Origin of the sequence: Blautia sp. Marseille-P2398 (genome assembly GCF_964240315.1) — a bacterium.
GTDB lineage: Bacteria > Bacillota > Clostridia > Lachnospirales > Lachnospiraceae > Blautia_A > Blautia_A wexlerae.
Window position 1 is genome coordinate 1 of sequence record NZ_CAXSTD010000007.1, and the last position, 115,343, is coordinate 115,343.

The window sequence follows — 115,343 nt, forward strand, 5'->3', positions numbered from 1 at the left end:
CGAGGTAGATAGGGCAGAGGTGGAAGTGTGGCAACACATGGAGCTGACTGTTACTAATCGGGTGAGGGCTTGACCAAAATGCTGAGAGACGGAGTCACGAAGTGACCCCGCGGAGTACAAAACTCAATCAGCAACGCAGGAAGTTAATTCTCAAGGAAATGTCAACATGTATGTAGTTTTGAAAGTATGTATAATATACTTTGTAGGGGATTGGTCAAATGGTATGATAGGGGTCTCCAAAACCTTTGGTGGGAGTTCGATTCTCTCATCCCCTGCTCGAAACCTTTGAAAATGAAGGCTTTTGCGCGTCTTCGTCTTCACGGGTACTCACAGGAGTAATCAAAGAAATATCATATGAGTCTATTAAACTAGATTCTATGATATTTTTTTATTTGCCAAAAACAGAGCTGTCAAGAATTTTAATCTTTATAAGAAGGAAGAAAATACTTGACAGCTCGTACACTGATTATTTCTCATAATAAATAGAAAGGGCTTGACGGATTAATCCATCAAGTCCTCTTGACTACTACTCATATTTTTTGATCTGAAAAACACATCTTATTTTTTCAAAATAATCTGAATTGGAACTATTTTATGTAAGCGCTATAAAATAGAAGTTGTATTCACTGCAATTAAGCCTTATACTAAAGCTATCTTCAGAATACAAAAGTGCAGAAGTAAGACACTGGCGTATATTATGCCGGACTCTTTTCTGCAAAATTAAAGGAGTAATCCTATGCAGACATCTAAAGATTTTTTACATATTTTTCTTGATATGGGTGACGCATTGTTAAACAGCGGTGCAGAGATTTTTCGAGTGGAGGATACGCTGAACCGAATGGGTTATGCCTGTGGTGCTGCACAGATGAATGTTTTTGTGATCACATCCAGTATCGTTATTACCATGGAATTTCCAGAAGAAGGAGCGCGGACACAGACCCGACGGATCAGGGAAAGTGGTGGAAATGATTTTACAAAATTAGAGCAGTTGAATGATCTGAGCCGTCGTTTCTGTAATCATCCTGTCCCTGCGGCAGAGCTTCGGAAAGAATTTGATAAAATTAACATAAATAAGACGAAACCGTTATGGAAACTTCTTGGAAGCCTTCTGGCTGCATGCAGTTTTGCTTTTTTTTATGGTGGAAGTATTCCGGATGCTGTTGCAGCAGGATTTGGGGCTGTTCTGATCTGGGGATTACAGCAATATCTTCGTCCGGTATGCATGAATGAAGTGACTTTTCAGTTTGTGGCGTCTTTTTTTACAGGCTGTGCAATCTGTGGATTAACCTTGCTGTGCCCATTCCTTCGCATGGATAAGATTATGATCGGTGACATTATGCTTTTGATTCCGGGGTTGATGTCGACAAATGCAATCAGGGATGTACTTATTGGTGATACACTCTCTGGAATCATCCGTCTGATTGCTGCTTTACTACTTGCTGCGGCACTGGCACTTGGATTTATGGGGGCAATTATTTTATTTGGGAGGTTTGGACTTTGACTGCAGCAATCATGATACAATTAATTACCGGAGCCATTGGCTCTGTAGGATTTGGAATTCTTTTTCATATAAAAAAGAAATATTTGCCTCTGGCAGCAGTTGGCGGCTTCCTTAGCTGGCTGGTGTTCCTTCTGGGAAAAGAATTCTGGGGAAATGTTTTTCTTCCGACTCTGATGGCTGGCTTTGTTACAGATGTGTATGCAGAAATTCTTGCAAGAATCTGTAAAGAAACATCTACATCTTTTTTTGTTACTTCCGTAATCCCTCTGATTCCCGGAAGTACTCTTTATTATTGTATGAACAGCATTGTGGAAGGAAATACTGTTCGAGCATTGGAATATGGACGGGATACGTTTCTTTTTGCTTTTGGAATTGCAGCAGGAATGAGTATTGCGTGGTCGATCTGTTATTTTCTGAGAACTGTAAGGAAAAAGCAGAACTGACCTGGCAAGAAAGAAATTCCCGATGAAATGACACACACCCGTTTTCGACAGTTGATGAAAAATAAAATGGCAGAATCCCTTGACTTTATTGGGGGGTCTGCCGTTTTTGTATGGTTAAAATGAAAAAGTACATTAATGATATTCGAAAGACATGCAAATCTGAAGTACAAATATGGAAACAGACATTTCTGGTGTCGTGGATATTATGTAGATACGGTATGGAAAAATGCAAAAAATACAGGAATAATGAGTCTTTAGACTCCAGTGCCGGTAATAGACCCTTATAGGGTCAAAGCAAACCACCGGCTTAGCCGGTGGTCGTGATTACCGAATCAAGCAAGTACCGAAGCGGATGATTTTATCCGCTTGACCATATTATATATGCTGTGACGCAAATAGCAAGGCGAACTGTAAACTGAGAAAATAAAAAAGTTGACAATTAACCTTCTGTGCTTTAAAATAGTAAACCATAAAATATATGGAGGTTTACAAATGACTAAAACAAAAAGCATGATCTATTGCGGTCTTTTTACGGCGTTGATTGCAGCAGGTGCGTTTATTAAAATCCCTGTACCTGTAGTTCCCTTTACACTGCAGTACCTGTTCACTATGCTTGCCGGATTGTTTCTGGGATCCAGAAGGGGTATGATTTCTGTGGTTGCCTATATGCTGTTGGGACTGGCAGGACTTCCGATCTTTTCGGAGGGCGGTGGGATCTGGTATATTTTCAAGCCAAGCTTCGGTTATATTATAGGGTTCTGCCTGGGAACATACGTGACCGGACTTATTGCAGAGCGTCTTAAGCAGAAGACAGTTTTTCACTATTTACTTGCGAATTTGGCAGGTCTGATGATCGTCTATGCCTGTGGAATGGTTTATTACTATGTGATCTGTAATTATGTGATCGATACACCGATTGGAATCTGGCCGCTGATTCTTTATTGTTTTCTTCTTGCTGTACCCGGTGACATTGCATTAAGTGTTCTGGGAGCTGTTATTGCAAAACGTGTCAGACCGGTAGTGCTTCAATATCTTTTTGATTCAAAATCAAATGTCAGACTGGAAAGGGAGGAGCTTGTAAAATGAATCCACTTATTTTAGCACAGGAAATTATTGATGGACGCAGAATTACAAGGGAAGATGATCTTTCTTTTTTTCTTACCTGTGATTTAGATGAATTATGTGAAGGAGCAGACCGTATCCGCGAAGCATATATCGGTGATAAGGTAGATCTCTGTTCCATTATCAATGGCCGCAGCGGCAGGTGTCCGGAGGACTGCAAATATTGTGCTCAGTCAGTACACCACCATACTTCCTGTGAGATCTATGATTTTCTTCCCGAGGAAAAGATTCTGGAAGCATGTAAAATGAATGAAGAGGAGGGTGTTGATCGTTTTTCCATTGTCACTGCAGGAAAGGCTCTGACCGGAAAAGAATTTGATCAGGCGATTCATGCCTATGAAACCATGTATAAGGAATGCAATATCGATCTCTGTGCTTCCATGGGATTTCTTTCTTCCGAACAGCTGCATCGTCTTCATGAAGCCGGAGTAACCAGTTACCATCATAATATTGAGACTTCAAGGAGAAATTTTCCTAATATATGTACGACACATACATACGATATGAAGATTGAAACTCTGAAAAAGGTAAAGGCAGAAGGAATGTGTGCATGTTCCGGTGGCATCATAGGAATGGGAGAGACCTGGGAGGATCGTCTGGATATGGCAGTCAGCCTTGCAGAGCTGGGTATTGACTCCATTCCGATCAATGCATTGATGCCCATTCCGGGAACACCTTTGGAACATCTTGATCAGCTTTCAGAGCAGGATATCCTCCGGACAATTGCCTTCTTTCGTTATATTAATCCTGAGGCTAATATTCGTCTTGCTGCCGGACGGGCACTTCTTACCAATGACGGGGAAACCGCTTTTAAATCCGGTGCCTCCGCTACAATAACAGGGAATATGCTGACTACTGTTGCCTGCGCAACCATCCGCAGCGACCGAAAAATGCTCTCTGATATGGGCAGAAATGTAACACCAGAATATTGGAAGGAAGTGGAAGAATCATGAGTAAAGCGGTATTTATTACAGGAACAGGAACAGACATGGGCAAAACCTATCTCTCAGGACTGATCGTAAAAAAACTGGCACAGGCAGGAAAAAATCCGGCTTATTACAAAGCTGCAATGAGTGGAAATGACCGGCGTGCAGACGGAAGTCTAATCCCGGGCGATGCACTTTTTGTTAAAGAGATGTCTGGTATTTCCCAGTCTCTGGATGATATGTGTCCTTATGTATATGAAAATGCCTGGTCTCCTCATCTTGCTTCAAGAGTTGAGGGTAATCCGGTGGATCTTGATGTTGTGCGAAGAGGATTTTTGAAGGCAGCAAATGATTATGAATATATTACCATGGAAGGAAGTGGCGGTATCCTCTGTCCGCTCTGTTTTGATGAACGCAAAATCCAGCTTGAAGATGTGATAAGAGAGTTTGAGCTTTCCAGTATTCTGGTGGCAGATGCAGGGCTTGGTACAATAAACAGTGTTGTATTGACTGCTGAGTATATGAAAGTCCATTCCCTTCCAATCAAAGGTATTATTTTTAACCATTACCATCCCGGAAATATTATGGAAGAGGATAATATTGCTATGTGCCAATATATGACAGGCCTTCCGGTTATTGCAAAAGTACAGGATAATGCGAAGGATCTTGATATAGATGCAGATGTACTGGCAGAATTTTATGATGAGGTGAAGATCAAATGATATGGTATCCCTATGAACAAATGAAAACAATGAAAGCTCCCTATAAGATTCTGGATGCAGAGGGTGTACATCTTTATACAAAAGATCAGAAGCTGATAGACTCTATATCTTCCTGGTGGTGTATGATTCATGGATATAAGCATCCGGAACTGACAGAAGCGATCAAGGAACAGGCAGACCGTTTTTGTCATGTAATGCTTGGGGGACTGACACATGAGCCGGTGGAAAAGCTTTCTGCGAAGCTGCAGGAATTTCTGCCAGGAGATCTGGATTATTGTTTTTTTTCAGATTCAGGAAGTGTTGCAGTGGAGGTCTCACTTAAAATGGCCCTTCAATACAACACCAATCAGGGAAGAAAGCGCCCGTTAGTGCTGGCTCTTGAACATGCATATCACGGGGATACATTTAAGGCAATGGAAGTTGGTGATGACGAGGATTATCATTTCGCTTTTGACAAAAAAGAGGGTGTTGTCCATATTCCCACTGAGATTCCGGCCCTGGAGGAGGCATTTGAACAGTATCATGACCGTCTGAACTGCTTTATTGTGGAGCCTCTTTTACAGGGAGCAGGAGGAATGCGGATGTATGATATTTCATTCCTGAAGAGAGCAAGAGAATTGTGTGACCAGTATGATGTTCTTTTGATTTTTGACGAGGTTGCAACCGGGTTTGGCCGCACAGGTAATCGCTTTGTGGCAGATCTTGTTCTGCCGGATATCCTGGTTCTTGGAAAGGCCCTTACAGGAGGATATATTGGTCATGCTGTCACTGTGGCAAATCACAAGGTATTTGATGCCTTTTACAGTGATGATGACAGACTTGCCCTGATGCATGGTCCTACTTTTATGGGAAACCCGCTGGCATGTGCTGTGGCTTTGAAGGGGATTGAGATTTTTGAGCGTGAAGATTATATGAGTAAAATCCGTCATATTGAACAGGTTTCACGTGGTGAGATGGAAGCATTCACAGATCCACGGATCAAAGAAGTCCGGATCATGGGTGGCTGTGTGTGCGTGGAGGTTCATGATTCCAGAGATCTGGAAGGCTTCCAGCAGTTTGCTTATGAACGGGGTGTGTTCAGCAGGCCATTTTTGAACTACATGTACTCTATGGTTCCATATGTGATCAGTGACGAAGAGCTTATAAAAATTTTTGATGTGATGAAGGAATGGTTTAGAGAGAAATAAATAAAAACTACTGTATAAAGCCGGAAAAAAATTCAGCTTATATACAGTAGTTTTTTTGTTTTATAGCAATCCTTGTAAATAATGCATTTAAGACAGTTCAGCAGAGTGCGAAAGACAAGGAAGATATCTGCAGGCGTGCTGACGCACGGCAAAGATATCTGACGCAGGATTTCACACTCTGATGGGCTGGATTAAGATGCATTATTTCAGAGGATTGCTATAGATTGCCTGCAGTTTGTCAATCATCTCCTGGATCTCAGCCCGGGAGAATCCGCCAAAGCTGCACAGAGAGCGAAGTGGCATGGAATCTGTCATTGCTGCTACCATTTCTTCAGTGATAGCTTCAGCAGCAGATTGGGAAGCTGTGTCTGAACCGCCGTTCATTGCAGCCAGATATCTGGAAGTCAGTTCTTTTGCTGCTTCTTTTGTGTTGGGATTATTGAAAAGCTCACCCAGTGTTGTGTTCATATGAATATGCATGGGAATTACCTGGCTGCTGGAGAGTTCAATGGTTTCAGAGAGACGGATATCTCTGGAGGACGCACCAATCAGAATCTCATATTTGCCGCTTGCAGCATACCAGTTCTGTAATTGGGTGTTGTACCATGCAAAGCTACGCTTATCCAGTTTCATAGTAACTGTTTTGGTTTCGCCGGGAGCAAGCTGGACTTTTTCAAAACCTTTCAGTTCTTTTTCCGGACGGATCGTGGATGCTGTCATGTCTTTCACATAGAGCTGGACAGCTTCTTTTCCTGCAACGTTTCCTGTATTTGTTACATCTACAGAAACAGTGACAGTATCTTTTTCTGTTGGATTTGTGTTGGAAATCTGCAGATTGCTGTATGTAAAAGTAGTATAGGAGAGTCCGTATCCGAATGGATAGGCAACTTCCATCTGTTTGGTGTCATAATAACGATATCCTACAAATACACCTTCACGGTATTCCACTTTATCACCGCCACCGAAGTTCAGGTAGGATGGATTGTCAGCCAGTTTCACCGGGATTGTCTCGGCCAGTTTACCGCTTGGATTTACAATACCATAGAGGATATTTGCAACAGCAGCTCCGCCTGCCTGTCCGCCAAGGTAAGCTTCCAGAATACCTTTCACATTATTGATCCATGGCATTTCCACAGGAGAACCATTGTGAAGAACGATCACAGTATTTGGCTGAACTTCAAGGATCTCAGCAATAAGACGGTTCTGGCATTCTGGCAGTCTCATATGAGAACGGTCATATCCTTCAGACTCAAAACTATCCGGAAGTCCGGCGAAGATCACAACCTTATCAGCAGCTTTTGCAGACTGAAGTGCTTCAGAAGCCAGTTTTTCATCGTATAAATCTTTATCAGCAGGAAATCCTTCTGCGTAAATAACCTGTGCATCAGCAGGAACAGCTTCCAGTGCATTGGTAATTTTAAAGCAGTTAATATGAGAGCTTCCGCCGCCCTGGAAACGAGGTTTTTTGGCAAAACCACCTACAAAAGCTACTTTCTCAGAGGTCTTCAGAGGCAGAATCTGGTCTGCGTTTTTCAGAAGGACCATAGATTCTTCCGCAATACGGCGTGCCTCTTCATGGTCTTTTTCCATGGTAAATTCCTGCGGTGCACGGTGGTCCGCATATTTGTAAATAATATTCAGGATACGTTCTACAGCCTGATCCAGAACTTCTTCCTTCAGAGTGCCATTTTTTACGGCTTCCATGATCAGAGCATCGTTTGTTCCGTTGGAACCTGGCATTTCCAGATCCAGGCCGGCCTCCAGACCCTTCACACGGTCATTGACAGCACCCCAGTCAGACATAACATATCCTTCAAAGCCCCAGTCATTGCGGAGAACATCGGTAAGAAGCCATTTATTCTCGGAAGCAAAAGTACCGTTGATCTGATTGTAGGAGCACATAAATGTATATGGCTGAGCCTTTTTTACTGCAGTTTCAAATGCAGGAAAATAAATTTCGCGGAGTGTTCTTTCATCTGCTTCAGAAGAATTGCTCATGCGGTGATATTCCTGATTGTTAGCTGCAAAATGTTTGATGGAAGTTCCTACATGCTGGGACTGTACACCATTGATAAATGCAGCAGCGATCTCACCTGCAAGGTATGGATCTTCTGAATAGTATTCAAAGTTTCTTCCGCAGAGCGGAGAACGTTTAATATTGACAGCCGGTCCTAAAACAACAGATACGTCATTTGCCTGTGCTTCTCTGCCAATAGTTTCGCCCATGGATTCCATTAATTCACGGTCAAAAGAGCAGGCACTTAAAGCAGCAGGAGGGAAGCAGACTGCTTTGATACTGTCGTTCATTCCAAGATGATCTCCCTTGTCATCCTGTTTACGAAGCCCGTGAGGACCGTCGCTTACCATTACCTCCGGGATTCCGAGTCTTTCCACACTCTTCAGATGCCAGAAATCAAGACCTGAGCACATGCCTGCTTTTTCTTCCAGAGTCATCTGGCTGATGATTTTCTTTAAATCACGCTTCATAATAAATTCCTCCATAAGTTTATTTATATGTGAAACAGATGTTACTGTTCACACACCACTATCCCGCGAGGTGTTTTGGCATGAATATGCCAAAATCCCGAGACATACAAGCCAAAATTCCATTGCCGCAGGCAATCTGGAATGAATTTTGGCTACGTTACTGTGAACGGAGTGAACAGTAACAAACAGATTGTTTGTGTTGCCTTTATCTGGACTATATCACCTGTAAATGATAAAATATAGTAAAATATTGCTATAAATAATAAAATATTGCTGTATATGTGAGAGGAATAAAGATGCAGAAGAAAAATAAGGAATATAACGAAAGAGAACAACAGATTGCAGAGAACAGAAGCAGGAATACTCTATTTGAGAGACGTGAAAATTTACAGAAACATGAATCTTATGCAAGTGAGCGTCGGCAGTATGATGCTATCAGGAATGGTCAGACAGACAGAATACAGTCTGTTTTTCAGCTCACACCGGATGGAACCCCGGGAATCCTGTCCAGAAATGAACTGAGAAACAGTAAAAATATGTTTATCGCAGGAATTACGCTGTTTACCAGAGCTGCCATTGAAGGTGGTGTACCTGAAGAAACTGCTTATGCATTAAGCGACGGTTATATTCAGACAGTAGAAGAGTGCACCAGCAAATCTTCCATAGAAAAGTTATCACAAAAAGCAGCCCTGAGATTTGCCCAGGAAGTGCAGAAGTCCGGGATGCAACATTACAGCAGAGAAATTGAAGCGGCAGTAAAATATATTCATCTTCATCTGCATGTTCCCGTTACACTGGAAGAAACTGCAGAGGCAGCAGGGATCAGTGCCAGTTATCTTTCCAGATTGTTTAAAAAAGAAACAGGAATGCTTTTTGTCGACTATATTCAGAAAGAACGGATAGAAGCTGCCTGTAATATGCTGACCTATTCAGATTATACAGCAGCACAGATCAGTGAATATCTTTGCTTTTCCACACAGAGCTATTTTATAAAAATCTTCAGAAAATATACAGGCACGACACCTGCAAAATATAAAAAATATAAAGTTCAGGACTGGAAATAATATCGGTATCAAAAATTTTTTGATTATTTACGAGGATTGCTATAGGTCCCGAAACCGCACGGAAAATAAAAATATTTCTGAGCGTCCCTTTATGACTTATGACGTACAAATAAACATTTTCAAAAAATACAAAAAAGGGCTTGACAAACAAAAATAAAGATTGTATAGTATTCCTATCAAATCAATATGAAAACAGGGAAAACAAAAATCCCATTAAAAATATCAGATAAGAAGGTGACAAGACATGAAACAAATCTTATGTTTCGGTGATTCCAATACATACGGTTTAATCCCGGGAACTACTAATCAGAGATACGGATGGGGTACCCGCTGGACCAGCATCCTGGATGACAAAGTAAGAACAAAAGGCTACAGAGTAATCGAAGAAGGACTTTGCGGAAGAACCACCGTATTCGATGATCCATTCCGTACAGAAAGAAGAGGAACAGAAATGCTTCCGGCAATCCTTGAGAGCCACAGACCAGTAGACACTATCGTTCTCATGCTTGGCACGAACGATTGTAAAAGCGTATACAGCGCAACCCCGGAAGTAATCGGACAGGGGATTGAACAGCTCCTTGATCAGATCAACACTGTAAACCCGGATGCCAAAATATTACTGGTATCTCCAATCTACCTTGGGGAGAGAATCTGGGAAGAGGATTTTGATCCGGAATTCGATAAGAATTCTATCGAAGTATCATGGAATCTGCCCCGGGTGTATGAGAAAATCGCCAGAAGAAGAAATATTTCTTATCTTCCGGCTTCAGAATTTGCCCGACCGGGAGAAGCCGATCAGGAGCATCTGGATGAACTGGGACATAGCAGACTTGCAGATGCAATTTATGAAAAGCTTGCAGGATGAAGCCTGAAATGTTATGATAGTTCACAGATGTGCAGATGTAACGCTTTAACTAAATCAAGTAAACTACCTGCTTTAACCGAAATAGCAGTGGATTGAAAAGTAATAAGTGGAACAGGCACACCAGAGCGTTTTTCAAATATGCTCTAAATCATAATAATAGAAGGAGAATAAAGTAACCATGGATTTTGAGTTTATCCGCGAGCAGACACCTCTTTATATTGAGGCAGCAAAGCTTACACTTCACATGGCGGTGATTGGTGTGTTGCTTGCCATTGTGGTTGGGCTTGTCTGCAGCATGATTAAGTATTTCAGGATTCCTGTACTTCGTCAGATCGTGGAATGTTACATTGAACTGTCCAGAAATACACCATTGTTGATTCAGTTGTTTTTCCTGTATTTCGGTCTTCCGAAAATAGGGATTGTCCTCAGTTCAGAACAGTGTGCGATCACAGGACTGACCTTTCTCGGAGGCAGTTATATGGCAGAAGCCTTCCGAAGCGGCCTGGACAATGTTCCGCCCATTCAGGTGGAATCCGCATTAAGCCTTGGAATGAGTAAGAGTCAGGTATTTACAAACATTATCCTGCCCCAGGCAGTATCCAATTCTATTCCGGCATTCTGTGCAAATGCGATCTTTCTTATTAAGGAAACCTCCGTATTCAGTGCAGTAGCACTTGCAGACCTGATGTTTGTGACAAAAGACCTGATCGGAATTTATTACAAAACAGATGAAGCCCTGTTTATGTTGGTAATCGCATATCTGATCATACTTTTACCAATCTCACTTATCTGTTCATTTGTAGAAAGGAGAGTCCGCTATGCAGAATATGGGGATTGAGGTTCTTTTTAAGGGAATCAACTCATTAAGACTCTGGCAGGGCTTGTGGGTAACAATAAGAATTGCACTGATTTCCATGGTATTTTCCATAATCCTTGGATTTCTTCTTGGGATGGTAATGAATATCCCAAATAAAATCATTAAGTTTATCTGCCGCATTTACCTTGAAATAGTAAGAATCATGCCGCAGCTGGTGCTTTTGTTCCTGGTATATTTCGGAGCGGCCAAGCATCTGGGGATGAATCTTTCCGGTGAGACAGCGGCGGTCATTGTATTTACATTCTGGGGAACTGCTGAAATGGGTGATCTGGTGCGAAGTGCGCTGATCTCCATTCCTAAACACCAGTATGACAGCGGATACGGTCTTGGATTAAACAAATGGCAGGTCTATCTTTATATTATCCTTCCGCAGACTATAAGAAGACTTCTTCCATCCGCAGTGAATCTTCTTACCCGAATGATCAAGACCACATCACTGGTAGCTCTTATCGGAGTAGTAGAGGTGTTAAAAGTTGGAAAACAGATCATAGATGCATCACGTTATACAAATCCGACAGCGGCCCTCTGGGTATACGGTGCAGTATTCTTTATGTATTTTATCATATGTTTTCCATTTTCCAGACTCTCCAGAGTACTGGAAAAGAAGTTTGCTGATTAATAGAGAAATGAGGATAAATGAATGGGACAGCTGATTTTAGAAGTAGAACATTTAAAGAAATCATATGTAAACAATGTTCCTATTCTGGATGATGTTTCCTTCTCTCTGCAAAAGGGAGAAGTGGTGGTGATCGTAGGACCTTCCGGATGTGGAAAAAGTACCTTCCTGCGATGTATCAACCGCCTGGAAGAGATTGACACCGGTGTACTGAAGCTTAACGGTGTAAGCTATGAGAAAGAAAAAAAGAATATAAGCAAAGTCAGAGAGAAGATAGGAATGGTTTTCCAGAGCTATGATCTTTTCCCGAATATGACAATTTTAAATAATCTTCTTCTGGCACCAATGAAAGTACAGAAAAGAAATAAAGAAGAAGTGAAAAAGGAAGCGGAGCAGCTTCTTGACAGAGTTGGTCTTCTGGATAAGAAAGATAATTATCCAAGGCAGCTTTCCGGTGGTCAGAAACAGCGAGTTGCCATTGTACGTGCCATGCTGATGCATCCGGAGATCATGCTTCTGGATGAGATTACAGCAGCACTTGATCCTGAGATGGTAAGAGAAGTACTTCAGGTAGTACTGGAACTTGCAAAGACAGGAATGACCATGCTGATCGTCACTCATGAGATGGAATTTGCCCGTTCCGTAGCAGACAGAGTGATCTTTATGGATAAGGGAAACATTGTAGAAGAGAACACTCCGAAACAGTTCTTTGATAATCCGGAGACTGACAGGGCAAAACAGTTCCTGAACAGTTTCCATTATGAAACAGTGAAAAAATAGAATAGAGGAAAACAGAATATTTTATAAATCCTGAAATGGATGATAATATCCATGAAATAGCAGGATATCATAAGAGCTAGTACATCGTTTCGTAAATAATTATACCAATCGCGTAGGATGCGGATTCGAGTGTGCTGGTATAAAAACGCAGGCGTAGCGGGCTACGCTGAGGCTTTTAGACCTGTGCAATCGGATTCGCAGACAAGTGAGTGGTATAGTTATTTCGAAAACGATGTACTAGTTATAAAAATTATAATAAAATCAAAATTTTTTAAAACATGGAGGAAAAGAACATGAAGAAAAAAATATTAGCAGTCTTATTAGCAACAGGTGTAGCAGCAACAACACTTCTTGGCGGAAGTATTCTTGTAAGTGCGGCAGATGACGGTGGAAACACTGCACAGGCCCGTACTCTGGATGAGATCAAAAAAGACGGAAAGATCAAAATCGGTGTATTCAGTGACAAGAATCCATTTGGATATGTAGATGAAAACGGTGATGTTCAGGGATACGATATTTATTTTGGAAAAAGACTTGCAAAAGACCTTCTGGGAAGTGAAGACGATGCAGAATTTACTTATGTAGAGGCTGCAAGTCGTGTAGAATATCTGCAGTCTGCAAAAGTAGATGTGATCCTTGCAAACTTTACAGTAACCGATGACAGAGCGGAGAAAGTAGACTTCGCACTTCCATATATGAAGGTAGCTCTTGGAGTTGTTTCTCCTGATGATGCGCTGATCAAAGATGTAAAAGATCTGGAAGGCAAGAAGCTGATCGTTGTAAAAGGAACAACAGCAGAGACATATTTCACAGATAACTATCCGGATATTGAACTTGTAAAATTTGATGAATACCAGGAAGCATACGATGCGCTTCTTGATGGAAGAGGAGATGCATTCTCCACAGACAATACAGAAGTACTTGCATGGGCTCAGCAGAATGAAGGATTCTCTGTAGGAATCGAATCTCTTGGTGATATTGATACGATTGCACCAGCAGTACAGAAGGGTAACACAGACCTTCTGAACGCAATCAACGATGAGATTAAATCTCTGGCAGATGAACAGTTCTTCCATAAAGATTTCGAAGAAACTCTGAAACCTGTATACGGTGACAACATCAATCCGGATGACCTGGTAGTTGAAGGTGGTGTTGTGGACAGCGAAGAGAAAGCTGAGGATGCAGATGCAGCAGAGACAGAAGATTCTGATGCAGCCTCCGATGACACTAAAGAAGCGGAAACAACAGAAGAACCGGAAGAGACAGAGGCAGCAGACGCTGAATAAGCAGTGTAAATGCAGTATAAAAGTTATAATTTTGATATTCTCTAAAGTATTGATTTATAAACAAAGTGAGACGCACTCCATTAGGACATTCCTGTGGAGTGCGTTTCATTTTGAGATAATGATCAATTTTTGTTTATTGCAAGTGTGTCAGATATTTCAAAATTCTGTCATTTTTGTATGTGACTTTGTAAATGGGAAAATGGTTACTGTTCACTCCGTTCACAGTAACGTAGCCAAAATTCATTCCAGATTGCCTGCGGCAATGGAATTTTGGCTTGTATGTCTCGGGATTTTGGCATATTCATGCCAAAACACCTCGCGGGATAGTGGTGTGTGAACAGTATCGGAAAATGTTAAATGATCATAATTCATTCAGAGAATGAAAGGAATATCCCATCTCTTCCCATTTATCCAACAGTTCATCCAGAATCTGTGCATTAGTGGAAGAGGTGCTGTGTAGCAGTACAATAGCTCCCGGATGAATCCGTTTCGTCAGTTTTGCAATAGCTTCCTGTGGATCTGGCTGGTTATCCTGGTACCAGTCTACATAGGCAAGGCTCCAGAAAAATGTGTGATATCCCAGTTCTCTGGCCATAGACAGATTCTGTGTACTGTAGATGCCCTGTGGGGGGCGGTAAAATTTTGTCATTTCTTTTCCTGTAATTTCCCTGTAAATTTTTTCTACATCGGATAATTCTTTCTGAAAAGATTCTTTTGTGGAAATTTTTGACATATCCGGGTGCGTCATAGTATGATTGCCGACAATATGCCCTTCCGTTTCCATTCGTTTGATCAGATCTTTGTTTTCCGAAATGAAATTTCCAACCACAAAAAATGTAGCAGGTGCCTGATGTTTTTTCAGTGCATCCAAAATAGCAGGAGTATTTCCATTTTCAAAGCCTGCGTCAAAGGTGAGATAGATTTTCTTTTCTTCGGTATCTTCAGCAAAAAAGGCATTGTACTGAGCCAATTCTTCTATCGTTGCATTTCCAACAGGACGTTTGCCTTCTTCCTGAAAACTGAGTCCCCAGTTGGAACTTTGGGCAGAAGCAGCAGTCTGTCTGGCAGTGTTGTGCGATACGATTTTTCCTATAGAGGAACCTATAAATGCACAAGCACAGAAAAGAAGAAAAATCTTGGTAAATCTGGAAGAGAAAATCCGAGTGGAAGATATGTATTTGAGATGCATAGAGAGTGTTAACCTCAGAATGGAATGATATTAGTTTAATATATGAGAAAGAGGGGAACTATAGAAGCTGAATGACAAATAAAAGAGCCACAGATTTATATTTCATCGTGGCTCCTGTTAAGATTCTGTATCCAAGGGATGATACCTCACTTTCTGTAAAATAAATTATGAAATTGTATGAATTTGAATTATGAAATTAACGGTTCAACTTACTGTCCCATTGGTCTGTACCTTCCTTTTATAGTTTCATAGGGTAAATCGTTAAGTTTTCATTGGACTGTACCTTCTTCATGTAAATGAACGGTTACGTTTTATAATAGGGTAAATCGTTAACGTTTCATTGGACTGTACCTTCCTTATTTTGATTGAATGTCACTTTAAAAATAAAGTAAATCATTAAATTTCCATTGGACCGTACCTTCTTTAGAATGTTTAACTGTTACGTTCAAAATAAGATAAATCGTTAGGTTTCCATTGGACTGTACCTTCCTTGTTTGATAGGAACTACTTATAAAACTTAGTTGGATTTAAAAGCTTAAGTTCTTGGTGGTCCGTACCTGCCTTTCTTATAAGTCATGAATTTGAAACTTTGCTATTCTGGTGGTCTGTACCTCGCTTTCTTAAATTATGAAGAAAAGATTATGTTTTCGGTGGTCTCACTCCTTTACTTTTTTGTTTTTCGTAATCCCTTTTGTTTTATGAACTTAATATAACAGATAAAGAATGAAATGTCAAGAATGAAAATAGAAAATTTACAAAAATATTTAAAAGATAATATTAAAATTATTTGTATTGATAAAATATTCTGAAAATAATAATGGATATAGACAATGCATAGCCGGAACCATATTGGGTAAAAATATGGTTGTAAAGATATACAAGTCAAATTACGTTACTGTTCACGCCGTTCTCAGTGACGTATTTTGACTAGTACATCGTTTTCGAAATAACTATACCACTCACTTGTCTGCGAATCCGATTGCACAGGTCTAAAAGCCTCAGCGTAGCCCGCTACGCCTGCGTTTTTATACCAGCACACTCGAATCCGCATCCTACGCGATTGGTATAGTTATTTACGAAACGCTGTACTTGAGGTTTAACTGTGAAAATATGGAACAGTTATCGGTTTATTAAAATGATCAGGAGGTTCTAATATGTTACGTTATCTGCCTGTAAGAAGGGTTCATGCAAGACAGGTACTTGATTCCAGAGGAAATCCTACAGTGGAAGTAGAAGTAACAGTAGGAGAAGGTGTGATCGGGATAAATGGATATACGGGAAGGGCAATCGTCCCTTCGGGAGCTTCTACAGGAAAGTTCGAGGCAGTGGAGCTTCGTGACGGAGAAAAAGGTTGCTACACCGGACTTGGTGTCCGCAAAGCAGTGGAGAATGTAAATACAAAGCTGGCAGAAGCAATTCTTGGAGAAAATGCTCTGGATCAGTCCTATATTGATAAAAAAATCATAGAAACAGACGGCACAGACAATAAAAGTAATGTAGGGGCAAATGCGGCACTGGGAGTATCCCTGGCAGTAGCAAGGGCGGCAGCAGCAGCTCTTCGCGTTCCTTTATATCAGTATCTTGGCGGCTGCCATACCAGACAGATGCCTGTACCGATGATGAATATCTTAAATGGGGGACGTCACGCTGACAATACGGTGGATTTACAGGAATTCATGATTATGCCGACGGGAGCGGAAAATATGGAGCAGGCGATTCGAATGTGTGCGGAAGTATACCAGTTTCTCAGAATTATCCTGAAACAAAAAGGTCTGTCAACAGCAGTCGGAGATGAGGGAGGTTTCGCACCGGATCTTTCCGATTCAGAAAGCGTCCTGGAAGTGATTCTGGAAGCAGTAAAAAAGGCAGGGTATGAACCCGGAAAGGATATCAGCATTGCAATTGATGCTGCGGCAAGTGAACTGTACGATGAAGAAAGAGGCGTTTATGTTTTCCCCGGAGAAGGAAAAATGAAAGGGGAAGAAGTTCTCAGGGATTCCGGCGAGATGATAGAATATTATGAAAAACTTGCAGAGAAGTTCCCGATTGTTTCCATTGAAGATGGACTTGAGGAAGATGACTGGGAAGGCTGGAAACAGATGACAAAAAGACTGGGAGACAAAATACAGCTCGTAGGTGATGATCTGTTTGTCACGAATATCAAACGTCTTGCATGTGGTATCAAACTGGGAGCGGCAAATGCCATTCTGATAAAATTAAACCAGATAGGAACACTTTCAGAAGCATTGGATGCAGTGGAAATGGCACAGAAAGCGGGATACAGGACAGTAATTTCTCACAGATCAGGAGAATCGGAAGATTCATTTATCGCAGATCTGGCAGTTGCCACAGGTGCCGGCCAGATTAAGACAGGTGCACCCTGCCGTTCGGACCGAAATGCCAAATATAATCAGCTTCTTCGTATCCATGAGGCATTGGGAGAACTGGCAGTGTATGAAAATCCTTTTAAAGAAAATGAAAAAAATTGTTAAGAAACCTGACAAAAACTCTGAATTGTGGTTGAAATCCCCATCCGGCTATGTTACAATGAAACTCAGTTGATTAGGAGGTGTAACGAAGTGCAGATTATTAAGATCATTCTGAGTGTCATTTTCATAATAGATTGCATCGCTCTTACAGTAGTAGTTCTTATGCAGGAAGGTAAGCAGCAGGGACTTGGTGCTATCGCCGGAGCAGCAGAAACATACTGGGGTAAGAACAAAGGTCGTTCCATGGAGGGCGGACTTGTTAAGGCAACCACTATTATGGGAATTTTATTTTTTGTAATTTCTGTAGCATTAAATATGCTTGGTTAATCAGAAAAGAAATTTGAAACACTCTTGTTATGTGCAAGAGTGTTTTTTGTGTCATAAAGAGCTGAATCAGATAAAAGTCCTCTGCGGAGGCTGTGAGGAGTAATATGAGTAAAAAAGATATGGACAGAAGAAAAAAGTTTATCCTGGAACTGATGGGAGATCCTATTTATCAGCCAATGAGACTCCGCGAGATTTCTTCTCTTCTGAGACTTTCAAAAGAAGAGAAAAGAGAGCTGTATGATGTTCTGGACGAACTTTGCGAGGAAGGAAAGGTATCTGTAGACCGCAAGGGCAGATATGAAAAGGTCAAAGGAAAATGGAAAAAGAAAAAAGATGACCGTTATTACGATGACCGAAGAGAAGAATACGGATCAGAGTATGGCAGAAAGAAGAAAGATAAAAATAAAAAAGATAAAAATAAAAAAGAGCAGCCGGAGGGAATCCAGGCTGAGGGAACCTTCATCGGACATCCCAAAGGTTTCGGCTTCGTAGAAATTGAAGGGCAGGATGAGGATATCTTTATTCCTGAAAGTGATACAGGAACAGCTATGCATCAGGATAAAGTAAGGATCATCATCAGAAATGACAAAAAAGAGGGAAAACGCCAGGAAGGCGTAGTTGTGAAGGTTCTGGAGCGTGGTATGCCTGAAATTGTAGGAACTTATCAGTTAAATCGGGATTTCGGTTTTGTGATCAGTGATAATCCGAAATTTTCCAAAGATATCTTCATTCCGAGAAAAGAAGCGGCAGGAATAAAAAATGGTGATAAAGTAATCGTGGTGATTACAGATTATGGCTCCGGAAATAAGAATCCTGAAGGAAAAATTAAGGAGAATCTGGGAAATATCCGAACACCGGGTACAGATATCCTGGCAATCGTCAAGAGCTTCGGAATCCCAAGTGAATTTCCTGAGAAAGTAATGAAGCAGGCTCAGCGTGTTCCGGATCATGTGCTGGATGCAGACAGAGATGGAAGACTGGATCTGAGACATCTGCAGACAGTCACTATTGATGGCGAAGATGCCAAAGACCTGGATGATGCGATTTCCCTGACAAAAGAGGGGGACATTTACCATCTGGGAGTCCATATCGCAGATGTAAGCAACTATGTACAGTACAACAGTGCTCTGGACAGGGAAGCACTGAAACGTGGAACCAGTGTTTATCTGGCAGACCGCGTTGTGCCAATGTTGCCGGAACGTCTTTCCAATGGAATCTGTTCTCTGAATCAGGGAGAGGACAGACTGGCGTTGAGCTGCCTGATGGACATTAACGAAAAGGGTAAGGTAGTTTCCCATCAGATCGCGGAAACAGTGATTAACGTAAATGAGAGAATGTGCTATACTGATGTAAAGAATATTCTTGAGGACACAGACGAAGAAGCAAAGAAACGGTATGAGGCACTTATCCCGATGTTCTTTATGATGAAAGAACTGTCCGGAATCTTACGAAACAGCCGTCATCACAGGGGTTCCATTGACTTTGATTTTCCGGAGAGCAAGATTATTCTTAATGCAGCAGGAAAAGCAATCGATGTTAAGCCATATGAAGCAAATGTGGCAACCAAAATCATTGAAGATTTCATGCTGATGGCAAATGAGACTGTGGCACAGGAATACTGCACAGAAGAGATTCCGTTTGTATACAGAACCCATGATAATCCGGATCCGGAGAAAGTGGAGAGTCTTCTGACATTACTTCACAATCAGGGTGTGAAGATTCAGAAAGCAAAAGAAGAGATCACTCCAAAAGAAATTCAGCAAATCATCGAAAGTATCGAAGGGCTTCCGAATGAAGCAATGATCAGCCGTCTGGTGCTGCGTTCCATGAAACAGGCGAAATATACAACAGAATGCAGCGGTCACTTTGGACTGGCAGCAAAATATTACTGCCATTTTACATCTCCGATCAGAAGATACCCTGATCTGCAGATCCACAGGATCATTAAGGATAACTTACGAGGCAGACTGATGCGTGAAGGCAGAACCGAACACTATGCTGAAATCCTTGATGAAGTTGCGAGACAGTCCAGTGTATGTGAACGCCGTGCAGATGAGGCAGAACGTGAATCAGACAAGCTGAAGAAAGCAGAATATATGTCCTACCATCTGGGAGAGGAATTCGAGGGAATTATCTCAGGCGTTACCGGATGGGGGCTTTACGTAGAACTCCCAAATACAGTAGAAGGTCTGGTACATGTCAACACTCTGCGGGATGACTACTATATCTTCGACCAGGAAACCTACGAACTCCGCGGAGAGATGACAAAGAAAGTCTACAAATTGGGAGATAAAGTCTGTGTCCGTGTGGCAGATGCAGATAAAATGCTCAAAACAGTAGATTTTGAGCTGGTTGCTGATATCTGGAATGATGAAGAAGAGAATTAAATAAAAATGGCTTGGAGGATATTATGGCAAAGAAAAAAGGAATGAAGCTGATTGCCAATAATAAAAAGGCATTTCATGATTATTTTATAGAAGATACTTATGAAGCCGGTATTGCCCTTGCAGGAACAGAAGTAAAATCCCTGCGTATGGGCAAATGCAGCATCAAGGAATCCTTTATCCGTGTAGAGAACGGAGAGGTTTACATCTACGGAATGCATATCAGCCCTTATGAAAAAGGCAATATTTTCAACAAAGACCCGTTGAGAATCCGTAAGCTTCTGCTTCACAGATATGAGATCAATAAGATTGAAGCAAAGCTCAAAGAAAAAGGGTTAACTTTAGTACCTCTGAAAGTTTATTTCAAAGACAGTCTGGTAAAAGTGGAAATTGGAATGGCTCGAGGCAAGAAACTTTATGACAAGAGACAGGATATCGCAAAGAAAGACCAGAGAAGAGAAGCAGAGCGTGAATTTAAGGTTAAGAATCTATATTGATAATATTACTAAATCCTTTGGCTCAAAATTGTGAAATGTTATGAAAAAATTAATGGATATTGCAAAAATATTCGAAAATTCTTATAATCTATCATATAGATAAAAAAATAACAATTCATTTTCAGGCAGATGAGCTGAAAGGAGTGGTGCCCTATGAAAACAATCACGATCAGCAGACAGTATGGAAGCGGTGGAAGATATATTGCAGCTTTGCTTTCAGAAAAAATGGGAGTTCCCTGTTACGACAGTAAATTTTTGCCGAAGGAAGCAGAGAGGCATGGAATCAGTCAGGAAATCATCAATGAATTTAAAGGCAAGACCAGTCTTCTTTATGCAATCGGAGTAATGATGTCAGAAGAATCGCAGGATAAAAAACGCCTGACGATTCCGGAGAAGATGTTTCATGCGCAGAAAGAGACAGTGAAGCGCCTGGCACAGGAAGGTCCATGCATTTTTGTGGGAAGATGTGCAGACCAGATTCTGAAGGATGATAATCAGCTGCTTCGCGTGTATATTTATGCATCTGATATGGAAGACCGTATTAAACGGATTAAGAAAAATAAGCATATTTCTCAGGAGGAAGCACTTGACAGGATTGCATATAAAGACCGTCAGAGAAGAGATTATTATAACTTTTATACAGGACATGAATGGGGAAAAATGGAAAATTATGATATCTGCCTGAATACTTCGGTTTTATCAGAGGAAGAATGCGTGGAACTTCTGATGAAGCTGGCAGAATAGAAATATATTAAATATGACCACAAAGAGATGAGAAAGGACTGCCAGAGCAACATGGTAGTCCTTTCGTTACTGTTCACTGGTAATATTCCGCGAGGTGTTTTTTGCGAGTGAAAGTCACAGTAACATCCTTTCTGGTGAGTATCCGCTGATTACAGTGAGCGTTTCCTTTTGTGCAATAATATGAAGTAGGAAAAATGTGATTTTTTCATAAGAATGCGTCCGCAGGCAGAGATTTTAAAAATCTGAAAGTCTTAAAATTGTATGAAATCGGCAGAGGCTTAGTTGACAAGTTTTCGATACTCTGCAATAATAGGGAATTGAAAAAATGACATTGTTAAAAAGAAAAAAGATATTCCATATAGCAGGAGGGAATATATTATGAAGAAACGTTATTTAATACTGGCAGGTCTGTTGGTAATGACAGTGGCAGCTGCCGGATGTGGTAAGAAAAAGACAACAGAGACAGCACCTGTAGAGGTAACAGCTACCCCGACTCCTGAAGTAACCAAGGCAGTCGATATGGTGGATATGCAGCAGACAGCAGATGAAGACATAAAGAATGTAATGGGGGAGAAAACTTCCACAGCATCTAAGATTGTGTTTGTAAATAATACAGGGGATGACATCCAGTCACTCTATATCCGGACTCATGTGGATGAAGACAGTGAGGATTATGATGCAGACGAGGATGGAGGATGGGGAGATGATCTCATCAATGGAATGTTTACCCTGACAGATAAGGACAAGGCACTATATTATATGCAGACTGCAAATACACAGACATCAGGTACACAGACATCAGGTACACAGACATCAGATACACAGACATCAGGTACACAGACATCAGATACACAGACATCAGATACGCAGACAACATCCAACAAGAGTACAGCTTCCTATGATATCCGTATTGCATATACTGATGAGGACACGAATGAATGCTTTTTCCGCGATATTCCGCTTGGAACAATTTCGCAGATTACGTTATGTATGGATGGCACAGATGATGATGCGATCCCATATGCAAAATATCTGACAGGTACATCAACAAAAGAAGTATCCACGCTTGATGCGGTAAAGGAACGTCTTGGAATTACAGATGACAGTGAGTCTGAATCAGATTCCACAGACGACAGTGATAAGAATTCTGCAGATGATTCTGATTCCACAGATAGTAACAACAGTTCTGATCAGAATAATAACAGTGGCAATGGAACCGGGGATAGTTCAGATGATCCGGGCAATGGGGGAAACTCAGACGATCCGGGTACTAATGATGATCCGGGCAGTAACGATGATCCGGGAAATGGCGGCGATATGATTTCCACAGCAGAACAGTATATCGGTCAGTCTCTGGATGCACTGGAAGGCGCATGCGGTTCTCCACAGGGCAGCAGCTATGAGGATGATCCTGAGACAGGTAAAACAGGATTCCATTATTACAGCAATTTCACAGTTTCTACAACAGTTGATGAAAATGGTAATGAAATTGTTGCCGGAATATGGTAGAATAGAACTACGAATGTAACAGAGGAGGTATTCCGATCCTCTGTTACCTGCGATAAAATTAATTTCAGGAGACAGTTACTATGAAACGTGTATTATTAAAATTAAGCGGTGAAGCCCTTGCCGGTGAGAAGAAGACCGGATTTGACGAGGCGACTGTTATTGAAGTTGCAAAGCAGATCAGGACAATTGCTGAGGAAGGACTGGAAATCGGCATCGTGATCGGCGGAGGTAATTTCTGGAGAGGACGCACCAGTGAGACTATCGACAGGAATAAGGCTGATCAGATTGGTATGCTTGCAACAGTTATGAACTGTATTTATGTATCTGATATCTGCAGATACCTTGGATTAAAGACAGAAATCTTTACACCATTTGTATGCGGTGCATTTACAAGCCTTTACTCTAAGGATGCAGTGGAAGCAAGCTTTGCACAGGGCAAGATCGTATTCTTTGCAGGCGGTACAGGACATCCTTACTTCTCCACAGATACAGCCACTGTACTTCGCGCAGTAGAAATCGAAGCAGAAGCAATCCTTCTTGCAAAAGCTGTTGACGGAATTTATGACAGTGATCCGAAGACAAACCCGAATGCAGTAAAATATGATGAAATTTCCATTGAAGAAGTAGTTGCAAAGAAACTGGCAGCTATGGATCTGACAGCATCGATCATGTGTATGGAACAGAAGATGCCGATGCTGGTATTTGCACTGGATGAAAAAGACAGCATCATCAATGCAGTACATGGCAAATTTGTCGGAACTAAGGTTACTGTATAAGTAAGGCTTATAAGTCAGTTTACAGAGAAAGTGTAATATAAAAACTATAAAAAGAGGGAGACGAACCTAATGGATGAGAGAATTCAGAAATATGAAGAGAAGATGAAAAAGACATTGGCAAGCCTTGAGAGCGAACTGGTTACAATTCGTGCAGGACGTGCGAACCCGCATATCCTTGACAAACTCGCCGTAGATTATTACGGAGCTCCGACACCTCTTCAGCAGGTGGCAAATATCACTGTCCCGGAAGCTCGTATGATCCAGATCCAGCCATGGGAAAGCAGCCTGATCAAAGGAATTGAGAAAGCAATCCTTACCTCTGACCTTGGATTAAATCCAAGCAACGATGGTAAAGTAATCCGCCTTGTATTCCCGGAACTTACAGAGGAACGCCGTAAGGAACTGGTTAAAGATGTCAAGAAAAAAGGCGAAGCAGCCAAAGTAGCAGTCCGCAACATTCGTCGTGATGCAAATGATGCATTTAAGAAACTTGCAAAACAGGATGTATCTGAGGATGAGATCAAAGAACTTGAGGAGAAAATCCAGAAGAGCACAGATAAATATATCAAAGAAGTTGATGCGGCAGTGGATGCAAAGAGCAAAGAAATCATGACCGTATAAGGGAAACGAAAAGGAGAGCTCCATGAATGCGGGCTCTCTTTTTATCTGAATGAGATAATGGACCGGAAACTGCGGTTCATTATGATGAGACAGTAAGGTTAAAGGAATAACAGGATAAGAAAAGGAAACAAGAGTATGAATGTACCAAATCATATTGCCATTATTCTGGATGGTAATGGACGCTGGGCGAAGGCAAAGGGAATGCCCAGAAGCTACGGACATGTGAAGGGCTGTGCAAATCTGGAAACAGTCTGTGACTATATGAAGGAGCTGGGAGTTAAATATGTGACTGTATATGCTTTTTCCACAGAGAACTGGAAACGTTCCAAAGATGAGGTGGACGGTCTGATGAAACTGTTCCGAAGTTATCTGAAAAAATGTATTAAACTGGCAGATAAGAACAAAATGCGTGTCCGGGTGATCGGAGAGGTTTCGGCATTTGATCAGGATATTCAGGAAAGTATTGCACGTCTGGAACAATATTCTCAGAAATATGATGAAATCTATTTCCAGATTGCATTAAACTACGGCAGCAGAGATGAGATCATAAGAGGTATCCGCAAACTTGCTCAGGATGCTGCAGATGGAAAAGTAAAGCCGGAAGAAATTGATGAGCATGTTTTTGACAATTACCTGGATACGGCAGGAATCCCTGATCCGGATCTGATGATCCGCACAAGCGGTGAATTGAGACTTTCCAATTTTCTGTTATGGCAGATGGCTTATACAGAATTTTATTTCACAGATGTGGCATGGCCGGATTTTAATAAAGCAGAGTTGATTAAGGCTATTGAGAAATATAATCAGAGAGACAGAAGATACGGCGGAGTTAAGGAGGAGTAAAGAATGTTTAAGACAAGACTCTTAAGCGGAATCCTGCTTGTGATTATTGCGCTTGCTACTATCATCAGCGGTGATTATGTGCTGTTTTTCACACTTCTTGCGGTTTCTCTCATTGGAATGAGAGAATTGTACAGAGCAATGAAGGTGCAGGATGAGAAGATAAATCTGCTGGCAGCAGCAGGCTATTTAGGCGCAGTATTATATTATCTGGCAGTACTGCTTGATTTTGAGAGGTATGGAGTGCTGGCAATCATTTTCGGACTTGTGCTGCTCATGTTTGTATACGTGTTCACTTATCCAACCTATGAGGCAGGGCAGGTAATGCCTGCACTGTTTGGTATTGTGTATGTGGCAGTTATGCTGTCGTTTATTTATCTTACCAGAGAGCTTCCCGGTGGAAAGTTCCACGTATGGCTGATCTTTCTGTGCTCATGGGGATGTGATACCTGCGCATATTGTGTGGGAATGCTGATCGGTAAACATAAAATGGCACCTGTCCTCAGCCCTAAGAAATCTGTGGAGGGAGCTGTGGGTGGTGTGGCAGGAGCTGCACTTCTTGGTGTGATCTATGCAGCAGCCACTCAGGGACCGATGCTGGAATATGCTGTGATCTGTGCAATCGGAGCGCTGATCTCCATGGTAGGCGATCTGGCTGCATCTGCGATCAAGAGAAATCAGGGGATTAAAGATTATGGAAAATTAATTCCGGGACATGGAGGAATCCTTGACAGATTCGACAGTGTGATCTTCACAGCACCGGTTATTTATTTCCTTTCTCTTGTGATGATTGAGATCTAGAGCGTGTCTGAAAAATCATTCCCGCAATCTGCACGCCCCACTTTGCGGGATATTTCACCCGAATTCAGTTGCCGTAGCCCGCTACGGCGCCCTCATCCGGGCAAAATATCCCACAAATTGTGACGCACATCTTGCAGAAAGCCTTTTTCAGACGCGCTCTAACGGAGCATATATTCTTCTGATATACATGTTTACAGTATTTTCTGATATGAGAACTGTCAGGTCAGAAGTAATTTTATAAAATTGTTGTATAAGTATTGAAATGAGGTACAAGATGAAAAAAGTAGCAGTCTTAGGTTCTACAGGTTCGATCGGAACACAGACACTGGATGTGGTACGTGCAAATGATGACCTGGAAGTAGTTGGTCTTGCAGCAGGCAGCAATGTAGAAATGCTGGAGAAGCAGATACGTGAATTTCATCCCAGACTTGTTGCAGTCTGGAAAGAAGAGGCAGCCAGAGATCTGGCAGTACGTGTGCAGGATCTGGATGTAAAAATCGTAAGCCAGATGGGTGGTCTTATCGAACTTGCCAGAATGGAAGAATCAGACATTCTGGTGACCGCTATCGTAGGAATGATAGGAATCAGACCAACTATGGAAGCAATCCTTGCAGGTAAGGATATTGCTCTGGCAAATAAGGAAACACTGGTAACAGCCGGACATCTGATCATGCCGTTGGCAAAGCAGTTCGGTGTGCAGATCCTGCCTGTAGACAGCGAGCACAGTGCTATTTTCCAGGCACTTCATGGAGAGAAAAGAGAGCAGATACATAAACTGCTCATCACTGCATCCGGCGGTCCTTTCCGCGGAAAGAAAACAGCAGATCTGGAGAAGGTGACTCTGGAGGATACGCTGAAGCATCCGAACTGGGTAATGGGACAGAAGATTACAGTGGATTCTGCAACTCTGGTAAATAAAGGTCTGGAAGTTATGGAAGCCAGATGGCTTTTTGATGTAGATCTGGATCATATTCAGGTTGTGGTTCAGCCGCAGAGTATTATCCACTCTATGGTGGAATTCGAGGACGGTGCAGTGATGGCACAGCTTGGAACACCGGATATGAGACTTCCGATACAGTATGCATTATGCTACCCGGACAGAAGATTTTTAAAAGGCGACAGACTGGATTTTCATATGTTGAAGCAGATCACCTTTGAGGAGCCGGACAGGAAAACTTTTAAAGGTCTTCCAATGGCGGTGGAAGCGGCAAGGGCAGGCGGCAGTATGCCAACCGTTTTTAATGCTGCAAATGAGCTGGCAGTCCGCAAATTCCTTCAGAAAAAAATCAGCTTTCTGGATATTTACGAGATTATCGGGCAGTCTATGAGCAGACATACAGCAGTAAAGGATCCGGACCTGGATCAGATTCTGGAGATTGAGAAAGAAACTTATCGTTGGATTGAAAGCAGGTGGTAGATTGAAAATTATTATTGCAATTGTCATATTCAGTGCAATCATTCTCTTTCATGAGCTGGGACATTTTCTTTTTGCAAAGCTGAATAAGATCGTGGTCACAGAATTCTCTTTGGGAATGGGACCAAGACTTTACAGTTTTGAGAAAGGAGATACCAGATATTCACTGAAACTTCTTCCTATCGGTGGCTCCTGTGCCATGCTGGGGGAGGATACGGACATAGAGAATGAACCGGGAACTTTTAACAGTGCGTCTGTGTGGGGCAGGATTTCTGTAGTTGCCGCAGGACCGGTATTTAACTTTATCATGGCATTTGTATTGTCTGTGATCATTGTAGGTGCTGTAGGATATGAACCATCCAGAGTTCTTTCCGTAAAGGAAGGTTCTGCGGCTGAGGCGGCAGGACTGAAAGAGGGAGATATTATTACCGGTTATCAGGGATATCACATTGATCTGGGAAAAGATCTCTATGTATATTCCTATCTGAACCAGCTGAAAGAGGGAGATACCATTAACCTGACTGTTAAGCGTGATGGAAAGAAGATGGACATTTCCTATAAGTCGGATACAAATGTGAGATACCTTCTGGGCTGCAATTTCAACGGGGATGATACTTCTGCCATGACAGTGGAATCTGTAATGGATGGAATGCCGTTGCAGGAAGCAGGGATTCAGCAGGGAGATGTGATCACATCCATTAATGGAGTGAAGATTACAAATGCAGCAGATTACCAGAAATATATTCAGGAGAATCCGCTGACAGAAAAGTCTGTAAAGATTACCTATTCCAGGGACGGACAGGAATATGATATTACGGTTACACCAAAAGAATACCGTACGGCAGAATCAGGATTTACCTACAATATGTATTCTGAAAAAGCAAAAGGGCTGAATGTAGTCAAATATGGTGCCGTAGAAGTAAAATATATGGTACGTACAACGATTCTCAGCCTGAAAGAGCTGGTCAGCGGAAAGCTTGGAATGAAAGATCTGAGTGGTCCGGTCGGAATTGTGGATGCAATCGGAACTACGTATGAGGAAAGCAAAAGCGAAGGAACCATGATCCTGTGGATGAATATGCTTAATCTGGCAGTTCTGCTCTCTGCAAACCTTGGAGTTATGAACCTCCTTCCGTTTCCGGCACTGGACGGTGGACGGCTGGTATTCCTTGTCATAGAGGCAATCCGCAGAAAACCGATTAACAGACAGGTGGAGGGCGGCATCCATTTCGCAGGGCTGATGCTGTTGATGGCGCTGATGGTATTTGTTATGTATAACGATATTGTTAAGCTGATCTGATCATCTGGCATACCAGTGTGGGTTTGAAAAAATCTCCCATAAAATGTGACGCATATCTTGCGTAAAGTTTAAACACACTTTAGAACCAATGTAATGTATATGATTAAAAAGACAGATATCTTGAAAGAAAATAGAGAGTCTGTCTTTTTTTGACGAAAATTTGACGATTTATCTGGATTTTCACAGTTCGATTTGATATATTAAAATTGTCCTGAAGGTTTAAGCGACAGATATATGTATTACACAAATCTGTTACAGAGGATTAACAGTGAAAGTATTTTGACCGCAGTTTCGGGAAAGTGTGTGTATAATGTAACCCAACAAAAGACAAACAGAAAAATGTGGGGTGAAAGGAGATGTTTATGAGAAAGAAAAATGAAATCACGGAGTATGTAGCTGCTGCTCTTATATTTGTGTGTGCGGTAGCAGTAAGTCTGGGCATATTTCTGGTATGCACGCAGAATTCTATTGAGCGTAACTCGCAGAAAGTAATTAAGACGAATGTTTCCAGACAGAGTGAACATATTAAAGCAATTTTGGATATTCATTATGGATATCTGAGGGGTATAGCAAAAGAGATTGGAAAATCCGAAGAACTTGTGTCGGATGAAAATATGGAAATGTTAATATCACTTGAAGAGGAAACTGCTTTAGAGCGTACAGCACTGATTGAAGCAGATGGTACGGCTCATTATGATAACGGAGCAGAGAAGAATGTATCTTCGAGGAGATATTTTAAGGAAGGAATGGAGGGAAAAGAAACACTAAGCGATCCACTGGAGAGCAGCGTAGATAAAGAAACCCGTGTAATTCTGGGCGTACCGGTCTGGAAAAACGGAAAAGTGATAGGAGTTCTGGGTGGTTCTTATAACGTAACTGCATTAAGCCGTATGCTGTTTAACGATTTCTTTGAAGATGTAGGATATACACTGATTACTACCAGTGATGGTGAGATTATTGCGTATGATGGTGATTTTGCCTATCATGAGATTGAATATGGCGATAACTTCTTTGGATTTTATGATGATCAGACACTTATTTTTGATTCGTCCCTGACAGAAGTGAAAAAAGATTTTACAGTGGGTGCCGATGGACTGGTGAAAATAAGAATTGGAAATGATTATAATTCAGACCGTTATCTGGCCTATACAGATATGGGATTGAATGACTGGATGATTTGTTATGTTATCCCTGTTTCTGAAGCGCAGAAATCTTATAACTTTGTACGAAGATATGAACTGATTTTTACAATCGGGTTTTGTGTTATGGTAAGCATGTTGTTCCTTTGGGGATTTGTTAAGAACAGATCAAAGGATAAACAGCTTATTCAGGCAGCCGAGACAGATGCACTGACCAGCGCGTACAATAAGAGAAGTACAGAAGAACGGATCCATAATGTTCTGCAGGAACACCCGCAGGAACCGGGAACTTTTGTGATCATGGATGTGGATCATTTTAAGGAAGTAAATGATATATATGGACACATTACAGGGGACAAAGTCCTGCACAAATTTGGTGAAGTGCTTCATGAACATTTTCGTGAAGGAGATATTGTTGGCAGGATTGGTGGTGATGAATTTGTAGTATTTATGAGAAAAACGGACAGCAGAGAAGTGGCTGTTTCCAGAATCGAAAGTTTGATAAAAAAAGTTAAAGAATTAACATTTCCGGAAATGAATGGAAAGAATATTACCATTAGTGCCGGAATGGCATTTGCTCCGGAACATGGAACAGGATATCTTGATCTGTATAAAAATGCAGATACTGCATTATATAAGACAAAACAGAATGGCAGAGATGGGTATAATATTTACGAAGAAGAAAAAAGATAAAGGAGGGAGAAAAAGGTTATGCCTATTGGAATAATTATCAATGCATTATCCATAGTTATAGGCGGAATCCTGGGTGCTTTTGTGGGGCACAAATTAAGTCCGAAATTCAAAGAGGATATTACCCTTGTATTCGGGGTATGTTCTATGGGAATGGGAATCAGCACCATCGGTCTGATGGAAAATATGCCGGCGGTTATTTTTTCTGTTGTGATCGGTACGGGAATCGGACTTGCGATTCATCTTGGAGAAAGGATCAATGCCGGTGCCGGTGTTATGCAGCGTGTGATCGGCAAATTTATCAAGAATTCAAATTCAGAGCTTTCTGAGGATGAGTTTATGAATACACTGGTGACGATCATCGTATTATTCTGTGCAAGCGGAACAGGAATCTATGGCTCTATCGTATCCGGAATGAGCGGGGATCATTCAGTGCTGATCTCCAAATCTATTCTGGATTTATTTACAGCAGCTATTTTTGCCTGCAGCCTGGGAATGGTAGTGTGTATGATCGCCATTCCGCAGGTGATTATTTTCCTGATCCTGTTCTTTGCAGCAACGGCGATTTTTCCGCTGACTACGCCGGGCATGATCAATGACTTTAAAGCCTGTGGCGGGTTTCTGATGCTTGCAACCGGTTTTCGTATGGTGAAGCTGAAGAACTTCCCAACTGCGGACATGATACCGGCGATGGTGCTGATCATGCCTATGTCATGCTTTTGGGTGAATTATATATTGCCGTTAGTATCATAAGTTAAGTTGGCAGATTTTCATTTCTGAGTTCAGAAACGGAGATCTGCTTCTTTTTAGGTCAATTACAATCAAAATTATAGATGACTGTAATGGCGCTTATAAAAAACTAACCAATAGTTAATAGAAAATTTCTTCCTGATATTGTATTGTAAATATATAATAAATCTGAAAAAAATATCAGGTGTATCAAAAGTATTTCCTGATATTTGCCTGAAACTATAATGGCACATCAAGAGAGGAGGAGATTTTTATGAGTATGAAAAATCGATTTGCAGGAAAATGTAGAAGTTATCTGGTATTTTTTCTTCTGGCGGCAGTTGCAGTACTTTTATTTTTTCCAAGGGTAGCATCAGCTGCTTCCAAGCCAACTGCCAAACAGCTTAAAGTAACTTACAGAGGATTCGAATATGACAATGATACAGCAAAGTTATATCTGAAGCTGAGTCTGAAAAATACTTCGAGTTACACGATTACAAAAGTGAAGATGGGATATGAGATACCTATTATGGAGGATGGAACCATAACCCAGACCTTCAGTGTAACGATCAATCCCGGAAAGACAGTGAATAAGACGGTTTATATTGGAAAAATGACTCAGCAGCCATATAAAGCGCCGAAGGTAAAATGCTTATCGTTCTGGTATAAGTCAGCGACACCTAAGCTAAACCAGCTCAAAGTCAGCTACAAGGGATATGAGTACAATCCGAACACAGGAGAGCTGTATATAACTGCCCGTATGCAGAATACTTCCAGTTATACGATTACAAAGGTAACGATGTATTTTGAGATACCACTGGATGAAACTGCAACACCGACCAAAACCTACAATGTAAATATTCCGGCTGGAAAGACAAAAAATTACAGGTTCAAAATTGGAATGATGACAGATGCTCCGGATGGAAAGGTACTGGTGAAATGTAAGAAATTCTGGTATAAGAAATAACAAATGAAATTGTGATATCAGACAGGCAGCCATTGTGAGATACTCTAAACAGTACCGCAATGGCTGCTGTTTTGTTATGCTTAGGAAATTACGTCGGAATTGTTATAATTAGGTATATTTTAGCATAAATAATTCCTGTCTGAAATAAAAATTGCTGTTATTATTTCTGGCTTAGTCGGGCTCGAAGTGGCAGTAACTCCTGCTTTACGTTACAAATGTTTCATGTTATCATTATCTAAAATCAGGGAAGCTGTTTTTCGGGGGATTTTTTAACCGAATGCGGATTGCGAATATCCGTTTGACTTGCAAAATCTGGTAATGAAGGAGGATGAAAAATATGCGGAACAGGAAGAAACTGCCAATTGGAATAGATAGTTTTGAAAAAATAATCAGGCATAATTTTTACTATGTGGATAAAACAGAAATGATAACAGAACTTCTTCATAACTGGGGAGAAGTGAATCTGTTTACACGTCCTCGCCGTTTTGGAAAATCTCTGAATATGAATATGCTGCAGTCATTTCTGGAAATCGGATGTGATAAATCGCTGTTTAATGGACTGAAGGTATCCCGTGAAAAAGAACTGTGTGAAGAATATATGGGAAAGTTTCCGGTAATTTCGCTTACATTGAAGAATGTGGAGGGATTAAATTTTGAGTCAGCCCGGAAATCGCTGAAGAATACTCTGGGAATGGAGGCGTGGAGACTTAGTGCTCTGGCAGAGAGCAGCCGCCTTACAGAGGAAGAAAAAAACTCTTATAAAGCATTGACTGTCGTTGATGATCATGGCGATTTCAAAATGTCTGATGCCACAATGGAGAAGGCGCTGCTTATATTAACTGTATTACTGGAGAAACATTATGGAAAAAAAGCGGTTCTTTTGATTGATGAGTATGATGTGCCATTAGATAAAGCGTTCCAGTATGGATATTATGACGAGATGGTATCTTTGATCAGAAACATGTTTGGAAATGTTTTGAAGACAAATTCGAGCCTGTTTTTTGCAGTACTTACGGGATGCCTGAGAATTGCGAAGGAAAGCATTTTTACAGGATTAAATAATTTTAATGTTTTTTCGATTACGAGTGTACAGTTTGATGAGTTCTTTGGATTTACAGATGATGAGGTCGCAGAAATGCTGAAATATTTTGGGCTTTCTGACTACCATGAAACAATCAGGGAATGGTATGATGGTTATCAGTTTGGAAAGAAAGCAGTGTATTGTCCCTGGGACGTGATCAGTTATTGCAGAAATTTATGTGCAGATCCTGATGCGATACCAGAAGATTTCTGGTCTAATACCAGCAGCAACAGCATTGTGAGTCGTTTTATAGATAAAGCGAATAAACAGACGAGAGATGAAATCGAAAACCTGATTTCGGGAGAAACGGTTATAAAAGAAATAAAACAGGAACTGACATATAATGAACTGGATAAATCCATTGAGAATCTTTGGAGTATAATTTTTACAACAGGGTATTTAACACAACGTGAAAGAATAGACAGCAGAAAGTTACGTCTGGCAATTCCTAACAGAGAAATTAAAGAATTGTTTGAACTTCAGATCAGGGAATGGTTTCAGGAAAAGTCATCTGAGGATGTAAAGAAGCTTGATAAATTATGCATGGCTTTTCCAGATGGAGATGCAGAAACGATAGAAGATTTGTTTAACGACTATTTATGGAATACAATCAGTATTCGGGATACGGCAGTTAAGGGAAGAAAAGAAAATTTTTATCATGGAGTTTTGCTGGGGCTGCTAAGTCATATGGAGAACTGGGCTGTCTGGTCGAATATAGAATCTGGTGAAGGTTATTGTGATATTTTACTGGAAGTTCCGGAGAATCGTGTCGGAGTGGTGATCGAGATGAAATATGCTCAGGAAGACAGAATGGAGGCAGCTTGTACAGAAGCTCTGAAACAGATTGAACAACGTCAGTATGCTGCAAGGTTAAAGAGTGACGGGATGAAGAATATTGTAAATTATGGCATTGCCTGTTATCGGAAACATTGTAAAGTTAAGATTGGGAAAGAAAATTCTTAATCTAAGAAGATATCTTAATAAGAAAACAGCTCTGCTGTTCTGAAATTACAGCTCCTCTCAGTGATTATTATTTGTGATACTGAGGGGAGCTTTTTATATCATAGAAGATTATTCTGCAATGTTTCTGTGATGTAACAGTCTTTTGGACAGGATTCTTTCTTACGTATTCTTTGTTGGAATAATCCATGTGAAAAGAAGAATTGCGAAGGAAATAGGAAACGAACGGGTATAATTTGTGCAAATTGTTGGAAAATTTTTTAAACATATTTTAATATGAACGGAAGAGTCAGGAAAGGAAGAAAGATGAGAAAGAGACTTATCATCGGTATGAGTGGGGCTTCCGGAGCGCCCCTTACAATAGAATTGCTGAAACAACTGCAGCAGTATAAAGAAATAATAGAGACACATCTGATTGTGACAAAAGGTGCGGAAATGACGCTGGAGCAGGAGACAGATTATACATTGGAACAGCTATATGCTCTTGCGGACGAGGTACATGATAACTATAACATCGGTGCAGGTCCGGCGAGTGGAAGCTACCGTACGATGGGAATGATCGTGATTCCATGCAGTATGAAAACTCTGGCGGGAATCGTAAGCGGGTACAGTGATAATCGCGTTTTACGGGCAGCAGATATAACCTTGAAAGAACGCCGGAAGAAGATATCATTACCAGAAAATGGGCTGAGCAAATATGGGAACTTGTCAAACAACCGGTGTCTGTGCTGGCAGGAGTATATTATGATAATCTGGAAAAGGAACAGTTGATGGAAGTAATCCGGATATTAGATCAACTGCTCGAAAACTTAGAACAAGAACTGCGATTGCGGAATACAAAATGTAGTCAAAACGTATAAGAGAAACATAGAAATACAATGGTGCTATAATTTTTTCAGATAACGAAATCAGGAGTTTATGTCGGACTGGAAAAAGCCTGTGAAAAAGCAATGAACCAGATTCGGGAGCTGCGTTATGATGAACGGCTTCGTAATGAGGACAGAAATGATATTCTGGCATATGGAATTGCTTTTTGTAAGAAGAAATGCAAGGTAGTTGTCGAAAATTTATAAGGAATGAGGTAATCTTAAAAAGATGATATCTGAAAAGGGAAAGGGATAGGTGATATATTCTTGCGCATCAGTTCTTTGCAGGCTGATGCGCATATTTTGTCTGCTTTGCTACAACCCTAACGCAACTCAGCAATCCTGCTGACTGCCACGTAGATCTCCTGAATTTTGTACCAGGTTGGATAATCTACGATTCCTGTCTGGTCCAGACCGAAAATGTTCTGGAAAATCCTGACGGAATTTTGGGTCTCAGGTCCGTAAATTCCATCTGCGGTGACAACAGGGACAGCTGGATAAGCTTCTGCGATTGTGTTTAACTGTTCCTGGATCTGCCTTACCTTATTTCCAGATGTACCGATATCCAGATCATATCCTGGCCAGGAGGCGGGGATGCCAGAGATTGCTTCCGCCACATTGATATACATATCATTTCCGTAAAAAGTCCGTAGGATTTCAATGGCAGAGTATCCCTGATCGCCCAGTGCCTTGCTTCCCCATTGTGTCATCCATCCTCTGTTTCGGCATTGTACCTGTTTGCCGTCACAGTACTGAGTAAGGATTGGCTGACGTACATTTGGTCTGGAAAGATAATTCTCAAACAGTTCATCTACAATGCGGTCAATGCTGGCAAAGATATTCCTGCCATAGATCCATTTGTGATCATAGGCAGTGGAGGAAGTGATCGTAAAGTCATAACCTTTGTTCCGGTACGTCGGAATCGACACTAATTCGGTATTGCAGAAACATTCAATTTGACGAATTATGTATTAAAGTTCATGGGAAAAACGCTTATACCATAGAAAATAATGGAGATAAGGAAGATTAAATAAATAACTGCCCAAATTGGACTTGCCATATGAATGTAAATGCTATATAGTATAGGATGTAAGCAGTAATCTAAATTTTCTAATAAGTGATTTTTCAGGCAGTATCTGCCACTGATTCCAAAGATAAAAATACATAATTTCAAAGAGATTAAGTATTCAATAAAACCCGTTAAAATGCTATAATGTAAGTACAAAAAGGAGTGTTATATGAATAATACGATTTTTGATGATGTATTTCGTACAATGATCGAGAAGATGCCATATCTGGCAGTGCCGCTGATCAATGAAGTATTCCATACATCATATCCGGAAGATGTGAAGATCACACAGCTTCGCAATGAACATCAGCTGGAGGATGGAGAGATCATTACAGATTCCTGTCTGCTGATCGGAAAGAAAATGTATCATATCGAATGCCAGAGCACAGATGATACGACAATGGTAATTAGAATGATTGAGTATGATTTTGCAATCGGCATAGAACATGCAGAGAAACAGGGACGCAGATACCGGATAGAATTTCCAAAGTCCTGTGTACTATTTCTGAGAAGCTCTGGAAATACGCCGGACTATCTGGAAGCAGATGTAGTTTTTCCAGATGGAAATACATATTTATATTCCATACCTACTATAAAAATGGCTGATTATACAAAAGACAGTATCTTTGAGAAAAATCTGTTGATGCTGTTGCCATTTTATATTATGAGATACGAGAAAAAAGGACATGATTTTAATAACAATCCAGAATTATTTCAGGTACTCTTAAACGAATACGAAGAAATCCGGGTAAATCTGGAGAAAGAACTGACAGAGACAGGTAAATCGGAACTGTATACAGATTTGACAAAGCTAATTGTAAAGATTGCGGATTATATTTTCCGTAAGGAAGACGATGTTCGGAAAGGAATAGGTGATATCATGGGAGGAAAAGTTCTGGAACTGGAATCTGAAAGACTTAAAGCTGAGGGACTTCAGGAAGGCATGATTGCTGGTGCAATTAAAACCTGTAAAAAATTTAAACTTAACCAGGAAGCTGCTGTAAAAAATATAATGGAAGAGTTTTCTTTATCTAAAGAAGATGCCAGTAATTATGTGAAGAAATACTGGTAATATATAATGTACCCTATATCTTACGAAAAGAAGAGAATGTTCGGAAAGGAATAAGTGATATTATTGGAGGAAAAGTTCTGGAACTGGAATCTGAAAGACTTAAAGTAGAGGGAAAAGCAATTGGACGTGCAGAAGGAGAGGCAATCGGACAGGCAAGGGGTGAAGCAATTAAAATATACTAAAATTGGGCAGGTTCAGGGAGAAACTCGACTTGGAAGCTTGATTACTCGATTAATTCAAGAACAGAGAACGGAAGAAATTCCGATTGTATCAACAGATGCTAAAAGACGTGAGCAGTTATATAAAGAATATAATCTTTAGGAAAGATATAGAACAGGAGGAAAGGTCAAACGCCTTTCCTCCTTGTTCTTTCATATATTTTTATTTTTTGTCATTTTAGAGATAATTAATTACAGTTGCTAAAAGCAATAAAAAAACTAAGAAGAGCAGAATGGACTACGGTATAATATGATTAACAGTAGTAGATACGAATTATTAGGACTTAAGTTGGAAGGCCGTTCTTAAAATTTCAAGAGCAATTTTCTTTTCGTTTTCTGTTTTGTCAGAAAGAAAAGCAACGATTTGTTCTTCTGTTGATGAAGGAGGAATGGGTGTTTCCAGTTCAAAAAGTTCCGAAGGTTGAATGGATAAAGCGTTGCATAATTTCAAAACCGTTGATATGGTTGGATTTCTGTCATCTTTCTCAATTTGCCTGAGATAGACAGATGAAATATCTGCACGAAAAGCTAATTCTTCCTGCGTAAATCCACAATGATGGCGTAGTTCCCTGATTTTTCGACCGATACTATAATTATTATTCATTTTAATCACCTTAATATATAGTAACGGCTTGATTTCTGTACTTCGAGATGATAAAGTTTATTTAGTAACCGATACTATAGTATATATTTAGACAATATTCAGACTTATATGGAAAATACTTTACAGAGACAAATAATGACATACCTAAAGTATATAATAAGGCTAGAGAAAAAATATAGAAGGTGATGTGATTTATGGATTCTGAGTACAATAAAATGCGCAGAGTACTTAGCTTGTATGATAGATTGTCCAGTGGAAAAATCATTTATTTGAAAGATGAAATTAATACTACCGGGGTCTCAGATCGTTCATTTAAAAGAGATATAACAGAAATCAGAAATTATCTGGCTGAAAAATCAGTAGATGGGGAGATTAGGAAAGAAGTTGTTTATGATCGAAATCGTAATTGCTATTACATGACAGAAAAGGAAGATACATTATCAGATTATCAGAAAATTTTTGCTATAGCGAAAATACTTTTGGGAAGTAAAGGATTGTCATGTGTAGAAATGAATCAGGTTATGGAATATCTGCTAAGTTTTTGCGGCGATGAAAGTAAGCGAAAAGAAATAAAGAAGTATCTCGCAAATGAAGCAATAAATTATCAGGGACCGAATCATGGAAAAAATCTGCTTAATATATTATGGGAAGTTGCTCAGGCAGCGGAATATGAACGAAAAGTGAAGATACTATATCAGCGTTTGGAGAAACATAAAAAAGTAGAGAGAATACTGAAACCCTTAGGTGTGTTATTTTCAGAATATTACTTTTATATGTTGGCGGCTATTGATGGGGCATCATCGGAACATAACAAAACCAGTATACCAACGATTTATCGCATAGATCGAATTGAAAAGTTGGAAGTATTAAATGAACATTTCAAAATTCCATATTCGGAAAAATTTAAAGAACAAGAGTTTCGTAATCAAACTCCGTTAATGTGGGGTGGAGAAATGAAAAGACTGAAATTCTGGTGTAATGATTTGGCATTAGACGCAGTGCTTGATAAAATACCTACAGCAAAAGTGATTGAAAAAGAAAATGAGAAATATCTGATTAGTGCCGAAGTTGTGGGGAATGGTGCAGAAATCTGGTTGAAAGGGCAAAAAGGACTTGAGTGGGTGTAACCATAGTTGTATATTGTTACAGATTGACAGAGCGGAGGAATTGATGTGTTTACTGATAAAAAAAGTGATTTAATTGAAGCAAGTGAAGCCAATCGAAATTTATTACAATATGATGATAAATGCGATAAGTATGATTATATGGCTGCAGTAGCTTGTGGAGCTATTGGAGGCGTAATGGATATTTTTCTGGTAGGTATGCCGGGAGAGGGAATCTTAGGAAAGTGGACGGATCAGCAGGTTGATAAAGCAGTCATGGCTTTTGCAAAAAAAATGAAATGGAATCCAAAAGATGAAAATGAAAATAATGTTAATTCTGCAATTGGATTTTTAGAGCGTAATTTTAGAGTGAACTATGACCAGAGAAGAACTGTTGATGTAGATGGAGCATTTGAAATATCGGCTAAAATGCATCATATGATGTCACTGGGGCATTCTCCGGATATTGTTGGTTTATTTTTTTCGATTTTAAATCAGTTTACTATGACTTCATCATTTATTGCGGACGGTCAATTGATCACGATTGAAAGTGATACTTTTGAACTAAAAGGTGAAAATTTTATAATGAAAATAATGTGTGGTATAGCAAATTGGTTTGGACATTTAATGTCAGATGTAGCTGGCAGCAGTGGTAATCATAATAGAGGAATGGGAATTACGATGCCTTTCTATGAATTCTTTGGATTCTGTAATTTTGGAAAATTTAAAGTCGGAGAAGAGAGAAAAACTTTAGCTGAGATTGCACAAATGGCATTTACATATCAACCAGAGAAAAATTCGGCAGTAATGAGCTATGATTTCAGATTTGGAATGACACAGGCTATACCGGTAGTAGTCACAGAGTTTACAATTCGGCTCATTTGGTCACTGAGAAGACATTTTCAGTATCACAGACCACTTAAAGAATGTATTCCTTCTTCTAAAAATGCAGATTTGAGAGTGATGCTTCTTATAGGGACTGGAACGTTATGTGCCCTGGATGGAATAGATGCAGGAATTAGATCGGGCGGTAATTTCCTACTGTATTTTATGCGTATGAACTTATGTGCATGGGGAAGATTTGCGGTTCTAGTTTTAAAAGAAGTATGTATTAGAATAAAAATGACAGATGCTCTTCAAAGACAGCTTAATGCGTACAAAAGAATCAATGAATTATTGACACAATATTTGGAACAACTGAAGCAGATTGATCTGGTGTTGTATAAAAAAGAAGTTGATAAATTCGAAAAGACGATAAAAATATTTTCTCAGGCAAATTCAGAAGAAGAACTGAATAAATTATTACTTGAAAAATTTGAGGAAATAGGAATTAAGAAGCCATGGAATGGGGATTTTGATACACATATGTCAAATAAACAAGGAAAGTTGGTATTTGAATAGTGTTCAAATGTGATAAATGTGGATGTTGTTGTAGAAACCTTAATAAAACGGGTGTGTATGTTGAACTGGATAGAGGGGACGGAACCTGTAAATATTTGAAAAAGAGTATATGCTCTATTTATGATTCAAGACCCTTGATTTGCAGAGTCGATGAATTTTATGACAGATTTTTGAAAAAAGAAATGTCATTAGAAGTGTATTATAAAGCTAATTATGAAATATGTGAGAAAATGAAAAAAGAGGAGAAAAAGTGATATGGTACCAGTAATATTGGCAGCATTAGGTGTTGTTGCAGGGGGAAAAGGCGTAGTGGATACAGTTCAGGGAATATCTAAAATAAAAGATGCAAATGAAACGAAGAATTTAGCGGAAATACGTCATAAAAATAATATAAATAAATTTGAAAATCAAAATAGGGCTACGTGCACATTGATGGATGAAGTTGGAAAAAGAGAACTTGAAATTTTAAAGAGTTTCGAGAGATTTTCCGATATCATAGAAAGAATACAGAATAGACCAGAATTTAAGGGATATAAAAAAGAGAATATTAACTTGCCTGAATATAATCCGGAAGAATTACAGAAAGCGTATGTAGGAGCAGGAGTTCTTCTTGGGGCGCTTGGTGGAGCTACATTAGGAACAGCAGGAGGATTTGCAGCTGCCGGTGCAACTACTGCAGCAGTAACTGCACTTGGAAGTGCTTCAACAGGTACTGCAATTGCAAGTCTTTCCGGAGCAGCTGCGACAAATGCAACATTGGCATTTTTAGGAGGTGGTTCTATAGCTGCTGGAGGAGGTGGAATTGCCTTGGGAAGTGCGGTGTTAGGTGCTTCTACTCTTGGAATTGGGCTATTATTAGGTGGATTTATTTTCAATAAAGCAGGAAATTCAGTATCAGAACAGGCAGATGAAGTATATGCTGAAGCAGCGAAGGAAGGAAAAATAGTTGATGAAATATGTTCTTATTTAAAAGAGTTGTATAGCGCAGCTGAAAAGTTTAATAATAGCTTAAAAATAGTAGAATTAAACTATAAGGATCATATGAACAATCTTGAAAATATTGTGATGATTAATAATAAAACGGATTGGGAATATTTTACACAAGACGAAAAAATTATAACAGAAAACACAGTATTATTAGTTGCGCTTTTATATAGAATGTGTAAAGTAAAAATGGTTCTTGAAGATGGAGAAGCAAAGAAAAATATTGTAAATAGTCATGCAATTAGTAGTTCAGTTTTGGAAGCAAATGATTTTTTGCATGATAAATTACATAAGGATATACCAGATATATCAAATCAGAAAGCAAAAGAGTTATTTGTTATGGGGGATAGATATTATTTAGGAAAGATGTGCAAGGTTGATCAGAGAATGGCAGTAAAATATTATGAGGATTCTGCTGTACTTGGATATGAGCCGGCACAATGTAAACTTGCAAAATGTTATGAATTTGGATACGGATGCGAGAAAGATAAGCAAAAATCACTTTTTTGGTATGAAAAAGCTGCTGAAAATGGAAATATGGAGGCTCAATATAAAGTGGGGATAAGCTATGATTTTGGAAGAGGATGTGCAATAGATAAATCAAAGGCTCTTATGTGGTATAGAAAAGCTGCAGTTCAAGGACATAAAGAGGCGAGAGAAATGTTGGTGAAAAATTTTGATATGCCTTGAATTAAATGAAGAAATTTCTTATTGACAAAATGTTCCGGCTTACTGTTTTACAGTAAGCCGGAACTTCTTTTGATGTAAAGATTTAAAGCGTCTTTGCTGATTCTCCATGATTTACCAATTCGAAAGCCTTTAAGCTGATTACTGTGCAGAAGTTCATACACAGTATTTTTTCCAATACATAAATATTGGGATACATCATCGACCGTCATTACTTCTGGTATAATCTCACTATTACTGAACGGTAGGATACAGGATAAATTATTCATAGAACTTTACCTCGAATCTTATTTTTTAATATTATGTTTTTCTATGAGTATGAAAATATATCACTAAAACTGTACAGAATATAATAAACAAAGTAGTGTACCAACAAGTTGATTTCTCGAACAATCTTGCATCTAAGTTTTTTATTTCAATGCTGTCATCAGGAGGTGTAGCGATGGCTACACCTCTTTCCTCTGCCTTGAAATAAAAAATTTAGCCTGCAAGATTGTTTCAAGAATCAACTTGTCAGTACAGTAGAGATTTTTTAATTAAAAAATGTGTAACAAATACAGTAAAAATGATGAAAAGTTGGAAAACTCATATAATAAATAAACAAATTCCCAAAAATCATCATTTTTATAAATACTATGAAAAGGAGTCATAGAATGAAAGTTTTGTTATATGTAGATAATAAAGGGTATACCAAAAAAATGACGGACCAAACACCATGTATTATTAATAGAATTCTTAGATTAAAATGTGAGATAACTGTAGAGGAATTGGCAGAAGCTGTCGGACAGTATGGACATAGTTTTACGCCTGCAGTATTTAAAGATGGTGCTAAACATAAAACAAAGGATTCTTTTTTACAGCAAAGTGTGTTCGCAATTGATATAGATGATAACTTATCCAGTGAAGATTTTTTATGTCGGTGTAAAGAATATGACTTGCATCCAGCGTTTTTATATCATACGTTTTCATCAACGAAAGCTATTGAAAAATTTAGAGCTGTTTTTGTGTTGGAAAAACCTATTACGGATAGTAACATAGCAGAATTTATCTTGGTATTGTTTTTTGAGGTTTTTCCGGAAACTGATAATCAATGTAAAGATTGTTCAAGACTTTTTTATGGAGGAAAAGAGCTGTTTTATACAGATTTTTCAGCAGTGTTAGATATTGAAAAGCTAATATTAGCTGCGCATGCCAGGTTGAAACAAGACGACAGTGGAAATTTTAGGAGAAAAATCGTTAATATTTCAAAGAAGTATGGGCTTAAAACCAATGAAAGCATTTTTCCGGTCTATAATCGAAAGTTTGCAAGAGAACTTGTTGTTTTGCCGGATGATTATATTTGGGGAAATTTAGTTTTTAAACGATCTGGCATAGATGAAAAGCAGAACTGTAAAAAACTTAAAAAGAAAAATAGAGAACAGAGAAAGCAAAAAATTGATGAAAAAAAGATTAGTCAATTCTGCAAATTATTTGAGGAGCATATCAATGGAGCTGATTTGGAGCATGGAAAAAAATTTTTGTTAGCGACAAACCTGTATCAGCTTCATGGTGGAAAATCTCTATTTTTTGAGGGGATTGTTGAAGCAGATAAGGAGAAATGGAAGGCACAGTGGGATTATATTAGCAAACAGGAATATTCCTCACAAGAATGTGGAATTGATAAGTGCCCATACTTCAAAGTGTGTGGAGAACCAACGAATATGTTAAGTAAATTGCAGGATAAAAAAATTTATAAAAATGCGGAAGTGTTGTCTTATATTTCGTTGGAAAATGCGGAAAAAAGATTAAGAGAAGCGTTAAAAGAATCAATAAAATCACAAGATAATGATATTCATATAATAAAAGCACAAACTGGATTAGGGAAAACTTCCATATATTGTGAAATGGTTTCAGATAATCCAGAAAAAAATTTTATGATTGTTGTGCCTACATTAAAATTACAGGATGAGGTAGTAAAAAAATTATTGAAAATGAATATTTCAGCATATCCAACATTAAGTACTAAAGTAATTTTGGAAAATAATAATATTGAAATAGAAGGAGTTGAGCAGGCATATAAAGCTAATCGTACAGATTTTGCCAAAGTACTGATAAGGGAAAATCTTGATATCAATGGGAATATATCACAAGGACTAAAAGAAAAAATAAGAATGTCTATGGAACAACCAAGCTTGATAGCAGAAGAAAAAGTTGTTGTAACAACACACGCAATGTTTTTGGCTTTGCCCAAAAAACTATTGAAAAAATATGAAGTTATTGTGGATGAGGATTTACTGCGCACAATTATGAATTATACAAAAAGTATAAGTCTTGATGCACTAAGGCAATTATGTGAATATAGTGACTTTCCATTAGACTTTGTGGGAGCGATAAAAAATATATTAAATCAGGCAGAAGAAAAAGAAATTATTCTGAATGAAGCGCCCATAAAAGTAAATAATGATAGAATTCGAGAATGTATAAAATGGGCAGAAGTACTTTCTTTACTTTTAGCTCGTTTTTTTATTGTAGACAGATATACAAGATCTTTGATATGGGGAGATGATATAAAAATTCCAGATGTAAAAATGACAATTTTGTCTGCAACAGCTGATGAAAAAATGTACCAAGATTTCTGCAAAAATCGAAAAGTAAAATTTAGAGAGATTCCTAAAGTAGAATATGTGGGAAGACTGATTCAATATTCTCACGCTCCATTAAGCAGAGAAAACATAAGAAAATTAACTTTTGAGAAAGTAACAGACGCTGTTTTTAATGTTACCGAAAATGTAGTTCCACTTATTACATTTAAGGAATATGCAACCAGAGATTTACAGATTTATTTTGGCAAAACAGAAGGCTTTGATGAGCTAAAGGGGAAAAATATTGCAGTTGTGGGTACACCGCATAAACCGGAAGCATTGTACAAATATACGGCAATGCTATTGGGGTATGATATAACAGAAACATTACATGATCGAAGAGTGAAAAAAGGAATCTTCGAGTTTAGGTTTATGACATATAAGGATTTGAACTTGCAACGCATTCAATTTTGGTATATCGAAGGGGAATTGTTACAAGCAATAGGGAGAGCACGGCTATTAAGAGAAAATGCTGTTGTTTGGGCCTTTACGAATTTTCCGCTTGAACAAGCAGAACTTATTCAAGAAAAATACATATATTAAGCGAAAATTCCATGTTGTTTTTATGATTAGAATGAATGCAAAGGAAAGAATAGGGAATCACTATTAGCAGGGAGTGATGTAGTGATTAAAATCACTATCAGGGGGGATTCTAGAGATTATTAGAATCGAAGGCCATAGAAAAATGAGATGAAGAAAGCTATGGGTCTTTTATTAAACAAATGGTTGGATAAAAGTAGGGAAAACTGCTGAATGCCCGGATTTTGAAAAAAGTTAAAAAATTTTTTCGAAATTATATGCCTGAAAAAGGATTTTTGATAAAGTTTAAAAAAAGTTTTTGAAAAAATCCGGGCGAAAAATACTTTAAAGTTTTGGGTATTTCAAAATTTATTATTGTACTTCGGGCGAAAAATTTTTTTGTTGATTCAGGATTTGGGTTTATATGAAAAAATTTATAGAGACAAATTATGACATACTTGGAGTGTATAATGAAATAAAAAACGTAGAAGGGGATTAAAATGAAAGAACAAAGAGTAATAAGAAAATGGATAAAAATGATGGAAGCTGTATTGTGCACAGTTAGTGTTCTGACTTGTTGTTTTGTAACGGTGCCAGCATCAGAAACGGATTCAGCTGTAGATTATTCCTCTATGCCGGAATATAGTTCCTATGCGGAAGTAATTGAAGATACAGCTGCGACATATGACAAAAATGGAAACTATGCATTGTATGATATTGATCAGGATGGAACAAAGGAGTTAATTATCTCTTTTGGAGAAAGTGATGCTGATTGGACTAATTACGTATATACATTGGAAAATGGAATGCCACAATCTATTGGAAATTTTTCTAATCCAGTATTGCTATATACAGCAGATGATAACAATGGAATATATTGTGTCTATGGTCATATGGGATATCAGAAAGTGGATCGTATTACGAAACAGGATAATCAGATATTGATTGAAACGGTTATGGAAGGAGACGTAGGAAACGGGGAATATTATAGTAATGATTCGCCAATCATACAGTCATCTTTTCAGGGAGATGGAATGTCTCAGGATAATGAGGAAGATAATTTAAATGGAATGCCTAATTATATCGTTGATTTTAATGGAACCAGTAAAGCAGATGGCTATTTGTTTCCTGATTCTTCCAATTATAAATTTCAGGGATATTCAGAGCAGTATCAGGCTTGGATGTACCAATATGGAATCAATGAAATATATGCAAGACATGGATATGTTTTTCAAACACCAGAGGTAGCAGAATTGTTTGCTGAAAAAACATGGTATATTCCAGATGAATCTTTTGACGAATCCTGTCTGTCAGAAGTTGAGCTGTATAATATTAACTTCCTGAGTAAATGTTTAAGTACTAATGGCAGTGATGCTGGTTATGGTGTTCCGTCCAATGAACAGTCAGAACCGTCAAACTTATATGAGAATACGGGAAATTTAGTTAACCAATATGGAGGATATTATACGAATCCAGATACTTATCGAATCATTAAGGTGTATGCATCTGATTCGTCATATGACGGCATTCTTGATGTGAGTAAGAGTGAAAGGATTTCTCCAGATGCAGGAGGAGTTATTACTTATGGATTGGAACAGATATCAGAAGATACGGCGAAAATTATAAGTGACAGGAAAGGCACTGTATTAGAGTGTGGAACGATGACATTTTATGATGGTGGAGTAAATATTTACTGGTCTAATAATGGAACAAATGAGACATATGTGGTAGGAATGCCATAATGTAAAACAGATTATTTCAGTTACATATTATAGTAGTGATTAATGAGCAGAACCTCAATTCGAGGTTCTGTTTTGTTATGCGCAAAAATACAAGAATGGAGGGCTTACGCGTGGAATTAGTCATTATTATCAGGATTGCAGCAGAGAAACTTATTGAGATTATCACAAGAAAACACTAAGGAGGACAGCGAAATGGCAGCAAATGTAGAAACTATGTTTTATGTAAGAGAAACCCCGTGGCATGGATTAGGAACAAGAGTGATGGAAGCTCCGGGTTCGGAAGATGCACTGGAATTAGCAGGATTAAACTGGAAAGTTCGTCAGGAACCAATTTATACAGATAATAACCTGCTTATCCCAGGATATAAAGCCAACGTAAGAGATTTGGATGATAAAGTGCTTGGCGTTGTTACAGATCGTTATAAGGTAGTGCAGAATGATGAAGCCTTTGCTTTTACAGATGGATTACTTGGAGAAGGTGTACGTTACGAGACCGCAGGAGCACTTCTGGATGGAAGAAAGGTATGGATTTTGGCAAGAATGCCAAGAGAGTTCATTATTAATGGAGAACAGATTAGTCCTTATCTGGTATTCAGTAATACCCATGATGGTTCAGGGGCAATTAAAGTGGCAGTTACGCCAATTCGTGTAGTATGCAATAATACTCTGAATCTTGCTTTATCAACGGCAAAACGCTCATGGTCAATGGTGCATACAGGAGACGTGCAGGGAAAAATGGAAGAAGCAAAACAGACATTATTTATGGCAGAAAAATATATGTCCAGATTGGGAAGAGAGTTTGAAAATCTTAGAAAGATTGAATTAACAGACCGTCAGGTTATGGATTATATAAAGCTGCTTCTTCCATATGAAAACGAAGATAATTCTCTTCATGTCCGAAACATTAACCGACTCCGGGAGGATATGCAGAAAAGATATTTTGATGCACCCGATCTGAAAGATGTGGGAAATAATGCATACCGTTTTGTAAATGCAGTATCAGATTTTGCGACTCATTCTGAGCCTATTCGGAGGACAAAGAATTTCAAAGAGAACCTTTTCTCCAGAACAGTAGAAGGAAATCCTTTGATTGACAAGGCTTATCAGATGCTTTGCGCAGCATAGGAGGACAGAGATGGATAAAAGGAAACTATTGAGGGATAAAATTGAAATGGAATGTAGTCAGTATTGCAGAAATATTCTGAGAAAAAGAACAGGTACATTTAAAGATGATGTAGAAAAAGTAGAAACCTATAAAAAACTTTCCAGATCAGCAATTCGGCATTGTGAGGACATATCAGAAAAAGGGGTGGAGATTCTTCTCATTTTTCCTAATCTTCTGATGTATTTTTATCAGAAATGGATTAGACAGGAAAGGTCAATGGATGAAAATGTATCAAATACCATTGATAAGATTATTACAGCATATATGCAGGCAGAAAGTGAGGAAAATGAATATGAAACGTCTGGTATCAACAATAGGGCTTCCTAAAGAGGAATGGCTTAAATACAGAAAACAGGGAATATGTGGAAGTGATGCAGGAGCAATCGCCGGAATGAATCCATATGTAAGTGCATTCTCTGTGTATCAGGATAAGATTGCAGAAAAGATAAAAGAAATCCCGGATAATGAAGCTATGAAGCAGGGGAGGGACTTAGAAGAATATGTGGCAAAAAGATTTACAGAAGAAACAGGAATGAGAGTTAAGCGTGCAAATTATATTTTCCAGAATGAAAAATATAACTGGATGCTTGCAGATTTCGACAGATTGATTGTGGGGCAGAAAGCAGGTCTGGAATGCAAAACAGTGAGTCCATATTCAGCAGAAAAATGGAAAGATGGTGCAGTGCCTCTTAGTTATCTTTTACAGGTGCAGCATTATCTGGCAGTTTCTGGATATGAATGCTGGTATGTGGCGGCATTAATTTATGGAAGAGACTTTGTAATCAGAAAAATTGAAAGGGATGAAGAAACAATCCGCAGTCTTATTAAAATCGAAGAACATTTCTGGTTTGAACGTGTTAAAAAGAAAAATCCTCCAGAGCCAGATGGAAGTGATGATTATACCCAAATGTTGCAGGATACTTTCCATGCAGACGAGAAAAAGGAAGTTCAGTTATTTGGAATGGAAAAAGAATTACATAGACGTTCAGAACTGGATCATCTGATTGAGAAGCTGACAAAGGAAAAGACGACGATAGATCAGAAGATAAAATTACAAATGGGTAGTGCTGTATCAGCAGTTGCGCCAGATTATCGTATTTCATGGTCACAAACCAGTGTTAATCGTCTGGATACCAATAAACTAAAGGCAGAAAAACCAGATATTTATGAAACTTATTTAAAGAAAAGCAGCAGTCGAAGATTTCAGGTAAAATACGAACCTGCGGCATAAGGGAAAGGAGAGGAGATTAATGCCAAGAACAGAGAAAGTGGACTTGAAGCAGGAACTGTCACAACAGGCGGATAAGTTACAGACACCATCAGAGGAAAATGTAAAGCTAAAACGGAATATGTCCATTCCAGATATGGTTAAAGCGCTGACACCGGAATTGAAAAAGGCATTACCATCAGCGATTACACCAGAGCGGTTTACACGTATTGCCCTTAGTGCATTAAATAATACACCGCAGTTACAACAGTGTACACCAATGAGTTTTATTGCGGCTCTCTTAAATGCGGCACAGCTTGGTCTGGAAGTAAATACACCGTTGGGGCTTGCATATTTGATTCCATATAAAAATAAAGGACAGTTGGAATGCCAATTTCAGATGGGATATAAAGGTTTGATTACATTGGCGTATCGGAATGGAAACATGCAGACGATACAGGCACAGACTGTATATGAAAATGATGAATTTGAGTTTGAATATGGGTTGAATCCCAAACTGATCCATAGACCAGCAACTTCTGACAGAGGTGAGCCGGTCTATTTTTATGGTTTATTTAAGACACAGAATGGAGGATATGGCTATAGCTGTATGAGTAAAGAAGATATGGATAGCTTTGCCAGAACTTATTCTAAGGCGTTTGGAAGTTCTTATTCACCGTGGCAGACCAATTACGAGGAAATGGCAAAGAAGACAGTAATAAAACAGGCATTGAAATATGCTCCGATCAGTACGGAGTTTCAGAGAGCATTGTCTACGGATGAAACAATTAAAAGCAAAATAGCAGTTGATATGACAGAAGCAGAAAATGAAATGGATTTTAGTGCTCATGTGGCATGAATGGAGGAAAAAGTAATGATTAAATACGAAGAATTTGTTAAGGAACTTAAAGAGAGATTAATGGTCAGATTACAGTTACCAGAAGAAAAGATATATCTTTGCAGAAAAGGTGAGAAATATGCGGAAACGGGCGATCGTCTGGTGATTGAGTGTGTGGAATCAGAGAAAGAAGTAGGTGCGCTTGGGATTTATATCAAGGAGTTATATGAAGAAGATCCACGAGAGGAGACTATTTCTAATGCAGTTAATAATATTGTCAGAGAAATTCAACAGGTACAGGAAACAGGATTTTTAATGAGTGCACAGAAACTGAGAACTTTTGAAGATGCAAAACCACAGATAATTCTCAGAGCAATTAATTTCAATAGAAATGAAAGGGACCTGAAAGATGCAATATATAAGAAAATTGGCGATATAGCTTTGGCTGTATATTTTAGGATTGGAGAAACAAAAGGAGGAGTTATCAGCACAAAACTTCGTAAATCACAGATAGAAAAATGGAATAAGAACGAGGAAGAAGTATTTCAACTGGCGATGGAGAATACATCGGAAATGTCTGAGCCAAGAATTTATTGCTGGTGGAAGATGATTTCCAATTTAGGGAATGATGGTGAAGGATTTATGAATAGATCAGATATTACTGCAGAGTTGAATAAAGGACCATTGGGAAACTGTATGAGTACCAGAGAAAAAACTAATGGAGCGACTGCATTATTTTTGCCGGGAGTTGCAGAACGTTTGGCAGAATTGTTGGATGGAGATTTTTATGCGGTATTTACCAGTGTACATGAGGTGATGATACATGCTGCTGAAACGGCAGACGTGGATGATCTGAAGGCAGTATTAAAGAAAACAATGGCAGATATGACCGCAGAAGACGAGGTGCTGACAGAAGATGTTTATCGGTATGATAGTACAAACGGAATATTAGTTCCATGTAGATAAGGATACTTCGACTACCACAAGGCTATAGCTGTCTTGTGGTAGTTGAGAAATATTATTTTTTCGGAATGAATGAGGAAAATGAAGTGAGATGTAATGCTAAAAATGAACGTTGGATGCCAATGGTGATCAGAGGAGTAACTGGATATTTTTCAGATGTTCGGATTGATAGAAAAACTGTGCCGAAATGGTTACAGTTCTGGGAATTAGCTGATGGAGACAGTGATGGTATTCCATGTAGGTATAAAAAAGGTATTCTTGTTAATTTTTATGGGACATTTATTACAAGGGGTGTATTGCCGATTGACTGTATGGAATGGCAAGAGGGTTTTATTGCAGATGATGAATGGGAATTTTTAGAGAAAAGTTCTATGGAATATTCAGAAATGGAAAGAGTGGAGTTATGCAGAATGAGAAAAGGAATGTAAATATCTTTGGATATGCACGGGTAAGTAGCACAGAGCAGAACTTGGACAGACAGATAGTGGCTTTAAAGGACTATGTAAAACCAGAGAATATTGTGGTTGATAAAGTCAGCGGAAAGAATACTGACCGAGAGGGATATCAGGCACTTAAAGGTGTATTTGGACTCAGAGAGGGGGATGTTCTGTATATCACTTCTATTGATCGACTTTCCAGAAATAAGGAAGATATAAAAAGAGAATTGGAATGGTTCAAAAGAAAAAGAGTCAGGTTAAAGATTTTAGATCTCCCCACATCTTTGATAGAAGTTCCTGAAGGGCAGGTATGGATTCTGGAGATGATTCAGAATATTTTAATTGAAGTACTTGCAAGCATAGCGGAGCAAGAGAGATTAACGATTCGGAAAAGACAGAGAGAAGGTATTGAAGCCGCTAAGAAAAAGGGAAAACATTTGGGAAGACCGGTATTTATATTGCCCGAAAAGTTCCCAGAAGTGTATGAAAGATGGAAAAGGGGTGATATAACAGCAAAAACAGCAATGAAAGTTTTGAAAATGAAACGAAGTACTTTCTATCGACAAGTACAGAAGTATGAGAAGAATGTCTCGAAATGTTAGTCTATTTGCGGACATATCTCAAAAATAAAAAAGAACCTTCTGGAACATTTAAACAGAGAATTTGTTGGTGTTCCAGAAGGTAGAGGTTTTGAGATAAAGAAACAAACTGGTCAATCAGATGTATTAATATCGTCAGATGATGATAAATATTTTTTGATTAATGATTTGGAAAAAGTACATAACTCATATAAAAATTTTTTTTGATCTTCAGGAGTTAACTGATTCCATTCCATTAAGCTTATCGGAACAGATAAATTGATGATTTCAGATGCTGTGTTGAAGCTGGAAGGGTAAATTAAATTTAATGAAGGAACAGGGAGATTCTCTATTGATGCATAAATATTTTCCTTGCTGAAATACCTTTCTAGGAACGGCATAAATGTTCCAGATTTTTTTAATGAGAGAGGGATATTTATGTGCTTACGTGGCGATTGAGTTTCTTCAATCATGGGTTGTTGATTTATGTTTTCAAGAAAGCATCGTAGTTCAGTTTGAATATTGATGCTTTGGGTGTTGGCTGTTTTTCTCTTTAAATATAATCGTAAAGTATCACGACAGTGTTTTAGAATGTGAATAAAAGCCTCTTGGTGATGAGAAAAGAAAAAATAATTATCATGAGTTGAATAAAAGTCTATTAACTGATTAAAGTTATTTTCAAAATATTCTGCTATGGAATCTATTGATTCAAATTGAGAAGATTTTCTATTGATGATGTTATTCAGGTTCTTTGAGTTTAAATCTATTAAATCGCATAGAGAAACAGGAACAAGGTGATCAAATAGTATATTACAATCAGATTGAGTCTCGCGTTTCATAATGTTTAAATGATTGTAGATTATATTTAAGAAAGAAAGTGCTTTTTCATAAAAAGATTTATCGTGAACATTGCCGAATAATACACGTTCCCAACAACCAAATACGTTATCTATATAATGAAAAGTAGTATGAAGGGTAGCCAGGTTACAAGAAGGCATGAAATAGAAATATTCAGCATTTGTTTGACTAAGGCATAGGTCTATTTCTGTACGGAAATTTTCATATGCTACATAAACATCAGCACCGAGTTCTTTGTGAAAGATATTTTTTAAAAAAATTTTAAGAGAGCTGATTTCTTCTACTGTTTTATATATACTTTGATCGAAATATGTAATTTCTTGATAAGGAAAATTATCGATAAATGTATCTATATAATCCACATAGTCTCGAATTGTTTTGAATGATCCTTTATTGCTTGGCATAAAATTTTTGTTGCAGATAGCGTATATGTTCGCCAGAAAAAGAACACAGGTATTTCTTGGTATTTTGTAGGGAAAATTAGTTTGCTTTTTATATTTGGAGTAATCGGTAGCATAAAAAGGATTTATAAATGCGCCAATAGCACATCTAAGATTATTATTACCTTGAAAATAGGGACATTCCTTATAAAAAGTATCAATATAATAAAGATTGTAGTCAAATGCGTTATTGATAACCAGTGTTTTGACCTTTTTTAACATTGCATCAAATGTGTTTTTGCTTATATGAAATTCATTTTTAGTTAATTTTTCTGTAAGTAGAATTGTAAGATCTGAACGAGTGTATTCTTTTGGTATTTCATTATTAGATTTCATATTTGTAATCCTCTCAAAATAGTCAATCCCAGAAATAGAGTAGCTAAAACTGGGAGTGTGTCATGCGTTTGTAAAAGATATAATGAGTGTAAAAGAAGTTACCGGGAACATTCTTTAGAATTATATCAGAAAACTGGAGAGGTGCAAATATGGAGATAAAAATTGTGAATGAGAAAGTAATGAATGAAGAAACTTACAGATTGAATTTGCCAACAGCAGAAAAGCATAAAACAGAGGCATATGAGCCAATGCGAGTTATAACGAATGAACAGAATTCTACATCGGGCATGCAAATGAATAATGAGACAGAACAGATTCCAAAGATGTATCAGCAAAGGCAGAGCGTTGATCGAGAAGATGTTTGGCATAAAAGTCAGGTAGAATCGATGATTCGTGTAAATGAAGTAGCACAAAAAAAGGCGGTAGATGTAGCTGCTGACGAATGCCGCAGAAGAAATCGTGAACGGCTCAGAAGTAAGCGTGAAGGTGAGTACAAAGTTGTGGAAATATCTCCAGCAGGGGTTCCGTTGATTAAGAATCGAAATGCATATGATGAGGAGATGGTACATGAATTTATTAATCTGACATATCCAATGTTGCGTAAGATTTCTTCAACAGATTTATTGACGCAAGAAAAACATACTATCTGGAGGTTTAGTTATTGTACAGAAAAGGGGCATACGGAAATCTATATTACAAATGAAAATTTGAATACACCAGAACATATGGTTCGCTGTTTGAAAGAGAATGGAGTTGAGATTAAGGCAAATGGCAAGAAAAAGCGTGCTGAGGAAGTGGCACTATTGATTTCAAATCTGCTGACACGAGCAACAGAGGTAGAAATTCCGTATTCAACGGGATGGTATTACAACAAAGAAATGTCTCTTACATATACTCAGAAAGCAGAAGAAACGTGGCGAGGTCTCGTGAAAGGTGAGATTGTTATATATCCAGAATATGAAGCTTCTATTGTAAATGATGTTCAGCTTCTTTTGGATTGGCTGTCTACACCTGTGGCTCTTATATTTTTTCAGGCACTGTACAGAGTGCCATTTGAGTTGAAAGAACATTGTAAAACAGCAGGAATAATTTTAACAGTAGAAAATAGGCGAATGGCAAATGTTTTTCTGGATTATCTTGGAAATACGTTTCCTAATGTGATACGACTGCGGAAAAATTCTAAAGTGTATGTTCCAAATGATGGTATCGGTATATTGTTGTACAATCCAGATATAAAAACTTTGGAATTGGAGAAATTTCTGTTTGAAGCAGATTTTTTTCCAGTGTTGCTGGTTGATAACGTTTCCAGTCTGGGAGAGTTTCTCGTTGATTCTAGAGTTCCTGTTTTGAATATATCAGATGCTGACTGTACATTGCTTCAAGATAATATGTATATAGGAACTCTTCTTACGATACGTGATAAAAGTATTGCAGAACATTGGGTTGGGAATAAAACCAAAGAAGAAGCACAAAAAGTAAATCCTTGGAAAATGGAAAGCTTTTGGAGACATCAACAGATTATAGCATCAGATTTGTTATATTTTCTCTTGAAAAATGAAGATGAATATTATGAAGCGATGAAGTATATGAAAAGAAGTTTTGAAGAAAAAACAGAACTTTATTATCTGGCTACTTTTGATTCGGAGGACATAACAGAAGTTTTTGCCGAACTCATTGAGAAGTCAAATATACAACAGAAACAACGAAAAGATGTTACATGGGAAGAATTAGAAAATAATGAAATAATCATTTGTACGCCAACAGATTTTTGGGTAACGACGAGATGCCTAAAAGAAATAATTCGCCCAATAGTGTCAGTAATATCTGAAAGGAGAGTAAAAAGTGCACTTGCTAAAAGTGGTGCATTAAAATCGGAGAAGGCGGATTTCACCAAGAAGTTGACTCTGAAAGAATCGCCGAATAATCCGATCGCAGTAAGAAAAAGGATGATTAACCTTGACAGAGCTTGTTTAGAAATGTTTATGGTTCAAGAGGAGGAGTAAAAATGGTGTTGGGAAAGAGCTTGCGAGGAGAAGATATTATATTATCAAAGGAATGCATGAACGGCCATATACTCATTACGGGTAAAACTGGTAGTGGCAAATCTTATAGAATGGCTGGTATAGAGTATGATGCTGTAAAGGAAGGTAAGACTGTGATTGCCTTTGATAAGGACGGGAATCATTATGATTTCTTTAATGAATTGACTCATAAAATTAATGTGCTTGAAAATGGTTTTGAATGGAACTTTCTTTCAGAAATTCGGGAAATAGATAGTATAGCAAAAAAAAGAAAGGTTGGACATGCTGTTGAAATATTGACTCTGGGCCAAAATTTTGGTCCACATCAGTTGTTTTGCTTGCAAAAAATAATTGGCTATATGGTAGATGATCCTGACTTTGCTGACGCATATGATACAGAACTGGATGCAATGAGTGATTTGCTATTAGAAGCAAAAGAGCCGGAAGCAAGTAGCGTATATAGTAGATTATACCCTCTGCTAAGTAGCAACATTTTTAGAAGAAAAGCAGAAACAATACAACCCGGTAAGGTGAATGTGATCGACTTTTCAGGGTATGATTCGAAGATACAATGTGTAGCAATAGAGATTATTTTAAATATAATCTGGAAAAAACTCCGAAAGAGTAAAGCAGTGAAAAATAGTCTTGTAATCAGCATAGATGAAATTCAGAGTTTGTCTCTTGGAAAAAATTCAGTGTTTTTTCAAATGTTAACAGAATCACGAAAATATGGAGTTTCACTTTTGATGGCTACGCAGTTTTTGTCACAATTTGGCAAAAAAGAACTTGATTGTTTAAATCAGGCTTCTGTAAAAATTTATTTTAAGCCAAATGATGGTGATGAGAAGAAACTTGCCAATATAATTGATTATACTGCAATAACCAAATATTACAAGATGTTACGTAACTTAAAAACAGGATATGCTTTGATTAAGGGTGATATAGAAGTGGATGATCAGGATGTTGACGATGCTATATTATCAAAATCATGAAAATTTAGATAAAATTATGTAAGAAAAAAGATATTAAAATATAGAAAATATCACGGGAGGTAATAGAAGTGAACAAAATTACATATGCCATGCCATCAGTGAATAATCATGTAGAAAAGACGATTCTTGCAGGAGGTAAAATGCCGGATAAGAAATACGATACTGTCAAAATCAAACGATCTGGTATGCAGATTTGCTTTGAATTTCCACCAAAATCAGCAAGAGATCAGATGATTAAACAGGAAGTAAAGGCAATTATTTCAGGAGAATTGAAGGAAAAATCCCAAAAGATTTGTATTAGTTAAAACCAATAGGGCAGGAAGTATCCTGCCCTTGTATTTTTTAGGAGGACAAATTCAATGAAGAGAGTCAGAATGCTTCTCCGCGTAAGCTCCAACCAACAGTTGGAAGCAGACGGAGATTTAAGTGTACAGAGACAGCTTGTAAAAGACTACATATCCAACCAGCCCGACTGGCAGTTGGATGAAAAGGAATATTTCGAGGGCAGTAACAGTGGTTACAAGAATGCAGTGGTAGACAGAAATATTCTGCAGGAAGCGCTGCAGGACGCAAAAGCGAAAGAATATGACATCCTGGTTGTATACAAGGATGACCGTATCGGCAGGCGTATGTGGGAAATCGGTGCATATGTCATGAGTCTGAAAAGCTTTGGCGTGGATATTTATACAGTTAAAGATGGCTGCATTTCCCCGGAATCTGATGATATCATGGGACAGATGATGCTGGCGCTGAGGTATGGAAATGCTCAGAAAAGCAGCTCTGACACAGGGATGCGCGTAAAGGATACTGCACAGAAGCTGGTGCAGAAAGGGAAGTTCATGGGTGGAAAGGCTCCATACGGATATAAACTGGAACTTTCAGGAGAAGTCAGCAAACATGGCCGTGCTTTGCATCATTTAGTGGTTGTACCGGAGCAGGCGGAAGTGGTAAAATATATCTATGAACTTTCTTTACATAAAGAATTTGGAGCAACTAAGATCAGTAAGATTCTGAATGAACATGAGATTTATAAGGACAGAGCACCCAGAGATATCTGGAAAAGTGGTACGATTGTTAGTATTCTTACAAATCCGGTCTATGCAGGATATACTGCGTATAAGCGGAGAGAAAGAGTAGATGGCAGATATCACAGACTGGACAGTAAGGACTGGATATTTGCAGAGAAACCTGATACTGAGATTGCCATTATAGATGAAAATATGTGGAATCAGGTACAGGACACCAGAAAGCAGAGAGCAGACAAATACATTAAGTCTCTGGAAAACCAGAATGTCACAGTAATAAGAAGAAACAGTGGTATGCTGGCGTTGATTGATGTCCTGCATTGTGGTTATTGTGGACGTAAAATGACGAATGGCAGTAAATATAATTACTGGACAATTAAGGATACAGGAGAAAGGCGTACAAGTAAAATTGCCATTTACAAATGCCCGAATGCATGGAATGGGATTCCCCATGAGAAAACGAAGCAGTATCGTGCAGACCAGATTGAGCCTGTGGTGTTTGAGGCACTTGCAGAATATATCGGAAAGCTTCAGGAAAATGAGGATGTTTTCACCCAGATTGAAGAGAACCAGAGCCGGCAGAAAGCAGTTAAGCAGTCCGAACTGGATAAGGAACAGAGTGAACTGGAAAATATTCAGCAGAAAATATCTGTTATGGAGAACAACATTCCAAATGCCATGACAGGAGACTATCCTCTGAGTCTGGAGGAACTGGCGGGAATCATCAGAAAACATAAGGAACTGGAACAGAAGCATAAAAGAATTGTGGAAGAAAGGAAAGCAGAACTTGATGCAATGAAAGTTTCTATGGATGACTGGGAAAATATCCGAAGTAAAATCCCCACATGGCAGGATGTATTCTGGAATGCAGATACTACTACGAAAAGAGTGCTTGTAAATAAACTGATCGAAAGAATTGATATCACAAAGGACAGTGTGAATATCCGCTTCAAAATTAATCTGAATGATTTCTTCACGCTACCCCGAATTACTGATGGTTCCGGTACCATTCCGTATAAACTCTGTTCAGAGTAAAAGACATGATAGCCAGAATATTTGCCCGGATGGTGTCGTCGGGCCAGGTGGCATAGATTTCGCTGCTGGCTACATTTTTGATGTAATCTTTGTAGCGTACATAATAATTGCCTGCAGCGGAATCGTTGACAGGCCCATCGTGTACCACTATATATTCAGGGACAACGACCTTGCTTAATACGATTTCGCCGTTTTCGTTTATTGGTTTTATCTCGGCTTCTTCGATTTTGGGAGGATATTCATAGAACAACGTATGCGGAGGAATTACAATTCTCTGGAAAGTTTCGCCGGATTCCATGACATTCAGCGTTGTTGGCTGTCTGGATAAAGTATCTGCTAATACCTGGCTTCCTGCGATTTCTTTTGGTTCAAATCCTTCTGCTTCGATCTGAATGGTATATTCTGAGTAGGGCTGTTGTTCAACCGGTTCCATACTGTATTCCAGAGGTGGAGCCTTAAGTTCGATAACAGGAGTGCGTCCGGAGGAATCTGTTGCCACTTCTTCAATGGTACTGTCGGGTGCTCCTGTGTAGGAGATTCTGACGCGTGCGTTTTCTATGGGACGATTGTTCAGCCGGTCTGATACGGTAACCTGATATTGTCCTGTATCTATATTTTCCTGCTGCATCTGCATATGATAAAAAGCCATACAAGCTCCTGTAGATAATGTTTTCCTGATAAATTATGCAGGGGACCGGAAAATGGTTACCTGAGAAAAGAATTATTGTAGAAAAAAGAATAAAAAAATAAGGCACCATGACTTCTCACAGTTCCTCATTCTTTAAATGCGGAAGATGGGACTTGAACCCACACGAGCGCAATGCTCACAAGATCCTTAGTCTTGCTCGTCTGCCAGTTCCGACACTTCCGCATATCGCATTTCTCTGGGATTCTTTTGCTCTCCCTCGCGACAAGTGATACTATATCAAATGTAAAAGCTAATGTCAACACCTTTTTGAAAAAAATATAAAAAAATTTCAATTTTTTTTTGAAAAAAAGAGGAATTTGAAATTTTATGTAGAATATAATTAATAAGAGGTATTTTGTCAGCTTGTGGAGGTATCGCTTATGAATATCAGAGAAAGCATGGAACAGCGTGAACAAAAGATGCTCAGTCCTTATGCTGCTTTGAGTCTTTGTTCCAGAGGCAGAGAGCGGCAGGAGGAAGAATGCGATGTACGGACTGTCTATCAGAGAGACAGAGACAGGATCCTTCATAGTAAAGCTTTTCGCAGGATGAAGGATAAGACACAGGTTTTTGTGGCGCCCCAGGGTGACCATTACAGGACCAGACTGACACATACTCTTGAGGTATCACAGATTGCCAGAACAATAGCGAAGGCACTGAGACTGAATGAAGATCTTGTAGAAGCGATCGCACTTGGACATGACTTGGGACATACTCCCTTTGGACATGCAGGTGAGAGGGCTCTTGATGCAGTGAATCCGGATGGCTTTGCCCACTATAAACAGAGCGTCAGGGTTGCACAGGTACTGGAGAAGAACGGCGAAGGGTTGAATCTCACATGGGAGGTCCGGGATGGTATCCTGAATCACAGAACCAGTGGGAATCCGTCTACTCTCGAAGGACAGGTAGTAAGACTTTCGGACAAGATCGCCTATATTCATCATGATATGGATGATGCACAGCGGGCGGGGATTATTTCTGAGGATGATATTCCGATCACGCTTCGGATGCTGCTCGGTTATACAACCAGAGAGCGGCTCAATACATTTGTTCATGATGTGATAGAGAACAGTCTTGAGCAGGATACCATAAAGATGTCAGCAGAGATCTACGAGGCAATGATGGATCTGCGGGCTCTCATGTTTCAGAATGTATATGAGAATCCGGCAGCCCATAAGGAAGAGGAAAAGGTAGTGAAGATGCTGACGGAGTTATATGAATATTATGTCGAACACCCGGAAGCAATGTCAACAGAATACAGGGAGCTGATCGTGCGTGGAGAGAAGAAGGAACAGGCAGTATGTGACTATCTCTCAGGAATGACAGACCAGTATTCTATAAGGAAATTCCGGGAGATTTACATACCAAAAGCATGGGAAGTCTATTAATCGATCAAGAAGGAGGACGAAGCATGCGTTATTCAGACGATATCATTGAAGAAGTCAGGATGAAGAATGATATTGTAGATGTTGTATCCCAGTATGTGAAGCTGAACAAAAGAGGAAGTACCTATTTTGGACTTTGTCCGTTTCATAATGAGAAAACTCCCTCTTTTTCGGTAACACCGGCGAAGCAGATGTATTACTGCTTCGGATGCGGAGCAGGCGGGAATGTATTTAATTTTGTGATGGAATATGAGAATTATACCTTTGGGGAGGCACTGAAGCATCTGGCAGACAGGGCAGGGGTGCAGCTTCCGAAGATTGAATATTCCGGAGAAGCAAAGAAGAAAGCAGAACGTCGGGCTGCCCTTCTGGAGATCAATAAGCTTGCAGCAGGATATTTCTATTATCAGCTGCGTCGAGAGAGTGGCAGACAGGCACATGAATATCTGACAGGCAGAGGACTCAGTGAGGAGACGATCAGGAAGTTTGGCCTGGGATATTCGGATAAGTACAGTGACGATTTGTACAAATATCTGAAGTCAAAGAATTACAGTGACGAACTGCTGCGGGATTCCGGCCTGTTCAATGTGGATGAACGCAGGGGAATGTATGATAAGTTCTGGAACAGAGTTATTTTCCCGATCATGGATGTGAATAACCGCGTGATCGGATTTGGAGGCAGAGTGATGGGTGACGGAAAGCCGAAGTACCTGAACTCGCCGGAGACTACGATCTTTGATAAAAGCCGGAATCTGTACGGGCTGAATGTTGCAAGAACCACGAGAAAAAATTATCTGATCCTGTGTGAAGGATATATGGATGTGATATCCATGCATCAGGCAGGGTTTACCAATGCGGTGGCATCGCTGGGAACGGCACTTACTTCCGGACATGCAAGTCTGCTGAAGCGTTACACTCAGGAGGTATTGCTTCTGTATGACAGTGATGATGCAGGCGTGAGGGCTGCACTTCGTGCCATTCCGATCCTGAGGGAAGCAGGTGTTTCTTCGAGGGTGGTAAATCTTAAGCCGCATAAAGATCCGGATGAATTTATCAAGGCACTTGGAGCGGAAGAGTTTGAGAAACGTCTGGAGCAGGCTATGGACAGCTTTATGTTCCGCGTACATATGGCAGAGCGGGAATTTCCAATGGAGGAGCCCCAGGGACAGAACCGTTTCTTTGAGCGGTGTGCACAGATGCTTCTGGAACTTTCCGATGAACTGGAGAGAAATCTTTACATAGAAGCAATCGTAAAGGATTACAGAAACAGTGGGATCAGTGTGGAGAATCTGAAAAAGAGAGTCGGAGCTCTTGCAATGAAGGGAACTCCGGCAGAGCAGAGGATTCAGCCTAAACCTGTGGGAGCAGGTCAGCAAAAGAAGAAGGAGAGTGCAGCAGAGAAAGCACAGAAGCTGATGCTTACCTGGCTGGTAACTTATCCGGGCATATTTGACACAGTGGAAAAATATATCCAGCCTTCAGATTTCGTGGTTCCTCTGTACAGGCAGGTGGCAGAGATGCTTTACCAGCAACACAGGGATGGCGATGTGAATCCTGCAAGGCTGATGAATGCTTTCATTGACAGTGAAGAGCAGAGAGAGGTTTCATCCCTTTTTAATGCAACGATCCATCTGGAGACTCCGGAGGAACAGAACCGGGCTTTCTCGGATGCTGTGATCAGGATTAAGGATGAGAGTCTGAAAGAGAGAAACAGAACCTGGGATCCCACAGATATACAGGGACTGCAGGAACTTGTAAAAGCAAAGAAAGAACTGGAAGAGCTTGGAAGAAAGCGGCAGCAGCTGCATATTTCTTTTGAATAAGGATAAAATATAAACACTATATGGAGGTATAGAGCACATATGGAAATGAATATGGGTAAATTCAGTGAAAAACTGGTAGAACTTCTGGAGCTTGCCAAGAAGAAAAAGAATGTACTGGAATACCAGGAAATCAATGACTTCTTTAAGGATCAGCCACTGGGAGTTGAACAGATGGAGAAAGTATTTGACTTTCTGGAAGCCAGTGGAGTGGATGTGCTTAGGATTACAGACAGTAATGCAGATGATATGATCCTGGATGATGACGATGCAGACATTGATAAGCTGGATGAAGAAGAGATTGAACTTGACAAGATCGATCTTTCTGTTCCTGAAGGTGTAAGCATCGAGGATCCGGTACGTATGTATCTGAAGGAAATTGGTAAGGTTCCGCTTCTTTCAGCAGAAGAGGAAATCGAACTTGCAAAGAGAATGGAGAATGGGGATGAGGCTGCCAAGAAACGTCTGGCAGAAGCAAACCTTCGTCTTGTTGTCAGCATTGCAAAGAGATATGTGGGACGTGGAATGCTTTTCCTCGACCTGATCCAGGAAGGTAACTTAGGTCTGATCAAAGCGGTTGAGAAATTTGATTACCGCAAGGGTTATAAATTCAGTACCTATGCTACATGGTGGATCCGTCAGGCGATCACCAGAGCAATCGCAGACCAGGCACGTACCATCCGTATTCCGGTGCATATGGTTGAGACTATTAACAAACTGATCCGCGTTTCCCGTCAGTTACTGCAGGAGCTTGGACGTGAACCTACGCCGGAAGAAATTGCAAAAGAGATGGATATGTCTGTAGAGCGTGTACGTGAGATCCTTAAGATCTCCCAGGAGCCTGTATCTCTGGAGACACCTATCGGTGAGGAAGAGGACAGCCACCTTGGAGACTTTATCCAGGATGACAATGTACCTGTACCTGCAGATGCAGCAGCATTTACTTTGCTGAAAGAGCAGCTGGTAGAGGTTCTGAGCACATTGACAGACAGAGAGCAGAAAGTATTGCGCCTGCGTTTTGGCCTGGACGATGGACGTGCCAGAACTCTGGAGGAAGTTGGTAAGGAATTTAATGTAACAAGAGAACGTATCCGTCAGATTGAGGCAAAGGCGCTCCGCAAGCTTCGTCATCCGAGCCGCAGCCGTAAACTGAAGGATTATCTGGACTAAGGAGCCTGTTATGCAGCTTTCATTACGTTTGTCTGCAATAGCAGGCCTGGTGACCAGGGGAAACAGACTTGTGGATGTGGGATGCGATCATGGATACCTGCCGGTTTCGCTTTATCTGGATGGAAAGATTCCGGGTGCGATTGCCATGGATGTAAGAAAAGGCCCGTTGTCCAGAGCGCAGGAACATATTTCTCAGTATGGACTGGACGCATACATAGAAACCCGGCTTTCAGACGGACTTGAGGCTTTGAAACCGGGAGAGGGCGACACTCTTGTGATCGCAGGAATGGGCGGCCCTCTCATGGAGAGGATTCTTACTGACGGGGCAGAGGTCAGGGAGAGCTTTCGGGAAATGATCCTGCAGCCTCAGTCAGATATCCCCCATTTTCGCAGATTTGTCAGAAAAATCGGCTGGCAGATCACAGAGGAGGAGATGGTTCTGGAGGATGGCAAGTTTTATCCTATGATGAAGGTAATTCATGGAGAAAAGATGCATATTTCAGAAGATACTCCTTATACTTTAGATGAGTGGTTTGGAGGAATGCTTCTGGAAAGAAAGCATCCTGTTCTGCGGGAGTATCTGGAAAGAGAGCTTCGCATCCGCAATGAGATTCTTGACAGATTAAAGAATGCGCCCAATGCAGAGAAGCGTGCGGGCGAGATAGAGGAGGAAAAGCAGGCAGTTATTGCTGCTTTAGAGGAATATGAAGGCATATGAACTGACCTCCTGGCTGGAGAAGAAGTACCCGTCAGATGCAGCAGAGGACTGGGATAACGTAGGACTTCTCGCAGGAGATGATACAAATGAGATCAGCCATGTGTTTCTGGCTCTGGATCTGACAGAGGAAACACTGGCTGAGGCCATAGAGGATGGGGCAGATATGATCATTACCCATCATCCCATGATCTTTTCCGGAATTAAGAAGATCAATAATCATAGCTTTACAGGAAGAAAGATCCTTACGCTGATACAGAAAGGAATTGTTTATTATGCGATGCATACCAATTATGATGTGCTGGGTATGGCGGATCTGAGTGCAGACTATACGAAGATGCATGATACCACAGTCCTTTCCATAACTGAAGAGAGAGATGGGGAAGTACAGGGCTTTGGCAGAGTTGGGAAACTTCCACGGGAAATGACACTGAGAGAGTATGCACAGCTTGTCAAAGAGTCTCTGAAGTTAAATGATGTAAAGGTTTATGGGAATCTGGACAGCATGGTAAAATGTGCTGCTGTATGTACAGGATCAGGCAAGAGCATGATCAAGGATGTCATTAAGGCCGGTGCGGATGTGTATGTGACCGGTGATATCGACCACCATACAGGAATTGATACGGTTGCGCAGGGACTGGCGCTGATCGACGCCGGACACTACGGAACAGAATATATTTTTATGGATGCAATGAAAAAAGAACTGACACAGGCATTTCCGGAACTGAAAATCTCCTGTGCAGAGGTAAAGAGCCCGTACACGATTCTGTGATACGGGTTCTTACCATATAATAATGAAATTATAAATGAAAATTGGCTGATCTGCCTGTTGGCAGCGGAGCTGATAACTGTATTTACTTGTCGGTATAGCAGAAATGGAGGCAGGATTTATGGGACAGAAAATGTATAACGTTACGATACAGGGAATAACAAAACAATATCCTGAGAAGATTCCTTACAGTGAGATTGTAAAGGAATACGAAGGAAGTACGGATGCACCTGTAATGCTGGTGATCGTAAATGGCAGGCTGAGAGAACTGCATAAGCATCTCAAGGCAGACTGTGAGATTGAATTTGTGACATCCAAAGATCCGATCGGACACAAAACTTATTGCAGAAGTGCAAGTCTGATTCTTCTGAAAGCAATTTATGATGTGGCAGGGCAGGAAAATATAGACAGTGTAGTGATCCATTATTCTGTAGGCAGCGGCTATTATTTTACAATGAAAGGACCTATGGCGCTGGATCAGGAATTTATTGATAAGGTAAAGGCGCAGATGCACAGGATCGTGGACGAGAATCTTCCCATTGTAAAGCGAAGCGTAAGCACTAGTGAGGCAGTTGCACTTTTTCATAAGCATCATATGTATGACAAAGAGAAGCTGTTTAATTACCGCAGAAGCTCTGCGGTGAATCTTTACAGTATTGGAAGTTTTGAGGATTATTTCTACGGTTTTATGGCGAACCATACGGGATATATTAAGACGTTTGATCTGTTTTTGTATGAGGGTGGTTTCGTACTGCAGCTTCCGACTCAGAATGAACCGGACCGGATACCTGAATTTAAACCGAGGGAGAAGATTTTTCGTGTGCAGAAGGAATCTCAGGAATGGGGAGATAAACTGGATATTGCGACAGTTGGTGATCTGAATGAAAAGGTTACCAGAGGCGGTATCCAGGATATTTTGCTGATCCAGGAAGCTATGCAGGAGGCAAAGATTTCGGAAATCGCATCTGAGATTGCCGCAGCCGGAAACAAGAAGTTTGTTATGATCGCAGGTCCGTCTTCTTCCGGAAAGACTACGTTTTCACACAGGCTGTCCATTCAGCTGGCTGCCCATGGAATGAAACCGCATCCGATCGCAGTGGATAATTATTTCATTGACAGGCACCTGACTCCTGTAGATGAGTTTGGGGAAAAGAATTTTGAGTGTCTGGAAGCGATTGATGTGGAGCAGTTTAATAAAGATATGCTTGAGCTTTTGGAAGGAAAAAGGGTAGAGATGCCGGTTTTCAATTTCAAAACAGGAACCAGAGAATATAAAGGTGATTTTCTGCAGCTGGATAAAGACGATATTCTGGTGATCGAGGGAATTCATGGATTGAATGACAGGCTCAGCTATGCGCTGCCAAAGGAGAGCAAATTTAAGATTTATCTCAGCGCTCTGACTCAGCTGAATATTGATGAACACAACAGAATTCCTACTACGGATGGCCGTCTGATCCGCAGAATTGTAAGAGATGCCCGCACCAGAGGGACTTCCGCGAAAGAGACAATTGCAAGATGGCCGTCTGTGCGCAGAGGTGAAGAACAGAATATCTTTCCGTTCCAGGAGGATGCAGATGTAATGTTTAATTCTGCGCTGATCTATGAACTGGCATGTCTGAAAGTATATGCGGAACCGCTTTTGTTTGGGATTGCCAAGAACGAACCGGAGTATACAGAGGCGAAGAGGCTGCTGAAGTTCTTTGAATATTTTGTTCCGGTGCCAAGCGAGGCAGTGCCGAATAATTCGATTTTAAGAGAATTTATCGGCGGAAGCTGCTTTAATGTGTAAAATACTAGTACAGCGTTTCGTAAATAACTATACCAATCGCGTAGGATGCGGATTCGAGTGTGCTGGTATAAAAACGCAGGCGTAGCGGGCTACGCTGAGGCTTTTAGACCTGTGCAATCGGATTCGCAGACAAGTGAGTGGTATAGTTATTTCGAAAACGATGTACTAGAATGAAAGTTACTGTTCACACGCCACTATCCCGCGAGGTGTTTTGGCATGAATATGCCAAAATCCCGAGACATACAAGCCTATAGCAATCCTCTAAAATAATGCATCTTAATCCAGCCCATCAGAGTGTGAAATTCTGCGTCAGATATCTTTGCCGTGCGTCAGCACGCCTGCAGATATCTTTCTTGTCTTTCGCACTCTGCCGAACTGTCTTAAATGCATTATTTACGAGGATTGCTATAAATTCCATTGCCGCAGGCAATTTGAAATGAATTTTGGCAACGTTACTGAGAACGGAGTGAACAGTAATGAATGAAATTTCTTTACAAGTGAAAAAAAACGTGCTAGAATAGCATTTGCGCAACCAGGCCAGGTAATCGCGGCTGAACAGACGAAAGGGTTCAGACGAGGAAAGTCCGGGCTTCGCAGGGCAGGATGCCGGATAACGTCCGGTGGAGGTGACTCCCAGACCAGTGCAACAGAAATAAACCGCCTCACTTGCTGAGGTAAGGGTGGAAAGGCAGTGTAAGAGACTACCGCCGTCCTGGTAACAGGCCGGGCACATGTAAACTCCATTTGAAGCAAGACCGAATAGAAAGCGATACGGCTGCCCGTCGTGCTTTCAGGTGGGTCGCTTGAGCCTTATGGCAACGTAAGGCCTAGACAGATGATTACCCAATGACATAACCCGGCTTATCGGTCTGATTGCGTACAAAAAAACAGAACGGATTTCTTCCGTTCTGTTTTTTTGATATTTGTTTTATTATTTATTGCGTTTACCTGTGTATTTCTCTTCGCAGTATTTACATCTGTAAACTTCTTTCTCTTTATCTGCAAGAACAAAGATCTGGTCGAGTCCCTGTTCAATGGAAGTGATGCAGCGTGGATTCTTGCATTTGATCACGTTGACAACCTGATTCGGAAGTTTCAGTTCTTTTTTGGCAACGATCTTCTCGTCCTTGATTACGTTTACAGTAATGTTATGATCGATAAAGCCGAGAATGTCAAGATCGAGATTCTCAACCGGGCATTCAACCTTGATGATATCTTTCTTACCCATTTTGTTGCTGCGCGCGTTCTTGATGATGGCAACGGTGCAGTCAAGTTTATCAAGCTTCAGATCATGATAGATAGTCATGGCCTTGCCTGCTTTGATATGGTCTAATACATAACCTTCGCGAAGTGCTCCAACATTTAACATGGTAATTTTACCTCCAGTAATGTGAGAATCAGGGCCATACGTACATATACACCGTACTGTGCCTGTTTGAAATAAGCTGCTCTCGGGTCTGCATCCACCTCTGTTGAGATTTCATTTACACGTGGAAGCGGATGAAGAATGTACATGTCTTTTTTTGCAAGTTCCATTTTCTGTTTGTCCAGAATGTAGAAATCCTTCATGCGGACATAGTCTTCTTCGTTGAAGAAACGTTCTTTCTGTACACGTGTCATGTAGAGGATATCAAGATCTGGTAAGGCATCTTCCAGTCTCTCTACTTCCTGAAATTCGATATTGTTCTTTTTCAGAACATCCTCGCGGATATAGCTTGGGATGCGAAGCTCTTCCGGTGAGATCAGAATGAATTTTACATTTGTGTAGCGTACAAGTGCTTCGATCAGGGAGTGAACTGTACGTCCGAATTTCAGGTCGCCGCACAGACCAATGGTCAGATTGTCCAGACGTCCTTTCAGGGAACGGATGGTAAGTAAGTCGGTTAATGTCTGGGTAGGATGTTGATGACCACCGTCGCCGGCGTTGATAACAGGAATAGAAGAAGCCATAGAAGCTACTAACGGAGCACCTTCTTTCGGGTGGCGCATAGCACAGATGTCAGCGTAACAGGATACAACGCGGATTGTATCGGCAACACTTTCACCCTTTGAAGCGGAACTGGAATCAGCTGATGAAAAACCAAGAACTTTACCGCCAAGGTTCATCATAGCAGCTTCAAAGCTGAGACGGGTACGGGTGCTTGGCTCATAGAATAAAGTTGCCAGTCTTTTATCATCGCAGACATGTGCGTATTTATCAGGGTGTTTCTCAATATCGCTGGCCAGGTCAAGAAGAGTATTTAACTCATCAACAGACAGATCCAGCGGACTCATTAAGTGTCTCATTTCATACCTCCATATTTTACTGGTTCAGGAATTTTTATTTAATCCTTCATAACATCATATAATAATCAGGTGCTTTTTTCAAGAGAGTTTTCCAAGTATTTTCTCAAAAAAAAGTCCGGCTCCGAACCAGAGGGGAGCGTAGTCCGGTCTTATCAGTCCCCGGTAATTCAGAGGAGTGTTGCTGTAGTCCCAGGGACACATATGAAAACAGCGCAAAAGAGCACCGCTGATAAATTCCACGAAGAAAAATCCGACAGTATAAATGCAGCCGCGGACAAAAAGCGGGACAGCAGAAAGTTTACCGGAGAGCGGGCGGATGATGGCACCGCATCCGTAAATGGGAAACATTAAAAGGGAAGTTTTTCCTGTCATGGTAAGTTCTCCTGAAAGGATGGAATGCAGTCCGGTCCAGAGGATTTCCATGCACCAGCCCGTCAGACCGCAGAGAATGAAAGCTTTTTTCATAGGTAACGCTCCTGTATAAATTTCTATGATTCTAGTATTGCCTGCCTTGAAAAAAACATACACGTAGGATATAATGAGAACACGTTATTACACTATAGCAATGAGGTGCCTTATGCGCAAAAGGAACGTGTGGAGGGGATCTCATGGAAATAAGAGGAGTTTATTATGAATTATCAGGAAAGCCGGGAGTACATAGACAAAATCACCCGGGAAATTCCCAGTGTCCTGGGACTGGATCATATGCGTGAGCTGATGAAACGTCTTGGAAATCCACAGGATGATCTGAAATATGTGCATATAGCCGGTACCAATGGCAAGGGTTCTGTCATTGCTTTTTTGTATTCTGTTTTATCAGGTGCAGGATATCACATTGGAAGATATGTTTCGCCTACCCTGTATTCTTACAGAGGCAGGATGGAAGTTTCGGGAAGCAGGATCAGCAGAGAGGACTTTGCTGCTTATATTACACAGGTGTCTGATGTTATTGCTGCTATGACAAAGGATGGTTATCCCCATCCCACTGCATTTGAAATAGAGACTGCGGTGGCATTTCTGTTCTTTAAAAAAGAGAATTGTGATCTCGTTTTGCTGGAAGTGGGAATGGGCGGAAATCTGGACGCTACAAATATTATTAAGAATACGCTGCTGGCAGTGCTGGTATCGATCAGTATGGATCATATGTCTTTTCTTGGAAATACTCTGGCACAGATTGCAGAGAAGAAAGCCGGGATCATCAAAGACGGCTGCAGAGTGGTGACTGCCAGACAGAAGCCGGAAGCAATGCAGGTGATCGAGAGGATCAGCAGAGAACATGGTGCAAAATGTACCATAGCAGATGCTTCTGAGGCAGAGGTGCTAAAGGAAAGCTGCCTTGGACAGACAATCCGGTACAGGGGTGAAGAGTATGAGATTCCGCTGGCAGGTGTTTATCAGAAGGAAAATGCAGTAGTTGCACTGAATGCTTTAAAAGTATTGGATGAGCTGGGCTTTTCCACCGCTGCGGAGCAGAAAAAAGAAGGGCTTCGCACAGTAAACTGGAACGGACGGTTTACAGTTATCTGTAAAAAACCGCTGTTTGTGGTAGACGGGGCTCATAATCCTGCTGCTGCGGATATGATGGCAGCTTCAATAGAGCATTATTTTAAGGGAAAACGGATCATCTATATTATGGGAGTGTTTGCAGATAAGGATTACAGAAGTGTGATTCAGAAAACTGTGCACTTTGCAGACCGGATACTTACGATCCAGACTCCGGATAGTATAAGGGCGCTGCCTGCCGGAGAGCTGGCGAAGACTGTCAGTGAATACAATCCCAATGTACAGGCAATGGATACGATTAAAGATGCAGTGGAGGAGGCTTTTTCACTTGCCGGGGAACAGGATGTGATCATTGCCTTTGGCTCTCTTTCCTTTATCGGAGAGATGACTGACATTGTAGAGAATTTGTGAAAGTAAAAAGGTATAACATAAATGATAGATTTACAGGAATGCAGAAATGAAATAGATAAGATCGACAGCGATATCATACGTCTTTTTGAACAGAGAATGAAGGTGTGTGAGGATGTTGCAGAATATAAGATACGTACAGGAAAGAAGGTTCTGGATCCGGAAAGAGAGAGACAGAAGCTGGAGGTCCTGAGAGGTAAGGCACATGGAGAATTTAATCAGCTTGGTGCGCAGGAGCTTTTTCAGCAGATCATGGCGATCAGCCGTAAGAGACAGTATCAGCTTCTCACAGAGCATGGAATCGAGGATGATGAGAAACTGGAAATGGTAGATGCACTTCCGTTGAAAGATGTAAGAGTTGTCTTTCAGGGTGTGGAAGGTGCATACAGTTATGCTGCAATGAGGGAATATTTCCAGGACGATATTGAGAGCTTTCATGTAAAAACCTGGCGTGATGCAATGGAAGCAGTTGTGGAGGGAAGAGCAGACTATGCGGTACTTCCCATTGAGAATACAACTGCCGGTATTGTTGCTGATATTTATGATCTTCTTACAGAGTATGAGCTTAGCATTGTAGGAGAACAGATCATCCGTCCGGAGCATGTACTTCTGGGACTGCCGGATGCTGAACTGGAGGATATCAGACAGGTATGTTCTCATCCTCAGGCACTTTCCCAGTGTGGAAAATATCTGGAATCTCATCCGGACTGGAAGAAGAAAGAGATGGAAAATACTGCCGGTTCTGCCAAGAAGATAAAAGAAGACAATGACAAGACGCAGGCAGCTATTGCCAGCAGACAGGCAGGAGAGCTTTACGGACTGAAGATCCTGGCTGAGAATATCTGCTATAACGGACAGAATGCCACACGTTTTGTGATCGTGAGTAAGAAACCGATCTATGTGAAGGATGCACATAAGATCAGTATTTTCTTTGAACTGCATCATGAGAGCGGAACTCTTTACAATATGCTGTCTCACATTATTTATAATGGACTGAATATGACGAAGATAGAATCCCGCCCGATCACAGGGAAGAACTGGCAGTACCGTTTTTTTGTTGATTTCGAGGGAAATTTAAAGGACAGTGCAGTGAAGAATGCCCTGAGAGGAATTGAGGCAGAAGCTGACAGAATGAGAATTTTGGGAAATTATTAAAAATCATTTCCATAATGCCAGAGCGTGTTTGAAAAATCATTTCCACAATCTGCACGTCCCACTTTGCGGCATATTTTGTGTAAAGCATTTTTCAAACACACTCTGGTACATCGTTTTCGAAATAATTATACCACTCACAGCAGAACAATAAGATAAAACAACAAGGTAAGAAGGAAGTAATAAAAATGGCTAGATTAAATGAATGCATCTTATACCGTAACTTTGAACATGGAGAAATCCTTGATAAAATGGCAGAACTGATGAATGCCTGGGAAAAGAAAGCACCTGATCTGAAAGAAAAGGAAGGGCTGTTCTTTGAGTGTGCCAACGGACTGGTGGAAACTGCCGGCGCTTATGGCTTTTCCGGAAATTTATGGCACTGTTATCTGACATTTCTTCTGGTAAATAATGAAAATGCATTCAGTACAGCCTGTGAGATCAGAGGGGCTGTCAACGGAAGTATTAATGAACTGGCACTGAATGATTTCGGTGTGTTTAAAGAACTGTATGATTTTGACCTGACTGTACTGGATGAGGCATTTGGAATTTCCTGCTGTAAGGTTCTCGGTGATTATACCAACACCGGAAGTAACAGCAAGATGTTTAATTCCCGTATCAGAGACCGTATCTGTGATCTGAGCAAAACGCTGGCAGCAGCGGAGTCCACAGAGGAATTCATGAAGGATATGGTACAGTTTTATAAGGATTTTGGTGTGGGTAAGCTGGGATTACATAAGGCTTTTCGTGTAGGCCATGATGAGAATGATAATGTGGAGATCCAGCCGATCACAAGGATCGCTCATGTGAAACTGGAAGACCTGGTCGGATATGAAATCCCGAAGCAGAAACTGATCGAGAATACAGAAGCTTTCGTAAGAGGCAGAAAGGCAAACAACTGTCTGCTTTTTGGTGATGCGGGTACAGGTAAATCCTCAAGTATCAAGGGAATCCTGAACCGTTATTATGATGAGGGACTTCGTATTATCGAGGTGTATAAGCATCAGTTTCAGGATCTGAATGATGTGATCGCCCAGATCAAGAACAGAAACTATAAATTCATTATCTATATGGATGATCTGTCATTCGAGGAATTTGAAATCGAATATAAATATCTGAAGGCAGTGATCGAGGGTGGTCTGGAGAAGAAGCCGGACAATATCCTGATCTATGCAACAAGTAACAGAAGACATCTGGTAAGAGAGAAATCCAGTGACAAGCTGGAGATCATGGATGATGACGATCTGCATTCCTCCGATACAGTGCAGGAGAAGCTTTCACTGGTTTATCGTTTTGGTGTCCGTATTTATTATGGTGCACCGAGCAAAAAAGAATTCCAGACAATTGTGAAAGCTCTCGCAGAGAGAAACGGAATTACCATGCCGGAGGACGAACTGCTTCTGGAAGCAAATAAGTGGGAGCTTTCCCATGGAGGACTTACAGGACGAACTGCACAGCAGTTTATCGACCATCTGCTGGGTGTGGAGAAGGAATAAAAAAGCAAATAGATGAATGGTAAAGGGGGAACGCATATGGCAGTCATGACATTTGCAGCCATTGACATCGGATCTTATGAAGTCAGCATGAAGATCTTTGAGATGTCAAAAAGAATTGGTTTTCGTGAACTGAATGATGTCAGATACAGTCTGGAAATCGGAAAGGGTGTCTATTCTGACGGAAAGATCGATTCAGAAATGCTGAATGTTTTATGTGAGGTGCTGAACGACTTTAAGAGGCTGATGCAGGACTTTGGGGTGGAAGAGTATCGTGCCTGCGGCACCAGTGCATTCAGAGAACTTGTGAATCCGCTGCTGATCATTGAACAGATCTATCAGCGTACAGGAATGAAAATTGAAATATTAAGCAGTGCAGAACAGCATTTCCTTGGGTACAAATCAATTGCTGCTATAGAAAAGGGATTCAAAAAGATGATCCAGAAAGGCACCGCAATCCTGGATGTGGGTGGCGGAAGCCTTCAGGTTTCCCTTTTTGACAAGGATGCTCTGGTCACTACCCAGGGACTTAAAATGGGAAGTTTAAGAATCCGCCAGCGTCTGCAGGAACTGGAGAAAACAACCATTCATTATGACAAGCTGGTTGAGGAATTTATCCGAAATGACCTGATGAGCTTTCAGCGTCTGTATCTGAAGGATAAGGATATCAGGAATGTGATCCTGATGGGAGATTTTATTACAGATATGATCTTCCAGGAGGAAATGGAAGACAGGATCATTACAAGGGAAGAGTTTATGAAACGCTATGAGGATACAGTTGGAAAATCTGTTGACTTATTGGCACAGGAGATGGAGATTGATCCGGAATATGCATCCCTTGTTGTACCGACTATGGTAGTGTGCAGAAATTTTATTGATATTTTTAATGCAGAGTCTCTCTGGGCACCAGGTGTTTCCCTGCTGGATGGAATTGCCTATGATTTTGCGGAGAAGAAAAAATTTCTCAAAAGTGTCCACAATTTTGAGAATGATATTCTGGTTACATCAAAGAACATTGCGAAACGCTATTCCAGCAGTAAGAGCCATATTCAGGGAACTATGAATCTTTGCCTGAATATCTTTGACAGTATGAAGAAAGTTCATGGTATGGGAGCAAGAGAACGTCTGTTATTGCAGATCGCGGCACTACTTCATGACTGTGGCAAATATATCAGTATGGAAAAGGTTTCCGAGTGTTCCTATCAGATCATTATGTCTACAGATATCATTGGGCTGTCCTTTCTGGAACGCCAGATAATCGCATGTGCGGTCAGATTCAATAATTCTGCGTTTGTTTATTATGATGAACTTTACAGTATGGGAATCGCTATTGACAGAGAGAGCTATATCAAGGTGGCAAAGATGACTGCAATCCTTCGTCTGGCGAATGCCATGGACAGAAGTCATTATCAGAAAGTAAAAGGAATCAAAACAGTGCTCAAAGACAGAGAACTGCAGATGATCGTGGATTCTGCACAGGACATTTCCCTGGAACTGGGACTGCTGAAAGATAAAGAGGCATTTTTTGAAGAAGTATTTGGCATTCGTCTGGTTCTCAGACGCAAGGGCAGAGCGTAAAGGAGGATGAACTTATGGACTTTGAAAAATTTGAAAAGAAAGAATATTTCGTGAATCGCGAGCTGAGCTGGCTCAAATTTGATGAGCGTGTTCTGAGTGAAGCAAGAGATAAAAATCTTCCTTTGTTTGACAGACTGAAGTTCTTAAGCATTACCGCATCCAATCTGGATGAATTCTTTATGGTGCGTGTGGCGTCTCTTAAGGATCAGGTACATGCAGGATATCATAAAACAGACATTGCAGGAATGACAGCCAAGGAGCAGTTAAAAGAAATCAGTGTCCGTACCCATGAACTGGTTCATGTACAGTATAATACACTGAACCGTTCTCTGATCCCTGCGCTTGAGAAAGCCGGAATGCACCTGGTGGCAGCCCATGAGAATCTTACAGAAGCACAGAGTGTATTTGTAGACAGATACTTTGAGGATAATGTATATCCGGTACTTACACCGATGGCGATGGATTCTTCCAGACCGTTTCCGCTGATCAGAAACAAGACATTAAATATCGGTGCTCTGATCTCCAAGAAGGAGAAGAGTGATAAACTCAGCAAAAAGGATAAAACAGGAGAACTTCTGTTTGCTACAGTGCAGGTTCCGTCTGTGCTTCCAAGGGTGGTGCAGATTCCGTCAAAGAAGGATGGAGATACCACAGTGATCCTGCTGGAAGAGATTATTGAAAGAAATATTGACAAACTTTTCCTGAGTTATGATGTGATATGTGCCCATCCTTACCGTATTATGCGTAATGCGGATCTTACCATTGATGAAGATGAGGCAGAGGATCTGCTGGTGGAGATCCAGCGCCAGTTAAAGAAACGTCAGTGGGGTGAGGTTATCCGTCTGGAAGTAGAGGATAAGATGGATGAACGCCTGCTGAAGATTCTGAAAACGGAATTTGATATCAAAGAGGCAGATATTTTTGAGATAAACGGACCTCTGGATCTTACCATGCTTATGAAAGTATATGGTGCGGATGGCTTTGATGCTTACAAGACACCGAGATATCAGCCGGCACCTGTACCGGAATTTCAGAATGAGAAGGATATTTTCCAGGTGATACGTGAGGGCGATGTATTCCTGCATCATCCTTATATGAGCTTCGATCCTGTTGTAAATTTCGTACGTCAGGCAGCAAAAGATCCGGATGTTCTGGCTATTAAACAGACTCTGTATCGTGTCAGCGGCAATTCACCGATCATTGCTGCCCTTGCTCAGGCAGCAGAAAACGGCAAACAGGTTTCCGTGCTGGTAGAGCTGAAAGCACGTTTTGATGAAGAAAATAATATTGTATGGGCGAAGAAGCTGGAGAAGGCAGGATGTCATGTAATTTATGGTCTGGTAGGCCTTAAGACACACAGCAAGATCACACTGGTTGTGCGCAGGGAAGAGACAGGAATCCGCCGTTATGTGCATCTGGCAACCGGAAACTACAATGATTCCACTGCAAAACTCTATACAGACTGCGGTATCTTTACCTGCGATGAACGTTTTGGTGAAGATGCAACAGCAGTATTTAACATGCTCTCCGGATATTCTGAACCGAAAAGCTGGAATAAGCTGATCGTAGCACCAATCTGGATGAAGGACAGGTTCTTAAGCCTGATTGAACGTGAGGCAGAGAATGCGAAGAAAGGACTCCCGGCGTTAATCCGCGCAAAGATGAATTCTCTCTGTGATCCGAAGATTATTGCTGGATTGTATTATGCATCTTCCTGTGGAGTTCAGGTGGAGCTTCTGGTAAGGGGTATCTGCTGTCTGAAAGTAGGAGTACCGGGAATCAGTGAGAATATTCATGTCCGTTCTATTGTAGGGGAATTTCTGGAGCATAGTCGTATTTTCTATTTTGAAAACGGCGGAAACCCGGAAATCTATATGGGAAGTGCGGATTGGATGCCGCGTAACCTTGACCGCAGGGTAGAGATTGTTTTCCCTGTGGAAGATGAGAAGATTAAGAAAGAGCTGGAGCATGTACTTGATCTGGAGTTTAAGGATAATGTAAAAGCTCATATCCTGCAGCCGGATGGAACTTATGTGAAGCCGGATAAACGAGGCAAAGCCCAGATTAACTCTCAGATGGAATTCTGTATTGAGGCAACTGAGAAAGCAGCACTTCATAAACACGAAGAAAAGAAATCCCGCGTATTCATTCCGGCAGAGCCTGCGGAGGATATAAAGGAATAAGAAACAGTCAGAAACAGAAATAAATAACTGGGAAATGCCATGGAAAGCGGTGGAGCTGCCATGGCATTTCTTCTCTGGGACAAAAAAATAAAAATTTTTTTGTGGCAAAAACCGCATAAATACAGGACTTTTTGAACGAAAAATTCGAGAAAAATAAAAAAATTGAAATTTTTTTAAAAAAGTACTTGCATTTTAGAAAAAGATGGTGTATATTAAACGAGTCGACAGCGAAGAGCAAACGACAGATAAACAAATGGCCAGTTGGTCAAGGGGTTAAGACGTCGCCCTCTCACGGCGAAAACACGGGTTCGATTCCCGTACTGGCTGCTAAAAAAATAGTGAGAATTTAACCAGAGCTTAGGCTCTGGTTATTTTTTGCGTTCAGAAGATTTATAGCTGAATAGAAAGAAAAAGTTGACAGTTGAAAAAACCAATGATAAGATAAATGCACTCAAATTATAACAGAACAGGCTTACAGGCAGAAAAGGATCAGAATTTCGGTTCTGATTATTTTTTTGTGTTTTATTCCATTGACAAGGAAGGTTTAGGCTTGAAAAAAAATAAAAATTCGGTTATAATACGAACAAACGTTTGCAACGTAAAAATTATTTCCTGATTTGCAGTAAGCAATCTGGTTGATGTTGATATATAGAAAGAAAGGAAATGTAACAGACATGGCAAAGAAAAACACCTATGATGCAGGGAGCATCTCTGTCCTGGAAGGTCTGGAGGCGGTTCGTAAGCGTCCGGGAATGTACATCGGAAGTGTTTCACGAAAAGGATTAAATCATCTCATTTATGAGATCGTAGATAACGCAGTAGATGAACATCTGGCAGGATACTGCAGTCTGATCCATGTAGTTCTGGAGAAAGATGGTTCCTGTACAGTAACAGACAACGGACGAGGAATCCCGGTAGATATGCATGAGAAAGGAGTATCGGCAGAGAGACTTGTATTTACAACTCTTCATGCAGGCGGTAAATTTGATAATTCTGCCTATAAGACCAGCGGAGGACTTCATGGAGTAGGATCTTCGGTTGTGAATGCCCTGTCTACATATCTGGACATTAAGATCAGTCGTGACGGATATGTACATCATGATCATTATGAGAGGGGAATCCCCACTCTGGAACTGGAAGATGGACTTTTGCCTAAACTGGGAAGGACCAGACAGACAGGGACCAGTATTAATTTCCTGCCAGACCCGGAGATTTTTGAGAAGACAAGATTCTCAGCAACAGAGGTAAAGAGCAGACTTCATGAAACTGCATACTTAAATCCGGAACTGACGATCCATTTTGAGGACAAAAGAGGTTCTGAGATTGAAGATATTACCTATCATGAGCCAGATGGGATTATTGGATTTATCAAAGATCTGAACCACAGCGCGGAAGTCCTGCATGATCCGGTTTACCTGAAAGGGGAAGCAGACGGCATTCAGGTAGAGGTGGCATTTCAGTTTACCAATGAATTTCGTGAGAATGTACTGGGCTTCTGTAATAACATTTACAATGCAGAGGGCGGTACTCATCTGACCGGATTTAAGACTACATTTACTACGGTCATGAATACTTATGCAAGAGAAATTGGCGTTCTTAAAGACAAGGATCCGAACTTCACAGGTGCAGATATCCGTAACGGAATGACAGCGGTTGTTTCCATCAAGCATCCGGAACCGCGTTTCGAGGGACAGACCAAGACAAAGCTGGATAATCAGGATGCATCACGCGCAACCGGAAAGGTTGTAGGAGAGCAGATGGTACTCTATTTTGACAGAAATCTGGAGACTCTTAAGACCATCCTTTCCTGTGCAGAGAAAGCAGCAAAGATCCGTAAAACGGAGGAGAGGGCGAAGACCAATCTTCTGACAAAGCAGAAATATTCCTTTGACTCTAACGGAAAGCTGGCAAACTGTGAGAAAAAGGATCCGTCCCAGTGTGAGATCTTTATCGTAGAGGGAGATTCTGCGGGAGGTTCCGCAAAGACTGCCCGTAACCGTAATTATCAGGCAATCCTTCCTATCAGAGGCAAGATCCTGAATGTGGAGAAAGCAACCATTGATAAAGTGCTTGCCAATGCGGAGATCAAGACCATGATCAATGCATTTGGATGTGGATTCTCCGAAGGATACGGAAATGACTTTGATATTACGAAGCTTCGTTACGACAAGATTGTGATCATGGCTGATGCCGATGTGGATGGGGCGCATATTTCCACACTGCTCCTGACTTTATTCTACCGTTTCATGCCGGATCTGATCACTGAGGGACATGTGTATATTGCCATGCCGCCATTATATAAAGTCATGCCTAAGAAGGGGCAGGAGGAATACCTGTATGATGATAAGGCACTGGAGAGATACAGACGTGCCCATAAACCGGGAAGCTTTACTCTTCAGAGATATAAAGGTCTGGGCGAGATGGATGCGGAGCAGCTCTGGGAGACTACTCTGAATCCGGAGACAAGAATGATGAAGCGAGTGGAGATTGAGGATGCGAGACTTGCATCAAGCGTGACAGAGATCCTGATGGGAAGCGATGTTCCGCCGAGAAAGAAGTTTATCTATGAGCATGCACAGGATGCAGAGCTGGACATCTGATTTTGCCGGAGTGTTATATGGAAATTAAGACAGATATATGGATATGTGTCTGAAATGGAGGAAAGAGATTAAATGGAAACAAAGCAGGAGAATGTGATTCCCACCGACTATGCGGAGGTCATGCAGAAATCCTATATAGATTATGCCATGAGTGTTATTATCTCCAGAGCCCTGCCAGATGTGCGTGACGGATTGAAACCTGTACAGAGAAGAACTCTGTATGATATGTATGAACTGGGTATCCGTTATGACAGACCATACAGAAAATGTGCCCGTATCGTAGGTGATACCATGGGTAAATATCATCCACACGGTGACAGTTCTATCTACGAAGCACTTGTGGTAATGGCTCAGGATTTTAAGAAAGGCAAAACACTGGTCGACGGACATGGAAACTTCGGTTCCATCGAGGGCGACGGTGCAGCGGCCATGCGATATACAGAAGCCAGACTGGAGAAACTGACACAGGATGTCTTCCTCGAAGATCTGGATAAGAATGTAGTAGATTTTATGCCGAACTTTGACGAGACAGAGAAGGAACCTGTGGTACTTCCTGTCAGAATCCCGAATCTGCTGGTAAACGGTGCGGATGGTATCGCTGTCGGTATGGCAACCAGTATTCCGCCTCACAATCTGGGTGAAGTGGTAGATGCGGTGAAGGCATATATGAAGAATAATGACATCAGTGTCAAAGGGCTGATGCGCTATCTCAAGGGACCGGACTTTCCGACAGGTGGTCTGGTAGTAAATAAAGATGACCTGCTCAGGATTTACGAGACAGGAACAGGGAAGCTCCGTGTCAGAGGTAAAGTGGAGACAGTGAAGCTTAAAGGCGGCAGACAGCAGCTTGTGATCACAGAGATTCCTTACACAATGATCGGGGCAAATATCGGAAAATTCCTGAATGATATTGCGTCTCTTGTGGAAAACAAGAAGACAACAGATATCGTGGATATTTCCAATCAGTCTTCCAAAGAGGGAATCCGTATTGTTCTTGACCTGAAGCGTGACGCAGATGTAGAGAATCTTACAAATATGCTCTATAAGAAGACAAAGCTGGAAGATACTTTTGGCGTGAATATGCTGGCAGTTGCGGATGGCAGACCGGAGACTCTGAGTCTGAAGCAGGTGATCGAGCATCACGTAGATTTCGTATTCGATGTCACGACCAGAAAGTACACCACCCTTCTGAATAAAGAGCAGGAGAAGAAAGAAATCCAGGAAGGTCTGATCAAGGCATGTGATGTGATCGACCTGATCATCGAGATCCTGCGAGGAAGCAAGAACAGAGAACAGGTAAAGAAATGCCTGGTTGACGGTGTGACAGAAGGAATCAGGTTCAAGAGCAAATCAAGCGAGAAAGCTGCGCAGAAGCTGCATTTCTCAGAAAAACAGGCAGCTGCGATCCTGGATATGCGTCTGTACAAACTGATCGGTCTGGAGATCGAGGCACTTCAGGCAGACTATGCAGAAACAATGAAGAACATTGCCATTTATGAAGATATCCTGAATAATTATGATTCCATGGCAGAAGTGATCATGAAAGAACTGGATCAGATCAAGAAAGAATACGGTACGAAACGCCGCACAGTGATCGAGAATGCAGAAGAAGTTGTCTATGAGGAAAAGAAGATGGAAGAAATGGAAGTCACATTCCTTATGGACCGCTTCGGATATATGCGGACCATTGATAAGTCTGCATATGAGAGAAATAAAGAAGCTGCCAATGCAGAGAACAAATATGTGTTTAACTGTATGAATACAGATAAGATCTGTATCTTTACAGATAATGGAAAGATGCACAGTATCAAGGTGGCAGATATTCCGCTGGTTCGTTTCAGGGATAAGGGGACACCGGCAGATAATCTGAGCAATTATGACAGTGCACAGGAACGTATGCTCTATGTAGCACCACTGGCATCTGTAAAAGAAAATACACTTCTGTTTGTCACTGCTGCATCCATGTGCAAGCTGGTGAGTGGTGCAGAGTTTGATGTGGCGAAGAGAACGATTGTGTCTACGAAACTTGCTGAAGAGGATTCTCTGATCTTTGTGGGTTCTGCGGATGAAATGGAACAGGTGGTATTCCAGAGTGAAGGCGGATATTTCTTAAGATTTCAGAAACAGGATATTTCTGCTATGAAGAAAACATCTATCGGGGTGCGTGGAATGAAACTGGCAGAAGGAGATAAGCTGGATCATGCATATCTTCTGGAAAGCCGCCAGGAATATACCATTACTTACCATGATAAACCCTATGTTCTCAACAGGATAAAACTGTCCAAACGGGACAGTAAAGGAATAAAACCACGTATATAAAACCAACAAATCCGCTAAAATCAAGGTTTTTGCAGGAAAAGCCTTGCAATTGCCGGAAATTGGTGTTACAATACATCTAAATTAGAACTTGTTGACAAAGGAGTGGGCGTGAGCCCACTCTTATTTGTTGCATGGAAAGGCAGGTGGGAAAATGAGCAGACGGGAAGAGTATGAAAAGCGCGCAGAGGAACTTCTGGCACCGATCGTAGAACTTAACGGCTTTGAACTGGTTGATGTAGAATATGTAAAGGAAGCAGGAAACTGGTATCTGAGAGGATACATTGACAAACCAGGCGGAATTACAGTAAATGACTGTGAGACAGTCAGCAGAGCTTTCAGTGACAAACTGGATGAGAATGATTTTATTGAAGACAGTTATATCATGGAGATCAGTTCACCGGGACTGGACAGACCGCTGAAGAAAGACAAAGACTTTGAGAGAAACATGGGAAAACTGGTGGAAATCCGTACCTATCGGCCAATCGAGAAGCAAAAAGAGTTCTGCGGGATTTTGACCGCATATGATAGTAACAGTGTGACAATCGATGAGGATGGAACCGAGCGTGTTTTTGATAAGAAAGACACAGCCCTGATACGCCTCGCAATAGAGTTTTAGTTAATTCGGGAGGATAAGAAAAAAATGAGCAGAGAGTTAAAGGAGGCACTGGATATCCTTGAAAAGGAAAAGAGTATCAGCAAAGATACTCTGCTTGAGGCAATTGAGCAGTCTCTGATCCAGGCCTGCAAAAACCATTTTGGAAAAGCTGACAATGTACATGTAACTATTAATCCGGAAACCTGCGATTTTTCAGTGTATGCAGACAGAAGTATCGTAGAATACGTAGAGGATCCTGCAATGGAGATTTCTCTGGCAGATGCTTTGAAGATCACATCAAGAGCTGAGATCGGAGGCATGATACAGGTTCCGATCCAGTCTAAGGAATTCGGACGTATTGCGACACAGAATGCAAAGAACGTTATCCTGCAGAAAATCCGTGAGGAAGAACGTAAAGTGCTGTATGATGAATACTATGGAAAAGAAAAAGAAGTAGTAACCGGTATTGTACAGCGTGTGATGGGCAAGAATGTAAGCATCAATCTTGGTAAGGCAGATGCAGTATTAAGTGAGAATGAACAGGTGAAAGGGGAAACCTTCCAGCCGACAGAGAGAATTAAGGTGTATATTCTTGAAGTCAAGGATACCCCGAAGGGACCTCGTATTCTGGTATCCAGAACTCATCCGGGACTTGTGAAACGTCTCTTTGAGTCAGAAGTTGCAGAAGTAAAAGACGGAACTGTTGAGATCAAGAGCATCGCACGTGAGGCCGGTTCCCGTACAAAGATCGCTGTATGGAGCAACGATCCGGATGTAGATGCAGTTGGTGCATGCGTAGGTATGAACGGTGCACGTGTCAATGCAGTAGTTGAGGAACTTCGCGGTGAGAAGATCGATATCATCAACTGGGATGAGAATCCTGCGATCCTGATCGAGAATGCATTGAGCCCTGCAAAGGTTATCGCAGTTATGGCAGATCCTGATGAGAAGACAGCTCTGGTAGTTGTTCCTGATTATCAGCTGTCCCTTGCAATCGGTAAAGAAGGTCAGAATGCACGTCTTGCTGCAAGACTTACAGGATTTAAGATTGACATCAAGAGTGAGACTCAGGCAAAAGAAGCCGGTGATTTCTATGATTATGATGATGACGAGACTGCAGAAGATGCAGCTGAGGCATCAGCAGAGGAAACTTCAGCAGAAGATTCCCTGACAGAAGAAACCGAAGCAGAAGAAGTTTCAGAGGAAGTTCCTGTAGAAGAAGAGCCACAGGCTCAGGAAGCAGGAGAGAATGAAGACGAAGAATAAGATTCCCATGCGCCAGTGTACCGGCTGCAGGGAAATGAAAAGCAAGAAAGAGATGCTCAGAGTTCTTAAGACTACAGAAGATGAGATCGTGCTTGATACTACCGGTAAGAAAAACGGCAGAGGCGCATATCTGTGTCTTTCCAGAGAATGTCTGGATAAAGCGATTAAAAATCATGGACTTGAGCGTTCACTGAAAACTGCGGTTCCGGATGAGGTATACGAACGACTTAAGAAGGAGCTGGAAGATATTGAAAAATAACAGAGTACTGTCGCTGATAGGGCTGGCTACCAAAGCAGGCAAGACCGTAAGCGGAGAATTTTCCACAGAGAAATCTGTAAAGACCGGAAAAGGACTGCTTGTGATCGTTGCTGAGGATGCCTCCGAGAATACAAAGAAGAAATTCAGGAATATGTGCAGTTTTTATGAAGTTCCGATTTTCTTCTTCTCAGATAAAGAGAGCTTAGGCAGAGCAATGGGAAAGGAGTACCGCGCCTGTCTGGCTGTCCAGGATGAGAACTTTGCGAAAGCAATCATGAAGGAGGTATAGCGATTGTCAAAATTAAGAGTACATGAGCTGGCCAGAGAGCTTGGACGACAGAACAGAGAAGTGATCGAGTTTCTGAAATCAAAAGGCGTTGATGTGAGAAGCCATATGAGTATGGTGGATGAGCCTGCGGTTTCGGAAGTAAAGAATAGATTCAGAAAAGACAATAATAACAGGGGAAAGGAGCATATTGCGAAATTGGAGACTCCCAAGACAGAAGAAAAGGTTGTAACAGCAAAATCAGAAGGAGATAAAACTGAAACACCTAAAAAGAAAAAAAATATTATCCGCGTTTTTCATGCACAGAATGCAAGTGACGGAGGAAAAACAAGAAAGAAACCTGTGAAAGCTGAAGGCGAGAGAACAGGTTCACCAAGAAATGCAGAAGGAAGAAATTCCGACAGTTCAAGAACAGACGGTGACAGACCAAGAAGAAATAATAATGACCGCCCAGGCACAGGCAACAGAAGACCGGACGGACAGAACCGTCAGGGAAGACCTCAGGGTGAAGGAAGATCCCAGGGAGATAACCGCCAGGGAGGACGTTTTGGCCAGGGAAGAAACCAGGGCGAAGGAAACCGTCAGGGAAGACCTCAGGGCGAGGGAAGATCCCAGGGAGATAACCGCCAGGGAGGACGTTTCGGCCAGGGAAGATCCCAGGGCGATGGTCAGGGCCGTACGGGCGGAAGATTCCAGGGCGATGGAAATCGTCAGGGAGGACGTTTCGGACAGGGAAGACCACAGGGAGATGGAAACCGTCAGGGAGGAAGACCGCAGGGCAATGGCCAGGGTCGTCCGGACGGAAACAGAAGTGAAGGACGTGACGGACGCTTCGGCGGCAGTCAGGGACGTCAGGGACAGCGCCAGAATACAAGAAAGAATGACGATATGGCATTTGCACCGGAACTGACAAAGACTTCCAAAGACAGCAAGAGAGAAAGAGACAGAGAGAACAAAAACAAGAAAAAAGATTTTGATAAGACACAGAGTGGCGGACGCAGACCAAATCAGGGTGGATTCAATAAGAATTCCAGAATCCCGAAAGCTCTGCAGAAACCGGCTCCGCAGCCAAAACAGGAAGAGAAGAAACCTGAGGTTAAGGAAATCACACTTCCGGAGAAGATGACGATCCGCGAACTGGCAGAAGCTATGAAAATGCAGCCGTCAGTAATTGTGAAGAAGCTCTTTATGCAGGGTATGATGGTTACCGTAAACCATGAGATCGATTTTGAGAAAGCTCAGGAGATTGCTCTGGAATATGATATCATCGCAGAACCGGAAGAGAAGGTAGACGTTATCGAAGAACTCCTCAAAGAGGATGAAGAAGACGAAAAAGATATGGTTTCAAGACCACCTGTAGTCTGTGTTATGGGCCACGTCGACCATGGTAAAACATCTCTTCTGGATGCAATCCGTAAGACAAATGTAACACGTGGAGAAGCCGGCGGTATCACACAGCACATCGGTGCTTCTGTAGTAGAGGTTGGCGGACAGAAGATCACATTCCTGGATACACCTGGACATGAAGCTTTCACAGCTATGCGTATGCGTGGTGCAAACTCCACAGATATTGCAGTTCTGGTTGTAGCAGCTGATGATGGTGTGATGCCTCAGACAGTAGAGGCTATCAGCCATGCGAAGGCGGCAGGCGTTGAGATCATAGTTGCAATCAACAAGATTGATAAGCCAAGTGCTAATATTGAGCGTGTAAAACAGGAACTTTCTGAATATGAACTGATTCCGGAAGACTGGGGCGGAAGTACGATTTTTGTTCCTGTATCCGCACATACAGGAGAGGGAATCGATACTCTTCTTGAGATGATCCTTCTTACAGCCGAGGTATGTGAATTAAAGGCAAACCCGAACCGTTCCGCAAGAGGTCTTGTAATCGAGGCTCAGCTTGATAAAGGTAAAGGTCCGGTTGCCACGATCCTTGTCCAGAAAGGTACTCTTCATGTGGGAGACTTTATTGCAGCAGGAGCATGCAATGGTAAGGTTCGTGCCATGATGGATGATAAGGGACGCAGGATTAAAGAAGCAGGTCCTTCTACTCCTGTAGAAATCCTGGGACTTGGTGATGTGCCGAATGCAGGTGAAATTCTTCTTGCATTTGACAGTGATAAGGAAGCCAAGAACTTTGCAGGTGCATTTGTATCTGAGAACAAGAACCGTCTTCTTGAGGAGACTAAGGGCAAATTATCTCTGGATAATCTCTTTGATCAGATTCAGGCAAGCGATCTGAAGGAACTTCCGCTCATTGTCAAAGCAGATGTACAGGGATCTGTGGAAGCTGTAAAACAGAGTCTGACCAAACTTTCCAACGAAGAAGTGGTTGTAAAGGTGATCCATGGCGGTGTTGGTGCGATCAATGAGTCTGACGTAAGTCTTGCGGCTACATCAAATGCGATCATTATCGGCTTTAATGTCCGTCCGGATGCAACCGCAAAACAGCTTGCTGAACAGGAAGGTGTGGATCTTCGTCTGTACAGAGTTATTTATCAGGCAATTGAGGATGTAGAAGCTGCCATGAAGGGTATGCTTGATCCTGTATTTGAGGAAAAAGTTATCGGTCATGCGGAAGTGCGTCAGCTGTTCAAGGCATCCGGCGTTGGTACGATTGCAGGAAGCTACATTCTGGATGGTATTTTCCAGAGAAATTGCAAGGTTCGTATTTCCAGAGAAGGCGAGCAGGTATTTGAAGGTGAGCTTGCATCCCTGAAGAGATTCAAAGACGATGTTAAGGAAGTTAAGGCAGGATACGAATGTGGCCTTGTATTTGACGGATTTAACGATGTGAAAGAGGAAGATAAAGTAGAAGCTTATATCATGGTAGAAGTACCGAGATAGTAATGGTTTATAAAGGTAAGGTGCGCGGTTCATAGTGTCAGGTACAGTGTGGTGCGCACCTTGACTTGATTGTGGTAATTCAGAGAATAATGTGACCGGGATAGTTGATGATCCGGATTGCTCACAGTATTTAACAGAATTGCTGGATATATAGGAGTAAAACTTAAAATGAGAAAAAACAGTATTAAGAATACCCGGATCAATGGGGAAGTCCAGAAGGAACTCAGCACCATTATCCGCAACGAGATCAAGGACCCGCGTATTCATCCGATGACTTCTGTCATGGCTGTAGAAGTGGCTCCTGATCTGAAAACCTGCAGAGCATATATCAGTGTGCTGGGTGAAAAAGAAGCAAAGGAAGCGACGATCAAAGGTCTGAACAGTGCAGAAGGCTACATCAGACGCCAGCTGGCGCGTAATTTAAACCTGAGAAATACACCGGAGATCCGTTTTATCCTGGACGAATCTATTGAGTATGGTGTAAATATGTCAAAGCTTATTGATGATGTTACCAAGAAAGACAGCAACTCCCACAGACAGGATGAGGAGCAGGATGAGAATTAAAAGAGGATGAGAACATGGAAAATATTGCGGAAATACTGGAAGGTGTGAAAACAATGGGAATCGGCGGACATATCCGTCCGGATGGTGACTGCGTTGGTTCCTGTATGGCGTTATATTTATATGTAAAAACCTATTATCCGGAAATTCAGGCAGATGTGTACCTGGATAATCCCAAACCTGTTTTCGGACATATTGACTGTATGGATGAGATTAAAACAGAGCTGGACGGTGACAAAGAGTATGACCTTTTTGTTACCTGTGATGTAAGTGCAAGAGACAGACTTGCCATTGCAGGTCCATACTTTGACACTGCAAAAAGAACAGCATGTATTGATCATCATATCAGTAACTCCGGATTTGCACAGGTGAATCATATCAGGGGAGAGGTAAGCTCTGCCTGTGAAGTTCTCTATGGGCTTTTTGATCCTGAGAAAGTGGTCCGTACCATTGCAGTGCCGATCTATACGGGAATGGTTCATGACACAGGGGTATTTCAGTACTCTTCAACTTCACCGGAGACCATGCGTATTGCCGGGGAACTGATGAAGACAGGATTCAATTTCAGTAAGATCATTGACGAATCTTTCTATCAGAAAACTTATGTGCAGAATCAGGTAATGGGGCGTGTTCTTGCAGAGAGTATCCTGCTTCTGGATGGAAAATGTATTATCGGATATCTTAAAAAAAGAGACATGGAGTTCTATGGTGTGGATGGCAAGGATCTGGACGGTATCGTCAGTCAGCTTCGCCTTACAGCGGGAGTGGAAGTTGCCATGTTTATCTATGAAGTGGAAACTCAGTCTTTCAAAGTTTCCCTGCGTTCCAACGGAAATGTGGATGTAAGCAAGATTGCAGTATATTTTGGCGGCGGCGGTCATATGAGAGCAGCAGGATGTGATCTTCAGGGTTCTGTGTATGATGTGATCAACAATGTGACAGAACAGATCTGCAAACAGTTTCAGGAGCAGGAAGTCTGATGGATGGAGTAATTGTAATCCGTAAGGAAAAAGGATTCACTTCCCATGATGTGGTGGCAAAGCTTCGGGGAATCCTTCATATGAAGAAAATCGGACATACCGGAACTCTTGATCCGGATGCAGAAGGAGTGCTCCCGGTGGCTCTGGGAAAAGCAACCCGTCTGGTGGATATGATCACAGATAAAGAGAAAACCTATGAGGCAGTGATGCGTCTGGGTGTTGTTACGGATACTCAGGATATGAGCGGAACTGTTCTCTCACAGACTACAGAGCTTTCCGTTACAGAAGAAGAGCTTTGCACAGTGGTCAGTTCTTTTGTGGGAGACTATATGCAGGTGCCGCCAATGTATTCAGCACTGAAGGTCAATGGAAAGAAACTCTATGAACTTGCCAGAGAGGGCAAGACTGTGGAGCGTAAATCAAGACCTGTACATTTTTATGAGATAGAAATTCTGGATATCAGTTTTCCGCTGGTGCGTTTTCGTGTGACCTGCAGCAAGGGAACCTATATCCGTACTCTGTGCCATGATATAGGGGAAAAGCTGGGCTGTGGAGCTGCCATGGAAAGTCTTTTGCGGACAAAGGTGGGCAGATTTACACTGGATGATGCTATTACCCTGGCGCAGACAGAAGAGGCAGTGCAGGAAGGAACCATAGAGAGTAAAATCCTCGGTATTGAGGAGATTCTTGCAGAGTATCCAAGGGTATGCTGTACAAAAGAAGGGGACAGACTTCTGGCTAATGGAAATCCTCTTGTACAGGCACTGGTCGATGCACAGGAGAAAAAAGGATGGATCCGTATGTGCAGCAGTGAAGGCAGTTTTTCCGGAGTTTACCAGTGGGACGAGAAAAGAAACAGGTATTTCCCTGTAAAAATGTTTTAGGAGACATGATGGAATATTTAAGGATTGAGAATGATTTTCCCAGAATTTCACACAGTGCGGTAACACTTGGGAAGTTTGACGGCATACACCGCGGACATCAGAAACTGGTTGAGAAAATTATTGAGCAGAAACAGGAAGGTGCACAGGCGGTTGTACTTGCGCTTGGAACTGCCTCAAGAACAATCCTCACAAAGGAAGAGAGATGTCGTATATTGGAAGAAATGGGAGTGGATATACTGTTGGAATGTCCGCTCACAGAGAAAATACGGCACATGAAAGCAGAGAATTTTATAAAAGAAATATTGATAGGAGATCTGCAGGTTTCCTATGTGGCAGTTGGAGAGGATTTCCGTTTTGGCTATGAGCGGAAAGGAACTCCTGCCATGCTCAAAGAGTTCGGAAAGAAATATGGATTTCATACGGAAGTCCTGCCAAAAGAAATGGACGGACGCCGTAAGATTAGTAGTACCTTTGTCAGGGAAGAACTGAACAGAGGAAATATGGAAAAATTCCGTTTCCTTATGGGAACAGATTTCTCAGTAGAAGGAATCGTTGAACATGGACGTGGAATGGGACATAAATATCTGCTTCCGACCACCAACCTGATCCCTCCGGTAGAGAAACTGATGCCTCCAAACGGGGTTTATATCACAGTATCCCATTTCAGAGACAGAAGTTATCAGGGAATTACCAATGTAGGTCATAAGCCTACTGTTGGCGGCGAGAAGTTTATTGGTGTGGAAACATATCTGTTTGACTGCAATGAAGATCTGTATGGGGAATACTGCAAGGTAGATTTCAAAAAATTCCTCAGACCTGAACAGAAGTTTTCTTCGCTGGAGGCACTGAAGGCACAGCTGGAGAGGGATGCTGTGAAGGGACAGGAATATTTTGAAACTTTGTAAAAAAGAGGTTTACACGCCAGAATCAATGTGCTATACTAACCAAGGTGAATTTAGCCCATGTTCAGGGACCGGACGCTCCGACCATCTCTTAATGTGTGGCGGTCAATCAATAATAATTATAGAATACAGGAGGAAATCACAATGATTTCAAAAGAAAAGAAAGCAGCGATCATGAAAGAATATGCAAGAACTGAAGGCGATACAGGATCACCGGAAGTACAGGTAGCAGTTCTTACAGCAAGAATTCAGGAACTTACAGAGCATTTACAGAGCAACCATAAAGATCATCACTCCAGACGTGGTCTTCTGAAAATGGTAGGTCAGAGACGTGGACTGTTAGCTTACCTGAAGAAAACAGACATCGAAAGATACCGTGCACTGATTGAAAAATTAGGCTTAAGAAAATAATAGCCTTTTAGTATGCGGAAGGGGGCGGATTTCCATCCGCCTCCCTTTTTATGCAAGTGGAATTGTTGTTTTAATGTGTATGCAATGCATATTCAGAAACTATGAAACGCAGCAGGAGTTATTTCCGAGACTACTGAAAAGATTATTTTGCAAAATAACTGAAAAAGTAGTTTTTTCAGTTGTTTCGGACTCCTGTTTTAATGTGACATTGTAATACCATGTAAATTTGAAAATTGCCGTCTGATACAGGAATATCTGTCCTGATTGGGGGAAGGCAAAAATTCACAGAAAGATTTGAAAAAATAATAACCAGAATATGAAAAAAGGAGAATGAACATATGTACAAAAGTTATTCCATGGAATTAGCCGGAAGAACCTTGACAGTAGATATCAACCGCGTTGCAAAACAGGCAAACGGTGCAGCATTAATGCACTATGGTGATACTACAGTTTTATCTACAGCAACAGCATCCAAAGAGCCAAGAGAAGGAATTGATTTCTTCCCGTTAAGCGTTGAATATGAAGAGAAAATGTATGCAGTAGGCAAAATCCCAGGAGGATTTAACAAGAGAGAGGGAAAAGCAAGCGAGCATGCAATCCTTACTTCCCGCGTGATCGACAGACCAATGCGTCCTCTGTTTCCGAAGGACTACAGAAACGACGTAACACTGGTAAACATGGTTATGTCTGTTGATCCTGAGTGTAATCCGGAGATTCCGGCTATGCTTGGTTCCTCTATTGCAACCTGCATTTCCGATATTCCGTTTGATGGTCCGTGTGCTACCACACAGGTTGGTCTGATCAATGGTGAATATATCATCAACCCTACCATGGCACAGAAAGATGTATCTGACCTTCAGCTTACAGTAGCTTCCACAAGAGAGAAAGTAATCATGATCGAAGCCGGCGCAAAAGAAGTTCCGGAAGACAAGATGATCGAAGCTATCTACAAAGCTCATGAAGTAAACCAGGAAATCATCAAATTTATCGATAAGATCGTAGAAGAATGCGGAAAACCGAAACACAGCTATGAATCATGTGCAGTTCCGGAAGAACTCTTCGCAGCGATCAAAGAGGTCGTACCTCCGGCAGAAATGGAAGTTGCCGTATTCTCTGACGATAAACAGACAAGAGAAGAAAATATCCGTCAGGTAACAGAGAAACTGAAAGAAGCTTTTGCCGACAAGGAAGAGTGGCTTGCAGTTCTGGGCGAGGCTGTATATCAGTACCAGAAGAAGACTGTCCGCAAGATGATCTTAAAAGACCACAAACGTCCTGATGGTCGTGCCATTACTCAGATCCGTCCTCTGGCAGCAGAGACAGATATTATCCCGAGAGTACATGGTTCTGCTATGTTCACACGTGGACAGACACAGATCTGTACCATCACAACTCTGGCTCCTCTTGCAGAAGCACAGAAGCTTGACGGACTTGACGAATTTGAAACTTCAAAGAGATATATGCATCACTACAATTTCCCGTCCTATTCTGTAGGTGAGACAAAACCATCCAGAGGACCGGGACGTCGTGAGATCGGACATGGTGCACTTGCTGAAAGAGCATTAGTTCCTGTACTTCCAAGCGAAGAGGAATTCCCATATGCGATCCGTACTGTATCTGAGACATTTGAATCCAATGGTTCTACTTCTCAGGCAAGTATCTGTGCATCCACAATGTCTCTGATGGCAGCCGGTGTACCGATCAAAAAACCGGTAGCAGGTATTTCCTGTGGTCTGGTAACAGGCGATACAGATGATGATTACATCGTTCTGACAGATATCCAGGGACTTGAAGACTTCTTCGGAGATATGGACTTCAAGGTAGCCGGAACTCATGACGGTATCACAGCAATCCAGATGGATATCAAGATCCATGGACTGACAAGACCGATCGTAGAAGAAGCAATCAGACGTACAAAAGAAGCTAGAGAATATATCCTGACAGAAGTTATGGAGAAATGCATCGCAGCTCCCCGTACAGCTGTAGGCGAATATGCTCCGAAGATCATCCAGATCCAGATCGATCCTCAGAAGATCGGTGATGTTGTAGGTCAGAGAGGAAAGACTATCAATACGATCATCGAGCGTACAGGTGTTAAGATCGATATCACAGACGAAGGTGCGGTATCTATCTGTGGAGTTGATCAGAAGAGCATGGATGAGGCAGCTAACATGGTTAAGATCATTGCAACTGATTTTGAAGCAGGACAGATCTTTACAGGTAAAGTTGTCAGCATCAAAGAGTTTGGTGCATTCGTTGAATTTGCACCGGGTAAAGAGGGAATGGTACACATTTCCAAGATCTGTAAAGAAAGAATCAATCGTGTTGAGGATGTTCTCACACTTGGTGATAAAGTTAAGGTTATCTGCCTTGGCAAAGACAAGATGGGAAGAATCAGCTTCAGCATGAAGGACGTACCGGAAGAAGCGTAAAAAATTATGAGATATCACAATATTACCAAGGACGATATGCTTAATGGCGACGGACTTCGTGTAGTGCTCTGGGTGGCAGGATGCAATCACTGCTGTCCGGAGTGCCAGAATCCTGTCACCTGGGATCCAAACGGCGGACTGCCTTTCGGTGAGGCAGAACGCAAGGAGATTTTTGCGGAACTGGATAAGGATTATGTGAGCGGAATTACCTTTTCAGGTGGAGATCCACTGCACCCGGCAAATATCACTGAGGTAACAGCCTTTGCGAAGGAGATCAGAAAGAGATATCCTGGTAAAACAATCTGGCTTTATACAGGTTTCCTCTGGGAGGAGATCCGCAAAGAAGAGATTGTGCGTTATCTGGATGTCTGTGTAGACGGTGAATTTGAGGTGGACAAGAAAGAACTTTCCCTGAAATGGAAAGGTTCCAGCAATCAGAGAGTGATCGATGTTCCCAAAACTCTTCATGAAGGAAAAGTCGTATTGCATAAATAAGAAATATACAGGCAGTTCAAGTATGCGTCAGGTGTACCTGAACTGCTTTTTTACTGAATCAGTCAGTGATGATCACAAATATTGTCTCGGGATAGTGGTGTGTGAACAGTAACCAAATATTCAGCTATGAGTGTACTGCGAAGCAGGAGTGTCAGCTTTGCATGACCAGACAGGAGGAAAACAGATGAAACGAATCGCGAAATTTCATAAAGTAAGCAAAGAACGCTTCACAGCAGACTGGATCGATACCTTCGCACAGTCTCAGGAAGAAGCAGAGAAAGTATACGAGGCTATCCGTCTGCCGAAGAGAGCGACAGCAGGAAGTGCCGGCTATGACTTTTTCGCACCGGCAGAATTTACTCTGAAGCCAGGCGAAACAGTAAAGATCCCGACAGGAATCCGGGTGGAAATGCAGCCGGAATGGGTGCTGAAATGTTATCCGAGAAGCGGACTGGGATTTAAATACCGTCTTCAGCTTAACAACACAGTTGGTATCATTGACAGTGATTATTTCTATTCAGATAACGAAGGCCACATTTTTTCAAAGATCACAAATGATTCCAATGAAAACAAAACTTTGACAATTCCGGCAGATACAGGATTCATGCAGGGAATCTTTGTAGAGTACGGAATCACGGTAGATGATGATGCTACAGAAATCCGCAATGGTGGATTTGGAAGTACTACTGCGAAATAGTGGGTAAAAGTAATGTAATGTTCTGGCGGAGCATATTTCACAAAGTTTATAGATGAAATCAGAGCCAGAATGTAAAAAAAGTAGAACATAGGGAAGAATCTGAGATTTTTACTTTACGTTCTGCTTTTTCTTTGTTATAATATTTTGAGATTCAAAATATTTGCAATACATACAATTCAAGCGTATATACTGCGGAGCAGTTATTCGATTATGAACAAGTAACGAAGCGGATGATTTTATCCGCTTGACTAAAAAATATCAGGCAAAGAAATAAATTCAGGGAGAAAAGTTATGATCATCGAGCCAAAAGTAAGAGAATATATCTGTACAACCGCACATCCGCAGGGATGTGCAGAGAGTGTGCGCAACCAGGCAGATTACGCCTGTAAACAGGGAATGGTAAACGGAACAAAAAAAGCACTGATCATCGGATGTTCTACAGGCTACGGCCTCGCATCCCGTATCTGTGCACTGGAAAACTGTGGTGCTGATACTCTTGGAATCATGTTTGAACGTCAGGCAAATGGCAGAAGGACAGCTACACCCGGATGGTATAATACAGCAGAGTTTCACAGACTGGCTTCCGGGAAAGGTGTTTATGCAAAGACCATTAACGGAGATGCTTTTTCAAAGGAAATCAAGGAGAAGGCGATTGAACTGATCAAACAGGATCTTGGAAAAGTGGACCTGGTAGTCTACAGCCTGGCAGCACCGAGACGTACAGATGCAGAAGGAAAGACCTGGTCTTCCTGTCTGAAAACTACAGATGAGCCATTTACAGAGAAGAGTCTGGATCTGAGAAATAATGAGATCACAGAGAAAACAGTAGAACCTGCTACAGAGGAAGAAGTTTTAAGTACTGTAAAGGTTATGGGCGGTGAAGACTGGGCAGACTGGATTGATGCACTGAAAGCGGCAGATGTACTGACTGAGAATGCAGTAACCGTAGCATATTCCTACATCGGACCGGAACTGACTTATCCAATCTACTATCATGGAACCATTGGAACTGCCAAACAGCACTTACAGAAAACAATGTCAGAGATTAATCAGGCACATCCGGATGTCCGCGCAGTAATTTCTGTAAACAAAGGTCTGGTAACTCAGGCAAGTGCAGCTATTCCGGTTGTACCGCTGTATTTTGCTATTCTTTATAAAGTTATGAAAAGGGCCGGAAATCATGAAAACTGTATTCAGCAGATCGCAAGGCTTTTTACACAGAAACTCTATACCCCAACAGGCTTCCAGACAGATGAGAATGGTTTCATTCGTATGGATGATTACGAACTGACGCCGGAGATTCAGGAAGAAGTAAAAAAATGCTGGAAAGCTGTTACTACAGACACTGTAAAGGAATATTGCGATATTGATGGTTACTGGGAAGATTTCTATCATATGTTTGGATTCCGATATGAAGATATCGACTATACGCAGGATGTGGATGCTGATATAGAAATTGATGGAGTTGTAATGTAATAAAAAATTCTCTCTTAACAAATGATCATGAAGTATATTGGTTCATAAATGTTAAGAGAGAATTTTTTATTTTGCCTTATGCACCGGATCTGCCGGGTATCCGCTGCGAAGTTTCTGCATTCCACGCTGGAGCGCATCTTTGGAGTTTTTCCAGTCAGCATCCTTATTTCTGTAATCAAACTTATCTGACAGCCATACCAGATCTTCTTCCATACGCTGGAAGTTTTCATCCATCAGCCTGAACATGGCAGGATAAAACTCAGCCTTTTCTTTATCATTCAGATATTTATCTGCACCGTTGCACAGAATCCCGAAGTGATGCAGACAGAAGCCTTTACTGCGCAGAATTTTATTTTTAAATTCATTATCCTGCCGATACAGCCAGAAAAAAGTTTCCACATACCGTTTAAATGTATCCTCAATATTCTGACAGATAAAACAGCTGCAATCCTTAAAAGCAGTCCATGCAGCAATCGGATTCTTATCTGCGCTGGAATCTGAACGGCGGAAACGCGCGAGGACCGAGGATTTTCCGGGTGAAAAAGAATCAAACTGCTTTCTCATCTCTTCCCGAAGTTTATGATAATGAGTCTGAAGAATCAATGCATTCCCAAGAGTATTCCCATAATCAAACATTTTCTTCATATGTACCCTGCAAAATCCCGCCTTATCCGTCTGATCCCGGATGTCACTTTCCATATAAGAAGAACTGTTACCCAGTACAAAATCCAGCGAGTTCTGCTCCAGTTCCCGCTCAATAAAACAGAAAGGACACTCATCACTGGCATTTACCGCATCATTAAGTGGAATGGTATATAACTTTTCTTTCATTTCTATATACTCCATACATCATAGTTTCTGTTCCCTTTATTGTGCATAGAATTTCCGGGAATGTCAAGCAAAAGATTTCCTGTTACTGTAAACGGGTTACTGTGAACGGAGTGAACAGTAATGATTTCTTTTGCAGAGTTGATTTAGAAAAGGGCAGTATGATATTATATATATAGTTGAATGCAAACATATGTAAAAAATAATCAAAGAGGGATAAGACAAATGATAAAATTACAGCTTCATGAAAACTGGCAGTTGTGCAATATCAGACAACTGGACTGGATTCCGGCACAGATTCCGGGGGATATTTATGCGGCACTTCTTAAGACCGGAAAGATGCCGGATCCGTTCTTTGGGGATAATGAATATCAGGCGAAAGCACTGATGGAGGAGGATTATGAATACAGAACGGTATTTAATTATGAAGAAGCGCAGTTTAAAGATTGTCAGGAAGTGATCCTGAGATTTGACGGGATTGATACGATTGCGGACATCTATCTGAATGGATGTTGTCTTGGAAAAGTTGATAACATGCACAGAATCTGGGAATTCCCGGTAGGAGAGCTGCTTGAAAACGGCAAAAATACCTTACGCGTTATCATTCGCTCTCCGTTGAAGTTCATGGCAGAGGCATTTAAGAAATATAAAAACAGGGGAAATGAAGACACAATTGAGGGATTTATGCATCTGCGCAAAGCTCACTATATGTGCGGCTGGGACTGGGGTGCATGTCTGCCGGATGGAGGTATCTTCCGTCCTGTAACACTTCTGGGAATTGAAACTGCCAGACTGGACAGCGTGTATATCCGTCAGGTACATAAGGATGGCAAAGTCCTGCTGGTTCCGGAAGTAGATGTGGAGACTGTTGATGAGGAAGAGAGCGAAGCAGATGGGTATGAAGGTGCACAGGCACTGGAATATCAGGTGACTGTAACTGCACCGAATGGAACAAAAACCATATGGGATGACTGTCCGGATGAAATGGAGATTGAAAATCCGCAGCTCTGGTGGCCAAATGGACTGGGAGAACAGCCGTTATATCAGGTGCAGGTAGACCTGAAAGCCGGAGATAAGATTGTAGACACCTGGTGCAGAAAAATCGGTCTCCGTGCGCTGACCATGCATAGAGAGAAAGACCAGTGGGGCGAGAGCTTTGCTCATGAAGTAAACGGTTATCAGGTCTTTGCCATGGGCGCTGACTATATCCCTGAGGACAATCTTCTGCAGAGAACATCCAGAGAACGTACCAGAGAATTACTTCTTCAGTGCAAGAGAGCGAACTTTAATACAGTACGTGTCTGGGGCGGCGGCTATTATCCTGAGGACTGGTTCTTTGATCTCTGTGATGAACTGGGGCTGATGGTATGGCAGGACTTTATGTTTGCATGCTCTGTCTATGAATTGACACCGGAGTTTGAGGCAAATATCCGTCAGGAATTTATTGATAATATCAAACGTCTCCGTCATCATGCATCCCTTGCCCTGTGGTGCGGAAACAATGAGATGGAAATGTTTGTAAAGCAGGGCACCTGGGTGACAAAGCCGACAGAAATGAGAGATTATCTGTTTATGTATGAGCGCATTATTCCGGAAGTTCTCAGCGAATACGACCCGGATACCTTCTACTGGCCTGCAAGCCCGTCATCAGGCGGTTCCTTTGATGAACCCAATGATCCGAACCGTGGAGATGTGCATTATTGGGAAGTATGGCATGGCAATAAGCCATTTTCAGAATATCGTAAATATTTCTTCAGATATGCATCTGAGTTTGGTTTTCAGTCATTCCCGTCTGTAAAAACGCTTGAAACAGTAACAGATGATCCGAAAGAATTGAATCCATTTTCTTATGTGATGGAGAAACATCAGAGAAATTACGGAGGAAATGGAAAAATTGCCAAATACATGCAGGCAGCATACCGTTATCCTGAGAACTTCAGCGATTTTGTTTATGCATCTCAGCTTCTCCAGGCAGATGGAATCCGATATGGAGTCGAGCATTACCGCAGAAACCGGGGACGTTGTATGGGTGCAATCTACTGGCAGTTAAATGACTGTTGGCCGGTTATTTCCTGGTCATCCATTGATTATTACGGACGCTGGAAAGCGCTTCATTATTATGCGAAGAGATTCTTTGCGCCTGTAATGCTTTCCTGTGAAGAACAGAGCTGGATGACAGTGGAAGCGGATATGAACCGTCAGCATTTTGAATTTGAAAAATCCATCCGTCTGAATGTGACCAATGAAACGCTGGATGCTCACAGGGTTCTGGTGAAATGGGCAGTGCGAAAGACAGATGCCACAATTCTGAGGGAGGAAGAACAGTGGCTGGAAGTACCGGCATTGTCTGCTGTATGGATGGATAAGGTCGAACTTCCCCAGATTGACTGTTTTAATGAATATGTAAGTTATGAGGCATGGGAAAATGATCAGATTATTTCTCAGGGAACTGTGATTTTTTCCTATCCGAAATACTTCCACTATCTGAATCCCGGACTGGCTGTGCGCGTAGACGGAGATGAGATAGTTGTTAAGGCAGAAGCATATGCAAAGAGTGTGGAAATCCGGAATGAGAATGATGACCTGATTCTTGAAGATAATTATTTTGACATGAATGCAGGAGAATACAGAGTGAAGATACTCGATGGAAAGCCGGATGGACTGAAAGTGCGCAGTGTTTATGATATATAACCTTTATTCATAGTAGTATTTATGGCAGTTTGCGACGAAATTCTGTATAGTAATTCTCTTATATACATAATTTACGAGGAGGGCTATATAAGGAAACTCGCACTCTGCTGAACTGTCTTGATTGCATTATTTTATGGAATTGCTATAAGATAAAAAATAAGAACCATCACACATTTTATGAAATGATGATGGTTCTTATTTTAGTCTTACATATGAAATTCTTTAACAGATCAGTCAATCTTATCCATAGAATCTTTTGCATTCTGAAGCACTGTGTCAAAAGCAACTGCAGCTTTTGCATATTCTTCATCGCTTTCGATGTTGGAAAGCATCGGATCACCGCTCTCAGTACGGGCAAATGTGTAGAGGTAAACCTCGCCGTTTTCATTCTGACCGTTCTCATCAAGTGGGAGAAGTGCGATATATTCCTTCGCATCTACCGGGAAAACGGTGAGGATCGCACATTCTACCTCTGTATCGTCTTCCATGGTAAGGGTGATTGTCTTGTGGTTTTCAACAGGATCGCATCCGCCGGCTGAACTGCATCCACCACCGCAGGAAGCGCAGTCACTCGGGTTACATCCGCCAGCTGTAAATTCGTCACTCATTTTATATTCCTCATTCTTTCTTATTTATCAGGGACTATGTTTATCTGATGTCAGTTCATTGTAGCAGAAACCGGAAAAAAATGCAATGAGCAGAAACCGGAGAAAAAGAGGTTTTTTACAGTCATGAAACGTGCTATAATAGACCAGAAGCGTTCAGGGGAGAATCGTTAGCAAATGCTGAACAGGGCTAATAAGAAAACAAAGGGGATCAGTTGATTATGAAATTAATCTCATGGAATGTAAATGGTATACGTGCATGCATTGGCAAAGGGTTTGAAGAGAGCTTTGCAGCACTTGATGCGGATATTTTCTGCCTGCAGGAAACGAAATGCCAGCAGGGGCAGGTGAAGCTGGAACTTCCGGGATATTATCAGTATTGGAATTATGCCAACAGACGGGGATATTCCGGAACTGCTGTTTTTACAAAGAAAGAGCCACTGTCTGTGGCGTATGGAATTGGAATTGAGGAACATGACAAAGAAGGGCGTGTGATCACCCTGGAATATGAAAAATTTTATCTGGTGACTGTATATACACCAAATTCCCAGAGTGAACTGCGCAGACTGGAATACCGTATGCACTGGGAAGAGGATTTTCTGGCATACTTGTTGAAATTGCAGGAAAGTAAGCCTGTGATCTGCTGCGGGGATTTCAATGTGGCACATCAGGAGATCGACCTGAAGAATCCTAAGACCAACCGGAAAAATGCCGGATTTACAGATGAAGAGAGAGCATGCTTTGGTAAGGTGCTGGAGAGTGGATTTATCGATACATTCCGTTATTTTTATCCGGATGTAGAGGGCAGATATTCCTGGTGGTCTTACAGATTTAAAGCAAGAGAGAAGAATGCAGGGTGGAGAATTGACTATTTTATCACGTCTCCACAGTTGAAGGATAAGCTTGAAGGCGCAGAAATCCATTCTGAAATTATGGGTTCCGATCATTGTCCGGTAGAACTTCAGATTACATTATAGCGTTGTATAGTGTTTCTGAAAAGTGTAATGAGCAACAAGAAAAAATATGAAGGAGAGAAAGAGATGGCTGAGAGCAGAAAGATGAAAACAGAAAAGGGGCTGGCTCTTGTGCCTGGTGCAAATCCGTTGGCAGATGGCTGTAACTTTGCAGTTGAGGTACCGGAAGACAGCAGAGCATCTCTGATTCTCTACAAAAAGAGATCAGCAAAACCTTATGTGGAGATTCCTTTTACAGAAGAAAACAGAACCGGAAATGTATATGCAATGTATATTCCGGATTTTAATCTGAAAGAGTACGAGTACAATTTTCTGATAAATGGAAAGGTGTATACTGATCCCTGTGCGTACAGGATTCTGGGACGGGAACGCTTTGGTGCAGAGGTGGGTACGAATCCGCACAAAGTCAGGGGAGGATTTCTTAAAAAAGAAGTTTTTGACTGGGAGAACGACAAAAATCCGGCTATTCCATATCACGAAATGATCCTTTATAAACTGCATGTGCGCGGATATACAAAAGCGAATCGGACGATAACCGGTACAAAGGGAACTTTTCAGGCACTGGAGGAAATGATCCCGTACTGGAAAGAGCTTGGTATCAATACAATTGAACTGATGCCTGCATATGAATTTATGGAAAGCGGTACCTGTAAGAATTCTGAATCTGAGAAAATGGTATCTGAGAAGCATACACAGGGACGTGTTAATTTCTGGGGATATATGTATGGCTATTATTTTGCACCCAAGAGATCTTACTGTGCAACAGATGATCCGGAGAAAGAGTTTAAAACATTCATTAAAAAACTGCATCAGGCCGGAATTGCCTGTATCATGGAAATGTATTTTTCACGAGAATGTAATCCTGTGACAGCACTCAGGGCATTGCAGTTCTGGAAACTTTACTATCATGTAGACGGATTTCATGTATTGGGTGAGGGAGTTTCTGCCAAATTGCTGATGCATGACGGGGTTTTAAGTGATACCCGGCTGATGTTTCACGATTTTGATGAGAGCCAGATCCGGAAAAAGAAGAAACCGGAAGACAAATGTATTGCACAGTATAATCCGGGATTTTTGCAGGATATGCGCCGTTTTCTGAAAAGTGACGAGGATATGGTTTCAGCGACAGCTTACCATATCAGAAGAAATCCCAATGCCTATGCAGTTATCAATTATATGGCCTGTCAGGATGGCTTTACCATGAATGATATGGTGACCTATAATTACAGACATAATGAAGCAAATCAGGAGAATAATCACGATGGCAGCAGTTATAATTATTCCTGGAACTGTGGCGTGGAAGGGCCAAGCAGAAGGCTGCAGATCAGACAGATGAGAGAACGTCAGATCAGAAATGCTTTTCTTATGGTGCTGCTCAGTCAGGGTGTTCCTATGATCTATGGCGGGGATGAGTTTGGAAATTCACAGAACGGAAATAATAATGCCTATTGTCAGGATAATCAGGTTGGATGGATTGACTGGAAAGCACTGAAGAAAAATGAATCCCTGTTTCAGTTTGTAAAGAATGCCATTGCTTTCCGGAAAGAACATCCGATTCTTCATGTTCCGGGAGAAATGTACGGAGTGGATTATCAGACCAGGGGACTGCCGGATGTTTCCCTTCATGGAGAACGCGCATGGTATATGAATTCTGAGAACACATCCAGACTGCTTGGAATTATGTATTGTGGCGCCTATGCGCACCGGGCAGACGGCAGCGAGGATGCTTCCATATACGTTGCATATAACTTTCACTGGGAAGATCGTATTTTTGCGCTTCCTAATCTGGCAGGATATAGAAAATGGAAGAAAGTGATTGATACCAGTGCTGTGAAAGAGAATGGTTTCCTGGAGCAGGAACAGGAAACTTATAGTAAAAAGCTGAAGGTCACACCGCGTACGATCGTGGTGCTGATGGCTGTAGAGGAGGAGAAGAAAGATGCATCCGTGGCTGCACTTTAAAACAATAACCAGACATAAGCTGTTGGTTATGCATTACTGTTTCCGGGCTGGTATGTATAAACAGGGACTGCTTCATGACCTGTCCAAATATGCACCTGTGGAATTTCTGGTTGGATGTAAATACTATCAGGGAGACAGAAGTCCCAACAATGCAGAAAGAGAAGATACAGGAATATCAAAATCCTGGCTTCATCATAAAGGGCGCAACAAACATCATTTTGAGTACTGGGTAGATTATGCACCGGGAGATGAGCATATCATCAATGGTGTGCCCATGCCCCGTAAATATATTGCGGAAATGGTGATGGACAGGATCAGTGCTTCTAGAAATTATCTGGGGGATAAGTATGATCAGCATCAGCCGCTGGACTATTATCTGAAAGGTAAGGAAAAGCTGTGGTTTATCCATCCGAAGACAAAGAGAGATCTGGAGGGACTGCTGCGGATACTTAATGATCATGGGGAAGAGGTACTGATTTCCTATATTAAGAATGTTTATCTGAAAAAAGATAAAGCCCTGGAGCGTGTCTGAAAAATCATTCCCGCAATCTGCACGCCCCACTTTGCGGTATATTTTGTCCGAATTCGGTTGTCGTAGCCCACTACGACGCCCTCATCCGAACAAAATCTCCCACAAATTGTGACGCACATCTTGCGTAAAGCATTTTTCAGACACGCTCTGGCAGGCAGAAAACATACAGCAAAAAGAGAATGTAAACAGGCTGGCAGACAGGAACAGATAAATTTCTGATTGACAGAGTACCTGTTTGGGTGTAAAAATATAAAACAGTTACTGTGAAGGTCTTTGCCGGACGGTAACAGTAATAATTCCATAAAATGGCGGAAAAATGTCGAAAAACAAGAAATACACTTGCGTGATGCTAAGGTAATGTGGTAAAGTAGCCGGGTACAGAAGTGGTACCCGGTTACTTTTTGCAGTATATAAAATGACTGTATTCTGTTTTTGGATAAATATGTGAAGGAAACAGAACATACTTTGACAAATCCAGAGTGTATGAAAAAAAGAAGAAAAAAGGAGGAGTAAATTTGAGTGGTACAACAATGGTCATATTGTCCGCATTTGTTGCCTATCTGTTACTTATGATAGTCATTGGTGTGGTTTATATGAAAAAAACAAGCAGCTCGGAAGATTATTTTCTGGGCGGACGTGGACTGAATGCATGGGTAGCTGCTCTTTCAGCACAGGCATCAGATATGAGCGGATGGCTCTTAATGGGACTTCCGGGAGCAATTTATTCACTGGGAACAGGACAGATCTGGATTGCTGTAGGTCTGTTCATCGGAACTGTATTAAACTGGGTGTGTATTTCACACAGACTTCGTAAATATACGATCGCAGCAAACAATTCCCTTACAATCCCGGCATTTTTTGAGAACAGATTTCAGGATAAGAAGAGAATCCTGTTATTGCTTTCATCCATCGTGATTGTAATCTTTTTCCTGGTTTATACAGCTTCTGCACTGGCAGCGGGCGGTAAACTTTTTAACACAGTATTTGGAATTGATTATCATATAGCTCTGGCAATTGGTGCAGCAGTTATCCTCTGTTATACATTTATGGGGGGATTTATGGCTGTATGCGTAACTGACTTTGTACAGGGAACACTGATGCTGATCGGTCTTCTGATCGTTCCGCTGGTTGCATATCTGACACTGAGCGGAAGTCTGAGTGATCTTCTGACACAGAGCGGAGCACCGGGTGGAGCAGCAGCTTTCCTGAATCCTTTTGAGAACGGAGAGCGCCCATATACATTTGTTGAAATCTTTTCCCAGCTTGCATGGGGACTTGGATACTGCGGTATGCCTCACATCCTTACCCGCTTCATGGCTGTAAAGAGTGAGAAAGAATTAAAAAAATCCAGTGCGATTGCAATCGTGTGGGATATCCTTTCTCTGACAGCAGCGTGCTTTATCGGTATTATAGGTCGTGCATATCTGCTTCCGACTGTACTTGGTGAAAATGGTGCATCTTCCTCAGAGAGTGTATTTATCGAGATGATCAATAAACTGTTTTCCAGTCATCTGGGACTTCCGTTTATCGGAGGAATCTTCCTCTGCGGTATTCTTGCGGCAATTATGTCCACAGCGGATTCACAGCTTCTGGTAACAGCGTCCGCAGCATCTGAGGATTTATATCATCAGTTCATTAAGAAGGATGCAGACTCAAAGGAAATCCTTGCAGTTGCAAGACTTACGGTTATCGTGGTGTCTGTTCTGGCATTTGTGATCGCGTGGAATCCGAACAGCAGTATCATGGGACTGGTATCCAATGCATGGGCCGGTCTTGGTGCAGCGTTTGGTCCGACTGTGGTAATGTCACTGTTCTGGAGAAGAACAAACCTTACAGGTGCAGTTGCAGGTATTGTTTCCGGTGGTCTGACAGTTATCGTCTGGGATTATATACCGTTTGTAGCAGGACAGACTCTTGGTTCTTATACAGGACTTTATTCTCTGGCTGTAGGTTTTGCTGTCAGCCTTGTGATGATCATTATCTTCAGTCTGGCTACAAAAGCACCATCCAAAGAAATCACAGATGTGTTTGATAAAGTGACAGGAAAATAATAGAATAGAAAGACTATCCATTTTCGGATGAATTTGTTATAATGGCAGTAGCGCAAAAAAGCGTTACTGCTTTTTTAACCGAATCAAGTAAGTCCCTTGTGAAAGTTGCGAAAAGTAATAAGTAGTGTGTAGGGACTTACTTGTATCAGGAGAAGTAGAAACTTCTCCTGATAAACTGCGGAGCAGTTATTCGGTTATGAGCAAGTAGCGAAGCGGATGATTTTATCCGCTTGATTATTACAAGAAGAAGGTGTCGCACATGAAGAAATATGATTATCTGATAGTAGGAGCCGGCCTTTTTGGTGCAGTATTTGCACATGAGGCCACAAGACGGGGGAAAACATGCCTTGTGATCGATAAGAGAGGTCATATCGGCGGTAATATTTACACAGAAGAAGTAGAGGGGATCCAGGTACACAGATACGGTGCACATATCTTTCATACTTCCAGAAAACAGGTGTGGGATTATATCAATCAGTTTGCAGAATTTAATCATTTTGTAAATTCACCGATCGCGGTCTATAAGGATGAGTTATATAATCTGCCGTTTAATATGAATACCTTCCATCAGCTCTGGGGAGTACGTACTCCTGCAGAGGCAAAAGCGAAGATACAGGAACAGATCGCAAGAATGCACATTACCCATCCGAAGAACCTGGAGGAACAGGCGCTTGCACTGGTTGGACAGGACGTATATGAGAAACTGGTAGAGGGATATACAAGGAAGCAGTGGGGCAGGGAGTGTAAAGATCTGCCGGCATTTATCATAAAAAGACTGCCTTTGCGTTATACTTATGATAATAACTATTTCAAAGATCCTTATCAGGGAATCCCCAAAGGTGGATATACACGTATTGTGAAGAAACTTCTGGAGGGTGTACAGGTATGTCTGAATACAGATTTCTTTGCAAACAGAGAAGAACTGACTGCACAGGCAGATAAAGTACTCTTTACAGGTATGATCGATGAATTTTATGACTATTGTTACGGAGAACTGGAATACAGATCACTGAAATTTGAGACAGAAGTGCTGGATATGGGAAATTATCAGGGCAATGCGGTTGTCAATTATACAGATTATGAAGTTCCGTATACAAGGATCATCGAGCATAAACATTTTGAATTTGGTACACAGCCAAAGACTGTGATCACCAGAGAATATCCGGCAGCATGGGAGAAAGGCAAAGAGCCGTACTATCCGGTCAATGACCCGAAGAACAGTGAACTGTTTGACAAATATGAACGTCGCGCACTGGAAGAGAAGAATGTGATCTTTGGCGGAAGACTTGGCATGTATCGCTACATGGATATGGATCAGGTTATTGAAGAGGCACTGTCTCTGGCAGAAACAGAGCTTACCTATGAAGAGCCATGAAAGTAGAGTTTTGGATTGTAAGAGAAAGGTAACTGTAAAGGCAGCAGACAGTTGCAGATAAAGTAACCGGAAAGGACAAATATATGACAGACACACCAACAATTGCTCTTTATTACAGAGAGCATGATCCGATGAAAAGAAAGATGTTTCTTGACCAGTCTATTGCGGCAGGTGAAGATGAGGAGGCAAATGCTGTCCGTAAGGAACTGTGGGAACTGCGTTACGGAGAACCTTCAGAGGCAGGCTCCGGTACACGTGCTGATGGATATCTGGCACTTTGGATGGCAATGGAATATAACAAGGATACAGCGGGAAAGCTGTTTGGTTTAAAGAGGGCCAGAAAAGAAATCGGGAAAAATCTTACCAGGCTGAAATTCAGAGAAATGCAGGAGAAAAGTGAGCTTCACAGAGAACTGCTTTACAGAGAATGCTGCCATATGGTCAAAACCTATATGGAACTCTGCGAGAAGGATAAGGCCTATAACACGATCTTGTGCGGGATTGTCCATATCAGTGAGAAAAGTGCAAAGAGTAAGATTCAGAACGATATTTATACCACTGCCATTGCATTTCCGGAGGAAATCAACATGCAGGAAGAACTGGAAATGATAACAAGGGCAGCAAGAGAAGTTTATGAGGCACATTTCCCGGGAGAAGGCGGATTATAAAGAAAAGCCAAAAAAAAATTACTGGAGGCATACATGAACAAAGAAAATTTGACGGCTTATGAAGTTGTGACAGAAGAAAATCTGACAGATATCCATTCTACAGGCTGGCTTCTGCGCCATAAGAAAACAGGTGCAAGAGTTATGCTGATCGAGAATGATGATGAGAATAAAGTATTTAATATTGCATTCCGCACACCGCCTAAGGACAGCACAGGTGTGGCACATATCCTGGAGCACAGTGTACTCTGCGGTTCAAGGGAATTTCCATTAAAGGATCCTTTCGTAGAACTGGTAAAGGGTTCTCTGAATACGTTCCTGAATGCCATGACTTATCCGGATAAAACCTGCTATCCTGTAGCCAGCTGCAATGATAAGGATTTTCAGAATCTGATGCATGTTTATCTGGATGCGGTATTTTATCCGAATATCTATAAAAGAGAAGAGATTTTCCGTCAGGAAGGCTGGAACTATCATCTGGAACAGAAGGAAGGACCGCTGAAATATAACGGTGTTGTATATAATGAGATGAAAGGTGCTTTCTCCTCACCGGATGAAGTTCTGGAACGGGAGATTATGAATCACCTTTTCCCTGATACCACTTATGGATGTGAATCAGGCGGTGATCCGAAAAATATTCCGGATCTTACCTATGAGAATTTCCTGAATTTCCACAGAACTTATTACCATCCATCCAACAGCTATATTTATCTGTATGGAAATATGGATATGGAAGAGAAACTGGCATTCCTGGATGAGCATTATCTGTCGCATTTTGATTATCTGGATGTGGATTCTGTTATTCAGGAACAGAAAGAATTCGGAGCATGCCGGGATGTGACTCTTGAGTATCCGGTTGCTGAGAATGAGGGAGAAGAGGACAATACCTATCTTTCTTATAACATGGTTGTTGGAAATGCTGCGGACAGTCAGATGGCGATGGCATTTGAGGTATTGGATTACGCACTGTTAAGCGCACCGGGAGCACCGTTAAAGCAGGCACTTCTGGATGTAAAAGCAGGCAAGGATGTCTATGGATCTTATGATGATGGTATTCTCCAGCCATATTTTACAGTAATTGCAAAAGGTTCCAATCCGGACAGAAAAGAAGAATTCGTATCTGTGATCAGACAGGTACTGGGAGATATTGTTAAGAATGGAATTGATAAGAAAGCTGTAGAGGCTGGAATCAATTACTTTGAATTCCGTTATCGTGAAGCTGATTTTTCCTCTTATCCAAAAGGACTGATGTACAGTCTGGATATTCTGGGAGACTGGCTGTATGAAAAAGGAAATCCCTTTGCACAGGTACAGCAGCTTACAGTTTTTGAAAACCTGAAAAAGGCAGTAAACGAAGGATATTTTGAAGAACTGATCCGTAAATATCTTCTTGAAAATCCCCATGGATGCATCATGACTCTTATACCGAAGAAAGGTCTGGCAGCCCAGCGTGAAAAAGAACTGGAGGAGAAGCTGGAAGCATACAGAAGCAGTCTTTCTGAAGAACAGCTGGATGCAATGGTTGAGAAGACGAAAGCACTGGAAGCATATCAGGAAGCCGGCGAAGATCCAAAAGCACTGGAGTGCATTCCGATGTTAAAGAGAAGCGATATTAAGAAGGAAGCTGCAAAGATCGTAAATGAAGAATTAACTGTAGACAACAGTCTGTTCCTTTACCATGATGTATGCACAAATGGCATCGGTTATGTAGATCTGATGTTTAAGACTGACAGTATCGCACCTGAGCAGATTCCTTATCTGGGACTTTTGAAATCCGTACTTGGATATGTGGATACAGAGCATTACACATACGGAGAACTGTTTAATGAGATCAATGCCAATACAGGCGGTATCAACTGTGGGGTAGAGGTTTTTGACAGAGCTGATTCTACAGAAGAGTTTCAGGCTATGTTCTCTGTAAGAGGTAAGGCACTCTATAAAAAAATGGATTTCCTTTTCAAAATGATTGGGGAGATCCTGAACAGCTCGAAACTGGAAGATACCAAGCGTCTCTATGAGATTGTTGCATCTGTGAAGTCCAGGGCACAGGTAAACCTGACAGGTGCCGGACATTCCACTGCTGTACTCAGAGCAGCGGCATATTCTTCTCCGATGGCTGCATTCCAGGATGAGATGGCGGGAATCGGATATTATCAGTTTATCGAGAAACTGGAAAAAGATTTTGAACAGCGAAAAGAGGAAACTGTAGAAGAGCTTTGCAAACTGATGAAAAAAATTCTCCGTCCGGAGAACTTTATGATCAGTTATACAGGTGAGAGAGAGTCCCTGGAGACAGTTCAGAAACTGGCGGGAGCTGTAAAGGCAGGACTTGGCACAGAGCCGGTGGAGAAATCGGAAGAGAAGCTGACCTGCACAAAGAAGAATGAGGGATTTAAGACTTCCGGACAGGTCCAGTATGTGGCTCAGACTGGTAACTTTAAGAAAAAAGGCCTGGAATATACAGGTGCACTGGAAATTCTGAAGGTTATCTTAAGTTATGATTATCTGTGGATGAATCTGCGCGTAAAGGGCGGTGCATATGGATGCATGAGCGGATTTAAGAGGAATGGTGAGAGCTATCTGGTATCTTACCGCGATCCTCATCTGAAACGTACACTGGATGTATATAAGGGGATTCCGGATTATATCCGTAATTTCCAGGCAGATGAGCGGGAGATGACAAAATATATCATTGGTACCATCAGCGGAAAGGATGTGCCCAGGACACCTCAGATGAAAGGTTCTGTTTCCAAGACAGCATATTTCTGCGGTGTGACAGAGGAGATGCTCCAGAAAGAACGTGATCAGATCCTGAATGCGTCTGCAGAGGATATTCATGCACTGGCCGAGATCATAGAGGCAGTTCTGGCAGCAGATCAGATCTGTGTAGTGGGAAGCGAGAGCAAGGTGGCTGAGGCTTCTGATGTACTGATGGAAGTGAAACCACTGATCAATTGTTAAAAAAGGAAAGAACAGAATGAACGAAAATTTTAAATCCGGATTTGTAGCGATTATCGGACGTCCAAACGTAGGTAAATCTACTCTGATGAATCATCTCATCGGACAGAAGATCGCTATCACATCCAAGAAACCACAGACAACCAGAAACCGTATCCAGACCGTTTATACCTGTGACGAAGGTCAGATCGTATTTCTCGATACTCCCGGTATCCACAAGGCAAAGAATAAGCTGGGAGAATATATGGTCCAGGTGGCAGAGCGAACTTTAAAAGAGGTAGATGCCATTATGTGGCTGGTAGAGCCAAGTACCTTTATCGGGGCAGGAGAGCGTCATATTGCAGAACAGCTTCAGGGAATCGGAGTGCCGGTAATCCTGATCATCAACAAAATTGATACTGTATCAAAGGAAGAAATCCTTCCTGCTATTGACACCTACCGAAAAGTATGCGATTTCGCAGAGATTATCCCATGCTCCGCACTGCGTGGACAGAATACACAGGATATTATCGGTTGTATCCTGAAATATCTGCCTTACGGTCCTATGTTCTATGACGAGGATACAGTTACTGATCAGCCTCAGCGCCAGATCGTGGCTGAGATCATCCGCGAGAAAGCACTTCATGCACTGGATGCGGAAATTCCGCATGGGATCGCAGTTGCCATTGACCGGATGAAAACACGTCCGGGAAAAAATCCAATCGTGGATATTGATGCGACAATTATCTGTGAAAGAGAATCTCACAAAGGAATTATCATCGGCAAACAGGGTGCGATGTTAAAGAAAATCGGAAGTAATGCAAGATATGAGATTGAGCGTATGCTGGAATCAAAAGTGAATCTGAAGCTTTGGGTAAAAGTAAAGAAAGACTGGAGAGACAGTGATTTCCTTATCAAGAACTTTGGTTACGATAAGAAGGAAATCTAAATAAAAAGACAGTCAGGAAACAGAGAGAATGAGTGATTTGATAACTGTGCAGGGAGTAGTGCTCTCTGCCATGCCTGTGGGAGAATATGACAAGCGGATCGTCCTTCTCACCAGAGAAAGAGGCAAGATTTCCGCGTTTGCAAAAGGAGCCCGCCGCCCAAACAGCCAGTTTCTGGCGGCTGCCAATCCTTTTGTGTTTGGAACCTTTGCCCTTTATGAGGGGCGTTCCAGTTATAATCTGAATCAGGTATCCATCAGTCATCATTTTGTGGAACTGGCAGGCGAACAGCCTGGAATCTACTATGGATATTATTTTCTGGAACTGGCAGATTATTTCGGACAGGAGGGGATTGACGAGAAAGAATCTATGAACCTTCTGTATGTGACAGTGAAGGCACTTCTGAACCCGAATATTGATGACAGGCTGGTGAGGTGTATTTTTGAACTTCGTATGATGGCTGCACAGGGATTGTGTCCTTCACTGTTTCATTGTGTGTGCTGCGAAAGACAGCCTGTGGAGGGAGAAGAGCTTTTCTTTTCTCAGCAGAATCATGGTATTCTGGATAAAGCCTGTCTGGGACATGTAAATGATGCAAAGAGAATCTCAGCACCTGCATTATATGCCATGCAGTACATAGTAACTGCTTCTCTTGGGAAGCTTTATACATTTACTGTTACAGAAGAAGTACTCCATGAACTGGAACGTCATATCCATACCTATATTGCTGCGAACACTGAAAAACGGTTCAAAAGTCTGGAAATTCTGGAAATAATGAGCTGAGATACCTTGAAAAAGAAATCAGATACAGTTATAATAACGTTAATTGTAGCTGTTTATTACGTTAATCAAATAGCGGAATGGATTGTGAACCAAATTGCCTGACGGATATGAACAGTTACACGCATTTTATAAAAAGAACGAGGAGAATAGTCATGGAAAAAACAATGGACAAAATCATTGCGCTGGCAAAGGCAAGAGGATTTGTTTACCCGGGTTCCGAAATCTATGGTGGTCTTGCAAACACATGGGATTATGGTAATCTTGGTGTAGAATTAAAGAATAACGTAAAACGTGCATGGTGGCAGAAATTTATTCAGGAATCCCCATACAATGTAGGTGTTGACTGTGCAATTCTGATGAACCCGCAGACATGGGTTGCATCCGGACATCTGGGAAGCTTCTCTGACCCGCTGATGGACTGTAAGGAATGTCATGAGCGTTTCCGCGCAGATAAGATCATCGAAGACTTCAGCCAGGAGAATGGCATTGAACTTGAGAGCTCTGTAGACGGATGGTCTCAGGAAGAGATGATGAACTTCATCAAAGATCACAATGTACCATGCCCTACATGCGGCAAACATAACTTTACAGATATCCGTCAGTTCAACCTGATGTTCAAGACATTCCAGGGTGTTACAGAGGATGCCAAGAATACAGTATACTTAAGACCTGAAACAGCACAGGGTATTTTCGTAAACTTCAAGAATGTTCAGAGAACATCACGTAAGAAAATCCCGTTTGGTATCGGTCAGATCGGTAAATCTTTCCGTAACGAGATCACACCGGGTAACTTCACATTCCGTACACGTGAGTTCGAGCAGATGGAGCTTGAATTCTTCTGTGAGCCGGATACAGACCTTGAGTGGTTTGCATACTGGAAGAACTTCTGCCTGAACTGGTTACATTCTCTTGGATTGAAGGATGAAGAAGTTCGTTATCGTGACCATGATGCAGAAGAGTTAAGCTTCTACAGCAAAGCTACTACTGACGTAGAGTTCCTGTTCCCATTCGGATGGGGCGAGCTTTGGGGAATCGCTGACAGAACAGACTATGACCTGACACAGCATCAGAACGTATCAGGACAGGATTTGACATATTTTGACGATGAGAAGAAACAGAAATACATTCCATATGTAATCGAGCCGTCACTTGGAGCTGACCGTGTGGTACTTGCATTCCTGTGCAGCGCATATGACGAAGAAGTTCTGGATGCAGAGAAGAATGATGTTCGTACAGTTCTTCATTTCCATCCGGCGCTTGCACCTGTTAAAATCGGTGTGCTTCCTCTTTCCAAGAAGCTTAATGAGGGCGCAGAGAAGATCTATCAGCAGTTAAGCAAGAAATATAACTGTGAATATGATGATCGTGGAAACATTGGTAAACGTTACAGAAGACAGGATGAGATCGGTACTCCGTTCTGTGTAACTTATGACTTTGAGTCCGAAAATGACGGAGCAGTTACAATCCGCGACCGTGATACTATGGAGCAGGTTCGTGTGAAGATTGATGAACTGGATGCATATTTTGCGGATAAATTTACATTTTAACTGAAAAAACAGCAAAGGAGCTGTATCGGATGGGAATCCGGGTACTCTTTTGCTGTTTTTTATTACAAAATACAGATTATAAAAATTCGTTACTGTTCACTCCGTTCTCAGCAACACGCTTCGCGATGCACAGAATTTATGCTAATCGCATAAATTCGCGCAGTATGTCTCGGGTTTTCTGTGACCTTCGCTCACAAAAAACACCTCGCGGGATATTACCAGTGAACAGTAACAAAAATTCGACATCAAAAAGTTATCAAAATAATTTTTGCTTGTGTAAATATTCATTTTTTAGTATAATGTGCGATAATAACATGAAAAGGAGGCAATAAAAATGAGCGAAAAGAAAAAGAGTGGCGGAGCCTTACTTGGCGCAGCGTTTC

Annotated in this window: 98 protein-coding genes, 3 tRNA genes, 1 other RNA gene and 7 pseudogenes (1 of these 109 running past the window's edge); 93 read left to right on the forward strand and 16 right to left on the reverse strand. The window is 41.2% G+C overall.

The annotated features are described in order from the left end of the window. Window positions 1-204: 204 nt before the first annotated feature. The 8 genes and pseudogenes from ACESZG_RS09220 to bioA all read left to right on the forward strand — a co-directional run bounded on the left by ACESZG_RS09220 (window position 205) and on the right by bioA (window position 5,901). A tRNA-Trp gene (locus ACESZG_RS09220) sits at window positions 205-275 on the forward strand. 461 nt (window positions 276-736) lie between these two features. Beyond that, the gene (locus ACESZG_RS09225; RefSeq protein ID WP_055053850.1) at window positions 737-1,501 is read left to right on the forward strand and encodes a threonine/serine exporter family protein; all 765 of its coding nucleotides are present in this window, start codon (window positions 737-739) and stop codon (window positions 1,499-1,501) included. Next, entirely contained in the window at window positions 1,498-1,944 is a 447-nt protein-coding gene (locus tag ACESZG_RS09230) for a threonine/serine exporter family protein (protein ID WP_081017098.1), read from the forward strand. Before ACESZG_RS09225 ends, ACESZG_RS09230 begins: the two co-directional genes overlap by 4 nt. Before the next feature lie 123 nt (window positions 1,945-2,067). Further along, window positions 2,068-2,178: pseudogene (locus ACESZG_RS09235) on the forward strand (transposase); the annotation flags it as partial. 258 nt (window positions 2,179-2,436) lie between these two features. Continuing rightward, entirely contained in the window at window positions 2,437-3,030 is a 594-nt protein-coding gene (locus ACESZG_RS09240) for a biotin transporter BioY (RefSeq protein ID WP_055053849.1), read from the forward strand. Further along, window positions 3,027-4,019: a biotin synthase BioB gene (bioB, locus tag ACESZG_RS09245; protein ID WP_173704733.1), complete on the forward strand. Its 993-nt coding sequence runs from the start codon at window positions 3,027-3,029 to the stop codon at window positions 4,017-4,019. The genes ACESZG_RS09240 and bioB overlap by 4 nt, the downstream gene beginning before the upstream one ends. Next, window positions 4,016-4,714: a dethiobiotin synthase gene (gene bioD, locus ACESZG_RS09250; RefSeq protein ID WP_055053848.1), complete on the forward strand. Its 699-nt coding sequence runs from the start codon at window positions 4,016-4,018 to the stop codon at window positions 4,712-4,714. The genes bioB and bioD overlap by 4 nt, the downstream gene beginning before the upstream one ends. After that, a complete protein-coding gene (bioA, locus tag ACESZG_RS09255; protein WP_055148905.1) occupies window positions 4,711-5,901 on the forward strand; it encodes an adenosylmethionine--8-amino-7-oxononanoate transaminase in 1,191 nt (396 codons plus the stop codon). Before bioD ends, bioA begins: the two co-directional genes overlap by 4 nt. 201 nt (window positions 5,902-6,102) lie before the next feature. On the opposite strand, the gene ACESZG_RS09260 is transcribed toward bioA, so the two are convergent. Continuing rightward, the gene (locus ACESZG_RS09260) at window positions 6,103-8,388 is read right to left on the reverse strand and encodes a glycoside hydrolase family 3 C-terminal domain-containing protein (RefSeq protein WP_055148912.1); all 2,286 of its coding nucleotides are present in this window, start codon (window positions 8,386-8,388) and stop codon (window positions 6,103-6,105) included. A 296-nt stretch (window positions 8,389-8,684) separates the two neighbouring features. Here ACESZG_RS09260 and ACESZG_RS09265 point away from each other — a divergent pair, with 296 nt between their 5' ends. The 6 genes from ACESZG_RS09265 to ACESZG_RS09290 all read left to right on the forward strand — a co-directional run bounded on the left by ACESZG_RS09265 (window position 8,685) and on the right by ACESZG_RS09290 (window position 13,876). After that, window positions 8,685-9,452 (forward strand): helix-turn-helix domain-containing protein, encoded by a 768-nt coding sequence (locus ACESZG_RS09265; protein WP_118338795.1) that lies wholly within the window; start codon window positions 8,685-8,687, stop codon window positions 9,450-9,452. 244 nt (window positions 9,453-9,696) lie between these two features. Next, window positions 9,697-10,317, forward strand: coding sequence for a GDSL-type esterase/lipase family protein (locus ACESZG_RS09270; protein WP_008708211.1), 621 nt, complete (start codon window positions 9,697-9,699; stop codon window positions 10,315-10,317). 178 nt (window positions 10,318-10,495) lie between these two features. Beyond that, window positions 10,496-11,155 (forward strand): amino acid ABC transporter permease, encoded by a 660-nt coding sequence (locus ACESZG_RS09275; RefSeq protein ID WP_008708210.1) that lies wholly within the window; start codon window positions 10,496-10,498, stop codon window positions 11,153-11,155. Beyond that, entirely contained in the window at window positions 11,136-11,813 is a 678-nt protein-coding gene (locus ACESZG_RS09280) for an amino acid ABC transporter permease (protein WP_008708209.1), read from the forward strand. The genes ACESZG_RS09275 and ACESZG_RS09280 overlap by 20 nt, the downstream gene beginning before the upstream one ends. Before the next feature lie 21 nt (window positions 11,814-11,834). After that, entirely contained in the window at window positions 11,835-12,590 is a 756-nt protein-coding gene (locus ACESZG_RS09285; RefSeq protein WP_179976464.1) for an amino acid ABC transporter ATP-binding protein, read from the forward strand. Between the two features lie 293 nt (window positions 12,591-12,883). After that, complete coding sequence (locus ACESZG_RS09290) at window positions 12,884-13,876, forward strand: cysteine ABC transporter substrate-binding protein (protein WP_025581342.1); 993 nt, start codon at window positions 12,884-12,886, stop codon at window positions 13,874-13,876. A 361-nt stretch (window positions 13,877-14,237) separates the two neighbouring features. On the opposite strand, the gene ACESZG_RS09295 is transcribed toward ACESZG_RS09290, so the two are convergent. After that, complete coding sequence (locus ACESZG_RS09295) at window positions 14,238-15,065, reverse strand: polysaccharide deacetylase family protein (RefSeq protein ID WP_022381350.1); 828 nt, start codon at window positions 15,063-15,065, stop codon at window positions 14,238-14,240. A 1,154-nt stretch (window positions 15,066-16,219) separates the two neighbouring features. On the opposite strand from ACESZG_RS09295, the gene eno reads away from it, so the two are divergent. From eno to ACESZG_RS09345, 10 genes are all read left to right on the forward strand, one after another. Then, a complete protein-coding gene (gene eno, locus ACESZG_RS09300) occupies window positions 16,220-17,557 on the forward strand; it encodes a phosphopyruvate hydratase (protein WP_195284814.1) in 1,338 nt (445 codons plus the stop codon). 87 nt (window positions 17,558-17,644) lie between these two features. Further along, complete coding sequence (gene secG, locus ACESZG_RS09305) at window positions 17,645-17,881, forward strand: preprotein translocase subunit SecG (protein ID WP_008707669.1); 237 nt, start codon at window positions 17,645-17,647, stop codon at window positions 17,879-17,881. Between the two features lie 104 nt (window positions 17,882-17,985). After that, entirely contained in the window at window positions 17,986-20,268 is a 2,283-nt protein-coding gene (gene rnr, locus ACESZG_RS09310) for a ribonuclease R (protein ID WP_020993663.1), read from the forward strand. A gap of 23 nt (window positions 20,269-20,291) precedes the next feature. Continuing rightward, window positions 20,292-20,762, forward strand: coding sequence for an SsrA-binding protein SmpB (smpB, locus tag ACESZG_RS09315; protein WP_020993664.1), 471 nt, complete (start codon window positions 20,292-20,294; stop codon window positions 20,760-20,762). 153 nt (window positions 20,763-20,915) lie between these two features. Then, a complete protein-coding gene (locus ACESZG_RS09320; RefSeq protein ID WP_008707663.1) occupies window positions 20,916-21,506 on the forward strand; it encodes an AAA family ATPase in 591 nt (196 codons plus the stop codon). Window positions 21,507-21,884: 378 nt separating this feature from the next. Continuing rightward, window positions 21,885-23,015 carry a hypothetical protein gene (locus ACESZG_RS09325; protein ID WP_008707661.1) on the forward strand — a complete coding sequence of 377 codons (1,131 nt, stop codon included), beginning with the start codon at window positions 21,885-21,887 and terminating at the stop codon, window positions 23,013-23,015. An 80-nt stretch (window positions 23,016-23,095) separates the two neighbouring features. Further along, window positions 23,096-23,791 carry a UMP kinase gene (gene pyrH / locus ACESZG_RS09330; protein ID WP_008707658.1) on the forward strand — a complete coding sequence of 232 codons (696 nt, stop codon included), beginning with the start codon at window positions 23,096-23,098 and terminating at the stop codon, window positions 23,789-23,791. A 69-nt stretch (window positions 23,792-23,860) separates the two neighbouring features. Then, window positions 23,861-24,412 carry a ribosome recycling factor gene (gene frr, locus ACESZG_RS09335; protein WP_008707656.1) on the forward strand — a complete coding sequence of 184 codons (552 nt, stop codon included), beginning with the start codon at window positions 23,861-23,863 and terminating at the stop codon, window positions 24,410-24,412. A gap of 114 nt (window positions 24,413-24,526) precedes the next feature. Beyond that, the gene (locus ACESZG_RS09340; protein WP_287638547.1) at window positions 24,527-25,255 is read left to right on the forward strand and encodes an isoprenyl transferase; all 729 of its coding nucleotides are present in this window, start codon (window positions 24,527-24,529) and stop codon (window positions 25,253-25,255) included. Between the two features lie 3 nt (window positions 25,256-25,258). Then, on the forward strand, window positions 25,259-26,053 hold the full coding sequence (locus ACESZG_RS09345; protein WP_008707654.1) for a phosphatidate cytidylyltransferase: 795 nt from the start codon (window positions 25,259-25,261) through the stop codon (window positions 26,051-26,053). Here ACESZG_RS09345 and ACESZG_RS09350 read toward each other — a convergent pair. After that, window positions 26,016-26,183, reverse strand: a pseudogene (locus ACESZG_RS09350) (DUF6783 domain-containing protein). The gene ACESZG_RS09345 and the pseudogene ACESZG_RS09350 overlap by 38 nt on opposite strands. Here ACESZG_RS09350 and ACESZG_RS09355 point away from each other — a divergent pair. The 10 genes and pseudogenes from ACESZG_RS09355 to ACESZG_RS09400 all read left to right on the forward strand — a co-directional run. Beyond that, window positions 26,121-26,294, forward strand: a pseudogene (locus ACESZG_RS09355) (DUF6783 domain-containing protein); the annotation flags it as partial. The pseudogenes ACESZG_RS09350 and ACESZG_RS09355 sit on opposite strands and share 63 nt — an antisense overlap. A 33-nt stretch (window positions 26,295-26,327) precedes the next feature. After that, window positions 26,328-27,470: a 1-deoxy-D-xylulose-5-phosphate reductoisomerase gene (gene dxr, locus ACESZG_RS09360; RefSeq protein WP_008707653.1), complete on the forward strand. Its 1,143-nt coding sequence runs from the start codon at window positions 26,328-26,330 to the stop codon at window positions 27,468-27,470. Between the two features lies 1 nt (window position 27,471). Continuing rightward, a complete protein-coding gene (gene rseP / locus ACESZG_RS09365; protein WP_008707652.1) occupies window positions 27,472-28,767 on the forward strand; it encodes an RIP metalloprotease RseP in 1,296 nt (431 codons plus the stop codon). Window positions 28,768-29,129: 362 nt separating this feature from the next. After that, entirely contained in the window at window positions 29,130-30,599 is a 1,470-nt protein-coding gene (locus ACESZG_RS09370; protein WP_173697047.1) for a sensor domain-containing diguanylate cyclase, read from the forward strand. 18 nt (window positions 30,600-30,617) lie between these two features. Continuing rightward, on the forward strand, window positions 30,618-31,349 hold the full coding sequence (locus ACESZG_RS09375) for a DUF554 domain-containing protein (protein WP_008707651.1): 732 nt from the start codon (window positions 30,618-30,620) through the stop codon (window positions 31,347-31,349). Window positions 31,350-31,599: 250 nt separating this feature from the next. Then, the gene (locus ACESZG_RS09380) at window positions 31,600-32,292 is read left to right on the forward strand and encodes a hypothetical protein (RefSeq protein WP_008707645.1); all 693 of its coding nucleotides are present in this window, start codon (window positions 31,600-31,602) and stop codon (window positions 32,290-32,292) included. A 337-nt stretch (window positions 32,293-32,629) separates the two neighbouring features. Next, window positions 32,630-34,336 (forward strand): AAA family ATPase, encoded by a 1,707-nt coding sequence (locus ACESZG_RS09385; RefSeq protein WP_368211031.1) that lies wholly within the window; start codon window positions 32,630-32,632, stop codon window positions 34,334-34,336. Window positions 34,337-34,639: 303 nt separating this feature from the next. Beyond that, complete coding sequence (locus tag ACESZG_RS09390; protein WP_368211029.1) at window positions 34,640-35,104, forward strand: UbiX family flavin prenyltransferase; 465 nt, start codon at window positions 34,640-34,642, stop codon at window positions 35,102-35,104. Then, on the forward strand, window positions 35,053-35,193 hold the full coding sequence (locus ACESZG_RS09395; protein ID WP_368211028.1) for a hypothetical protein: 141 nt from the start codon (window positions 35,053-35,055) through the stop codon (window positions 35,191-35,193). The genes ACESZG_RS09390 and ACESZG_RS09395 overlap by 52 nt, the downstream gene beginning before the upstream one ends. Window positions 35,194-35,283: 90 nt before the next feature. Continuing rightward, window positions 35,284-35,406: a PD-(D/E)XK nuclease domain-containing protein gene (locus ACESZG_RS09400; RefSeq protein WP_242857138.1), complete on the forward strand. Its 123-nt coding sequence runs from the start codon at window positions 35,284-35,286 to the stop codon at window positions 35,404-35,406. Window positions 35,407-35,522: 116 nt separating this feature from the next. On the opposite strand, the pseudogene ACESZG_RS09405 reads toward ACESZG_RS09400, so the two are convergent. After that, a pseudogene (locus tag ACESZG_RS09405) lies at window positions 35,523-36,113 on the reverse strand (peptidoglycan-binding protein); the annotation flags it as partial. Window positions 36,114-36,437: 324 nt separating this feature from the next. Between ACESZG_RS09405 and ACESZG_RS09410 the strand changes: the two are divergent. Further along, window positions 36,438-37,340 (forward strand): hypothetical protein, encoded by a 903-nt coding sequence (locus ACESZG_RS09410; RefSeq protein WP_368211027.1) that lies wholly within the window; start codon window positions 36,438-36,440, stop codon window positions 37,338-37,340. A 495-nt stretch (window positions 37,341-37,835) separates the two neighbouring features. Here ACESZG_RS09410 and ACESZG_RS09415 read toward each other — a convergent pair whose 3' ends face one another. Beyond that, a complete protein-coding gene (locus ACESZG_RS09415) occupies window positions 37,836-38,162 on the reverse strand; it encodes a helix-turn-helix domain-containing protein (RefSeq protein WP_368211026.1) in 327 nt (108 codons plus the stop codon). Between the two features lie 194 nt (window positions 38,163-38,356). On the opposite strand from ACESZG_RS09415, the gene ACESZG_RS09420 reads away from it, so the two are divergent. The 3 genes from ACESZG_RS09420 to ACESZG_RS09430 all read left to right on the forward strand — a co-directional run bounded on the left by ACESZG_RS09420 (window position 38,357) and on the right by ACESZG_RS09430 (window position 42,340). Continuing rightward, window positions 38,357-39,289 carry a helix-turn-helix transcriptional regulator gene (locus ACESZG_RS09420; protein WP_368211025.1) on the forward strand — a complete coding sequence of 311 codons (933 nt, stop codon included), beginning with the start codon at window positions 38,357-38,359 and terminating at the stop codon, window positions 39,287-39,289. A gap of 45 nt (window positions 39,290-39,334) precedes the next feature. Then, the gene (locus tag ACESZG_RS09425; RefSeq protein WP_368211024.1) at window positions 39,335-40,666 is read left to right on the forward strand and encodes a hypothetical protein; all 1,332 of its coding nucleotides are present in this window, start codon (window positions 39,335-39,337) and stop codon (window positions 40,664-40,666) included. Between the two features lie 255 nt (window positions 40,667-40,921). After that, window positions 40,922-42,340: a tetratricopeptide repeat protein gene (locus ACESZG_RS09430; protein WP_368211023.1), complete on the forward strand. Its 1,419-nt coding sequence runs from the start codon at window positions 40,922-40,924 to the stop codon at window positions 42,338-42,340. Window positions 42,341-42,387: 47 nt separating this feature from the next. Here ACESZG_RS09430 and ACESZG_RS09435 read toward each other — a convergent pair whose 3' ends face one another. Next, the gene (locus ACESZG_RS09435; protein ID WP_373218033.1) at window positions 42,388-42,606 is read right to left on the reverse strand and encodes a helix-turn-helix domain-containing protein; all 219 of its coding nucleotides are present in this window, start codon (window positions 42,604-42,606) and stop codon (window positions 42,388-42,390) included. Window positions 42,607-42,990: 384 nt separating this feature from the next. Here ACESZG_RS09435 and ACESZG_RS09440 point away from each other — a divergent pair, with 384 nt between their 5' ends. From ACESZG_RS09440 to ACESZG_RS09480, 9 genes are all read left to right on the forward strand, one after another. Next, entirely contained in the window at window positions 42,991-45,501 is a 2,511-nt protein-coding gene (locus ACESZG_RS09440; RefSeq protein WP_368211022.1) for a DEAD/DEAH box helicase family protein, read from the forward strand. A gap of 476 nt (window positions 45,502-45,977) precedes the next feature. After that, window positions 45,978-47,219, forward strand: coding sequence for a YARHG domain-containing protein (locus tag ACESZG_RS09445; protein ID WP_373218035.1), 1,242 nt, complete (start codon window positions 45,978-45,980; stop codon window positions 47,217-47,219). Window positions 47,220-47,411: 192 nt separating this feature from the next. Beyond that, window positions 47,412-48,344 carry a DUF932 domain-containing protein gene (locus ACESZG_RS09450; protein WP_368210611.1) on the forward strand — a complete coding sequence of 311 codons (933 nt, stop codon included), beginning with the start codon at window positions 47,412-47,414 and terminating at the stop codon, window positions 48,342-48,344. Between the two features lie 10 nt (window positions 48,345-48,354). Beyond that, window positions 48,355-48,711 (forward strand): hypothetical protein, encoded by a 357-nt coding sequence (locus ACESZG_RS09455; protein WP_349081079.1) that lies wholly within the window; start codon window positions 48,355-48,357, stop codon window positions 48,709-48,711. Next, window positions 48,677-49,615, forward strand: a complete 939-nt coding sequence (locus ACESZG_RS09460; protein WP_368210608.1) for a YqaJ viral recombinase family protein — start codon at window positions 48,677-48,679, stop codon at window positions 49,613-49,615. The genes ACESZG_RS09455 and ACESZG_RS09460 overlap by 35 nt, the downstream gene beginning before the upstream one ends. A gap of 19 nt (window positions 49,616-49,634) precedes the next feature. After that, window positions 49,635-50,450 carry a recombinase RecT gene (locus ACESZG_RS09465; RefSeq protein ID WP_368210606.1) on the forward strand — a complete coding sequence of 272 codons (816 nt, stop codon included), beginning with the start codon at window positions 49,635-49,637 and terminating at the stop codon, window positions 50,448-50,450. 15 nt (window positions 50,451-50,465) lie between these two features. Next, the gene (locus ACESZG_RS09470; protein ID WP_368210604.1) at window positions 50,466-51,395 is read left to right on the forward strand and encodes a DUF5688 family protein; all 930 of its coding nucleotides are present in this window, start codon (window positions 50,466-50,468) and stop codon (window positions 51,393-51,395) included. 83 nt (window positions 51,396-51,478) lie between these two features. Next, complete coding sequence (locus ACESZG_RS09475) at window positions 51,479-51,820, forward strand: LPD28 domain-containing protein (RefSeq protein WP_373218038.1); 342 nt, start codon at window positions 51,479-51,481, stop codon at window positions 51,818-51,820. Next, window positions 51,796-52,431 (forward strand): recombinase family protein, encoded by a 636-nt coding sequence (locus ACESZG_RS09480; protein ID WP_373218040.1) that lies wholly within the window; start codon window positions 51,796-51,798, stop codon window positions 52,429-52,431. The genes ACESZG_RS09475 and ACESZG_RS09480 overlap by 25 nt, the downstream gene beginning before the upstream one ends. 110 nt (window positions 52,432-52,541) lie before the next feature. Here the strand turns inward: ACESZG_RS09480 and ACESZG_RS09485 are convergent, their stop codons facing one another. Then, window positions 52,542-54,041: a hypothetical protein gene (locus ACESZG_RS09485; RefSeq protein WP_368210596.1), complete on the reverse strand. Its 1,500-nt coding sequence runs from the start codon at window positions 54,039-54,041 to the stop codon at window positions 52,542-52,544. A 149-nt stretch (window positions 54,042-54,190) separates the two neighbouring features. Here ACESZG_RS09485 and ACESZG_RS09490 point away from each other — a divergent pair, with 149 nt between their 5' ends. The 4 genes from ACESZG_RS09490 to ACESZG_RS09505 all read left to right on the forward strand — a co-directional run bounded on the left by ACESZG_RS09490 (window position 54,191) and on the right by ACESZG_RS09505 (window position 59,114). After that, a complete protein-coding gene (locus ACESZG_RS09490) occupies window positions 54,191-56,044 on the forward strand; it encodes a hypothetical protein (RefSeq protein WP_368210594.1) in 1,854 nt (617 codons plus the stop codon). Between the two features lie 2 nt (window positions 56,045-56,046). Beyond that, window positions 56,047-57,054 (forward strand): ATP-binding protein, encoded by a 1,008-nt coding sequence (locus ACESZG_RS09495; protein ID WP_368210591.1) that lies wholly within the window; start codon window positions 56,047-56,049, stop codon window positions 57,052-57,054. 68 nt (window positions 57,055-57,122) lie between these two features. Then, window positions 57,123-57,359, forward strand: a complete 237-nt coding sequence (locus ACESZG_RS09500) for a hypothetical protein (RefSeq protein WP_368210589.1) — start codon at window positions 57,123-57,125, stop codon at window positions 57,357-57,359. A 54-nt stretch (window positions 57,360-57,413) separates the two neighbouring features. Beyond that, a complete protein-coding gene (locus ACESZG_RS09505; protein WP_368210586.1) occupies window positions 57,414-59,114 on the forward strand; it encodes a recombinase family protein in 1,701 nt (566 codons plus the stop codon). Here the strand turns inward: ACESZG_RS09505 and ACESZG_RS09510 are convergent. Both ACESZG_RS09510 and ACESZG_RS09515 read right to left on the reverse strand, forming a co-directional pair. Next, window positions 59,077-59,763, reverse strand: a pseudogene (locus tag ACESZG_RS09510) (carboxypeptidase-like regulatory domain-containing protein); the annotation flags it as partial. The gene ACESZG_RS09505 and the pseudogene ACESZG_RS09510 overlap by 38 nt on opposite strands. A gap of 137 nt (window positions 59,764-59,900) precedes the next feature. After that, a tRNA-Leu gene (locus tag ACESZG_RS09515) sits at window positions 59,901-59,985 on the reverse strand. Window positions 59,986-60,182: 197 nt separating this feature from the next. On the opposite strand from ACESZG_RS09515, the gene ACESZG_RS09520 reads away from it, so the two are divergent. The 7 genes from ACESZG_RS09520 (at window position 60,183) to rnpB (ending at window position 68,330) form a co-directional block, all read left to right on the forward strand. Next, window positions 60,183-61,190, forward strand: coding sequence for a deoxyguanosinetriphosphate triphosphohydrolase (locus tag ACESZG_RS09520; protein ID WP_161233966.1), 1,008 nt, complete (start codon window positions 60,183-60,185; stop codon window positions 61,188-61,190). Window positions 61,191-61,213: 23 nt separating this feature from the next. Further along, window positions 61,214-63,010, forward strand: a complete 1,797-nt coding sequence (dnaG, locus tag ACESZG_RS09525; RefSeq protein ID WP_178687882.1) for a DNA primase — start codon at window positions 61,214-61,216, stop codon at window positions 63,008-63,010. Between the two features lie 39 nt (window positions 63,011-63,049). Beyond that, window positions 63,050-64,177 (forward strand): RNA polymerase sigma factor RpoD, encoded by a 1,128-nt coding sequence (rpoD, locus tag ACESZG_RS09530; protein WP_008707631.1) that lies wholly within the window; start codon window positions 63,050-63,052, stop codon window positions 64,175-64,177. Between the two features lie 10 nt (window positions 64,178-64,187). After that, window positions 64,188-64,895, forward strand: a complete 708-nt coding sequence (locus tag ACESZG_RS09535; protein WP_008707630.1) for a class I SAM-dependent methyltransferase — start codon at window positions 64,188-64,190, stop codon at window positions 64,893-64,895. Beyond that, complete coding sequence (locus ACESZG_RS09540; RefSeq protein ID WP_118521232.1) at window positions 64,882-65,664, forward strand: Nif3-like dinuclear metal center hexameric protein; 783 nt, start codon at window positions 64,882-64,884, stop codon at window positions 65,662-65,664. Before ACESZG_RS09535 ends, ACESZG_RS09540 begins: the two co-directional genes overlap by 14 nt. 118 nt (window positions 65,665-65,782) lie before the next feature. Further along, window positions 65,783-67,450: a nucleoside kinase gene (locus ACESZG_RS09545; RefSeq protein WP_173679514.1), complete on the forward strand. Its 1,668-nt coding sequence runs from the start codon at window positions 65,783-65,785 to the stop codon at window positions 67,448-67,450. Between the two features lie 529 nt (window positions 67,451-67,979). Then, an RNA gene (gene rnpB / locus ACESZG_RS09550) (RNase P RNA component class A) lies at window positions 67,980-68,330 on the forward strand. Between the two features lie 51 nt (window positions 68,331-68,381). Here the strand turns inward: rnpB and ACESZG_RS09555 are convergent. From ACESZG_RS09555 to ACESZG_RS09565, 3 genes are all read right to left on the reverse strand, one after another. After that, window positions 68,382-68,819 (reverse strand): aspartate carbamoyltransferase regulatory subunit, encoded by a 438-nt coding sequence (locus tag ACESZG_RS09555; RefSeq protein WP_008707627.1) that lies wholly within the window; start codon window positions 68,817-68,819, stop codon window positions 68,382-68,384. Next, the gene (gene pyrB, locus ACESZG_RS09560; protein WP_020993668.1) at window positions 68,813-69,736 is read right to left on the reverse strand and encodes an aspartate carbamoyltransferase; all 924 of its coding nucleotides are present in this window, start codon (window positions 69,734-69,736) and stop codon (window positions 68,813-68,815) included. Before pyrB ends, ACESZG_RS09555 begins: the two co-directional genes overlap by 7 nt. A 78-nt stretch (window positions 69,737-69,814) precedes the next feature. Continuing rightward, window positions 69,815-70,201, reverse strand: a complete 387-nt coding sequence (locus tag ACESZG_RS09565; RefSeq protein ID WP_008707623.1) for a hypothetical protein — start codon at window positions 70,199-70,201, stop codon at window positions 69,815-69,817. Between the two features lie 165 nt (window positions 70,202-70,366). Here ACESZG_RS09565 and ACESZG_RS09570 point away from each other — a divergent pair, with 165 nt between their 5' ends. Both ACESZG_RS09570 and pheA read left to right on the forward strand, forming a co-directional pair. Then, a complete protein-coding gene (locus tag ACESZG_RS09570; RefSeq protein WP_373218044.1) occupies window positions 70,367-71,650 on the forward strand; it encodes a folylpolyglutamate synthase/dihydrofolate synthase family protein in 1,284 nt (427 codons plus the stop codon). A gap of 21 nt (window positions 71,651-71,671) precedes the next feature. Beyond that, entirely contained in the window at window positions 71,672-72,802 is a 1,131-nt protein-coding gene (pheA, locus tag ACESZG_RS09575) for a prephenate dehydratase (RefSeq protein ID WP_008707620.1), read from the forward strand. 19 nt (window positions 72,803-72,821) lie between these two features. Here the strand turns inward: pheA and ACESZG_RS09580 are convergent. Next, window positions 72,822-72,890 (reverse strand): annotated as a pseudogene (locus tag ACESZG_RS09580) (DUF6783 domain-containing protein); the annotation flags it as partial. Between the two features lie 97 nt (window positions 72,891-72,987). Between ACESZG_RS09580 and ACESZG_RS09585 the strand changes: the two are divergent. The 20 genes from ACESZG_RS09585 (at window position 72,988) to fabV (ending at window position 97,063) form a co-directional block, all read left to right on the forward strand. Continuing rightward, window positions 72,988-74,295: an ATP-binding protein gene (locus ACESZG_RS09585; protein WP_144137105.1), complete on the forward strand. Its 1,308-nt coding sequence runs from the start codon at window positions 72,988-72,990 to the stop codon at window positions 74,293-74,295. A 36-nt stretch (window positions 74,296-74,331) separates the two neighbouring features. Then, window positions 74,332-75,870 carry an HD domain-containing protein gene (locus ACESZG_RS09590; RefSeq protein WP_144137106.1) on the forward strand — a complete coding sequence of 513 codons (1,539 nt, stop codon included), beginning with the start codon at window positions 74,332-74,334 and terminating at the stop codon, window positions 75,868-75,870. Between the two features lie 14 nt (window positions 75,871-75,884). Beyond that, window positions 75,885-78,053 (forward strand): RNA degradosome polyphosphate kinase, encoded by a 2,169-nt coding sequence (locus tag ACESZG_RS09595; RefSeq protein ID WP_144137107.1) that lies wholly within the window; start codon window positions 75,885-75,887, stop codon window positions 78,051-78,053. Between the two features lie 255 nt (window positions 78,054-78,308). Next, a tRNA-Glu gene (locus ACESZG_RS09600) sits at window positions 78,309-78,380 on the forward strand. 347 nt (window positions 78,381-78,727) lie between these two features. Beyond that, window positions 78,728-80,653 (forward strand): type IIA DNA topoisomerase subunit B, encoded by a 1,926-nt coding sequence (locus tag ACESZG_RS09605; RefSeq protein ID WP_025577172.1) that lies wholly within the window; start codon window positions 78,728-78,730, stop codon window positions 80,651-80,653. Window positions 80,654-80,725: 72 nt separating this feature from the next. Next, window positions 80,726-82,972: a DNA topoisomerase (ATP-hydrolyzing) subunit A gene (locus tag ACESZG_RS09610; protein WP_055200486.1), complete on the forward strand. Its 2,247-nt coding sequence runs from the start codon at window positions 80,726-80,728 to the stop codon at window positions 82,970-82,972. Window positions 82,973-83,123: 151 nt separating this feature from the next. Beyond that, complete coding sequence (gene rimP, locus ACESZG_RS09615; RefSeq protein WP_008707593.1) at window positions 83,124-83,588, forward strand: ribosome maturation factor RimP; 465 nt, start codon at window positions 83,124-83,126, stop codon at window positions 83,586-83,588. Window positions 83,589-83,612: 24 nt separating this feature from the next. Next, entirely contained in the window at window positions 83,613-84,833 is a 1,221-nt protein-coding gene (gene nusA, locus ACESZG_RS09620) for a transcription termination factor NusA (protein ID WP_022380143.1), read from the forward strand. Beyond that, window positions 84,817-85,092, forward strand: coding sequence for an RNase P modulator RnpM (gene rnpM / locus ACESZG_RS09625; protein ID WP_008707588.1), 276 nt, complete (start codon window positions 84,817-84,819; stop codon window positions 85,090-85,092). Before nusA ends, rnpM begins: the two co-directional genes overlap by 17 nt. Continuing rightward, on the forward strand, window positions 85,043-85,381 hold the full coding sequence (locus tag ACESZG_RS09630) for a ribosomal L7Ae/L30e/S12e/Gadd45 family protein (RefSeq protein ID WP_008707587.1): 339 nt from the start codon (window positions 85,043-85,045) through the stop codon (window positions 85,379-85,381). Before rnpM ends, ACESZG_RS09630 begins: the two co-directional genes overlap by 50 nt. A gap of 3 nt (window positions 85,382-85,384) precedes the next feature. After that, window positions 85,385-88,225: a translation initiation factor IF-2 gene (gene infB / locus ACESZG_RS09635; RefSeq protein ID WP_343099696.1), complete on the forward strand. Its 2,841-nt coding sequence runs from the start codon at window positions 85,385-85,387 to the stop codon at window positions 88,223-88,225. Window positions 88,226-88,393: 168 nt separating this feature from the next. Continuing rightward, entirely contained in the window at window positions 88,394-88,789 is a 396-nt protein-coding gene (gene rbfA / locus ACESZG_RS09640) for a 30S ribosome-binding factor RbfA (RefSeq protein WP_008707585.1), read from the forward strand. Between the two features lie 14 nt (window positions 88,790-88,803). Beyond that, window positions 88,804-89,766 (forward strand): bifunctional oligoribonuclease/PAP phosphatase NrnA, encoded by a 963-nt coding sequence (locus ACESZG_RS09645; protein ID WP_008707584.1) that lies wholly within the window; start codon window positions 88,804-88,806, stop codon window positions 89,764-89,766. Further along, window positions 89,763-90,650 (forward strand): tRNA pseudouridine(55) synthase TruB, encoded by an 888-nt coding sequence (gene truB, locus ACESZG_RS09650; protein WP_368210615.1) that lies wholly within the window; start codon window positions 89,763-89,765, stop codon window positions 90,648-90,650. Before ACESZG_RS09645 ends, truB begins: the two co-directional genes overlap by 4 nt. 8 nt (window positions 90,651-90,658) lie before the next feature. Further along, window positions 90,659-91,555, forward strand: coding sequence for a bifunctional riboflavin kinase/FAD synthetase (locus ACESZG_RS09655; protein WP_025577184.1), 897 nt, complete (start codon window positions 90,659-90,661; stop codon window positions 91,553-91,555). Between the two features lie 141 nt (window positions 91,556-91,696). Next, window positions 91,697-91,963: a 30S ribosomal protein S15 gene (gene rpsO / locus ACESZG_RS09660; RefSeq protein ID WP_008707580.1), complete on the forward strand. Its 267-nt coding sequence runs from the start codon at window positions 91,697-91,699 to the stop codon at window positions 91,961-91,963. 338 nt (window positions 91,964-92,301) lie between these two features. Then, window positions 92,302-94,395, forward strand: a complete 2,094-nt coding sequence (locus ACESZG_RS09665; RefSeq protein ID WP_026648524.1) for a polyribonucleotide nucleotidyltransferase — start codon at window positions 92,302-92,304, stop codon at window positions 94,393-94,395. A gap of 6 nt (window positions 94,396-94,401) precedes the next feature. Beyond that, window positions 94,402-94,890 carry an anaerobic ribonucleoside-triphosphate reductase activating protein gene (gene nrdG / locus ACESZG_RS09670; protein ID WP_118614370.1) on the forward strand — a complete coding sequence of 163 codons (489 nt, stop codon included), beginning with the start codon at window positions 94,402-94,404 and terminating at the stop codon, window positions 94,888-94,890. A gap of 184 nt (window positions 94,891-95,074) precedes the next feature. Beyond that, complete coding sequence (locus ACESZG_RS09675; RefSeq protein WP_008707572.1) at window positions 95,075-95,587, forward strand: deoxyuridine 5'-triphosphate nucleotidohydrolase; 513 nt, start codon at window positions 95,075-95,077, stop codon at window positions 95,585-95,587. Between the two features lie 291 nt (window positions 95,588-95,878). Continuing rightward, window positions 95,879-97,063: an enoyl-ACP reductase FabV gene (gene fabV, locus ACESZG_RS09680; protein WP_118614372.1), complete on the forward strand. Its 1,185-nt coding sequence runs from the start codon at window positions 95,879-95,881 to the stop codon at window positions 97,061-97,063. A 66-nt stretch (window positions 97,064-97,129) separates the two neighbouring features. On the opposite strand, the gene ACESZG_RS09685 is transcribed toward fabV, so the two are convergent. After that, a complete protein-coding gene (locus tag ACESZG_RS09685) occupies window positions 97,130-97,894 on the reverse strand; it encodes a DUF6062 family protein (protein ID WP_025577189.1) in 765 nt (254 codons plus the stop codon). A 222-nt stretch (window positions 97,895-98,116) separates the two neighbouring features. Here ACESZG_RS09685 and ACESZG_RS09690 point away from each other — a divergent pair, with 222 nt between their 5' ends. Beyond that, window positions 98,117-100,582, forward strand: coding sequence for a glycoside hydrolase family 2 protein (locus ACESZG_RS09690; RefSeq protein WP_118521220.1), 2,466 nt, complete (start codon window positions 98,117-98,119; stop codon window positions 100,580-100,582). 230 nt (window positions 100,583-100,812) lie between these two features. Here the strand turns inward: ACESZG_RS09690 and ACESZG_RS09695 are convergent, their stop codons facing one another. After that, window positions 100,813-101,190: a DUF1292 domain-containing protein gene (locus ACESZG_RS09695; protein ID WP_173706518.1), complete on the reverse strand. Its 378-nt coding sequence runs from the start codon at window positions 101,188-101,190 to the stop codon at window positions 100,813-100,815. Window positions 101,191-101,408: 218 nt separating this feature from the next. Here ACESZG_RS09695 and ACESZG_RS09700 point away from each other — a divergent pair, with 218 nt between their 5' ends. The 3 genes from ACESZG_RS09700 to ACESZG_RS09710 all read left to right on the forward strand — a co-directional run bounded on the left by ACESZG_RS09700 (window position 101,409) and on the right by ACESZG_RS09710 (window position 104,655). Then, window positions 101,409-102,164: an exodeoxyribonuclease III gene (locus ACESZG_RS09700; RefSeq protein WP_055053692.1), complete on the forward strand. Its 756-nt coding sequence runs from the start codon at window positions 101,409-101,411 to the stop codon at window positions 102,162-102,164. 63 nt (window positions 102,165-102,227) lie between these two features. Next, entirely contained in the window at window positions 102,228-104,123 is a 1,896-nt protein-coding gene (locus tag ACESZG_RS09705) for a Type II secretory pathway, pullulanase PulA and related glycosidase (RefSeq protein ID WP_368210571.1), read from the forward strand. Further along, window positions 104,101-104,655 (forward strand): DUF5662 family protein, encoded by a 555-nt coding sequence (locus ACESZG_RS09710; RefSeq protein ID WP_025577200.1) that lies wholly within the window; start codon window positions 104,101-104,103, stop codon window positions 104,653-104,655. Before ACESZG_RS09705 ends, ACESZG_RS09710 begins: the two co-directional genes overlap by 23 nt. Here the strand turns inward: ACESZG_RS09710 and ACESZG_RS09715 are convergent. Then, window positions 104,619-104,735: pseudogene (locus ACESZG_RS09715) on the reverse strand (DUF6783 domain-containing protein); the annotation flags it as partial. The gene ACESZG_RS09710 and the pseudogene ACESZG_RS09715 sit on opposite strands and share 37 nt — an antisense overlap. Here ACESZG_RS09715 and ACESZG_RS09720 point away from each other — a divergent pair. The 9 genes from ACESZG_RS09720 to ACESZG_RS09760 all read left to right on the forward strand — a co-directional run. Next, window positions 104,694-104,783, forward strand: a complete 90-nt coding sequence (locus ACESZG_RS09720) for a DUF6783 domain-containing protein (RefSeq protein ID WP_329288283.1) — start codon at window positions 104,694-104,696, stop codon at window positions 104,781-104,783. The pseudogene ACESZG_RS09715 and the gene ACESZG_RS09720 overlap by 42 nt on opposite strands. A 387-nt stretch (window positions 104,784-105,170) precedes the next feature. Continuing rightward, window positions 105,171-106,706, forward strand: a complete 1,536-nt coding sequence (gene putP / locus ACESZG_RS09725; protein WP_368210569.1) for a sodium/proline symporter PutP — start codon at window positions 105,171-105,173, stop codon at window positions 106,704-106,706. 259 nt (window positions 106,707-106,965) lie between these two features. Next, window positions 106,966-108,081: a UDP-galactopyranose mutase gene (glf, locus tag ACESZG_RS09730; protein WP_008707561.1), complete on the forward strand. Its 1,116-nt coding sequence runs from the start codon at window positions 106,966-106,968 to the stop codon at window positions 108,079-108,081. 83 nt (window positions 108,082-108,164) lie between these two features. Next, window positions 108,165-108,749: a DUF6553 family protein gene (locus ACESZG_RS09735; protein ID WP_055053695.1), complete on the forward strand. Its 585-nt coding sequence runs from the start codon at window positions 108,165-108,167 to the stop codon at window positions 108,747-108,749. Window positions 108,750-108,782: 33 nt separating this feature from the next. Further along, on the forward strand, window positions 108,783-111,707 hold the full coding sequence (locus ACESZG_RS09740; RefSeq protein ID WP_373218052.1) for an insulinase family protein: 2,925 nt from the start codon (window positions 108,783-108,785) through the stop codon (window positions 111,705-111,707). A 16-nt stretch (window positions 111,708-111,723) separates the two neighbouring features. Next, entirely contained in the window at window positions 111,724-112,632 is a 909-nt protein-coding gene (era, locus tag ACESZG_RS09745) for a GTPase Era (RefSeq protein ID WP_008707556.1), read from the forward strand. A 28-nt stretch (window positions 112,633-112,660) separates the two neighbouring features. Continuing rightward, window positions 112,661-113,413, forward strand: coding sequence for a DNA repair protein RecO (gene recO, locus ACESZG_RS09750; RefSeq protein WP_025577211.1), 753 nt, complete (start codon window positions 112,661-112,663; stop codon window positions 113,411-113,413). Between the two features lie 152 nt (window positions 113,414-113,565). Further along, window positions 113,566-114,960 carry a glycine--tRNA ligase gene (locus ACESZG_RS09755; RefSeq protein ID WP_022380971.1) on the forward strand — a complete coding sequence of 465 codons (1,395 nt, stop codon included), beginning with the start codon at window positions 113,566-113,568 and terminating at the stop codon, window positions 114,958-114,960. Between the two features lie 334 nt (window positions 114,961-115,294). Then, on the forward strand, window positions 115,295-115,343 hold the beginning of the coding sequence (locus ACESZG_RS09760) for an NRAMP family divalent metal transporter (RefSeq protein ID WP_008707553.1). Its footprint extends 1,154 nt past the window's final position; 49 of the gene's 1,203 nt are visible here — the first part of the coding sequence; the start codon lies at window positions 115,295-115,297; its stop codon lies beyond the right edge, outside the window.

Bases quoted from the DNA above. Each gene is read 5' to 3' on its own strand.
- ACESZG_RS09225 (WP_055053850.1), top strand. From the start codon at position 737: ATGCAGACATCTAAAGATTTTTTACATATTTTTCTTGATATGGGTGAC.
- ACESZG_RS09240 (WP_055053849.1), top strand. From the start codon at position 2,437: ATGACTAAAACAAAAAGCATGATCTATTGCGGTCTTTTTACGGCGTTG.
- bioB (WP_173704733.1), top strand. From the start codon at position 3,027: ATGAATCCACTTATTTTAGCACAGGAAATTATTGATGGACGCAGAATT.
- bioD (WP_055053848.1), top strand. From the start codon at position 4,016: ATGAGTAAAGCGGTATTTATTACAGGAACAGGAACAGACATGGGCAAA.
- bioA (WP_055148905.1), top strand. From the start codon at position 4,711: ATGATATGGTATCCCTATGAACAAATGAAAACAATGAAAGCTCCCTAT.
- ACESZG_RS09260 (WP_055148912.1), bottom strand. From the start codon at position 8,388: ATGAAGCGTGATTTAAAGAAAATCATCAGCCAGATGACTCTGGAAGAA.
- ACESZG_RS09265 (WP_118338795.1), top strand. From the start codon at position 8,685: ATGCAGAAGAAAAATAAGGAATATAACGAAAGAGAACAACAGATTGCA.
- ACESZG_RS09270 (WP_008708211.1), top strand. From the start codon at position 9,697: ATGAAACAAATCTTATGTTTCGGTGATTCCAATACATACGGTTTAATC.
- ACESZG_RS09275 (WP_008708210.1), top strand. From the start codon at position 10,496: ATGGATTTTGAGTTTATCCGCGAGCAGACACCTCTTTATATTGAGGCA.
- ACESZG_RS09280 (WP_008708209.1), top strand. From the start codon at position 11,136: ATGCAGAATATGGGGATTGAGGTTCTTTTTAAGGGAATCAACTCATTA.
- ACESZG_RS09285 (WP_179976464.1), top strand. From the start codon at position 11,835: ATGGGACAGCTGATTTTAGAAGTAGAACATTTAAAGAAATCATATGTA.
- ACESZG_RS09290 (WP_025581342.1), top strand. From the start codon at position 12,884: ATGAAGAAAAAAATATTAGCAGTCTTATTAGCAACAGGTGTAGCAGCA.
- ACESZG_RS09295 (WP_022381350.1), bottom strand. From the start codon at position 15,065: ATGCATCTCAAATACATATCTTCCACTCGGATTTTCTCTTCCAGATTT.
- eno (WP_195284814.1), top strand. From the start codon at position 16,220: ATGTTACGTTATCTGCCTGTAAGAAGGGTTCATGCAAGACAGGTACTT.
- rnr (WP_020993663.1), top strand. From the start codon at position 17,986: ATGAGTAAAAAAGATATGGACAGAAGAAAAAAGTTTATCCTGGAACTG.
- smpB (WP_020993664.1), top strand. From the start codon at position 20,292: ATGGCAAAGAAAAAAGGAATGAAGCTGATTGCCAATAATAAAAAGGCA.
- ACESZG_RS09320 (WP_008707663.1), top strand. From the start codon at position 20,916: ATGAAAACAATCACGATCAGCAGACAGTATGGAAGCGGTGGAAGATAT.
- ACESZG_RS09325 (WP_008707661.1), top strand. From the start codon at position 21,885: ATGAAGAAACGTTATTTAATACTGGCAGGTCTGTTGGTAATGACAGTG.
- pyrH (WP_008707658.1), top strand. From the start codon at position 23,096: ATGAAACGTGTATTATTAAAATTAAGCGGTGAAGCCCTTGCCGGTGAG.
- frr (WP_008707656.1), top strand. From the start codon at position 23,861: ATGGATGAGAGAATTCAGAAATATGAAGAGAAGATGAAAAAGACATTG.
- ACESZG_RS09345 (WP_008707654.1), top strand. From the start codon at position 25,259: ATGTTTAAGACAAGACTCTTAAGCGGAATCCTGCTTGTGATTATTGCG.
- dxr (WP_008707653.1), top strand. From the start codon at position 26,328: ATGAAAAAAGTAGCAGTCTTAGGTTCTACAGGTTCGATCGGAACACAG.
- ACESZG_RS09370 (WP_173697047.1), top strand. From the start codon at position 29,130: ATGAGAAAGAAAAATGAAATCACGGAGTATGTAGCTGCTGCTCTTATA.
- ACESZG_RS09375 (WP_008707651.1), top strand. From the start codon at position 30,618: ATGCCTATTGGAATAATTATCAATGCATTATCCATAGTTATAGGCGGA.
- ACESZG_RS09380 (WP_008707645.1), top strand. From the start codon at position 31,600: ATGAGTATGAAAAATCGATTTGCAGGAAAATGTAGAAGTTATCTGGTA.
- ACESZG_RS09385 (WP_368211031.1), top strand. From the start codon at position 32,630: ATGCGGAACAGGAAGAAACTGCCAATTGGAATAGATAGTTTTGAAAAA.
- ACESZG_RS09390 (WP_368211029.1), top strand. From the start codon at position 34,640: ATGAGAAAGAGACTTATCATCGGTATGAGTGGGGCTTCCGGAGCGCCC.
- ACESZG_RS09400 (WP_242857138.1), top strand. From the start codon at position 35,284: ATGAACCAGATTCGGGAGCTGCGTTATGATGAACGGCTTCGTAATGAG.
- ACESZG_RS09410 (WP_368211027.1), top strand. From the start codon at position 36,438: ATGAATAATACGATTTTTGATGATGTATTTCGTACAATGATCGAGAAG.
- ACESZG_RS09415 (WP_368211026.1), bottom strand. From the start codon at position 38,162: ATGAATAATAATTATAGTATCGGTCGAAAAATCAGGGAACTACGCCAT.
- ACESZG_RS09420 (WP_368211025.1), top strand. From the start codon at position 38,357: ATGGATTCTGAGTACAATAAAATGCGCAGAGTACTTAGCTTGTATGAT.
- ACESZG_RS09430 (WP_368211023.1), top strand. From the start codon at position 40,922: ATGGTACCAGTAATATTGGCAGCATTAGGTGTTGTTGCAGGGGGAAAA.
- ACESZG_RS09435 (WP_373218033.1), bottom strand. From the start codon at position 42,606: ATGAATAATTTATCCTGTATCCTACCGTTCAGTAATAGTGAGATTATA.
- ACESZG_RS09440 (WP_368211022.1), top strand. From the start codon at position 42,991: ATGAAAGTTTTGTTATATGTAGATAATAAAGGGTATACCAAAAAAATG.
- ACESZG_RS09445 (WP_373218035.1), top strand. From the start codon at position 45,978: ATGAAAGAACAAAGAGTAATAAGAAAATGGATAAAAATGATGGAAGCT.
- ACESZG_RS09450 (WP_368210611.1), top strand. From the start codon at position 47,412: ATGGCAGCAAATGTAGAAACTATGTTTTATGTAAGAGAAACCCCGTGG.
- ACESZG_RS09455 (WP_349081079.1), top strand. From the start codon at position 48,355: ATGGATAAAAGGAAACTATTGAGGGATAAAATTGAAATGGAATGTAGT.
- ACESZG_RS09460 (WP_368210608.1), top strand. From the start codon at position 48,677: ATGAAACGTCTGGTATCAACAATAGGGCTTCCTAAAGAGGAATGGCTT.
- ACESZG_RS09465 (WP_368210606.1), top strand. From the start codon at position 49,635: ATGCCAAGAACAGAGAAAGTGGACTTGAAGCAGGAACTGTCACAACAG.
- ACESZG_RS09470 (WP_368210604.1), top strand. From the start codon at position 50,466: ATGATTAAATACGAAGAATTTGTTAAGGAACTTAAAGAGAGATTAATG.
- ACESZG_RS09480 (WP_373218040.1), top strand. From the start codon at position 51,796: ATGCAGAATGAGAAAAGGAATGTAAATATCTTTGGATATGCACGGGTA.
- ACESZG_RS09485 (WP_368210596.1), bottom strand. From the start codon at position 54,041: ATGAAATCTAATAATGAAATACCAAAAGAATACACTCGTTCAGATCTT.
- ACESZG_RS09490 (WP_368210594.1), top strand. From the start codon at position 54,191: ATGGAGATAAAAATTGTGAATGAGAAAGTAATGAATGAAGAAACTTAC.
- ACESZG_RS09495 (WP_368210591.1), top strand. From the start codon at position 56,047: ATGGTGTTGGGAAAGAGCTTGCGAGGAGAAGATATTATATTATCAAAG.
- ACESZG_RS09505 (WP_368210586.1), top strand. From the start codon at position 57,414: ATGAAGAGAGTCAGAATGCTTCTCCGCGTAAGCTCCAACCAACAGTTG.
- ACESZG_RS09520 (WP_161233966.1), top strand. From the start codon at position 60,183: ATGAATATCAGAGAAAGCATGGAACAGCGTGAACAAAAGATGCTCAGT.
- dnaG (WP_178687882.1), top strand. From the start codon at position 61,214: ATGCGTTATTCAGACGATATCATTGAAGAAGTCAGGATGAAGAATGAT.
- rpoD (WP_008707631.1), top strand. From the start codon at position 63,050: ATGGAAATGAATATGGGTAAATTCAGTGAAAAACTGGTAGAACTTCTG.
- ACESZG_RS09535 (WP_008707630.1), top strand. From the start codon at position 64,188: ATGCAGCTTTCATTACGTTTGTCTGCAATAGCAGGCCTGGTGACCAGG.
- ACESZG_RS09540 (WP_118521232.1), top strand. From the start codon at position 64,882: ATGAAGGCATATGAACTGACCTCCTGGCTGGAGAAGAAGTACCCGTCA.
- ACESZG_RS09545 (WP_173679514.1), top strand. From the start codon at position 65,783: ATGGGACAGAAAATGTATAACGTTACGATACAGGGAATAACAAAACAA.
- ACESZG_RS09555 (WP_008707627.1), bottom strand. From the start codon at position 68,819: ATGTTAAATGTTGGAGCACTTCGCGAAGGTTATGTATTAGACCATATC.
- pyrB (WP_020993668.1), bottom strand. From the start codon at position 69,736: ATGAGACACTTAATGAGTCCGCTGGATCTGTCTGTTGATGAGTTAAAT.
- ACESZG_RS09565 (WP_008707623.1), bottom strand. From the start codon at position 70,201: ATGAAAAAAGCTTTCATTCTCTGCGGTCTGACGGGCTGGTGCATGGAA.
- ACESZG_RS09570 (WP_373218044.1), top strand. From the start codon at position 70,367: ATGAATTATCAGGAAAGCCGGGAGTACATAGACAAAATCACCCGGGAA.
- pheA (WP_008707620.1), top strand. From the start codon at position 71,672: ATGATAGATTTACAGGAATGCAGAAATGAAATAGATAAGATCGACAGC.
- ACESZG_RS09585 (WP_144137105.1), top strand. From the start codon at position 72,988: ATGGCTAGATTAAATGAATGCATCTTATACCGTAACTTTGAACATGGA.
- ACESZG_RS09590 (WP_144137106.1), top strand. From the start codon at position 74,332: ATGGCAGTCATGACATTTGCAGCCATTGACATCGGATCTTATGAAGTC.
- ACESZG_RS09595 (WP_144137107.1), top strand. From the start codon at position 75,885: ATGGACTTTGAAAAATTTGAAAAGAAAGAATATTTCGTGAATCGCGAG.
- ACESZG_RS09605 (WP_025577172.1), top strand. From the start codon at position 78,728: ATGGCAAAGAAAAACACCTATGATGCAGGGAGCATCTCTGTCCTGGAA.
- ACESZG_RS09610 (WP_055200486.1), top strand. From the start codon at position 80,726: ATGGAAACAAAGCAGGAGAATGTGATTCCCACCGACTATGCGGAGGTC.
- rimP (WP_008707593.1), top strand. From the start codon at position 83,124: ATGAGCAGACGGGAAGAGTATGAAAAGCGCGCAGAGGAACTTCTGGCA.
- nusA (WP_022380143.1), top strand. From the start codon at position 83,613: ATGAGCAGAGAGTTAAAGGAGGCACTGGATATCCTTGAAAAGGAAAAG.
- rnpM (WP_008707588.1), top strand. From the start codon at position 84,817: ATGAAGACGAAGAATAAGATTCCCATGCGCCAGTGTACCGGCTGCAGG.
- ACESZG_RS09630 (WP_008707587.1), top strand. From the start codon at position 85,043: ATGAGGTATACGAACGACTTAAGAAGGAGCTGGAAGATATTGAAAAAT.
- rbfA (WP_008707585.1), top strand. From the start codon at position 88,394: ATGAGAAAAAACAGTATTAAGAATACCCGGATCAATGGGGAAGTCCAG.
- ACESZG_RS09645 (WP_008707584.1), top strand. From the start codon at position 88,804: ATGGAAAATATTGCGGAAATACTGGAAGGTGTGAAAACAATGGGAATC.
- ACESZG_RS09655 (WP_025577184.1), top strand. From the start codon at position 90,659: ATGGAATATTTAAGGATTGAGAATGATTTTCCCAGAATTTCACACAGT.
- rpsO (WP_008707580.1), top strand. From the start codon at position 91,697: ATGATTTCAAAAGAAAAGAAAGCAGCGATCATGAAAGAATATGCAAGA.
- ACESZG_RS09665 (WP_026648524.1), top strand. From the start codon at position 92,302: ATGTACAAAAGTTATTCCATGGAATTAGCCGGAAGAACCTTGACAGTA.
- nrdG (WP_118614370.1), top strand. From the start codon at position 94,402: ATGAGATATCACAATATTACCAAGGACGATATGCTTAATGGCGACGGA.
- ACESZG_RS09675 (WP_008707572.1), top strand. From the start codon at position 95,075: ATGAAACGAATCGCGAAATTTCATAAAGTAAGCAAAGAACGCTTCACA.
- fabV (WP_118614372.1), top strand. From the start codon at position 95,879: ATGATCATCGAGCCAAAAGTAAGAGAATATATCTGTACAACCGCACAT.
- ACESZG_RS09685 (WP_025577189.1), bottom strand. From the start codon at position 97,894: ATGAAAGAAAAGTTATATACCATTCCACTTAATGATGCGGTAAATGCC.
- ACESZG_RS09690 (WP_118521220.1), top strand. From the start codon at position 98,117: ATGATAAAATTACAGCTTCATGAAAACTGGCAGTTGTGCAATATCAGA.
- ACESZG_RS09695 (WP_173706518.1), bottom strand. From the start codon at position 101,190: ATGAGTGACGAATTTACAGCTGGCGGATGTAACCCGAGTGACTGCGCT.
- ACESZG_RS09700 (WP_055053692.1), top strand. From the start codon at position 101,409: ATGAAATTAATCTCATGGAATGTAAATGGTATACGTGCATGCATTGGC.
- ACESZG_RS09705 (WP_368210571.1), top strand. From the start codon at position 102,228: ATGGCTGAGAGCAGAAAGATGAAAACAGAAAAGGGGCTGGCTCTTGTG.
- ACESZG_RS09710 (WP_025577200.1), top strand. From the start codon at position 104,101: ATGCATCCGTGGCTGCACTTTAAAACAATAACCAGACATAAGCTGTTG.
- glf (WP_008707561.1), top strand. From the start codon at position 106,966: ATGAAGAAATATGATTATCTGATAGTAGGAGCCGGCCTTTTTGGTGCA.
- ACESZG_RS09735 (WP_055053695.1), top strand. From the start codon at position 108,165: ATGACAGACACACCAACAATTGCTCTTTATTACAGAGAGCATGATCCG.
- ACESZG_RS09740 (WP_373218052.1), top strand. From the start codon at position 108,783: ATGAACAAAGAAAATTTGACGGCTTATGAAGTTGTGACAGAAGAAAAT.
- era (WP_008707556.1), top strand. From the start codon at position 111,724: ATGAACGAAAATTTTAAATCCGGATTTGTAGCGATTATCGGACGTCCA.
- recO (WP_025577211.1), top strand. From the start codon at position 112,661: ATGAGTGATTTGATAACTGTGCAGGGAGTAGTGCTCTCTGCCATGCCT.
- ACESZG_RS09755 (WP_022380971.1), top strand. From the start codon at position 113,566: ATGGAAAAAACAATGGACAAAATCATTGCGCTGGCAAAGGCAAGAGGA.